This is a genomic window from Salinarimonas sp., assembly GCF_046292825.1.
Lineage (GTDB): Bacteria > Pseudomonadota > Alphaproteobacteria > Rhizobiales > Beijerinckiaceae > Salinarimonas.
The window spans coordinates 1-100,251 of record NZ_JBKBQG010000012.1 but is presented as its reverse complement, the minus strand read 5'-3'; the positions used below and the strand labels follow the sequence as shown (position 1 = coordinate 100,251).

General features: G+C 70.9%; 86 protein-coding genes. 56 read left to right on the top strand and 30 right to left on the bottom strand.

Annotated features, from left to right (window positions below; translation table 11 throughout):
• The first annotated feature begins 1,149 nt into the window (after positions 1–1,149).
• The 3 genes from ilvD to ACK4UM_RS08560 all read left to right on the top strand — a co-directional run bounded on the left by ilvD (position 1,150) and on the right by ACK4UM_RS08560 (position 4,177).
• Positions 1,150–2,880, top strand: coding sequence for a dihydroxy-acid dehydratase (ilvD, locus tag ACK4UM_RS08570; protein WP_409797792.1), 1,731 nt, complete (start codon positions 1,150–1,152; stop codon positions 2,878–2,880).
• Complete coding sequence (locus ACK4UM_RS08565; RefSeq protein WP_409797790.1) at positions 2,867–3,685, top strand: tetratricopeptide repeat protein; 819 nt, start codon at positions 2,867–2,869, stop codon at positions 3,683–3,685. The genes ilvD and ACK4UM_RS08565 overlap by 14 nt, the downstream gene beginning before the upstream one ends.
• A gap of 63 nt (positions 3,686–3,748) precedes the next feature.
• Entirely contained in the window at positions 3,749–4,177 is a 429-nt protein-coding gene (locus tag ACK4UM_RS08560; protein ID WP_409797788.1) for a SufE family protein, read from the top strand.
• 3 nt (positions 4,178–4,180) lie between these two features.
• Here the strand turns inward: ACK4UM_RS08560 and ACK4UM_RS08555 are convergent, their stop codons facing one another.
• Positions 4,181–5,566, bottom strand: a complete 1,386-nt coding sequence (locus ACK4UM_RS08555) for a PLP-dependent aminotransferase family protein (RefSeq protein ID WP_409797786.1) — start codon at positions 5,564–5,566, stop codon at positions 4,181–4,183.
• Positions 5,567–5,696: 130 nt separating this feature from the next.
• Between ACK4UM_RS08555 and ACK4UM_RS08550 the strand changes: the two genes are divergently transcribed.
• The 16 genes from ACK4UM_RS08550 to ACK4UM_RS08475 all read left to right on the top strand — a co-directional run bounded on the left by ACK4UM_RS08550 (position 5,697) and on the right by ACK4UM_RS08475 (position 21,474).
• Positions 5,697–6,347, top strand: coding sequence for a LysE family translocator (locus tag ACK4UM_RS08550; protein WP_409797784.1), 651 nt, complete (start codon positions 5,697–5,699; stop codon positions 6,345–6,347).
• A 7-nt stretch (positions 6,348–6,354) separates the two neighbouring features.
• Positions 6,355–6,993: a LysE family translocator gene (locus ACK4UM_RS08545; RefSeq protein ID WP_409797782.1), complete on the top strand. Its 639-nt coding sequence runs from the start codon at positions 6,355–6,357 to the stop codon at positions 6,991–6,993.
• Between the two features lie 96 nt (positions 6,994–7,089).
• A complete protein-coding gene (locus ACK4UM_RS08540; RefSeq protein WP_409797780.1) occupies positions 7,090–8,628 on the top strand; it encodes a YifB family Mg chelatase-like AAA ATPase in 1,539 nt (512 codons plus the stop codon).
• Positions 8,629–8,716: 88 nt separating this feature from the next.
• Complete coding sequence (locus ACK4UM_RS08535) at positions 8,717–9,439, top strand: helix-turn-helix transcriptional regulator (protein WP_409797779.1); 723 nt, start codon at positions 8,717–8,719, stop codon at positions 9,437–9,439.
• Positions 9,440–9,481: 42 nt separating this feature from the next.
• On the top strand, positions 9,482–10,300 hold the full coding sequence (locus ACK4UM_RS08530; protein ID WP_409797777.1) for a helix-turn-helix transcriptional regulator: 819 nt from the start codon (positions 9,482–9,484) through the stop codon (positions 10,298–10,300).
• Between the two features lie 152 nt (positions 10,301–10,452).
• Positions 10,453–11,037 carry an acyl-homoserine-lactone synthase gene (locus ACK4UM_RS08525; protein ID WP_409797775.1) on the top strand — a complete coding sequence of 195 codons (585 nt, stop codon included), beginning with the start codon at positions 10,453–10,455 and terminating at the stop codon, positions 11,035–11,037.
• Positions 11,038–11,052: 15 nt separating this feature from the next.
• The gene (locus tag ACK4UM_RS08520; protein ID WP_409797774.1) at positions 11,053–11,274 is read left to right on the top strand and encodes a hypothetical protein; all 222 of its coding nucleotides are present in this window, start codon (positions 11,053–11,055) and stop codon (positions 11,272–11,274) included.
• Positions 11,275–11,456: 182 nt separating this feature from the next.
• Positions 11,457–13,712, top strand: coding sequence for an ATP-binding protein (locus ACK4UM_RS08515; protein WP_409797772.1), 2,256 nt, complete (start codon positions 11,457–11,459; stop codon positions 13,710–13,712).
• A gap of 174 nt (positions 13,713–13,886) precedes the next feature.
• Complete coding sequence (locus tag ACK4UM_RS08510) at positions 13,887–14,852, top strand: GNAT family N-acetyltransferase (protein WP_409797770.1); 966 nt, start codon at positions 13,887–13,889, stop codon at positions 14,850–14,852.
• 454 nt (positions 14,853–15,306) lie between these two features.
• Positions 15,307–15,930, top strand: a complete 624-nt coding sequence (locus tag ACK4UM_RS08505; protein ID WP_409797768.1) for a LysE family translocator — start codon at positions 15,307–15,309, stop codon at positions 15,928–15,930.
• A gap of 115 nt (positions 15,931–16,045) precedes the next feature.
• Positions 16,046–17,467, top strand: a complete 1,422-nt coding sequence (locus ACK4UM_RS08500; protein WP_409797766.1) for a circularly permuted type 2 ATP-grasp protein — start codon at positions 16,046–16,048, stop codon at positions 17,465–17,467.
• 63 nt (positions 17,468–17,530) lie between these two features.
• On the top strand, positions 17,531–18,472 hold the full coding sequence (locus ACK4UM_RS08495; RefSeq protein ID WP_409797764.1) for an alpha-E domain-containing protein: 942 nt from the start codon (positions 17,531–17,533) through the stop codon (positions 18,470–18,472).
• 35 nt (positions 18,473–18,507) lie between these two features.
• Complete coding sequence (locus ACK4UM_RS08490) at positions 18,508–19,356, top strand: transglutaminase domain-containing protein (RefSeq protein WP_409797762.1); 849 nt, start codon at positions 18,508–18,510, stop codon at positions 19,354–19,356.
• 39 nt (positions 19,357–19,395) lie between these two features.
• The gene (locus tag ACK4UM_RS08485) at positions 19,396–20,160 is read left to right on the top strand and encodes a peptidase (RefSeq protein ID WP_409797760.1); all 765 of its coding nucleotides are present in this window, start codon (positions 19,396–19,398) and stop codon (positions 20,158–20,160) included.
• Positions 20,157–21,032: an NAD-dependent epimerase/dehydratase family protein gene (locus ACK4UM_RS08480; RefSeq protein WP_409797758.1), complete on the top strand. Its 876-nt coding sequence runs from the start codon at positions 20,157–20,159 to the stop codon at positions 21,030–21,032. The genes ACK4UM_RS08485 and ACK4UM_RS08480 overlap by 4 nt, the downstream gene beginning before the upstream one ends.
• A gap of 115 nt (positions 21,033–21,147) precedes the next feature.
• Positions 21,148–21,474 carry a hypothetical protein gene (locus tag ACK4UM_RS08475; protein WP_409797756.1) on the top strand — a complete coding sequence of 109 codons (327 nt, stop codon included), beginning with the start codon at positions 21,148–21,150 and terminating at the stop codon, positions 21,472–21,474.
• 6 nt (positions 21,475–21,480) lie between these two features.
• On the opposite strand, the gene mutL is transcribed toward ACK4UM_RS08475, so the two are convergent.
• Complete coding sequence (gene mutL / locus ACK4UM_RS08470; protein ID WP_409797796.1) at positions 21,481–23,358, bottom strand: DNA mismatch repair endonuclease MutL; 1,878 nt, start codon at positions 23,356–23,358, stop codon at positions 21,481–21,483.
• Between the two features lie 184 nt (positions 23,359–23,542).
• Between mutL and ACK4UM_RS08465 the strand changes: the two genes are divergently transcribed.
• The 6 genes from ACK4UM_RS08465 to ACK4UM_RS08440 all read left to right on the top strand — a co-directional run bounded on the left by ACK4UM_RS08465 (position 23,543) and on the right by ACK4UM_RS08440 (position 30,236).
• The gene (locus ACK4UM_RS08465) at positions 23,543–23,944 is read left to right on the top strand and encodes a DUF2306 domain-containing protein (RefSeq protein WP_409797754.1); all 402 of its coding nucleotides are present in this window, start codon (positions 23,543–23,545) and stop codon (positions 23,942–23,944) included.
• Between the two features lie 137 nt (positions 23,945–24,081).
• Entirely contained in the window at positions 24,082–26,859 is a 2,778-nt protein-coding gene (gene gyrA, locus ACK4UM_RS08460) for a DNA gyrase subunit A (RefSeq protein WP_409797752.1), read from the top strand.
• 246 nt (positions 26,860–27,105) lie between these two features.
• Positions 27,106–27,681: a hypothetical protein gene (locus ACK4UM_RS08455; RefSeq protein WP_409797750.1), complete on the top strand. Its 576-nt coding sequence runs from the start codon at positions 27,106–27,108 to the stop codon at positions 27,679–27,681.
• A gap of 140 nt (positions 27,682–27,821) precedes the next feature.
• On the top strand, positions 27,822–28,880 hold the full coding sequence (gene dusA, locus ACK4UM_RS08450; protein ID WP_409797749.1) for a tRNA dihydrouridine(20/20a) synthase DusA: 1,059 nt from the start codon (positions 27,822–27,824) through the stop codon (positions 28,878–28,880).
• Complete coding sequence (locus tag ACK4UM_RS08445; protein WP_409797747.1) at positions 28,877–29,323, top strand: PaaI family thioesterase; 447 nt, start codon at positions 28,877–28,879, stop codon at positions 29,321–29,323. The genes dusA and ACK4UM_RS08445 overlap by 4 nt, the downstream gene beginning before the upstream one ends.
• 79 nt (positions 29,324–29,402) lie before the next feature.
• Entirely contained in the window at positions 29,403–30,236 is an 834-nt protein-coding gene (locus ACK4UM_RS08440; RefSeq protein WP_409797745.1) for a sulfite exporter TauE/SafE family protein, read from the top strand.
• Here ACK4UM_RS08440 and ACK4UM_RS08435 read toward each other — a convergent pair.
• From ACK4UM_RS08435 to ACK4UM_RS08405, 7 genes are all read right to left on the bottom strand, one after another.
• Positions 30,226–30,405, bottom strand: coding sequence for a hypothetical protein (locus ACK4UM_RS08435; RefSeq protein ID WP_409797743.1), 180 nt, complete (start codon positions 30,403–30,405; stop codon positions 30,226–30,228). The two genes, ACK4UM_RS08440 and ACK4UM_RS08435, sit on opposite strands and share 11 nt — an antisense overlap.
• Before the next feature lie 387 nt (positions 30,406–30,792).
• A complete protein-coding gene (locus tag ACK4UM_RS08430) occupies positions 30,793–31,239 on the bottom strand; it encodes an N-acetyltransferase family protein (protein WP_409797741.1) in 447 nt (148 codons plus the stop codon).
• A gap of 612 nt (positions 31,240–31,851) precedes the next feature.
• On the bottom strand, positions 31,852–32,973 hold the full coding sequence (locus tag ACK4UM_RS08425) for an acyl-CoA dehydrogenase family protein (RefSeq protein ID WP_409797739.1): 1,122 nt from the start codon (positions 32,971–32,973) through the stop codon (positions 31,852–31,854).
• 2 nt (positions 32,974–32,975) lie between these two features.
• Positions 32,976–33,554, bottom strand: coding sequence for an OsmC family protein (locus ACK4UM_RS08420; RefSeq protein WP_409797737.1), 579 nt, complete (start codon positions 33,552–33,554; stop codon positions 32,976–32,978).
• Positions 33,555–33,832: 278 nt separating this feature from the next.
• Positions 33,833–34,651: an ABC transporter permease gene (locus ACK4UM_RS08415; protein WP_409797735.1), complete on the bottom strand. Its 819-nt coding sequence runs from the start codon at positions 34,649–34,651 to the stop codon at positions 33,833–33,835.
• The gene (locus ACK4UM_RS08410) at positions 34,648–35,895 is read right to left on the bottom strand and encodes an ABC transporter substrate-binding protein (RefSeq protein WP_409797733.1); all 1,248 of its coding nucleotides are present in this window, start codon (positions 35,893–35,895) and stop codon (positions 34,648–34,650) included. Before ACK4UM_RS08410 ends, ACK4UM_RS08415 begins: the two co-directional genes overlap by 4 nt.
• Before the next feature lie 15 nt (positions 35,896–35,910).
• Entirely contained in the window at positions 35,911–36,756 is an 846-nt protein-coding gene (locus tag ACK4UM_RS08405; RefSeq protein ID WP_409797731.1) for an ABC transporter ATP-binding protein, read from the bottom strand.
• Positions 36,757–36,967: 211 nt separating this feature from the next.
• Here ACK4UM_RS08405 and ACK4UM_RS08400 point away from each other — a divergent pair, with 211 nt between their 5' ends.
• Entirely contained in the window at positions 36,968–38,179 is a 1,212-nt protein-coding gene (locus ACK4UM_RS08400) for a polyhydroxyalkanoic acid system family protein (RefSeq protein WP_409797729.1), read from the top strand.
• Between the two features lie 9 nt (positions 38,180–38,188).
• Positions 38,189–39,307 (top strand): glycosyltransferase, encoded by a 1,119-nt coding sequence (locus ACK4UM_RS08395; protein WP_409797727.1) that lies wholly within the window; start codon positions 38,189–38,191, stop codon positions 39,305–39,307.
• On the opposite strand, the gene ACK4UM_RS08390 is transcribed toward ACK4UM_RS08395, so the two are convergent.
• The 4 genes from ACK4UM_RS08390 to ACK4UM_RS08375 all read right to left on the bottom strand — a co-directional run bounded on the left by ACK4UM_RS08390 (position 39,247) and on the right by ACK4UM_RS08375 (position 43,811).
• Positions 39,247–40,425 carry a hypothetical protein gene (locus ACK4UM_RS08390; protein WP_409797725.1) on the bottom strand — a complete coding sequence of 393 codons (1,179 nt, stop codon included), beginning with the start codon at positions 40,423–40,425 and terminating at the stop codon, positions 39,247–39,249. The genes ACK4UM_RS08395 and ACK4UM_RS08390 overlap by 61 nt on opposite strands.
• 7 nt (positions 40,426–40,432) lie before the next feature.
• Complete coding sequence (locus tag ACK4UM_RS08385) at positions 40,433–41,647, bottom strand: aminotransferase class I/II-fold pyridoxal phosphate-dependent enzyme (RefSeq protein WP_409797723.1); 1,215 nt, start codon at positions 41,645–41,647, stop codon at positions 40,433–40,435.
• A 128-nt stretch (positions 41,648–41,775) separates the two neighbouring features.
• A complete protein-coding gene (locus ACK4UM_RS08380; protein WP_409797721.1) occupies positions 41,776–42,051 on the bottom strand; it encodes a hypothetical protein in 276 nt (91 codons plus the stop codon).
• Between the two features lie 239 nt (positions 42,052–42,290).
• Positions 42,291–43,811, bottom strand: coding sequence for a catalase (locus tag ACK4UM_RS08375; protein ID WP_409797719.1), 1,521 nt, complete (start codon positions 43,809–43,811; stop codon positions 42,291–42,293).
• Positions 43,812–44,037: 226 nt separating this feature from the next.
• Here ACK4UM_RS08375 and ACK4UM_RS08370 point away from each other — a divergent pair, with 226 nt between their 5' ends.
• The 4 genes from ACK4UM_RS08370 to ACK4UM_RS08355 all read left to right on the top strand — a co-directional run bounded on the left by ACK4UM_RS08370 (position 44,038) and on the right by ACK4UM_RS08355 (position 48,149).
• The gene (locus ACK4UM_RS08370) at positions 44,038–44,931 is read left to right on the top strand and encodes an oxaloacetate decarboxylase (RefSeq protein WP_409797717.1); all 894 of its coding nucleotides are present in this window, start codon (positions 44,038–44,040) and stop codon (positions 44,929–44,931) included.
• Positions 44,932–44,982: 51 nt separating this feature from the next.
• Positions 44,983–46,233, top strand: a complete 1,251-nt coding sequence (gene dctP / locus ACK4UM_RS08365; RefSeq protein ID WP_409797715.1) for a TRAP transporter substrate-binding protein DctP — start codon at positions 44,983–44,985, stop codon at positions 46,231–46,233.
• A gap of 72 nt (positions 46,234–46,305) precedes the next feature.
• Positions 46,306–46,869 (top strand): TRAP transporter small permease, encoded by a 564-nt coding sequence (locus tag ACK4UM_RS08360; RefSeq protein WP_409797713.1) that lies wholly within the window; start codon positions 46,306–46,308, stop codon positions 46,867–46,869.
• Positions 46,866–48,149 (top strand): TRAP transporter large permease, encoded by a 1,284-nt coding sequence (locus ACK4UM_RS08355; RefSeq protein ID WP_409797711.1) that lies wholly within the window; start codon positions 46,866–46,868, stop codon positions 48,147–48,149. Before ACK4UM_RS08360 ends, ACK4UM_RS08355 begins: the two co-directional genes overlap by 4 nt.
• Before the next feature lie 483 nt (positions 48,150–48,632).
• Here ACK4UM_RS08355 and ACK4UM_RS08350 read toward each other — a convergent pair whose 3' ends face one another.
• Positions 48,633–50,213: a sodium:solute symporter family transporter gene (locus ACK4UM_RS08350; protein WP_409797709.1), complete on the bottom strand. Its 1,581-nt coding sequence runs from the start codon at positions 50,211–50,213 to the stop codon at positions 48,633–48,635.
• 83 nt (positions 50,214–50,296) lie between these two features.
• Entirely contained in the window at positions 50,297–52,696 is a 2,400-nt protein-coding gene (locus tag ACK4UM_RS08345; RefSeq protein ID WP_409797707.1) for a PAS domain-containing protein, read from the bottom strand.
• 171 nt (positions 52,697–52,867) lie between these two features.
• Between ACK4UM_RS08345 and ACK4UM_RS08340 the strand changes: the two genes are divergently transcribed.
• Both ACK4UM_RS08340 and ACK4UM_RS08335 read left to right on the top strand, forming a co-directional pair.
• On the top strand, positions 52,868–53,293 hold the full coding sequence (locus ACK4UM_RS08340) for a DUF2852 domain-containing protein (RefSeq protein ID WP_409797705.1): 426 nt from the start codon (positions 52,868–52,870) through the stop codon (positions 53,291–53,293).
• A 359-nt stretch (positions 53,294–53,652) separates the two neighbouring features.
• Positions 53,653–54,462, top strand: coding sequence for an extensin family protein (locus ACK4UM_RS08335; protein ID WP_409797703.1), 810 nt, complete (start codon positions 53,653–53,655; stop codon positions 54,460–54,462).
• 6 nt (positions 54,463–54,468) lie between these two features.
• Here the strand turns inward: ACK4UM_RS08335 and ACK4UM_RS08330 are convergent, their stop codons facing one another.
• The 3 genes from ACK4UM_RS08330 to ACK4UM_RS08320 are packed head-to-tail and all read right to left on the bottom strand — an operon-like array spanning position 54,469 to position 57,278.
• The gene (locus ACK4UM_RS08330; RefSeq protein WP_409797701.1) at positions 54,469–55,905 is read right to left on the bottom strand and encodes an ATP-binding protein; all 1,437 of its coding nucleotides are present in this window, start codon (positions 55,903–55,905) and stop codon (positions 54,469–54,471) included.
• Entirely contained in the window at positions 55,902–56,654 is a 753-nt protein-coding gene (locus ACK4UM_RS08325; protein ID WP_409797699.1) for a response regulator, read from the bottom strand. The genes ACK4UM_RS08330 and ACK4UM_RS08325 overlap by 4 nt, the downstream gene beginning before the upstream one ends.
• Before the next feature lie 3 nt (positions 56,655–56,657).
• Positions 56,658–57,278: a MarR family winged helix-turn-helix transcriptional regulator gene (locus tag ACK4UM_RS08320; protein WP_409797697.1), complete on the bottom strand. Its 621-nt coding sequence runs from the start codon at positions 57,276–57,278 to the stop codon at positions 56,658–56,660.
• Positions 57,279–57,458: 180 nt separating this feature from the next.
• Between ACK4UM_RS08320 and ACK4UM_RS08315 the strand changes: the two genes are divergently transcribed.
• On the top strand, positions 57,459–58,346 hold the full coding sequence (locus tag ACK4UM_RS08315) for a branched-chain amino acid aminotransferase (RefSeq protein WP_409797695.1): 888 nt from the start codon (positions 57,459–57,461) through the stop codon (positions 58,344–58,346).
• A 102-nt stretch (positions 58,347–58,448) separates the two neighbouring features.
• On the opposite strand, the gene ACK4UM_RS08310 is transcribed toward ACK4UM_RS08315, so the two are convergent.
• Complete coding sequence (locus tag ACK4UM_RS08310) at positions 58,449–59,330, bottom strand: ABC transporter substrate-binding protein (protein WP_409797693.1); 882 nt, start codon at positions 59,328–59,330, stop codon at positions 58,449–58,451.
• A 202-nt stretch (positions 59,331–59,532) separates the two neighbouring features.
• Here ACK4UM_RS08310 and ACK4UM_RS08305 point away from each other — a divergent pair, with 202 nt between their 5' ends.
• The 4 genes from ACK4UM_RS08305 to ACK4UM_RS08290 all read left to right on the top strand — a co-directional run bounded on the left by ACK4UM_RS08305 (position 59,533) and on the right by ACK4UM_RS08290 (position 65,805).
• Positions 59,533–60,744, top strand: coding sequence for an MFS transporter (locus ACK4UM_RS08305; protein ID WP_409797692.1), 1,212 nt, complete (start codon positions 59,533–59,535; stop codon positions 60,742–60,744).
• Positions 60,745–60,879: 135 nt separating this feature from the next.
• Positions 60,880–62,451 carry a hypothetical protein gene (locus tag ACK4UM_RS08300; RefSeq protein WP_409797690.1) on the top strand — a complete coding sequence of 524 codons (1,572 nt, stop codon included), beginning with the start codon at positions 60,880–60,882 and terminating at the stop codon, positions 62,449–62,451.
• Positions 62,448–64,634: a BadF/BadG/BcrA/BcrD ATPase family protein gene (locus ACK4UM_RS08295; protein WP_409797688.1), complete on the top strand. Its 2,187-nt coding sequence runs from the start codon at positions 62,448–62,450 to the stop codon at positions 64,632–64,634. Before ACK4UM_RS08300 ends, ACK4UM_RS08295 begins: the two co-directional genes overlap by 4 nt.
• Complete coding sequence (locus ACK4UM_RS08290) at positions 64,582–65,805, top strand: acyl-CoA dehydratase activase-related protein (RefSeq protein ID WP_409797687.1); 1,224 nt, start codon at positions 64,582–64,584, stop codon at positions 65,803–65,805. Before ACK4UM_RS08295 ends, ACK4UM_RS08290 begins: the two co-directional genes overlap by 53 nt.
• 279 nt (positions 65,806–66,084) lie before the next feature.
• Here the strand turns inward: ACK4UM_RS08290 and ACK4UM_RS08285 are convergent, their stop codons facing one another.
• Positions 66,085–67,407, bottom strand: coding sequence for a tetratricopeptide repeat protein (locus tag ACK4UM_RS08285; protein ID WP_409797685.1), 1,323 nt, complete (start codon positions 67,405–67,407; stop codon positions 66,085–66,087).
• 217 nt (positions 67,408–67,624) lie between these two features.
• Here ACK4UM_RS08285 and ACK4UM_RS08280 point away from each other — a divergent pair, with 217 nt between their 5' ends.
• Complete coding sequence (locus tag ACK4UM_RS08280; RefSeq protein WP_409797683.1) at positions 67,625–68,245, top strand: TetR/AcrR family transcriptional regulator; 621 nt, start codon at positions 67,625–67,627, stop codon at positions 68,243–68,245.
• Between the two features lie 36 nt (positions 68,246–68,281).
• Here ACK4UM_RS08280 and ACK4UM_RS08275 read toward each other — a convergent pair whose 3' ends face one another.
• Positions 68,282–70,330, bottom strand: coding sequence for an elongation factor G (locus ACK4UM_RS08275; RefSeq protein WP_409797681.1), 2,049 nt, complete (start codon positions 70,328–70,330; stop codon positions 68,282–68,284).
• A gap of 214 nt (positions 70,331–70,544) precedes the next feature.
• Between ACK4UM_RS08275 and ACK4UM_RS08270 the strand changes: the two genes are divergently transcribed.
• A complete protein-coding gene (locus tag ACK4UM_RS08270) occupies positions 70,545–71,066 on the top strand; it encodes a ferritin-like domain-containing protein (RefSeq protein WP_409797679.1) in 522 nt (173 codons plus the stop codon).
• 585 nt (positions 71,067–71,651) lie between these two features.
• On the opposite strand, the gene ACK4UM_RS08265 is transcribed toward ACK4UM_RS08270, so the two are convergent.
• Positions 71,652–71,933 (bottom strand): hypothetical protein, encoded by a 282-nt coding sequence (locus tag ACK4UM_RS08265; protein WP_409797678.1) that lies wholly within the window; start codon positions 71,931–71,933, stop codon positions 71,652–71,654.
• 211 nt (positions 71,934–72,144) lie between these two features.
• On the opposite strand from ACK4UM_RS08265, the gene ACK4UM_RS08260 reads away from it, so the two are divergent.
• Positions 72,145–72,846 carry a YcbK family protein gene (locus ACK4UM_RS08260; RefSeq protein WP_409797676.1) on the top strand — a complete coding sequence of 234 codons (702 nt, stop codon included), beginning with the start codon at positions 72,145–72,147 and terminating at the stop codon, positions 72,844–72,846.
• A 13-nt stretch (positions 72,847–72,859) separates the two neighbouring features.
• Here ACK4UM_RS08260 and ACK4UM_RS08255 read toward each other — a convergent pair whose 3' ends face one another.
• Together ACK4UM_RS08255 and parE are read right to left on the bottom strand one after the other, a co-directional pair.
• Complete coding sequence (locus tag ACK4UM_RS08255) at positions 72,860–76,279, bottom strand: error-prone DNA polymerase (protein WP_409797674.1); 3,420 nt, start codon at positions 76,277–76,279, stop codon at positions 72,860–72,862.
• Between the two features lie 65 nt (positions 76,280–76,344).
• Complete coding sequence (gene parE, locus ACK4UM_RS08250; RefSeq protein ID WP_409797672.1) at positions 76,345–78,417, bottom strand: DNA topoisomerase IV subunit B; 2,073 nt, start codon at positions 78,415–78,417, stop codon at positions 76,345–76,347.
• A 230-nt stretch (positions 78,418–78,647) separates the two neighbouring features.
• Here parE and ACK4UM_RS08245 point away from each other — a divergent pair, with 230 nt between their 5' ends.
• The 7 genes from ACK4UM_RS08245 (at position 78,648) to ACK4UM_RS08215 (ending at position 86,335) form a co-directional block, all read left to right on the top strand.
• Complete coding sequence (locus ACK4UM_RS08245; RefSeq protein ID WP_409797670.1) at positions 78,648–79,403, top strand: PRC-barrel domain-containing protein; 756 nt, start codon at positions 78,648–78,650, stop codon at positions 79,401–79,403.
• Between the two features lie 439 nt (positions 79,404–79,842).
• Positions 79,843–80,985 carry a DNA replication/repair protein RecF gene (gene recF / locus ACK4UM_RS08240; RefSeq protein ID WP_409797668.1) on the top strand — a complete coding sequence of 381 codons (1,143 nt, stop codon included), beginning with the start codon at positions 79,843–79,845 and terminating at the stop codon, positions 80,983–80,985.
• A gap of 48 nt (positions 80,986–81,033) precedes the next feature.
• Complete coding sequence (locus tag ACK4UM_RS08235; RefSeq protein ID WP_409797666.1) at positions 81,034–81,813, top strand: type II CAAX prenyl endopeptidase Rce1 family protein; 780 nt, start codon at positions 81,034–81,036, stop codon at positions 81,811–81,813.
• Positions 81,814–82,317: 504 nt separating this feature from the next.
• Positions 82,318–82,632 carry a co-chaperone GroES gene (gene groES / locus ACK4UM_RS08230; protein ID WP_409797664.1) on the top strand — a complete coding sequence of 105 codons (315 nt, stop codon included), beginning with the start codon at positions 82,318–82,320 and terminating at the stop codon, positions 82,630–82,632.
• A 42-nt stretch (positions 82,633–82,674) separates the two neighbouring features.
• Positions 82,675–84,300, top strand: coding sequence for a chaperonin GroEL (groL, locus tag ACK4UM_RS08225; protein ID WP_409797662.1), 1,626 nt, complete (start codon positions 82,675–82,677; stop codon positions 84,298–84,300).
• Positions 84,301–84,481: 181 nt separating this feature from the next.
• Positions 84,482–85,663 (top strand): YbfB/YjiJ family MFS transporter, encoded by a 1,182-nt coding sequence (locus ACK4UM_RS08220; RefSeq protein WP_409797660.1) that lies wholly within the window; start codon positions 84,482–84,484, stop codon positions 85,661–85,663.
• Between the two features lie 120 nt (positions 85,664–85,783).
• Positions 85,784–86,335 carry a hypothetical protein gene (locus tag ACK4UM_RS08215; RefSeq protein ID WP_409797658.1) on the top strand — a complete coding sequence of 184 codons (552 nt, stop codon included), beginning with the start codon at positions 85,784–85,786 and terminating at the stop codon, positions 86,333–86,335.
• An 85-nt stretch (positions 86,336–86,420) separates the two neighbouring features.
• On the opposite strand, the gene ACK4UM_RS08210 is transcribed toward ACK4UM_RS08215, so the two are convergent.
• On the bottom strand, positions 86,421–87,449 hold the full coding sequence (locus tag ACK4UM_RS08210; protein WP_409797656.1) for a glycosyltransferase family 4 protein: 1,029 nt from the start codon (positions 87,447–87,449) through the stop codon (positions 86,421–86,423).
• Positions 87,450–87,675: 226 nt separating this feature from the next.
• On the opposite strand from ACK4UM_RS08210, the gene ACK4UM_RS08205 reads away from it, so the two are divergent.
• Both ACK4UM_RS08205 and ACK4UM_RS08200 read left to right on the top strand, forming a co-directional pair.
• Complete coding sequence (locus ACK4UM_RS08205) at positions 87,676–88,593, top strand: DMT family transporter (protein ID WP_409797654.1); 918 nt, start codon at positions 87,676–87,678, stop codon at positions 88,591–88,593.
• 91 nt (positions 88,594–88,684) lie between these two features.
• Positions 88,685–89,818 carry an iron-containing alcohol dehydrogenase gene (locus tag ACK4UM_RS08200; protein ID WP_409797652.1) on the top strand — a complete coding sequence of 378 codons (1,134 nt, stop codon included), beginning with the start codon at positions 88,685–88,687 and terminating at the stop codon, positions 89,816–89,818.
• A 37-nt stretch (positions 89,819–89,855) separates the two neighbouring features.
• Here the strand turns inward: ACK4UM_RS08200 and ACK4UM_RS08195 are convergent, their stop codons facing one another.
• Entirely contained in the window at positions 89,856–90,365 is a 510-nt protein-coding gene (locus tag ACK4UM_RS08195) for a hypothetical protein (protein ID WP_409797794.1), read from the bottom strand.
• Positions 90,366–90,633: 268 nt separating this feature from the next.
• On the opposite strand from ACK4UM_RS08195, the gene argC reads away from it, so the two are divergent.
• Complete coding sequence (gene argC, locus ACK4UM_RS08190; protein ID WP_409797650.1) at positions 90,634–91,554, top strand: N-acetyl-gamma-glutamyl-phosphate reductase; 921 nt, start codon at positions 90,634–90,636, stop codon at positions 91,552–91,554.
• 105 nt (positions 91,555–91,659) lie between these two features.
• Here argC and ACK4UM_RS08185 read toward each other — a convergent pair whose 3' ends face one another.
• Complete coding sequence (locus tag ACK4UM_RS08185; protein WP_409797648.1) at positions 91,660–92,886, bottom strand: TadE/TadG family type IV pilus assembly protein; 1,227 nt, start codon at positions 92,884–92,886, stop codon at positions 91,660–91,662.
• 197 nt (positions 92,887–93,083) lie between these two features.
• Between ACK4UM_RS08185 and ACK4UM_RS08180 the strand changes: the two genes are divergently transcribed.
• A complete protein-coding gene (locus ACK4UM_RS08180) occupies positions 93,084–94,187 on the top strand; it encodes an AbrB family transcriptional regulator (RefSeq protein WP_409797646.1) in 1,104 nt (367 codons plus the stop codon).
• A gap of 9 nt (positions 94,188–94,196) precedes the next feature.
• Here the strand turns inward: ACK4UM_RS08180 and ACK4UM_RS08175 are convergent, their stop codons facing one another.
• On the bottom strand, positions 94,197–94,922 hold the full coding sequence (locus ACK4UM_RS08175) for an SOS response-associated peptidase (protein WP_409797644.1): 726 nt from the start codon (positions 94,920–94,922) through the stop codon (positions 94,197–94,199).
• 140 nt (positions 94,923–95,062) lie between these two features.
• On the opposite strand from ACK4UM_RS08175, the gene ACK4UM_RS08170 reads away from it, so the two are divergent.
• The 4 genes from ACK4UM_RS08170 (at position 95,063) to ACK4UM_RS08155 (ending at position 98,126) form a co-directional block, all read left to right on the top strand.
• Entirely contained in the window at positions 95,063–95,599 is a 537-nt protein-coding gene (locus ACK4UM_RS08170) for a hypothetical protein (protein ID WP_409797642.1), read from the top strand.
• 103 nt (positions 95,600–95,702) lie between these two features.
• Positions 95,703–96,305, top strand: a complete 603-nt coding sequence (locus tag ACK4UM_RS08165) for a glutathione S-transferase family protein (protein WP_409797640.1) — start codon at positions 95,703–95,705, stop codon at positions 96,303–96,305.
• A 39-nt stretch (positions 96,306–96,344) separates the two neighbouring features.
• Positions 96,345–97,007, top strand: coding sequence for an HAD-IA family hydrolase (locus ACK4UM_RS08160; protein WP_409797638.1), 663 nt, complete (start codon positions 96,345–96,347; stop codon positions 97,005–97,007).
• Positions 97,008–97,322: 315 nt separating this feature from the next.
• Positions 97,323–98,126 (top strand): ATP12 family chaperone protein, encoded by an 804-nt coding sequence (locus ACK4UM_RS08155; RefSeq protein WP_409797636.1) that lies wholly within the window; start codon positions 97,323–97,325, stop codon positions 98,124–98,126.
• A gap of 4 nt (positions 98,127–98,130) precedes the next feature.
• On the opposite strand, the gene ACK4UM_RS08150 is transcribed toward ACK4UM_RS08155, so the two are convergent.
• Both ACK4UM_RS08150 and ACK4UM_RS08145 read right to left on the bottom strand, forming a co-directional pair.
• Complete coding sequence (locus ACK4UM_RS08150; RefSeq protein ID WP_409797635.1) at positions 98,131–98,886, bottom strand: hypothetical protein; 756 nt, start codon at positions 98,884–98,886, stop codon at positions 98,131–98,133.
• Between the two features lie 92 nt (positions 98,887–98,978).
• Complete coding sequence (locus tag ACK4UM_RS08145; RefSeq protein WP_409797633.1) at positions 98,979–99,905, bottom strand: sugar kinase; 927 nt, start codon at positions 99,903–99,905, stop codon at positions 98,979–98,981.
• Positions 99,906–100,251 lie beyond the last annotated feature (346 nt).

Here is a 100,251-nt window from a genome sequence, read left to right as displayed (position 1 = left end):
CGGCCGCCCGCCCCGGGGGGCCCCCCCCGGGCCCCGGCGCCCCGAAGAGCAGGACCGTCATATCAGGGTTCGCTATTACAAGGGGACCCAGCACGAGAATCGCTTGCGGAGCAAGCACTTGTGGCGGCGACGAGCCGCCTGGTCGGCGGCGCGAGCGCTTGCTCCGCAAGCGTCTTCCTGTGCTGGGTCCCCTTCCCCTGCGCACGCTACGCGTGCTCCGGCCGGGGATGACACGGGGGAGCAGCCCCGACGATGTCATCCCGGACGCTAGAGGGCGATCCGGGACCCATATCCACGACGTGTCAGTCGCAGCCTGTAGGCTGCGTTTCTCCGACGACGGAAGCTGCTGAAAGGTGGAGGAGCGAGCGCGGCATGCGCGCTCGGACTTCTCGTCGAGGGTATGGGTCCCGGGTCCGCTTCGCGGCCCAGGATGACAACCTCCGAACGATTCACAAGCGCTCCGCTCAGAGTTTGTGAGTCTTTCTCCTAGAACCTCCGCGCCGTCATTCCGGGGCGCGAAGCGAGCCCGGAACCCAGACTCTCGACCTCGGATGAGCAGCCTGTAGGCTGCGTCCCTCAAGGCATCGGCATTCTTGAGTTCAGGAGCGAGCGCGCATGCGCGCTCGAACCAACGTCGGGGTTCTGGGTTCCGGGCTCGCTTCGCGCCCCGGAATGACGGGCGGGGAAAAATTTCCAAACTCTCGGGGGAAGGAGAGTGCGCGCCCTGTCCGTGTGCACTGCACGCTTCACCCCCCGTCAAGCTTTGGGCGCCATGCTCGCGCGCATGCTCGCCTCGCCTGCGGCGTCGCGGCTCTGCGGCGGGCGATCGCGCGGGTCTGAGCGCGGGGCGCCGCTGCGACATGTTGCCCGCCGGTCACACTCGCCGGCTAAGCCGACGTGCCGCAGTCCCGCCCCGGCCCACGCCGCGATCCCGCCACAGTCGGAGCGCATCCTGCTAGGCGTCACAAATGCTCGGTCTTTCAATACTTTAGCGGTCGAGCCGTACCCGCTTGCATGCTCGCGGGGCACGGCCGTCCGCGTCCGGCGCGGCAATCGCCACGCTTGGCGAGGATGCGGACCCCTGCATATGAGAGCGGGACCGGTCCCGTTAAGGGAAGGGCAGAGCATTCGTGGGAGGATGAGGTCACGATGAGCGAGCGCGTCTACGACAAGAGCAAGCTGCCGAGCCGTCACGTGACGGAGGGGCCCTCGCGTGCCCCGCACCGGTCCTACCTCTACGCCATGGGCCTCACCGACGAGCAGATCCACCAGCCTCTGGTCGGCGTCGCGACCTGCTGGAACGAGGCCGCGCCCTGCAACATCTCGCTGATGCGCCAGGCTCAGGCGGTGAAGAAGGGCGTCGCGGCCAAGAACGGCACCCCGCGCGAGTTCTGCACCATCACGGTCACCGACGGCATCGCCATGGGCCACGAGGGCATGCGCGCCTCGCTGCCCTCGCGCGAGGTGATCGCCGATTCCGTCGAGCTGACGATGCGCGGCCACGCCTACGACGCCCTCGTGGGCATGGCGGGCTGCGACAAGTCGCTGCCGGGCATGATGATGGCGATGGTGCGCCTCAACGTGCCCTCGATCTTCATCTATGGCGGGACGATCCTGCCGGGCTCCTTCCGCGGCCAGCCCGTCACCGTGCAGGACGTGTTCGAGGCGGTCGGCAAGCACTCGGTCGGCGCCATGTCGGACGAGGATCTCGCCGAGCTCGAGCGCGTCGCCTGCCCGTCCGCCGGCGCCTGCGGCGCGCAATTCACCGCGAACACGATGGCGACCGTCTCCGAGGCGATCGGCCTCGCGCTGCCCTATTCGGCCGGCGCGCCCGCGCCCTACGAGATCCGCGACCGGTTCTGCATGACGGCCGGCGAGATGGTGATGGAGCTGATCGCCAAGAACATCCGCCCGCGCGACATCGTCACCCGCAAGGCGCTCGAGAACGCGGCGGTCGTGGTGGCGGCCTCCGGCGGCTCGACCAACGCGGCGCTCCATCTGCCGGCGATCGCGCACGAGGCGGGCATCTCGTTCGGCCTCGAGGAGGTCGCCGAGATCTTCAAGCGCACGCCCTACATCGCCGATCTCAAGCCCGGCGGGCGCTACGTCGCCAAGGATCTCTTCGAGGTCGGCGGCATTCCCCTCCTCATGAAGACGCTCCTCGACCACGGCTATCTGCACGGCGACTGCCTGACCGTGACCGGCCGCACGATGGCGGAGAACCTCGCGGGCGTGAAGTGGAACGCCGCGCAGGACGTGGTGCGCCCGGCCGATGCGCCGATCACCCCCACCGGCGGCGTCGTCGGCCTCAAGGGCAACCTCGCGCCCGAGGGCGCGATCGTGAAGGTCGCGGGCATGCCGCCCGAGAAGCAGGTCTTCAAGGGCCCCGCCCGCGTCTTCGACGGCGAGGAGGCCTGCTTCGAGGCGGTCAAGAACCGCGCCTACGAGGAGGGCGAGGTCCTCGTCATCCGCTACGAGGGGCCCAAGGGCGGCCCCGGCATGCGCGAGATGCTGTCGACGACCGCCGCGCTCTACGGCCAGGGCATGGGCGACAAGGTCGCGCTGATCACCGACGGGCGCTTCTCGGGCGCCACCCGCGGCTTCTGCGTGGGCCATGTCGGCCCGGAGGCCGCCGTCGGCGGCCCGATCGGCCTCCTGCGCGACGGCGACATCATCGAGATGGACGCCATCGAGGGCACTCTCGTGGTCCATCTCTCGGACGAGGAGCTCGACCGTCGGCGCCAGGAATGGACGCCGCGCGAGACGGGCTACGCGTCCGGCTATCTCTGGAAATACGCCCAGACGGTCGGCCCGGCCAAGGACGGCGCCGTCACCCATCCGGGCGGCGCGCACGAAAAGACGTGTTATGCGGACATCTGAGCGGTCGTCCCCCTTCCGTGCGTCCGCGCTCGCGGCCGCCGCCCTCGGTCTCGCGCTCCTCGCGAGCCCGGCGGGCGCGGTCGACGGCACGGCCGACTCGCCCTTCGCCTCGGTGCGCGACGCGCTGCGTCACGGCATGCGCGACTACAATGCCGGCGACAAGGTCGGCGCCGTGCGCGCGCTCGAGTTCGCGGCGGTGAAGGGGGACACGCTCGCGATGTGGAAGCTCGGGCGCATGTACGCGTCCGGCGACGGCGTGGCGCACGACGACCTGCGCGCCTTCGAATATTTCTCCCGCATCGCCGACAATCACGCCGAGCGCGGCCTCGACACGATCGAGGCCGGGGTGGTGGCGAGCGCCTTCGTCGCGCTCGGCGCCTATTTCCTCGACGGGATCGACGGCACCTATGTCCGCCCCAATCCCGGGCGGGCCCACGAGATGTTCTCCTACGCCGCCTCCTGGTTCGGCGACGCGAACGCGCAATACAACCTCGCGCGGCTCTATCTCGACGGGCGCGGCGTCGCGCCCAATCCGCGCATGGCCGCGCGCTGGTTCAACCTCGCCGCCGCCAAGGGCCACGCGCCCGCGCAAGCGCTCCTCGGCCACATGCTGATCGCCGGCGACGGCGTGCCGCGCCAGCGCGCGCTCGGCCTGATGTGGCTCACCCTCGCCCGCGACGCCGCCGATCCGGTCCACGACCACTGGATCGCCGATCTCTACGAGCGCGCCGTCGCCGCCGCCAGCGAGACCGACCGCCAGGGCGCACTCGCGTATCTCGAGCGGCATCTGTCGAGCGAGCGGTGAGGGCGGGCGGCCAATCTCCGAGCTTCCCCTTGCTCTTCGCCGCCTCTGCGCCAAAGTAGGGTCATGCTGCCGAATTTCGACGAGATCGTCTCCAACCTCGAATTCCTCGACGACTGGGAGGAGCGCTACCGCTACGTGATCGAGCTCGGGCGGATGCTGCCGGAGCTGCCGGCGGAGGCGCACAACGAGGCGAACAAGGTCCATGGCTGCGCGAGCCAGGTCTGGCTCGAGACGCAGGTGGACCGGTCCGGGCCGGACCCGGTGCTCGCTTTTCGCGGCGACAGCGACGCCCACATCGTGCGCGGGCTCGTGGCTCTGCTCGTCGCCCTCTATTCCGGCCGCCCCGCCTCCGAGATCGCGCGCACCGACGCCGTCGAGGTGTTCGATCGGCTCGGCCTGCGCGAGCATCTCACGCCGCAGCGCTCGAACGGCGTGCGCGCCATGGTCGAGCGCATCCGCCGCGACGCCGTCGCCGCCGCGGCCGCGGCCTGATCGTCACCGCGCGACGACGAGCCGCTCCTCGCCGACGTCGCGGGCGAGTTCGGCGATCCGCGTCAGCGCGTCGCCGAGCCTGTCGACGGGCGGCGCGCCCAAGCACAGCCTGATGCCCGATTCCGATCCGATTCGATCGACGCTCACCGCATCGGGCGGCGTCACCCGGATGCCGTGCGCCGCCGCCGCCCCCGCGAGCCGCTCCGCCGCCGCGCGCGGCAGCGGGAGGAAGGCGTGGAAGCCCGGAACCTGCGGCAGCGCGAGCGCGATCCCCGCACGCTCGAATGCCCGGCGCGCGAGGGCGACCCGCGCCGCCGCCTCCTCGCGGATCGCCGCGCGGATGGCGTCCGCCGCGCCGTCCGCGAGCCAATAAGCGAGCACCGCGCAGGAGAGGGGCGAGACGCTCGCCGCGCTCGCGACGAGCGCCGCCTCGGCCGCCTGCTCGAAACCCGGGGGGACCACCAGGGCACCGATGCGCAGGCCCGGCGAGAGCGTCTTCGAGAGGCTCGTCGCATACAGGACGCGCTCCGGAGCGAGCGCCGCGAGGGGCGGGCGGCTGCCGTCGGCGGAGAAGGCGTAGACGTCGTCCTCCACGAGGAGCGCATCGAAGCGGCGGGCGAGCGCGACGATCGCCTCGCGCCGCGCGGCGCCCATCGTGGCCGTCGTCGGGTTGTGGAGGGTCGGCGTGACGTACGCGACCGGGCGTTCCCCGGCGCGCGCGCACGCCGCGAGCGCCGCCTCGAGCGCGTCCGGCACGAGGCCTTCCGCGTCGATCGCCACCGGCACGAGGCTGCGCCCGGCATGGGCCGCGAGCGCGATCGCGCCGGGATAGGTCAGCGCCTCGGTCAGGATCGGACCGCGCGGCCCCGCAGCGAGGTGGAAGGCGATCGCGAGGGCCTGCTGCGCGCCGTTGACGAGAAACAGCCGATCGGGCGGCGTCGCGAGCCCGAGTTCCGCAAGCCAGCGCGCCATCGCCTCCCGATCGCAGGCACGCCCTCCGGCCGGCAGGTAGAGCGCGAGCATGTCCGGCTCGAGCCGCTTGGCGAGCGCGGCGAGCGTCGTGGCGACGAGGCGCCGCGTCAGCCCCGACGGCGGGGCGTTGCGGGAGAGGTCGACGAGCCCGTCGGCGGAGCCCGGCGGCGGCGCCACGAACATCGCCCGCCCTCGGGCGGCGCGGACGAGACCGCGGCGGGCGAGCGCGCCATAGGCCTTCGTCACGGTGCCGATGCCGATGCCGAGCCGCCAGGCGAGATCGCGATGCGCCGGGAGCCGGGCCCCGGTGGGCAGGCGCCCCTCGACGATATCCTCCGCGAGCGCCTCGGCGAGGCGCTCGGACACGGGTCCCGCGCCCGCGGCGAGACGGGGCGTCCAGGGAGAGGCGAGGCGCACGCGGGCGCTCCTTTCCGGTTTAGCGTCACGTGACACTATTCGAATGGCGAGCGAGTGTCACGTGCCGTATCACGGGACCACCGCACCGTCACGGCGGCATCGCGTGATCCCCGCAACGATCGTCTCCGCCATGAGCTTCCCCGCGCCGATACCCGACGCGCTCGCCCCGATCCTCGCCGCCTGGGGGGTCTTCGTCCTCTCGACCTGCACGCCGGGCCCCGCGATCCTCGCGACCGTCGTCGTCTCGGCCCGGTCGGGGCGACGGGCCGGGATCGCGTTCGCGCTCGGCGTGTGCGCCGGCTCGGCGATTTGGGGCCTTGCGACGACGCTCGGTCTTGCGGCGGCGATCGCGGCCGAGCCCCGCCTCCTCGACGCCTTGCGCGTCGCCGGCGCCGTTCTCCTCGCCTGGCTCGCGCTGCGGGCGCTCGCCTCGGCGATCGGGCCGGGGCCCGCTTTCGCGGCGGGCGAGGCCTTTCGCGGCCGTCCCCGAGAGGTCCGCGCCGAGGCCGTGCGCGGACTTCTCGTCCACCTCGCCAATCCGAAGGCGCCGCTCGCCTGGATCGCCGTCGTCGCCATCGGGACGCCGCCGGGAAGCCCCGCCTGGGCGCCGCTCGCGGTGCTCGCCGGCGCCGCCGCTTTCGCCCTCTCGTTCTATCCGCTGCTCGCGACGCTCGCCGCGAGCGAGGGCTCGGCCAAGGCGTATCTGAGGCTGCGCCGGCCGCTCGAGACCCTCGTCGCGGGGATCCTCGCGGCGGCGGCGGTGCGGCTGGTGCTGCCGTGAGGGCTCGATGAGCGCCGCCGACATCTCCGCCATCCTCGCGCTCGTCGCGATCTATTGCGGCGTCGTCGTGAGCCCCGGGCCGAGCTTCGCGCTGATCGCGCGCCTCGCCGCTTCGGGGGAGGTGCGAGCGGCGCTCGCCGCCGCGCTCGGGCACGGCCTCGCCGCCGTACTCGCCGCCGCGCTCGCGATGGGCGGCCTCGCCGCGCTCCTCGCCGCCGAGCCCGCGGCGCGCCGGCTCCTCGCGATCGCGGGCGGGCTCTACCTCGTCCATGTCGGCATCGCCGTCTTCCGCGGCGCGGGCTGCGAGCCGACGGCGCGGGAGCCGGACGCCGCCCTGATCGCAGGCACCCGCGAGACGCTCGCGGGCCTGCGCCTCGGGGCTCTCGTCTGCCTCACCAATCCGAAGGGCCTCGCCTTCTTCGCGGGCGTGTTCGCAGCGGCGATCCCGGCGGGCATGGCCTTGTCGGCCAAGGGGATCGTGCTTCTCGCGATCCTCGCGGTCGAGCTCCTCTGGTATGGCGGCATCGCGCTTCTCCTCGCCCGCGGGCCGGCCCGGGCCGCCTATCGTCGGATGCGCGGTCCGATCGAGCGGGTCGTCGGTGCGGGGCTCGTCGCGGCAGGGATCGGCCTCGCGATCTGGAGTTGAATGTTCGCATCCGTGACCGCACGCGCTTGTCAGCGGCGAACGAACATGCAACCGTGATCCGTCTCGGCTCGCAGCCGCTTCTCTCGGGGTTGCCTCATGGTCACGCGTGTCTCCACCGTCTCCTTCGAAGGCGTCGAGGCGCGGGCGGTGGACGTGCAGGTCCAGATCGCGGCGGGGCAGATCGCCTTCAACGTCGTCGGCCTGCCGGACAAGGCGGTGGGGGAGAGCCGCGAGCGGGTGCGCTCGGCGATGATCTCCTCGGGCCTCGCCTTGCCCTCGAAGCGGATCACGGTGAACCTCGCGCCGGCGGATCTGCCGAAGGAGGGCAGCCATTTCGACCTGCCGATCGCGCTCGGCATCATGGCGGCGCTCGGGGCGATCCCGTCGGACGCGCTCGAAGGCTTTACGGTCCTGGGCGAGCTCGCGCTCGACGGCGCGATCACGCCGGTCGCGGGCGTGCTGCCCGCCGCGATGGCGGCGCACGCGCGCGGGCAGGGGCTGATCTGCCCGCATGCCTGCGGACCGGAGGCGGCCTGGGCGTCGAGCGAGATCGAGGTCCTCGCGCCCGAGAACCTCGTCCAGCTCGCCAACCACTTCAAGGGCACGCAGGTGCTCGCGCGACCCCGGCCGGCGATCGCGCGGGCGAGCGCCGCGCTGCCGGATCTGCGCGAGATCAAGGGGCAGGAGAGCGCCAAGCGCGTGCTCGAGATCGCGGCTGCGGGCGGGCACAATCTCTTGATGTCGGGGCCGCCCGGCGCCGGCAAGTCGATGCTCGCCCAGCGCCTGCCCTCGATCCTTCCCGCGCTCGCGCCGCGCGAGCTGATCGAGGTCTCGCTCGTCCATTCGGTGGCGGGGCTGATCGAGGAGGGCAAGCTCTCCGACCGCCGGCCGTTTCGCGCGCCCCACCATTCGGCCTCGACCGCGGCGCTCGTCGGCGGCGGCTCGACGGCGCGGCCCGGCGAGGTGTCGCTCGCCCATCGCGGCGTCCTGTTTCTCGACGAGCTGCCCGAATTCCAGCCGCAGACCCTCGACAGCCTGCGCCAACCGCTGGAGACGGGAGAGGTGATGATCGCGCGGGCCAATGCGCGGGTCACCTATCCGGCCCGCTTCCAGCTCGTCGCCGCGATGAACCCCTGCCGTTGCGGCCAGGCGACCGAGCCCGGCTATGCCTGTCGGCGCGGGCCCAACGAGCGCTGCATGGCGCATTACCAGTCGCGCTTGTCAGGGCCGCTTCTCGATCGCATCGACCTGACGATCGAGGTCCCGGCGGTTTCCGCGGCGGACCTGATCCTGCCCTCGCCCGGGGAGGGCTCGGCCGAGGTGGCGGCGCGGGTCGCGGCGGCGCGGGCGACGCAGAGCGCGCGCTATTCCGGGCTCGGGCTCGACGCCGCCACCACCAATGCCGCCTGCCCGGCCGCGCTGCTCGAGGAGGTCGCGCGGCCGGACGCCGAGGGCATGGCGCTCCTGCGCGACGCGGCGAGCGCGCTCAGGCTCTCCGCGCGCGGCTTCCACCGCGTTCTCAAGGTCGCCCGCACCCTCGCCGACCTTCAGGGGGAGGAGCGCGTTCGTCGCGTGCATCTCGCGGAGGCATTGTCCTACCGCTCGCATCTCGACCGCAGGCGAGCGGCGGCATGACGAAAGGTGCTTGCGAACCCGCTTCCCACGCGGCATCCTGCCGCGCCAGAGGGTGGGGCGTTGTCGGGCGGGCGAGCAGCAACAAGAGGTGAGCGGCGTGACCGATCCGTTCGTCTGCGTGGAGGCGCTGAGACGAGCCGAGACGCGCGAGGCGCTTCGCGATGCCCCGCGCGATACGCTCGAGCACCTCGGCCTCACCTACAGCGTGGTCACCGGCCTTCCCAAGACCGGAGCCGAACTCGGCTCCGCCATCCTGCACGAGGATCTGCCGGCGGGCTGGAGGGAGCACTACCTGCGATCAGGCTTCCTGCAGCATGATCCCGTGGCACGTCGGTGTCGGATCTCTCCGGTGCCGTTCGCGTGGTCGGAGGCGCCCTATGATCCGGTGCGGGACCCCTTCGCCGCCCGGGTAATGGCCCAGGCGCGCGCTGCGGGGATGAGAAGCGGCTTCTGCGTGCCGGTCTTCGGCGTCGGCGGCTCCGTCGGATGCGTCTCGTTCAGCGGCGCCGACGCGCGGGTGGCACCCAAGGCGACCGGCGGCATCGTCATGCTCGCGCTCGGCGCGTACGAGGCGGCGGCGCGCATCGCCGATCCCGAGCGTCGAACGCCGCGTCGCGCCTTGACAGATCGCGAGCGTCAGGTCCTGATGATGCTGGCGAAGGGCCATTGCACGCAGGAGATCGCGCGGCGGCTCGGCATCGCCGAAAGGACGGCTCTCGCGCACATCTCCTCGTCGTGCAGGAAGCTCGACGCCGTCAATCGCAACCATGCCGTTGCGATCGCCATCAACGAGCGCATTCTCCTCGTGTAAGCGTTGCTGCAATCCCCCGCGCGACGCCATCGGATTCGTGGTATGGTCGCCGCCGCGAGCAGAGCCGAGCATCGGGTCCTGCGTCGCGGCGAGGGTGACGCAGGGTGCGTGATCAAGGCTGAAGTCATGTCCGGGACCGAGAGCGCATTCGATCTGATCGACAAGATCGCCTCCGCCGAGAAGCTTGCGGAAGGGCATTCGATCCTGCGCGAGCACATGGATCGTTTCGGACTGAAGCACGTCGCGTATCTCGGTCTCAATCTTCCCTCCGAGCGTCGACAGCGGCCATTGGTCTCGGTGACCTATTCTCCGGATTGGGTTCGTCATTACGAGCAGCGGGACTACGTCAATATCGATCCGGTCGTCCGGTTCGGTCTCGCAGGGGTGCTTCCCATCGACTGGGGGGAACTCGATCGGCGCAAGCCGGCGATCAGGCGAATGTTCGGAGAAGCGCAGGAATTCGACATCGGCGCGCAGGGGATCTCGTTCCCCATCCGCGGCCGGCACGGCGAGTTCGCGCTCTTCTCGATCAATGCCGACGCGCGTCCGGCCGAGTGGCAGATGCTCAAGCGTGTGTTGATCAAGGAATTTATGGTTATTTCTTATTACTTCCATTCCTGGGCGCTGAAGGTCGAACGCATCGACCAGAACGATTACGCGGAGAAGCTGTCGGAGCGGGAGAAGGAATGTCTGAGGTGGTGTGCAGCCGGAAAGACGATTTGGGACACATCTGCGATCCTGGGTCTCAGTGAACGCACAGTTCGCTTCCATCTCGAAAATGCCCGCTTCAAACTAAACGCCCTCTCCACCACCCACGCGGTGTCGAAGGCAATCTCTTATGGTGTGATCGCGCTACCATGACGTGAAAACCTGTCGTTTTCGACAGGTGGATTGTGTCCTCGTTTGTGCGATTTTTCTTCCGTCGAGTTCACCGAACTTAAGACGGGAGAGCGAATATGATCAGGCTCATTCAAAGCCACGAACGGGGGCTTTTCCCGCGCGAGATCGATGCGATGCATCGGATCTGCAAGAAAGTATTTCACGATCGTCTTCAATGGGACGTGTCGATCATCAACGAGTGGGAGATCGACGGGTTCGACGCGATGGATTGCGTATACAACATCTGCCTCGATGACGACGGGCGGGTGCTCGGCAGCAATCGGCTCCTCCCGACGACCGGCTACAACATGCTCAACGACGTCTTTCCCGAACTCCTGCCGGAGGGGAAGCGTGTCGAGAGTCCGCTCATTTGGGAGTCGAGCCGCTTCTCGATCGATCCCGACGCGGAGATCGACCTCACGAAGAACCGGCTCAGCCGCCCGACCGCCGAGCTCCTGCTCGGCATGAACGAGTTCTGTCGTCGGCTCGGGGCGACGCACATCGTGTCGGTGTACGACGCATTCATGGCGCGGGTCCTGCGCCGGGCCGATTGCCGCGCGGAGCCGATCTCGAGCCCCGTCCGGATCGGCAAGACGATCGCCTTCGCGGCGCTCTTCGAACTCGGCGACGAGATGGAGTACAACCTCCGCAAGGCGAGCGGCATCACGGGGCCCATTCTCGAGCAGGACTACGGCCAGAGAGACGTTTCGGCTGCGTGAGAGAGAAGACCAAACATGTCCAAGACGGTCGTTCACCTGAAGCCGGCCCCCAGAAAGACGCGCAAGGACGATGTCCTCAAGCTCAGTCCGGGTGAAGTGCGGAGCCTTTATTTCATCAAGGAACCGCTGATCGAGAACATCGTCGAGTCCGCGGCGATGTTGGACGAGGACGAGCGGCGCTTGGCGCTGCGGTTCATCGAGACCCTCCACGAGCACCGCCGTAGCAAACTCTCCTGATCGCGACTCCAGTCTGACGACGAAGCCGCCGACCCCCGGTCGGCGGCTTCCGCATTCGTTGACCGTTCCTTGCCGGCACCGCACGAAATCCCGCCGATCGCGCGAAGATCGCGTCCACCGTGTTTCTCAAGCCGACCTTCAGCCCTCCCGGTGCAGCATGCGCGTCGCTTGAGGGTGCGGGCATGGACGGGCTGATCTTCGAATTCTCTCGCTTCAACGCGCTGACCGCGCTCGCCGTCGGCGGGCTCGCCTTCGGCATCGCGGCGATCGTCGCGGCGGTGCTCGTGCTGCGCGATCACCTGCGCGTCGAGGCCCGCGCGAACGCGCTTGCGGCCGAGAACGAGCGGCTCGCGAGCGCGCTCGAAGCGGCCCAGGACCGCGCCTGGCAGGAGGCGGAGGCGGCGGCCTTCTTCCGCGCGCTCGTCGAATCCCAGGTCGACGCGCTCGTGCAGACCGACGCGCAGGGGCGCATCACCTACGCCAACGAGGGCTATGGCCGCTTGCTCGGGCGCCCGCCCGCGGCGCTGATCGGGCAGGCCTGCGCGCCGCGCGTCGTCGAGAGCCGCCCGGCGCGGCTCTCCGCCGACGGTGCCCGGCTCGTCGACGAGGCGATCGAGACGCCCGACGGCCTGCGCTGGCTCGGCTGGATCGAGACCAACGTGCCCACTCGCGAGGGCCCGCCCGAGCGGTTGCGCGCCGGGCGCGAGATCACCGAGCGCATCGACGCCGAGACCGCGCTCGCCGATGCGCGGGCCCGCGCCGAGGCGGCGAGCGAGGCGAAGTCGCGCTTCCTCGCCACCGTCAGCCACGAATTCCGCACGCCGCTCAACGGCATTCTCGGCATGGCCGATCTCCTGCTCGACACGCCGCTCGACGCCGAGCAGACGACCTATACGCGGGCGGTGAAGACGTCGGGCGTGGCGCTGCTCTCGCTCATCGACGAGATCCTCGATTTCTCCCGCATCGAGGCCGGCAAGCTCGCGCTCGCCGCCGAGCCCTTCGAGATCGCGGCGGTGGTCGAGGGCGTGGTCGAGCTGCTTGCGCCGCGGGCGCAGGGCAAGGGGATCGAGATCGCCTCGATCGTCGCGCCCGGCGTTCCCGTCCGCCTCGTCGGCGACGCCGATCGCGTGCGCCAGATCCTCGTCAATCTCGCCGGCAACGCGGTCAAGTTCACGGAGACGGGCGGGGTCGGCATCGCGGTGCGCGCGAGCGTGCGCGGCGGCGTCGAGATCGCCGTCGCCGATACCGGCCCCGGCATCGCGGCCGAGCGCATTCCGGCTCTGTTCGAGGAATTCGAGCAGGGCGACGGCTCGGCCGCGCGCCGCCACGGCGGCACCGGTCTCGGCCTCGCCATCACGCAACGGCTCGTCGGCGGCATGGGCGGCGCCATCCATGTGGAGAGCGCGATCGGACGCGGCACCACCTTCCGGGTCGCACTGCCGCTTCGCCCGGCGGACGAGGGCGGGCGGACCGCGCCCGACCTCGCGCCGCGCGCCGCGCTCGCCGGCCGACGCTATCTCGTCCTCGCCCGCTCCCCCTTCGAGGCGCCGTTCCTCGTCGAGCGGCTCGCGGAGGCGGGCGCGGAGGCGGTGCTCGTCGACGGCGAGGCGGAGGCGCTCGCGCGGATCGCGACGGCGCCCGCCGACCGCCGCCCCTTCGACGCGCTGATCGTCGATTGCGCGCTCGGCGACGACGTCGCCCGCGACGTCGCGATCGCGGCGCGGGAGGCCGGGATCGGGCGCGCGCTCGTGCTCGTCTCCCCCTTCGAGCGGCGCGATCTCGGGCCCCACAACGCGGCAGGCTTCGACGATTATCTCGTGAAGCCGGTGCGCACCCGCTCGCTGCTCGCGCGCCTCGCCGCGCCCGTCGCCGCGCCGTCCGGAGCGACGGCCCGCGAGCCGGATGCCGAGGCCGCCGCGCCTCAGGCGCGCTTGCGCCGCCTGCCGGGCGAGCGCGCCAATGCGCCGCGCGCCGGCGCCCCCCGCGTGCTCCTCGCGGAGGACAACGAGATCAACGCGCTCCTCGCAGTGAAGACGCTCGAGAAGCGCGGCGCGATCGTCGATTGGGCGAAGGACGGGCACGAGGCGGTCTCGCTGGCGGAAGCCTCGTTCTCTGGGCTGCGGCCGGATTACGACGTCGTCCTCATGGACATCCGCATGCCCGGTCTCGACGGGCTCGAGGCGACGCGGCGCATTCGGACGCTCGAGCGCGCGCTCGGTCGGCGCGTGCCCCGCCGCATCGTCGCGCTTACCGCCAACGTCCTCAAGGAGGACGAGGACGCCGCCCGCGAGGCGGGGCTCGACGGCTTCCTGCCCAAGCCTTTCGAGCCGCGCCATTTCGACCACGTGCTCGGCGGCCTGCCCGCCGACGAGCCGCGCCCCGACGAGGCCTCGCGCGCGCCGCCCGCCGCCGGCACGACGATGGCGCGCGCCTCCTGAGCGCCCAGCCTCCCTCCCGCCGCGCGTCGCCGGAACTTCAGCCGGCAAAAAGGCTTGATCGCCACGACGGCGGGCGCGATGGTGCGTCACAATCGTGTCGGCGCCGCGGGCTATGACGCGCAAGTGGGGTCGCGACGTCGAATCGCGATCCGGGGGGACATGCCGGGGGACAGGATGGCGATTGTGCCTGCTGCCGAGACGATCGCGAGGCCGAGGGGCCTCGTTCTCTCCAGATTGACGCCGCAGATCGCGGGATTGGTGCGGCCGCTGCGCAAGACGCGATCGGCCGCGATCGCCTTCCTGCGCGGCGCCAACACCAACCGCCGGCCGGGCGCGCGCGGCGCGCTGCCCGCGTCGCTCGGGCGTCTCGGCAGCCTCGAGGTCCGCCTCGCGACGAGCCCGCGCGAGATCCGTCTCGCCCAGGCTCTGCGCTACCAGGTGTTCTATGCCGAGGGCTTCGCGAGCGCGCATCCGGCGGTGGCGTTCGCGCGGCGCGATTTCGACGAGTTCGACGCGATCTGCGACCATCTCCTCGTCGTCGACCACGCCTCCGGGGGCGAGCGCGTGGTCGGCACCTACCGCCTCCTGCGCCAGGAGGTGGCCGAGCGCCATTTCGGCTTCTACTCGGCCGGGGAATACGCGATCGAGCCGCTCGTCGCGGCGCATCCGCAGGCGCGCTTCCTCGAGCTCGGCCGCTCCTGCGTGCTCGCGCCCTACCGCAACAAGCGCACGGTCGAGCTCCTCTGGCACGGCATCTGGACCTACGTGCTCCACCATCGCATCGACGTGATGCTCGGCTGCGCGAGCCTCGAGGGGACGGATCCGGACGCGCTCGCGCTGCCCCTGAGCTTCCTCCATCACCACGCCGCGGCGGACGGCGATTGGCGCGCGCGCGCGCTCCCGGCCCGCTACGTGCGCATGGACCGGTTGCCGAAGGAGCGCGTCGATCCGAAGAGCGCGCTCCACGCTCTGCCACCCCTGATCAAGGGCTATCTGCGCCTCGGCGCCCGCTTCGGCGAGGGGGCGGTGGTCGACCGGCATTTCGGCACGACGGACGTCCTCGTGGTCCTGCCGGTCGACGCCATCAGCCCCCGCTACGTCGCCCATTTCGGCCCCGAAGCCGGCCGCCACGCCGCCTGACGCGATCGCGTTCGGGCATTCCGCTCGATGAGGCGCCGCCCTTCTCCTTCCCCTCAGGGGAAGGTGGCCCGGCGCCGAAGGCGACGGGTCGGATGGGGTTATTCGCGCCGCAGGCGCGAAGGGGCGTCGTCATAAAGCGCCTTACGTAGGGAGAAGCCCAACGCCCCTTCGGCCCTTCGGGCCGAAAAACCCCATCCGTCTCGGGATGCTGTCCGCATCCCGAGCCACCTTCCCCTGAGGGGAAGGAGAGCGGCTGCGCCGTTTTCGGCGCACGCATGCACGGACGCCGAAACGTCCGTCGCGGGCGCAGATCACTTGCGATGACTTCGACGCGCGCACTCCGCAGCCTCCAGGGAAGGAGAGCGCCGCCCCCCGGGGCAGTGGGGCGATCCCAACTTGACCGCACGCCGCGGAGGGCGCTTCCTCGTGCGAGCGCCGCGTGCGGAGATCGCCGATGTCCTTCGAAATCTGGGTCGCCTTCACCATCGCCTCGACGATCCTCGTGGTGATTCCCGGGCCGACCGTGCTCCTCGTCGTCTCCTACGCGCTCGGCCAGGGCTTTCGCGTGGCGATGCCGATGGCGATCGGAGTGGCTCTGGGGGACTTCACCGCGATGACGCTCTCGCTCATCGGCGTCGGGGCGCTCCTCGCCGCCTCGGCGACGCTGTTCACGATCGTCAAGTGGATCGGCGCGGCCTATCTCGTCTATCTCGGCATCCGGCTGTGGCGCGCGGGCGGCGGGGGAGCGCGGCTGGAACCCCGCAACGCCGCGAGCCGCCCCGCCCGCATGCTCGCCCATGCCTGGATCGTGACGACGCTGAACCCGAAGAGCATCGTGTTCTTCGTGGCCTTCCTGCCGCAATTCCTCGATCCGGCGGGCGACTTCCTGACGCAGGTGCTCGTCTTCCAGGCGACCTTCCTCGTCCTCGCCTTCGCCAACGCCTTCGCCTACGCGCTCCTCGCCGCCCGCGCCCGGCGCCTTGCCGAGCGCCCGTCCGCGATGGCGCTCGTCAACCGGATCGGCGGCGCGGCGCTCGTCGGCGCAGGGGTGGCGAGCGTCGCGGTGCGCACGGGGTGAGGGGCGCTCGCGCCGCTACTCGCCGAAAGGGGGGTTCCCCTGGAACGCCTCTTGCCTTTACGCTCTCGGTTGCGGCTCGCCTCAGACGCGGGCCCCCGGGAGCGGCGAGGAGGTCATGGCGGCATTCGACGAGATGGACGGTGGGCAGGCGCCGGGGCTTTGCCGGGACGCGTACGTCAAGCTGAAACGCTGGCTCGAGACGACCCCCCGCGACGTGCTCGACGCGCGGCGCAGCCAGGCGGAGCTGTTCTTCCGGCGCATCGGCATCACCTTCGCCGTCTACGGCGACGCCGACGCGACCGAGCGCCTGATTCCCTTCGACATCATCCCGCGCGTGATCACCAAGAGCGAATGGCAGGGCGTTGAGGCGGGGCTCAAGCAGCGCGTGCGCGCGCTGAACATGTTCCTCGCCGATCTCTACGGCAAGCAGGAATGCCTGCGCGCGGGCATCGTCCCGCCGGATCTGATCTTCAAGAACGAGCACTACCGGCTCGAGATGCGCGGCTTCAAGGTTCCGCACGACATCTATTGCCACATCGCCGGTATCGACATCGTCCGCGTCGATGCCGACACCTTCTACGTGCTCGAGGACAATGCGCGCACGCCGTCGGGGGTCTCCTACATGCTGGAGAACCGCGAGGTGATGATGCGGCTCTTCCCCGAATTGTTCGCCCAGCACCGCGTCGCGCCGGTGGAGAACTATCCCGACGCGCTGCTCGCCACCCTGCGCTCGGTCGCGCCCTCGAACGCGAGCCGCGATCCCGTGGTCGTGCTCTTGACGCCCGGGCAGTACAATTCCGCCTATTACGAGCACTCCTTCCTCGCCGACCAGCTCGGCGTCGAGCTGGTCGAGGCCTCCGACCTCTTCGTGAAGGACAGCTGCGTCTACATGCGCACGACGGAGGGGCCCAAGCGGGTCGACGTCGTCTATCGGCGCATCGACGACGATTTCCTCGATCCGCTCGTCTTCCGGCCCGATTCCGTGCTCGGGGTGCCCGGCCTGTTCGACGCCTATCGCGCAGGCAACGTGACGCTCGCCAACGCCGTCGGAACAGGCATCGCCGACGACAAGGCGGTCTACACCTACATGCCGGAGATCATCCGCTTCTTCACCGGCGAGGAGCCGATCCTCAAGAACGTGCCGACCTTCCGCTGCCGCGAGGAGGAGGCGCTCTCCTACGTCCTCGATCGGCTGCCCGAGCTCGTCGTCAAGGAGGTCAACGGCTCGGGCGGCTATGGCATGCTCGTGGGGCCGCACGCGACGAAGGAGCAGATCGAGACCTTCCGCAAGAAGCTGCGCCACGATCCGCAGGGCTTCATCGCGCAGCCGACGCTCGCGCTCTCGACCTGCCCGACCTTCGTCGCGGCCGGGGTCGCGCCGCGCCACGTCGACCTGCGGCCCTTCGTGCTCTCGGGCGCCGACGAGATCCGCATCGTGCCCGGCGGGCTCACCCGCGTCGCGCTCAAGGAAGGCTCGCTCGTCGTCAATTCGAGCCAGGGCGGCGGCACCAAGGACACCTGGGTGCTCGACGGCTGATTCAGGCGATCGACACGGGCGCCGAGGAACACGGGGCGAGGGAATACGGGGGAACGCCGACACATGCTCTCGAGAACCGCCAACAGCCTGTACTGGCTCTTCCGCTATACCGAGCGCGCGGACTTCATCGCCCGCATCCTCGACGCGACGCTTCGGCTCGCCTCGCTGCCGACGAGCTACAATGCCGAGCGCAACGAGTGGGAGAGCGCGCTCAACGCCGCCGGCTCCGCGGAGATCTTCCGGCGCCATTACGACGCGATCAGCGAGAGCACGGTGCGGGACTTCCTCGCCTTCTCGCCGCACAACCCGTCCTCGATCCGCAACTGCCTCGAGCTCGCCCGCACGAACGCGCGCGCGGTGCGCACGGCGCTCACCCTCGAGATGTGGGAGACGATCAACGGCGCCTGGCTCGAGCTGCGGCGCTACCAGAACGCCGACCTCGACCGCGAGCAGTTCGCCGCCTTCCTCGAATGGGTGAAGACCGTCTCGCTCGGCTTCGACGGCTCGGCCTATCGGACGATGCTGCGCAACGACGCCTATTATTTCACGCGGCTCGGCGTCTCGATCGAGCGGGCGGACAACACCGCGCGCATCCTCGACGTGAAGTACCACGTGCTGCTCCCGCCCACCGAGCGCGTCGGCGGCACGCTCGACTATTTCCAGTGGACGACGATCCTGCGCGAGGTGCAGGCGCACACGGCCTATCACTGGGTCTATCGCGAGAGCGTGAAGCCTTGGCTCGTGGCCGATCTCCTGATCCTCAACCGGCAGATGCCGCGCTCGCTCGCCTGCTGCTACGAGAGCCTCGTGCGCCATCTCGATCTGATCGCCGAGCTCTACGGCCGCCGCGGGCCCGCCCAGCGCAAGGCGAGCGACGCCGCCGCGCGTCTCGCCGGCACGAGGATCGAGGAGATCTTCGGGCGCGGCCTGCACGAATGGACGAGCGATTTCCTCGACGAGAACAACGGCCTCGGCGCGGCGATCACCGAGCAGTACCTCACCTGAGGACGCGATCGAAACGACAGGGGAGGGGGCGGCGCATGCGCATCCGCATCGAGCACGAGACACGCTACGTCTACGAGGAGCCCGTGCGCGCGCTCCTGCAGGTGCTGCGGATGACGCCGCGCGGCCATGTCGGCCAGCACGTCCTGCGCTGGCGCATCGAGCCCTCGATCGAGGGCGCGCTGCGCGCCGGCGAGGACCCGCTCGGCAACATCGTGCACCATTTCGCGGCCGATGCGGGGGCCGACGGCCTCGTCGTTCGCGTGCGCGGCGAGGTGGAGACCGACGACACGGCGGGCGTCGTGCGCGGCGCGATCGAGCGCGCGCCCGATCTCTATTGGCTGCGCGAGACGCGCCTGACGCAGGCCTCCGACGCGATCCGCGATTTCGCCGAGTCCGTCGCCGGCGCGAGCCGCGCGGACCCGCTGACCGCGCTCCACCGGCTCAACGACGCGATCCACGCGCGCGTCGCCTTCGACACGAAGCCGACGAGCGCGGCGACGAGCGCGGCGGAGGCCTTCGCGCTCGGGCGCGGCGTCTGCCAGGACCTCGCCCACGTCTTCATCGCTTCCGCGCGCCATTTCGGCATTCCCGCGCGCTACGTCTCGGGCTATCTGTGCCGTGCCGACGGAATCGTCGAGCAGGAGGCCGCGCATGCCTGGGCGGAAGCGAAGGTGGACCGTCTCGGCTGGGTCGCCTTCGACCCGGCCCACGGCCTGTGCGCGACGCCCGCGCACGTGCGCGTCGCCGTCGGGCTCGACTATCTCGGCGCCGCTCCGATCCGCGGCAGCCGCTACGGCGGCGGCGCGGAGACGCTCGAGGTCCGCATCGCGGTGGCCGAGCCGTCGCCACGGGGCGACCAGTCCCAATCGCAATCGCAGGCCTGACGCGCACGCGCCGTCCGCCGCCACCGGAATGCATGAGCCATGACCTATTGCGTCGGTCTCCTGGTCGACCAGGGCCTCGTGATGATCGCCGACACCCGCACGAATGCGGGGCTCGACAACGTCTCCACCTTCCGCAAGCTGACCGTCATCGAGCGCCCGGGCGTCGGCGTCATGGCGCTCGCGAGCGCGGGCAACCTGTCGGTCTCGCAGAACGTGGTGAGCCTCCTCGTCGAGGGGCTCGAGGATCCCGCCGAGGGCGGCGTGCAGCGGCTCGCCGACCAGACGAGCATGTTCAAGGCGGCCGAGCTCGTCGGGCGGGCGATCCGGGAGGTGCGCGCCGTGCACGGGCCGGGCCTCGAGGAGGCGGGCATCAATTTCGACGTGTCGTTCCTGTTCGGCGGCCAGCTCGCGGGCGGGGGCATGCGGCTGTTCATGATCTACGCCGCCGGCAACTTCATCGAATGCGGCCAGGACGCGCCGTTCCTGCAGATCGGCGAGCACAAATACGGCAAGCCGATCCTCGATCGGGCGGTGACCTTCGGCTCCGACATCTACGATGCGCTCAAGATCGGCCTGATCTCGATGGATTCGACGATGCGGTCGAATATCGGCGTCGGGCTGCCGATCGACGTGCTCGTCATGCGCCGCGACACGCTGCGCTCGGAACTCGTCCACCGCATCGAGGCGGGCGAGCCCTATTTCCACGATCTGCGCGAGCGCTGGTCGGCGGCTCTGCGCGCCGCGCACATGGCGATCCCGCGGCCGCCTTACGCCGCGCAGCGCACCGACGGGCAGGGCCGATGAGAGGCGCGACCCTGTTCGTCTTCGGCTACGGCTTCAGCGCCGACGAGACCGCGCGGGGCGGCGGCTTCGCGCGCGTCGTCGGGACGGTGCGCACGCCCGAGAAGGCCCGCGCGCTCGAGGCGCAGGGCGTCGAGGCGCGCCTCTTCGACGGGGCGAGCGCCGATCCGCGCATCGTGGAGGATCTCGCGCAGGCCGACGCCGTCCTGATCTCGATCCCGCCGCGCGGCGGCGAGGATCCGGCGCTCGCGGCGTTCGGCGACGCGATCGCGCAGAGCCCGCGCGTGTCGGCGATCGTCTATCTCTCGACGCTCGGCGTCTACGGCGATCACGGCGGCGCCTGGGTCGACGAGACGACGCCGCCGCGGCCCGACAATCCGCGCACCCGCGCCCGGCTCGCGGCGGAGGAGGATTGGGCGGCGCTCGGCACGCGGGCGGGCAAGCGCGCGGCGAGCCTGCGGCTCGGGGGCATCTACGGGCCGGGCCGCAACGCGATCGAGCAGCTGCGCGCGGGCACCGCGCGGCGGATCGTCAAGCCGGGCCAGGTCTTCAACCGCATCCACGTCGCCGACATCGCGCAGGCGGCGCTCGCGGCGCTGGAGAAGGCGCAGACCGGCGCCGTCTACAATGTCTGCGACGACGAGCCCTGCCCGCCGCAGGACGTGATCGCCCACGCCGCCACGCTGATCGGCATCGAGCCGCCCCCGGAGATCCCCTTCGAGGAGGCGCAGATGAGCGAGATGGCGCGGGAATTCTACGCCGCCAATCGCCGCGTCTCGAACGCGCGGCTGAAGGGCGAGCTCGGCGTGCAGCTCCTCTACCCCAGCTATCGCGAGGGCCTCGCGGCCTGCCTCGCGGAGGAGGGGGCGCGTTGAGGCGCCAGTCCGCGACCGACGCCTTGCGCCCGCGCACCGCGCCGGCCTAACGTGCGCCCCCGAATCGCGCGGGTTTCGCGCGGCGAGCATCAGAAGACGAGACGAGGAGAAGATCATGGGCCGGTCGCGTAAGGTCGAGGAGCGCGTGCTCGACAAGGACGAGAAGGAGCTCGTCGCGCAGAGCCACCACCCGGCGCTCAAGGGCGTCGCCGACGGCGAGCTCTCGAAGCTCGTCGCGCGGCTGCGCGAGCGCCGCGACCGCGCGCTCGACATCGCGAAGCGCCAGCGCCGCGAGATGCGCCGCAAGGCCGCGCCCGCCGGCGCGACGCCGGCCTCCGACAATTCCGGCAGCCGCGAGAAGGCCGCGGTGCTCGCCGCCGCGCTCAAGCGCGTCAACAAGGAGCGCGACCGCCGCGGGATCGAGGCGCAGGACGTCGCCTGACGCGGATCAGCGCCGCCCGAACAGCCGCTCGATGTCGGCGAGCTTGAGCTCGACATAGGTCGGGCGGCCGTGATTGCACTGGCCGGAGAGGGGCGTCGCCTCCATCTCGCGCAGGAGCGCGTCCATCTCCTCCGGCTTGAGCCGCCGCCCCGAGCGGATCGAGCCGTGGCAGGCCATCCGCGACAGGATGGCCTCCCGGCGTCGCTCGAGCGCCTCGCCGACGGCGTCGTCCTCGCTCTCGGCGAGGGCGTCGGCGAGATCGCGCACGAGGGTGGCGAGGTTCGGCCGGCCGAGCGCGGCGGGGTGCTCGCGCACGCACACGGCGCCCGGGCCGAAGGGCTCGAGAACGAGGCCGTGGGCGGACAGCTCGTCGGCGGCCTCGGCGAGACGGCCGACATCCGACGCCTCGAGCTCGACGATCTCCGGCACGAGCAGCATCTGCCGCGCGATGGCGGCCCCCGCCCGTTCCCGCTTCAACCGCTCGTAGACGAGGCGTTCGTGCGCCGCATGCATGTCGACGAGGACCATGCCGTCGCGGGTCTGGGCGAGGATGTAGGTCTCGTGGATCTGCGCGCGGGCGGCGCCGAGCGGGTGGTCGAGCGCCTCGGGCGCGGGCTCGGCCGCGTGCGCGCGCGCATCCGCCGAAGGCGCGAGGCCGAAGGCGGCCTGCGCCGCCTCGCCGAAGCCGCCCGCGGCGCGCTCCTCGCCGAGACCGTCGAGCGGCGCCTGCCAGGAGCGGGCGATGTCCGTGCGCGGCAGGCTCGCGCGCGCCGGCGGGGCGTAAAGGCTGCGGCCGGAATGGACGCGCAACGCCTCGAGCGCCTGCGCGCCCCCCGTCGTCGCCGCGCGAAACCCCGCTTTCGCCAGCGCCTCGCGGATCGCCGAGACGACGAGCGCGCGCACGAGCCCGGGATCGCGGAAGCGCACCTCCGTCTTCGCCGGGTGGACGTTGACGTCGACCATGCGCGGATCGCAGGTCACGAACAGAGCGAGCGCCGGGTGCCGATCGCCGGGCATCACGTCCGCATAGCCGCCGCGCACCGCCGACAGGAGGAGCTTGTCGCGGACGGGGCGGCCGTTGACGACGAAATGGATCGCCTGCGCGCTGCCGCGGTGGAAGGTCGGCAGGCCGATGAGCCCCGACAGGGCGAAGCCCTCCCGCGCCGCTTCGAGCGCGACCGAATTCTCGGGGAAGTCGCGTCCGATCACCTTGGCGAGCCGCCGCGCGAGCCCGTCGGGCCCCGGCGCCTCGGGCGGGCAGGCGAGCGCGCCCGCGCCCTCGCCGGAGAAGGCGAAGCGGATCTCGGGATGGGCGACCGCGAGGCGCTTGACCACCTCCGCGACGGCGATGGCTTCTGCGCGGTCGCTCTTCAGGAATTTCAGCCGCGCGGGCGTCGCCGCGAAGAGATCCGTCACCTCGATGCGGGTGCCCGGCATGGCGGGGGCGGGGCGGACCTCGCCCTTCGCGCCCGCATCGACGAGGAGCGAGAGGCCGGAGGTCGCGCCGCGGGCGCGGGTGAGGATCGACAGCCGGCTCACCGCGCCGATCGAGGGCAGAGCCTCGCCGCGGAAGCCCAGCGTGCGGATGTCGGTGAGGTCGCCTTCGGGCAGCTTCGAGGTGGCGTGGCGCTCGACCGCGAGCGCGAGATCGCGCGCCGACATGCCGCTGCCGTCGTCCGTGACCCGGATCAGCCGCCGCCCGCCGGCGACGATCTCGACCGAGATCGCGCGGGCGCCCGCGTCGATCGCGTTCTCGACGAGCTCCTTGACCGCAGAAGCCGGCCGCTCGACGACCTCGCCCGCGGCGATCCGGTCGACGAGGACGGCGTCGAGGAGGCGCACGCCGCCGGGCGCCGCCTGCGCCGCTTCGGCTTCGCTCTCCATTGCGGCCGTGCGGGCCGTGTCGCTCATCGGGTCTCGTCCTGACCGGCCGAATCGGGGTGAGGGGAGGGAAGACACTAGCGCGGATCGGGGCGCGGGAGGAGGGGCGCGCATGTCGCGCGAAGCGGCTTGTCCACGGGCGTCCGATCATGTTAATGCTCGTTACATCGATCTGCGGAGACCCGCGATGAGCCTCGCCCCCCTTCTCGCCGAGCCGATCCTCGTCCAGGTCCACACGCTGGCCGCGCTCGCGGCCCTCCTCCTCGGCGCCGTCCAGCTCGCGAGCCCGATGCGGACGGGCAAGGCCGTGCACCGCGCCCTCGGCTATGCGTGGGCGGCCCTGATGCTCGTCGTCACGCTCTCCTCCTTCGGCTTCGTCTACCGCCCGCTCCTCGGCCCGTTCAGCTGGATCCACGGCCTCTCCGCCTTCACGACCGTAATGGTGATCCTCGGCGTGCTCGCGGCCAGGCGGCGGATGATCGTGCACCACCGCACCACGATGTGGATGATCTACGTCTTCGCGCTCGTGGTGACGGGCGCCTTCACGCTCCTGCCGGGGCGGTTGATGCACCGGGTCGTTTTCGGTTGAGAAGCCGCGCGCACGTCCTTTACGCGCTTGCATTCGCGCCCGCGACAGGCCACTTGAAGCGTTGATCTCGCGCGGAATCGGAGCGCCTTCGCGACCCCGTCTCCCGCCCTCCCGAACAAGAGCCCGAGACCCCGACCTTGGCCGAGAACGATCCGAAGAATCCTGGCGACGCCCCGCCCCCCGGCGGCGACGTCAAGGCCGTCTCCATCGTCGAGGAGATGAAGAAGTCCTATCTCGATTACGCCATGAGCGTGATCGTGAGCCGCGCGCTGCCCGATGCGCGCGACGGGCTCAAGCCCGTGCACCGGCGCATCCTCTACGCCATGCACGAGAGCGGCTATCTCCCCGAGCGGGCTTACGTGAAATGCGCGCGCGTCGTCGGCGACGTGATGGGCAAGTACCACCCGCACGGCGATTCGGCGATCTACGACGCGCTCGTGCGCATGGCGCAGCCCTTCTCGATGCGGCTGCCGCTGATCGACGGGCAGGGGAATTTCGGCTCGGTCGACGGCGATCCGGCGGCGGCGATGCGCTACACCGAGTGCCGCCTCGCCAAGCCCGCGATCGCGCTCCTCGACGACATCGACAAGGACACTGTCGATTTCGGCCCCAATTACGACGGCAAGGAGCGCGAGCCGCTCGTCCTGCCGGCGCGCTTCCCCAATCTCCTCGTCAATGGCGGCGGCGGCATCGCGGTCGGCATGGCGACGAACATCCCGCCGCACAATCTCGGCGAGGTGGTCGACGCCTGCCTCGCCTATATCGACGATCCGGGCATCTCGATCGACGACCTGATCGAGATCGTGCCCGGCCCCGATTTCCCGACCGCGGGCATGATCCTCGGCCGCGCCGGCATCCGCTCGGCCTATCACACGGGCCGCGGCTCGATCGTGATGCGCGCCAAGGCCGAGGTCGAGGAGATCCGCAAGGATCGCGAGGCGATCATCGTCACCGAGATCCCCTATCAGGTGAACAAGGCCTCGCTGATCGAGCGCATCGCCGATCTCGTGCGCGAGAAGCGCGTCGAGGGAATCTCGGACCTGCGCGACGAATCGAACCGCGACGGCATGCGCATCGTCATCGAACTCAAGCGCGACGCGGTGGCGGACGTCGTCCTCAACCAGCTCTACCGCTACACGCCGCTCCAGACGACCTTCGGAGCGAACCTCGTCGCGCTCAACGGCGGGCGCCCCGAGGTGATGAACCTCAAGGACCTCATCCGCGCCTTCGTCGATTTCCGCGAGGAAGTCGTCTCCCGGCGCACCAAATTCCTGCTCGCCAAGGCGCGCGACCGCGCCCACGTGCTCTGCGGTCTCGCGATCGCGGTGGCGAACATCGACGAGGTCATCCGCCTCATCCGCACCTCGCCCGATCCCAACAGCGCCCGCGAGGCGCTGATGGAGCGCGATTGGCCGGCCCTCGACATCGCGCCCCTCATCGCGCTCGTCGACGATCCGCTGCACCGCGTGGCGGAGGACGGCACCTACCGCCTCTCCGAGGTCCAGGCGCGCGCCATCCTCGATCTGCGCTTGCAGCGCCTCACGGCGCTCGGCCGCGACGAGATCGGCGACGAATTGCAGAAGCTCGCGTCCGAGATCGCCGATTATCTCGACATCCTGCGCTCGCGCGCGCGCATCCTCGGCATCATCCGCGACGAGCTCGCGCAGGTGCGCGAGGCCTATGCCAGCCCGCGCCGCACCGAGATCGTGGAGGCCGAGGGCGAGTTCGACGTCGAGGACCTGATCGCCCGCGAGGACATGGTCGTGACCGTGTCGCACATGGGCTACATCAAGCGCGTGCCGCTCTCGACCTATCGCGCCCAGCGCCGCGGCGGCAAGGGACGCTCCGGCATGGCGACGCGCGAGGAGGATTTCGTCTCGCGCCTGTTCATCGCGAGCACGCATTCGCCGGTTCTGTTCTTCTCCTCGAGGGGCCAGGTCTACAAGGAAAAGATCTGGCGGCTGCCCGTCGGCGCGCCCAATGCCCGCGGCAAGGCGCTCGTCAATCTCCTGCCTCTGCAGGAGGACGAGCGCATCACCACGATCATGCCGCTTCCCGAGGACGAGGACAGCTGGGAAGCGTTCGACGTGATGTTCGCCACCGCCGCCGGCAACGTGCGCCGCAACAAGCTCTCCGACTTCGTCCAGGTGAACCGCGCCGGCAAGATCGCGATGAAGCTCGACGAGGGCGATTCCATCGTCGACGTGCAGGTCTGCTCGGTCGACGACGACGTGCTGCTCACCACCGCCGGCGGCCAGTGCATCCGCTTCGCGGTGCCGGAGGTGCGCGTCTTCAAGGGCCGCGATTCGACCGGCGTGCGCGGCATCACGCTCTCGCGCGACGACCGGGTGATCTCGCTCGCGATCCTGCGCCATTTCGAGGCCTCCGCCGAGGAGCGTCAGGCCTATCTGCGCTACGCCTCCGCCATGCGCCGCGCGTCCGGCGCCGAGGGACCGGAGGAGGCTCCGGCGAACGGCAACGGCGACGGCGAGGAGGCGACGGCCGATATCGAGCTCGGCCAGGAGCGCTATGCCGAGATGGGCGCGGCCGAGCAATTCGTGCTCACGCTCTCCGTCAACGGCTACGGCAAGCGCACCTCGTCCTTCGAGTACCGGGTGACCGGGCGCGGCGGCAAGGGCATCGTCGCCATGGTGACGAACGACCGCAACGGCCGCCTCGTCTCCTCCTTCCCCGTCGAGCAGCACGATCAGGTGATGCTCATCACCGACCGTGGCCAGACGATCCGCGTCCCCGTCGACGGCATCCGCATCGCCGGCCGCTCGACGCAAGGCGTGATCGTGTTCGACACGGCCGAGGGCGAGCACGTCGTCTCCGTCGAGCACATCGCGGGCGGGACGGAGAGCGAGGTCGTGGACGGCGGCGATGGCAACGGGGAGAATGGCGGGGAGGGGTGAGATCTCGCAAACCTCCTCAATCCGTCATTCCGGGGCGCGAAGCGAGCCCGGAACCGAGAACCCCGACAGTCAGATCGAGCGCGCATGCGCGCTCGTTCCTCGCAATCAGGGAACCGATGCAGGACGCAGCCTATAGGCGCTGCTGATGGCAAATTCTCGATTCCGCTTTTCCGTGCCGGTAATCTTCAGGCCGTAAGACGTCCGCTGCGCAGCGTCCCGGTTGCGCTCGTTCGTCGAGGAAGCCTGATGAAGCGCGTGGCGTCGGTCTTGGTGTTGTTGCTCTGTGTGTCGGCCCTCGGCGGCTGTCAGAGCACCGCCGATTTCAATCGCGGTGTGGACAACATGGTCATGCGCGTCTTCGTCGGACGCGATTATGCCGATCTCGTGAGGCAGATGGATGTGATCCGGCTGGGCGCACAGCAGCCGCTGATCGGAAACCGCATCGGGGGTTCTCGACTGCCGAACGGCATGCGCCTCGAGCGACATCTCGTCCGCAGTCAGGGCCACGCCCAAGGCTTCCACCTCGGTGGTCTGATCGGCGCCGAGCAGAGGCGCATGACTTACCGCCTGCTCTATTTCAAGGTCGATCCGGCAGGCAAGGTCGTCGATACGGCGAACGGCTTTCTCGCCGGCGAGACTTTCGATTGCGTCAGCTTCCTCGGCGGCCTCATCCGGCGGTGCGACGACCCGAACGCTCTGGCCGCGGACCTGCAATTCTTCGATTCGCTCGTCAAGACGTCGGACGGACAGCCGCTTTCGGAATGGTTCGCGCCGAGCCGGGCGGCTGGAGCGGAACCGGCGCGTCGGATCGGACCCGCTTGATCGAGGAGGCGCGCCGTCTCCGGTTCCGTCTCGCACTCTCGACCGCTCTCGGCTACAACGCCCCAAACCAATTCCGCTTTTCTCGCTCCCGCTGCGTCCCCATCTCTCGGAGCGTGAAGCGACGAGGGTAGGCCGACAGAATGAACGAGCGCGCAGGCGAGGACGATCTGGTGCGAGCCGAGGAGCCCGGGGCCGCGAGCCCCTGGCGCTTCTCCGTCGCGCCCATGATGGACTGGACGGACAGCCATTGTCGCGCCTTCCATCGCGTGCTCTCGCGCCGGGCGCTCCTCTATACCGAAATGGTCACGACCGGCGCCGTGATCCACGGGCCGCGGCAGCGGCTCCTCGGCTACGACGCGAGCGAGCACCCCGTGGCCGTGCAGCTCGGCGGGTCGGATCCCGGCGATCTCGCCGAGGCGGCGCGGATCTGCGTCGAGGAATTCGGCTACGACGAGGTGAACCTGAATGTCGGCTGCCCCTCGGACCGCGTGCAGGACGGACGCTTCGGCGCCTGTCTGATGCGCGAGCCGGGGCTCGTCGGCGATTGCGTCGCGGCGATGAAGGCGGCGGTGTCCGTGCCGGTGACCGTCAAGTGCCGCATCGGCGTCGACGACCAGGACCCGCAGGCCGCGCTCGACGCGCTCGCCGAGGCCGTCGTCGCGGCGGGCACGGACGCGCTGATCGTGCACGCGCGTAAGGCCTGGCTGCAGGGGCTCTCGCCGAAGGAGAACCGCGACGTGCCGCCCCTCGATTATGCCCGCGTGCGCCGCCTCAAGCGCGATCGCCCCGGCCTGCCGATCGCGCTCAATGGCGGGCTGAAGTCGATCGATCGGGCCAAGGCCGAGCTCGCGGAGGCGGACGGCGTGCGCCTCGACGGGGTGATGCTCGGTCGCGCCGCCTATCAGGACCCCGAACTCCTCCTGCGCGTCGACCCGGAGCTGTTCGGCGAGGCGCCGCCCGTCGCGGACGGCTTCGAGGCGATCGAGGCCTACGAGCCCTACATCGCCGCGCGGCTCGCGCAGGGCGTGCGGCTCGCCTCGATCACCCGCCACATGCTCGGCCTCTTTTCCGGACGCCCCGGCGCGCGCGCCTATCGCCGCCACCTCGCGACCGAGGCGGTGAAGCCCGGGGCCGGGCTCGAGACCCTGCGCGCGGCGGTGGCGCATGTGCGCCGCGGGGCGCTCGAGGACGCGGCATGAGCGCGGATGTCGCGATCGCCCGCGCGCGCGTCGAGGCGAGCTTCGCCCGGCAGACGGTGATGGAGACGATCGGCGCGCGGCTCCTGTCGGTCGCGGCGGGCGCGGTCGAGATCGGCCTCGAGATCACCCCGCGCGTCTCCCAGCAGCACGGCTTCGTCCATGCCGGCATCGTCGCGACGATCGCGGATTCGGCCGCCGGCTATGCCGGGCTCACGCTGATGCCGGAGGGCAGGGGCGTGCTCACCGCCGAGTTCAAGATCAATCTGATGGCGCCGGCGTCCGGCGACCGGCTCGTCGCGCGCGGGCGCGTCGTGAAATCGGGCCGCCTCCTCACCATCGCCCAGGCCGAGGTCGAGGCCATCGAGGGGGATCGCACCCGCACCGTCGCGCTGCTGACCGCGACGCTGGTCGCCGTGGAGAATCGCCAAGGCGTCGTGGACTGAACGGCGCCGGCCCGGCGCTTGCGCGCACTCGGGAAAACCCGCATACCGCGGCGTCAAAACCGTCAAAGGCGCCTTTCGCATGTTCCTCGGTGTCCCCTTCGGCGACCTCGCGATGCTCGCCGCCGGCCTCCTCGCGGCGGGCGCGATCACGGGCGTGCTCGCCGGGCTGTTCGGCGTCGGCGGGGGCGCGGTGATCGTGCCGGTGCTGTTCGAGGTCTTCCGGCTCGTCGGCGTGGACGACGAGGTGCGCATGCCGCTCGCGGTCGGCACCTCGCTCGCGATCATCATCCCGACCTCGATCCGCTCCTTCCGCGGCCATCTCGCCAAGGGCGCCGTCGACACGGACCTCCTGAAGGCGTGGGCGCTGCCGGTCGTCGTCGGCGTGCTCGTCGGCTCGGCGCTCGCGCGCTTCGCGGAGCCGTGGGTGTTCCAGCTCGTCTTCGTGGTGGTGGCGGGCTTCAACGCGTTCAAGCTGACCTTCGGCCGCGAGACCTGGCGCATCGCGGCGGATCTGCCGAAGGGCATCTTGCTGCGCGTCTACGGCGCCTTCATCGGGCTCGCCTCCTCGCTGATGGGCATCGGCGGCGGGCAGATCTCGAACCTCCTGATGACGCTGCACGGGCGCGGCATCCACCAGGCGGTGGCGACGTCGGCCGGGCTCGGCGTCATCATCTCGATCCCCGGCGCGATCGGCTACGTGATCGCCGGGCTCGGCATCGAGGGGAGGCCGCCGGACGCGATCGGCTTCGTCTCGCTGCTCGGCTTCGCGCTGATCGTGCCGACGAGCCTGCTCACCGCCCAGATCGGCGTGAACCTCGCCCATGCCTGGCCCAAGCGCAAGCTCGAGATCGCCTTCGGCCTCTTCCTCGCGATCGTCTCGGCGCGCTTCCTCTACGCGATGATCAGCGGATGAAATCGCTGCCGAGCGGGGCGCGGCGGACGAAGTCGAGGCCGGCGAGATCCTGACAGGAGCCCTCCTGCGGCTCGTGGAAGCGGATCGCGGGTCCCGCGCGGCTCATGAGGCAGGAGACGGGAAAGTCGAGCGCGCCGCTCTCGCCCTCGACGAGATGGAGGACGAGCACGCCGTCGGCGACCTCGAAGCGCCCGCTCGCCTGCGCCTCGAGCGCGCCGCGGCGAGGTCGAAGCGACCGCCGGTCAGCTCGATCGTGATCCCGTTCGCCTCGTAGACGCCCGGATTGAGCGCGACGTGCGCGCTCGGCGGGGGAATGGCGGGCGCCTCGACCGCAGGCAGATCGAGACCGGGGACCGCCTCCTGGGCGATCGCCATCTGGCTCTCGTCGATGACCGGCTCCTCGCCAGCCGTCTGCACCTCGCCGCAGGCGGCGAGGAGCGCGAGGGCGCCGGCCGCGCAGACGAGGCGGGCGGCGCGGCGCGGATTTCGGGCATGCTGATGGGTCATGCCGGGACAACGGCCGCGAGCGGTCAAGGTTCCGCGAACGCTCGCCGTTTCAGAGAAGCCGGCGATATTGCACGAAGCCCGAGCGTTGCGCGCACGCGTCGTAGAGGCGCATCGCGGTCGCGTTCGTCTCGTGGGTGAGCCAGTGCACGCGCGAGGCGCCGCGGGCGCGGGCCTCCTCGGTCACCGCATCGATCAGCGCCCGGCCGATGCCGCCGACGCGCCGATCGGGCGCGACGAACAGGTCCTGCAGGTAGCAATAATCCCCCTCCGTCCAGGTCGAGCGGTGGAAGACGTAGTTCGTCATGCCGACCGCGACGCCGTCGAGCCGCGCGAGGAACGAGCCCATCTCCGGCACGGCCGGGTCGGTCAGGCGCGAGAAGGTGAGGCGCGTCGTCTCGGGGCTGACCCGAGCCTCGTAGAAGGCGAGATAGCCCGCCCAGAGCGGCGCCCAATCCTCGTAATCCTGCGCCGTCAGCGGCACGATCTCGACAGCCATCCCCGAGCCTCCTCCCGATCGCATGCGGCGCGCCGTGAAGCGCGGCCGCTCGGCATCGGTTTTCCCCCGGACGCCACGCGCTGACAAGTTTGAAAAGCTTTTGTCGCGGTGTCATCAAGTCAGTCGCGCCGATGGGGCGAGAGCTCCCCCGTGTCATCCCCGGCCGGAGCACGCGTAGCGTGCGCAGGGGAAGGGGGCCCAGCACGAAAATCGCTTGTGGAGCAAGCACTTGCGGCGGCGACCAGCCGCCTCGTCGGCGGCGCGAGCGCTTGCTCCGCAAGCGTCTTCCTGTGCTGGGTCCCCTTCCCCTCCGGTCGCAAGCGACCTCCGGCCGGGGATGACACCGTTGGAGCACTCACGCTGTCGACGCGACTGACAATCCAGGACGATAGAGGGCGATCCGGGACCCCCATATCCACCACGTCTCAGTCGCAGCCTGTAGGCTGCGTTTCTCTAACGGAAGCTGCTCAAATGTAGCGGAACGAGCGCGGCATGCGCGCTCGTACGACCGTCGCGGATATGGGTCCCGGGCGCTTCGCGGCCCAGAATGACAACCTCCGGAGGATTCACGAGCTCCGAGGGGAAGGAAAGGGAGCGCCGATACGGTGGTCGTTAGTGCTGTCCGTCCATGTCGGCGAGCATCTTGCGCAGCTGCTTCGTCGCCGGCGTCACGATCGCGAAGAAGGCGGCCTCGCGCAGCCGGCGTTGGACGCGGCTCTTGCGCACGAAGCCGCGCGCGCCCGCGTGCAGCAGCGCCGCCTGCGCGAAATGCAACGCCCCCTCGCCGCAGCGCAGCCGCGCCTCGACGACCTCCCGGAAATAGGCGGCGGACGGGTCGTACGGCGTCCGCGCGAGGCGCGCGACGAGCGCCTCGATCGCGGCGAGGGCCTCGGCGAGATCCTCCGGCTGATCGGTGAGGTAGCGGTTGACGTGGCCGAGCGCGGGGCGGACCTCGCGCATGATCGCGAGGCAATCGCGCATCAGCCCGATGCCCATGCCGGTCTGGAGGAGCACGAAGCCCGCGCGGATGCGCTCCACATAGGCCGCGCACGGATCGGCGAGGACGTTCGCGTCCGGCACGAAGACGTCGCGGAAGCGCACGGCGTAGGTCGCCGTCCCGTCCATCGCGAGGAAGGGCTCGCACGGGTGGAGCGAGACCCCCGGCGCGTCGCATTCGGCGAGGAACATCACGCGCCGCGCGGGTTCGTCCGCCACCGCGAAGACGGTGCCGAAGGCGTGGTCCGGCCCGAGATTGGACACCCACGGCAGCGCCCCGCGCACGACGTAGCCGCCCGGCACGCGCCGCCCCTCGAGCTTCAGCCGCTCGATGCCGAAGAAGGACTTCATCGGGTTCGAGAGCCCCGTGCCGCCGAGCCGGCGGCCGGACGCGACCTCGTCGAGGAGGCGGTCGCGCAGCCGCGCATTGTCGCCGTTGCCGAGATACCAGGCGAGCGTCGACTGGCACCAATGCACGAAGCCCGTCGCCATGCAGGTCTCCGAGACGGCGCTCGCCGCCGCGATCGCCGCGGCGAGATCGAGCCGCCCCGAGGCGTCCGGCAGATGCGCGCGGTAGGCGCCCAGCACCCCGAGCCGTCGGATCGTCGCCGCCGGGTAGAAGCCCGCGTCGATCGCCTCGGCGAGGGGCGCGAGCTCCGCCCGGCAGAGCGCGCGCACGCGCTCGGGCATGTCGGCGGCGGGCGCGGCCTGCGGGGGCGCGTCGTCGATCGCGAGCATGCTCACGCCCCCGCGCCGACCTCGGCCGGCGAGGCGGCGGCGACGACGAGCTCGACGGGGCGGGTGAGCGTGTTGGCGACGGGCGAGAAGCGCGTGACGTGCGCGATCAAGGCGTCGACCTCCTCCTGCGGCGCGTCGCAGATCAGCGTGACGGCGGCCCGCACCTGCGTGAACCCGACGGGCTTGTCGGAGGTGTCCCCCGTGCCCCAGACCGCGCTGATGTTCAGATCGCCCTCGAGCGCCACCTCGAGCCGCTCGACGCGCCAGCCGCGATGGACGGCGTTCGCGTGCAGCCCGACCGCGAGGCAGGAGCCGAGCGCCGCGAGGACGGCCTCGGACGGGTTCGGTGCGGTGTCGTCGCCGAGCAGCCCCGGCGGCTCGTCGATGATCGCGGGCGGGAGATCGCGGACGAAGTTGAGGTGGCGGAAACGCCCCTCCGCGACCGTGCGGCACGAGAGCGTCCGCACCGCCTTCGGATTGGCCCGGCCGGCGGCGGCGAGCCTCTCGAGCCCGTCGCGGTCGATCGGCGCGAGGCCTCCTGCGGGGTCGAGGCGGGTGGGGACGATCGCGGGTCGTGTCATGTCGTGTCTCCTTCTTCGGGTCGGACGCGCGGGCGCGGCCTTTCAGAATGTGAATATCCTTCGCCGAGTACCCCACCGCCGTCATTCCGGGGCGCGAAGCGAGCCCGGAACCCAGAACCCCGACCTTCGATGCGCAGCCTGTAGGCTGCGTCGCTCGACGTACCCATGGCTTTGGGTTGTTCAGCGAGCGCGCATGCGCGCTCGAACCAGCGTCGGGAGTCTGGGTTCCGGGCTCGCTTCGCGCCCCGGAATGACGGGCGGGGAAGACTTTCGATCTTTCATGGCTCGCGCTGCCAGGATCGGCTGGCGATGGCGCGCTGGCAGAGCGTGTCGAGGCAAAAGCCGATCGCGCCGATGATCAGGACGATCGCCATCAGGCGGTCGTATTCGAGGGTGTCGCGGGCATCGTTGATCGCGTAGCCGAGCCCCGACGTCACGCCGAGGAACTCGGCCGGGACGAGCACCACCCAGGCGACCCCGAGCGCGAGCCGGATGCCGGTGAGCACGTCCTGCGCGATCGCCGGCAGGATCACGTGAACGAGAAGATGGGCCGGGCGGGCGCCGAGATTGCGCGCGACGCGCAGCCAGCTCGGATCGATCCGCCGATAGCCCGCCGCCGTGGCGAACACGATCGGCCACACGGCGGCGACCGCGACGAGGAAGACGATCGCCGCGTCCCAGGTCGCGAAGGCGAGGATCGCCATCGGCATCCAGGAGAGCGGCGAGATCATCCGCAGGAACTGGAAGGGCAGGTTCGTCGCCGCGCGCAGGAGCGGGAAGGCGCCGAGCGCGAGGCCCGTCGGCACGCCGATCGCGATCGCCCACGCCAAGCCGAGCCCGATGCGCGTCAGGCTCGGCGCCGTCATCCGCCATGCCTCGCCGGACGCGATCATCTCGACGAGGCGCGCGAGCGTCGGGCCGGGCGCGAGATCGGCGAAGGCGGCGATCGAGGGGCTCGCCGCGATCAGCGCGCCGCCGAGCTGCCACAGCCCGAGGAGCGCCGCGACGCCGCCGAGCGAGACGAGGACGCGCGCGAGGCCGGCCCCGCGCCATCCGCTCGCGCTTGCCGCGGGTGCGGGGTCGAGGACCGCGCTCACAGCGCCAGGACCTCGACGCGCGCGAACGGATCAGCGCCGCTCTCGGCGGAGGCGAGCCGGGGCGCGTGCTTCTCGATCGCGGCGCGCACATAGCCGTATTCGACGAGATCGCGCGCGACGAACTCCGCATCGAGCTCCTTCAGGAAGCGCGCATCGCCCCCGACCACCGTCTCGCGCAGCGTCTCGACCATCAGCTTCGTGGCGGAGGGGTAGGGCCAGGGGTCGAAATCGATGCGGCCGCTGTTCCATTCGGGGTGCTTGATCGCGCCGCTCTCGAGATAATCCGGCTCGTCGTAGGCGAGCATGGCGCGGGCGACCACGTCCGCCGGGACGGGAAGGTAGCCGCGCCCGTCGCGCGAGAGGAGGTGGGCCACCTCCGCCTTGTTCTCCGAGGCGTAGACGGCGCCGCGCACGACGGCGTCGACCACGGCCTGCGTCCATTCGGGGCGGTGCGCCGTCGCCTCCTCGTGCATGGCGAGCACGCAGCAGGGATGGTTCTTCCAGATGTCGCCGGTGAAGCGCAGCATCCGCGCGCCCGCCCGCAGCTCGCCGAGCGCGTTGAACGGCTCGGCCACGATGTAGGCGTCGATCTTGGCGGCGGCGAGCGCGGGCGGCATGTCGGGCGGCGGCATGACCTGGAGGTTGCACTCGTTCGGCGCGAGCGGCTCGCCCTCCGCCTTGATCACCGGCACGATTCCCGATTGCCGGAAGGCGTATTGCAGGACGACATTGTGCATCGAGTACCAGAACGGCACCGCGACCTGCTTGGCCCCCAGATCGGCGAAGGAGGCGATGTCGGTATGGCGTCCGACGACGAGGCCCGAGCCGTTGGTGTGGGCGAGGCCGACCACCTTCACCGGAAACCCGGTATTGTACCGCATCCAGACCGGGATCGGCATGAGGAAATGCGCGAGGTTGAGCCGCCCGGCGGCGAAGGCTTCGACGAGCGGCGCCCAGCCGCGCATCAAGGTCGGCTCCTCGCTCTCGAGTCCCGCATCCGCGAAGAAGCCCTTGGCATGGGCGACGAGGAGGGCGGTCGCGTCGGTGATCGGGATGTAGCCCATCCGCACGACGTCGTCGGCGGGGCCCGCCGCGCGGGCGGAGGAGGCGGCGGCGCCGGCGATCGCGGCCGCCATGGCGCTCGTCGCGAGCCGCTCGAGAAAGGAGCGGCGCGTGAGGCCGGCGGGGAGGTAATCGGCGGCGTAGAGGTTCGAATAAGCTGCGGGTCGGCGGGTCTCGGACATGGCGGGTCCTCGTCGTCAATGGGCGCGCGCGAGGCCGGCGAGCGGTCGCGGTACGGGAGCGGGGAGGGGGGCGGCGCGCTCGCCGGCGGCGACCGCCTCGAAGGATCGGCGAATGCGCGCGATCGCGGCAGCAACGGCGGGGTCCCCGAGCGCGCGCGCCTCCGGCAGGTCGAGCGCGAGATCGGCGGCGATCCGCCCCGGCCCGCTCGCGAGCACGATCGCCCGATCGGCCATCAGAGCGGCCTCGGCGATGTCGTGGGTGACGAGGACGAGCGTCGTGCCGAGCCGCCGCGCGATCGCCCGCACGTCCCGCTGCAGCGCCGCGCGGGTGAAGGCGTCGAGCGCGGAGAAGGGCTCGTCGAGCATCAGGAGCGCCGGCTCGACGGCGAGCGAGCGCGCGAGCGCGACGCGCTGCTGCTGCCCGCCGGAGAGGTCCTGCACGTTGCGGTCCGCGAGGTTCTCGAGCGCCACGAGCGAGAGGAGATCGGCCACGCGCGCCCGCGCCTCCGCGCCGCGCCCGGCGAAGGCGAGACCGAGGCCGACATTCTGCGCGACGCTCATCCAGGGCAGGAGCGAGGGCTCCTGGAACATCACCACCCGCGACGGCGAGGGCCCCGACACGCGCTCCCCGCCGACGAAGACCGCGCCCGCGCTCGGGCGGATCAGGCCGGCGAGGATGTGCAGGAGCGTCGACTTGCCCGAGCCCGAGCGGCCGACGAGTGCGACGACGTCGCCGGGCGCCACTTCGAGATCGATGTCGAGGAGCGCCGGCTCGCGCCCGCGACCGTAGCGGTGCCCGACGCCCCGGATGCTCAGATCGGCGCCGTGCGGGGGCGGGCTGTGGCGGCTGTGCGTCGGCATCGTGCGCTCCACTCGGGGCCGGGGAGTGCATAAAATACGTCGCAAGTATGGGAAATATGATCTTTTCTCGCGACGATCTGTAGAAATTTGCCGCCCGATGGCGCGGCGTCCGGAGAACGGGCTTCTCGCCATGCAAGCGGGCGATCCGAACCGCCGCGGTCGGCGCCGCGTTGTGTCGGGAAAGGCGGCGGGTCCGCCACGAGAGGAGCGCATGGCGGAGGTTCGGGTCAGGCTCGATCACGCGCTCGGCCGCGACGAGGCGCTGCGCCGGGTGCGCGCGCGCGTCGGCGAGGCGGCGGCGCGGCGCACGATCGGAATTCTCGACGACGAGACGCGCTGGGACGCGACCGGCGGCGACGTCGCCGTGCGCGCGCTCGGGCAGGTGTTCCGCGGCCGGGTCGATGTCGCGGACGAGGCGGTCAGCGTCCGGCTCGCGCTGCCGCTCCTCGCCCGGCCGCTCGCGCCGACGGTCGGCGCCATCATCGAGCAGGAGGGCAGGGGGCTCCTCCAGGGCGCGGCCCCCGCATTCCCGCCTGCGAGCCGCATCGGCGCCGAGCCGCCCCGCCCGCGCCGCCGCGAGGGGGCGGGATCGCGCGACGCGGTGATCGGCGTGATCGGCGGCTATGGCTGGCCGGACGTCGCAATGTGGTGCAATTCGCTCGCGGAGACCGGCTTTGCCGGCGAGGCCGTGCTGATCTCCCTCGATCCGGTGCCCGAGCTCGAAGCGGCGCTTTCGCAGGCAGGCTTCCGCGTCGTCGTGCCGGCGGCGCACGAGCGGCTCGCGACGCCCGAGACGCCGGTGCCGATCCTTGTCGAGCGCTTCGCCCTGATCGCAAGCCTGCTCGCGCGAGAGACGTGGCGCAACGTCGTCCTGACCGACGTCAAGGATCTCGTCTTCCAGGCCAACCCCGCCGCGTGGCTGGAGCGCGCGCTCGCGGGCGGCGCCGAACTCGTCGCCTCCTCGGAGGGCATTCGGCTCGGCGACGAATGGTGGTTGTCGCATCTCCTCGCGGAGGAATTCGGCGCGGCGGCGCGCGCCCGCCTGTCCGGCCGGGAGATCCGCAATGCCGGCGTGATCGCGGGGACGCGCGAGGCCTGCCGCGACGCCGCCGCCGCGATCGTCGCACGCTGCACGCGCGAGGGCATCAAGTCCGCCGACCAGGCGGCCTACAATCTCGTCCTCGCCGAGCCGGACTGGGAGGCGCGCGCGCGCCTCGCCCGCCACGACGAGCCCTGGGCCTGCCAGGCCGGCACCACCGCCGATCCGCGCCAGGCGCCGCTCTTCCGCGACGCGCTCGTCGACGTGCGCCCCGTCTTCGAGGACGGCCTCGTGCGCAATCCCGCGGGCGAGCCCTACGCGATCGTCCACCAATACGACCGCGTGCCGGATTGGCGCGCGCATTTCGAAGCCCGGTTCGGCTGAGGCGGGCCGATGCTCGCCCTTGCCGCCACGCTCCTCCTCGGGACCCTCCTCGCGCTGCATCTCGCGACCTGCCTCGCCGTCGCGATCCGCTGGCGGCGGGCGCGCCGCGCGACCGCGCGGGCGCGCGACATCCCTCCGGTGACGATCGTGCGCGCCGTCTCCGGCCTCGAGCACCGGCTCGAGGCGTGCCTCGCCTCGACCTTCGCGCTGAGCGCCACCGACGTGGAGATCCTCTTCTGCGCCGCCGATCCCGCCGATCCGGCGGTGCCCCTCGTCGAGGCGCTGATCGCCGCGCATCCGGGCGCGCGCGCGCGCCTCCTCGTCGGCGGCGAGCGGCGCACGCGAAACCCGAAGCTCGACAATATCGAGAAGGGCTGGCGGGCGGCCGCGAACGACGTGGTGATCCTCGCCGACGGCAACATCCTGCTGCCGCCGGATTACGTCGAGCGCCTGTTCGCGGGCTTCGCGGATGGGACGGGGCTCGTCAGCGCCTGCGCCATCGGCACCGACCCGCGCAGCGCCGCGGGCGACCTCGAATGCGCGATCCTGAACACGCATCAGGCGCGCTTCCTCCACGCCGCCGACATGCTCGGGCTCGGCTTCGCCCAGGGCAAGACGCTGATGCTGCGCCGCTCCGACATCGACCGCGCCGGCGGCTTCCCGGTTCTCGCAGCGGAGATCGCCGAGGATTCGGCGGCGACGAAGGCGATCTCGCGCTTGGGCCTGCGCGTGCGCATCCTGCCGGTCGAGACGCCCCATCTGGTCGGCGCGCGCCCGCTCGCGGCGGTCTGGAGCCGGCAGGTGCGCTGGGCGCGGCTGCGGCGCGCGGCCTTTCCCGCGCCCTATGCGCTCGAGATCTTCTCGGGCGTCCTCGTCCCGCTCCTCCTCGCCGCGGCGCTCCTGCCGCCGGAATGGGTGGCTGCGCTCGCGATCCTCTGGGTGGCGGCCGAGATCGCGTTCGCGCGGGCGGCCGGCTGGCCCGTCACCTGGCGCACGCCGCTCGCGATCCTCGCCCGCGATCTCCTCGTCCTGCCGGCGGTCTGGATCGCAGGCCTCGTCGGCTCGCGCTACGTGTGGCGCGGGAGCGCGGTGGACGTGTCGCCCCGCGCGCCGATCCGCTTCGAATAGATCCGATACCGCTTCGTCGGCTCGCCCGCGATCATCGTCGCCATGCGGACCATCGGCCTGTTCGTCTCGAGGATCCAGGACATCTCGGTCCAGTCGGGTCGGTAGCGGTCGTGCAGCGCGATCAGCGTGCGGAAGAGCGCCGCCATCAGCGCGCCGCCGATGCGCGAGCGCTGATGCTCGCGCACGATCCCCATGAGCAGGACCCGGTAGCTGCGCGCGCCGGATATTTTCAGCGCGAGGTAGGTCCGCAGGAGGTCGAGGAGCGCGATGCCGCTCGGTCGCTGGCGCGCGACGATCTCGTTGACGTTCGGCAGCGCGAGCATCATGCCGACCTCCCGCCCGTCGAGCAGCAGGAATTGCAGGAAATCCGGGCGCATGATCGGCGAGAGCTCGCGCGCGAGCGCGTCGACCTCCGCGGCGCTGAAGGGAACGAAGCCCCAATTGTCCGCCCACGCGTCGGCGGCGATGGCGAAGGCCGTGTGGAAATCCGCGCGGGCGCGGCGCGGATCGAGCGGGCGCGTCGTCACGCGGTCCGTCCGCTGCGCCCGCGCGCCGAGCGCCCCGACGCGCGCGACCTCCGGCACGGCGCTCGCGCGGAAGGCGAGGAGGTCGACCGCCTTCTCGAGCCCCGCCGCCTCGATCAGCCCTCCGGTGAAGGGCCGGTGGTGGGGCATGGCGACGGCGGGGGGCTCGCCGAACCCCTCGACGAGGCAGCCCGCCTCCTCGTTGAGGGAGAGGCTCACCGGCCCCGTCATGCGGGCAAGGCCGCGCTCTGCGAGCCAGGCCTCGGCGGCGCCCAGGAGCGCGCGGGCGGCGTCCGGATCGTCCTCGCAATCGAAGAAGCCGAAATGGCCCGTCGCGTCGCGATGGCGCTCGAGATGGCGCCGGTTCACCTGCGCCGAGATCCGCCCGACGGGCGTGCCGCCGCGCGAGGCGAGGAAGAGCTGCGCCTCGCCGTGGCGGAAGAAGGGCGCGTGGCGCGGCGAGACCCGCCGGCGCTCGACGTCGGCCGGCAGCTGCACGAAGGCGGGATCGTCGGCATGGATGCGGGCGGGGAGCGCGAGGAAGGCGCGCAGCGCTCCTCGCGTGCGCACCGGCTCGATCGTCACCCCGGTCAAGGCGCCCTCACGCGGGCGTCGGGGCGATGCCCGCGCGCGCCTCGACGAGCGCGTCGAGGCAGCCCTCGATCTGGCCGCTCGTGTGGCTCGCGCAGACGAAGCAGCGGATGCGCGGGGCCGCGCGCGACACCGCCACCTGCACGATCGGCGGCGCGTAATAGCCCTGCTCCTGCAGCCGCATCGAGGCTGCCATGCAGGCGCGCGGGTCCTCGAACAGGATCGGCACCACCGCGATCCCCTGGGCGAGGCCGACGTCGAGCCCCCGCGCGCGGGCGCCGTGGAGGAAGGCGCGCCCGTTCTCCCGCAGCCGCTCGAGCCGCCACGGCTCCGCCTCGAGGATCGCGACCGCCTCGATCACGGACGCCGCGATCATCGGCGGCAGCCCGACGCTGTAGACGAAGCCCGGCAGCGTGAAGCGCAACCAGTCGCAGACCGAGCGGCGCGCGCAGACGAAGCCGCCGGCGCTGACGAAGGACTTGGACAAGGTTCCCACGACGAGGTCGATCTCGTTTGGGTCGACGCCCCAATGCTCGGCGAGACCGCGCCCGCGGGCGCCGAGAACGCCGATCGAATGCGCCTCGTCGACGAGGAGCCAGGCGTCGTGCCGGCTTTTCAGCGCGAGGATGCCGGGCAGATCGGGGATGTCCCCGTCCATGCTGTAGAGCCCCTCGATCACGATCAGCACCCGCCGGTGGTGAGGGCGGCGCTCGGCGAGGACGCGGTCGAGATCGTCGAGGTCGTTGTGGGCGAAGTGGACGACCTGCGCGCGCGAGAGCTCGGTGCCGGCGATGATCGAGTTGTGGGACAATTCGTCGGCGACGATCAGGTCGTTGCTCGTGAGCAGGTGCCCGATCAGCGACATGTTGGTCATGTAGCCCGAGACGAGCCCGACCGTGTCCTCCATGCCGACGAAGGCGGAGATCGCGGCCTCCATGCGCGCGTGCAGCGCGCACTCGCCGCCCACGAGGCGCGAGGCGCCCGCGCCGATCCCGTAATCGGCGGCGGCCCGGCAGGCCGCCTCCAGGATGCGCGGATCGTGGCCGAGGCCGAGATAATCGTAATTGGCGAAGCCGACGAGGTCCGCCCCGCGCGCCCGACGCTCCTCGCGCAGCTCGTGCACGGACTTGAAATAGGGGTGCCCGTCGGCGACGAGCGCGCTACCGGCGAGACGCGCGCGCTGGCGCGCATAGGCTTCGAGGCTGTGGTCGAGGATGGGTTTCATCGCGGTCCGCCGGGCCCCCCTGCCGAGTTCGAGCGGTCTCGTCGATGAAACAAAGCCCGGCGCCTTCGGTTTGTTCCCAAGCTGAGCGTCGTCCTGCGGGGGACCGACGACGGCCTCCGAAAGCCCGCTCAGGATGCGGGCGATCGGGTCATGTCGGCGGCCGCGCGCGGCGCCTCGCCATTCGCGCGGGACGGTCGCCCGTTCTCCCCGCGGGAATGGCCCTTCGTCGCGGCCTCGATGGCGCCGCCGGCCCGCAGCGCGAGCGCGACGAGATCGCCCGGCAGGCTCGCGACGTCGGGGCGCGCGAGGCGGGCCTCGAGCGCGTTCCCGATCCGGGCGAGCGTGAGCCGGTCGAGCGGCTCGGGTGCCGTGGGCGCGACGCTCGGGGCGGTCTCGCGCGTCATGTCTCTCCTCCTGGCCGCCGAGTCGGTCTCGACGAGATGGTTCGAGCGGCTGACGGGGCGTTTCCCGAGCCGTGTCCCGGAATGCAAGCGAACTTCGTGCGCGATAACAGCGCTGGACAACCGATGGCGCGGCTCCGGGTTCCATCTCCTGAGCCGGGGAAATGAAAGACGCCCGCCGCGCGCTGCCGACGCACGGCGGTCGTCTGCGCGGCCCGACGGCGCGGCTCCACTGCGCGGCTCTACTGCGCGGCTTGGCGCGTCGCCTCCGCCAGCCCCTCCCTCACGCGCGCCCCGTATCGCGGGTCGGCTTTCGTGAAATTCTCCACCATGCGGTCGCGGACCTGCGCGTCGCAGGTCGCGAGGGCGCCGACGAGATTGGCGACGAGCTCCTCGCGCTCCGCATCGGAGAAGGCGCGCCAGCGTTCGCCCGCCTGCTCGAAATCGCAGGGGCGCGAGATCCGCTGGCGCCCGACTTCGCCCGCGACATGCGGGCGCGGCGGCGGGCCGGCGCGGCGCTGCTCGGACAGGCCGTCGAGGCTGGACGGCTCGTAATTCACGTGCGGGTTCGCGCCCTGGTCGGCGCCGTCGACGTGGTAGCTCATCTGTCCGCCGCGCTGGTTCGTCGCGAAGGGGCAGCGCGGGGCGTTGATCGGCAGTTGCAGGTAGTTCGGTCCGACGCGGTAGCGCTGCGTGTCCGAATACGCGAAGGTGCGGCCCTGCAGGAGCTTGTCGTCGGAGAAGTCGATCCCGTCGACGAGCACGCCGGTGCCGAAGGCGGCCTGCTCGACCTCGTTGAAATAGTCGGTCGGATTGCGATCGAGAACGACGCGGCCGACGGGAAGGAGCGGGAAACGGTCCTCCGGCCACAGCTTCGTCGCGTCGAGGGGATCCCAATCGAGCTCGGGGTGCTCGTGATCGTCCATCACCTGGATCGCCATCTCCCATTCGGGGAAGTCCCCGCGCGCGATCGCGTCGTAGAGGTCGCCGGTGGCGCGGTTGAAGTCCTTCGCCTGGATCGCGTCCGCCTCCGCTTGCGTCAGGTTGCGCACGCCGAGCTTGGGCTGGAAGTGGAACTTGACGAGGACGCTCTTCCCCGCCTCGTCGACGAGTTTGTAGGTGTTCACCCCCGAACCCTGCATCTGCCGGTAATTGGCGGGAATGCCCCAGGGCGAGAACAGCCAGGTGACCATGTGCGTCGATTCAGGGGTCAGGCTGCAGAAGTCGAAGAAGCGGTTCATGTCCTGACGGTTGTGGACCGGGTCCGGCTTGAAGGCGTGCACCATGTCCGGGAACTTGATCGGATCGCGGATGAAGAACACCTTCAGATTGTTGCCGACCAGATCCCAATTGCCGTCTTCCGTATAGAACTTGATCGCGAAGCCGCGCGGATCGCGCAGCGTCTCGGGGCTGTGGCCGCCGTGGACCACCGTCGAGAAGCGGATGAAGACCGGCGTGCGCGTGCCCTTCCGAAAGACCTTCGCCCGGGTGAAGTCCGCGATCGGATGGTCGCCGGCCATGCCCGTCGGCTCGAAATAGCCGTGCGCGCCGGCGCCGCGCGCATGCACCACCCGCTCGGGGATGCGCTCGCGGTCGAAATGGGTGATCTTCTCGAGGAACTGGTAGTCCTCGAGCACGAGCGGCCCGCGCTCGCCGACGCTGCGCGTGTTCTGGTTGTCGAAGACGGGGTGCCCCTGGCGGGTCGTGAGGCCGATCTCCTTGCCCGTCGTCGTCTTCTTGGACTTGTTCGTCTTCTCGGCCATGGGGCAGCTCCTCGCGCATCGCTCGACCCTCGGCTAACAACGGATGACGCACGTGGTTTCGTCGAAACCGTCGTCGGAGGGGGCGGATGCGCGCGTCCACGGCGGTGGGAAAATGCGAAAGCCTTGTTCGACCGAGGATAGGGCCCTCGCCGGTCGCTTGCCGGGCTCCCGCCGCGCCTCTAGAGTTCCGGAAAACGACGAAACGAAACCGAAGGGAAGATACGCCATGCGCCGGACGACACGTTTCCGCCGCCTCGTCGAGGCGCCGGAGATCCTGGTTCTGCCCGGCGTCCAGGACGCGCTCACCGCCAAGATCGCCGCGGCGGCGGGTTTCTCGGCGATCACCTGCGGCGGCTACGCGACGACGGCGACGCTGCTCGGCGCGCCGGACACCTCTCAGCTCGGGCTCATGGAGATGGCCGATCATTACGCGCGCCTCTGCGACGCGGTCGATCTGCCGCTCTTCGCCGACGGCGACACAGGTTTCGGCAACGTGACGAACGTGCGCCGGACGGTGCGCGCCTACGAGCGGGCCGGGGTCGCGGGTCTGTTCATCGAGGACCAGGTCTTTCCCAAGCGCTGCGGGCACATGGCGGGGAAAGCGGTGGTGCCGGTGGAGGACATGGTCGCCAAGCTCAAGGCCGCGCTCGACGCGCGCATCGACGGCGATCTCGTGATCATGGCCCGCACCGACGCGCTCGCGGTCGAGGGGATCGACGCGGCGATCGAGCGGGCGCGTCTCTACCGGGAGGTGGGCGCCGACCTGATCTTCGTCGAGGCCCCGCGCAGCCTCGCCGACATGGCGCGCATCTGCCGGGAGATCGACGCGCCGCAGCTCGCCAACATGATCCAGGGCGGGCTCACGCCGGTGATGACGGCGGCCGAGCTCGAGGCCGTGGGCTTCGCCGTCGTCACGCATCCGGTCGCCACGAGCTACGCGATCGCGGGCGCGGTCGAGCGGCTGATGCGCACCTTGCGCGAGACCGGCAGCACCGACGCGGTCGCGCACGAGCTGTACGATTTCGAGCGCTTCAACGCGCTCGTCGGGCTGCCGGCCCTGCGCGAAGCCGAGCAGGCCGACCTCGATTTCGCCCGCGAGACGTTGCGCGGGAGAGGCTGAGGGTTCGAAGAGGGCCGCGCCAAGCGGCCGGACGATAGGAGAGGAAACAGAATGACCATACGTTTCACGGCACCCGTGCTCGGGCTCGGGCTCGCCTTCGCGATCGCTGCGCCCGCCCAGGCCCAGACGACCTTCCGCATCAGCCATCAGCTGCCGCCGAGCCATCACATCTCCCAGCTGCTCGAGCGCTTCGCCGAGGACGTCGAGGCCCGTTCGAACGGCGCGCTCGACGTGCAGATCTTTGGCGCCAGCCAGGCCTTCAGCCCGGAGCAGCACCATCCGGCTGTGGCGCGCGGCGACATCGAGGGCGCGATCTCGGTCAACTTCCAATGGGGCAACACCATCCCCGAGATGAACGTCGTCACGATCCCGTACTTCTTCACCGATCTCGATCGGATCGAGAAGTTTCCGGGCTCGGAGGCGGCCGCCATGCTCGAGGACAAGCTCCTCCAGCGCGGCGTGCGCAACGTGGCGTGGTTTTACACGACGCGCCAGTCGATCTTCACCTCGAGCAACCGGCCGCTCGTCGAGCTCTCCGATTTCGAGGGCGTCAAGATCCGCGGGCTCAACCGGCTCGTCGACGAGGGCCTCGTCGCCGTCGGCGCGGCGCCCGCCGCGATGCCGGGCTCGGAGGTCTATCAGGCGCTGCAGACGGGCGTCATCGACGCCGGCCTCACCGACGTCTCGGCGGCTTATTCGCGCCGCTTCTACGAGGTGCAGCAATACGGCACGGTGGCGCCGTTCTTCACGGTGTATTTCCACCTCTACGTGAACCCGGCCTGGTTCGACGGCTTGGACGAGGCCTCGCGCAATGCGATCCTCGAGGCCGCGGCGGAAGCCGAGCGCGCCGCGATCCCGCTCACCGAGGAGACGGCGGATGCGGCCATCGAGCAATTGCGCTCGGTGGGCATGCAGCTCCACATCCAATCCGAGGAGGAGGCCGCCGCCTTCGAGGCCGCGATGCAGCCTCCGGTCATGGACGCCTTCCTCGCCTCGAGCCCCGACGCGCAAGCGCTGATCGACGCGGTGGAGAACCTGTGTGGGCGGGCTACGGGGGCCACGCGTCGGGTCCTGCGTACGGAAACGAGACGACGATGCGCCGCCGCTTTCCTTCCCCTCCGGGGAAGGTGGCCCGGCGGCGCAGCCGACGGGTCGGATGGGGTCATTCGCGCCGAAGGCGCGAAGGGGCGTCGTCCTAGAGCTCCTTACGTAAGGAGACGCCCAACGCCCCTTCGCCCCTTCGGGTCGAAAGACCCCATCCGTCTCCGGACCCTGTTCGGGTCCGGAGCCACCTTCCCCTGAGGGGAAGGAGGGCGCGCCGAAGCGGAAGGGAATACCGCATGGCCGAACGAATCGAATGAGGAGACCACCACCATGCGGCGTGTCCTCGGCGTGATCGACCGAGCGGTCGGCCTCCTCGCGCTCGTCGCGACGGGGCTGTCGGCGGCGCTTCTCCTCGCCTCGCTCGCGCTCGTCTCCTACTCGGTCGGGATGCGCTACTTTCTCAACCGGCCGATCCCCTGGGTGGACGAGCTCGTCGGCTATCTCCTCGTGGGCATCGTGATGCTCGCCGCCGCCGATGCGCTGCGGCGGGGCGAGCACATCGCGGTCGACGTGCTCACGACGCGGCTCGGTCCGCGCATGGCGCGGGCGATCGAGGCGCTCGGCCAGGTCGCGGTGTTCCTGGTCGGCGCGGCGCTCCTCTATGGCGGATTGCAGACCGTCGCCTTCACCCAGATGCTCGGCATCCGCTCGACGGGCTATCTCTCCGTGCCGATGCACATCCCCCAGATGCTGATCCCCTTCGGCGGGGCGCTCCTCGCGCTCGCCGCGCTCGGGGGCCTGCTGCGCATGGCGATGGGTCTGCCCTCCGCCGTCGAGGCGGGTGGGGCGCATGGCGCGCCCTCCGCCATCACCGAGCCGGAGGAGCGGCGTTGAGGCTCTTCTTCGTTCTCGGCGGGCTCGTTCTCGTCATCCTCACCGGCATCCCGGTCTTCGCCGCGCTCGGCCTGTTCGGCGGTGCGCTGATGCTCGCCGGCGGCGGCTCGATCGGCGCCGTCGGCGAGATCGTCTTCGGCAAGCTCAACATCTATCTCCTCGTCGCGATCCCGCTGTTCACGCTGATGGCGCACATCATGATCCGCGGGCGGATCGTCGACGATCTCTACGGCACCGCGCACACGCTCCTGCGTCATCTGCCCGGCGGGCTCGGCGTCGCGACGGTCGCCGCCTGCACGGTCTTCGCCGCCATCTCGGGCTCGAGCGTCGCCACCGCGCTGACGATCGGGGCGGTCGCCGTGCCGCAGATGCTGCGCTACGGCTATTCGGACAAGGCCGCCTACGGCGTCGTCGGCGGCGGCGGCACGCTCGGCATCCTGATCCCGCCGTCTGGGCCGATGGTGCTCTTCGCGGTCATCGCGGACGCCTCGATCGGCCAGCTCTTCATCGCGGGCGTGCTGCCCGGGCTGATGATCGCGGCCATGTTCTCGCTGTGGTGCATGGTCTCGCAGGGGCGCTCGACGACCGTGAAGCGGCTGCCGCGCGCGAGCCTCGGAGAGGTCGCGACCGCTCTGCGCAAGTCCTTCTTCGCATTGTGCCTGCCGATCTTCGTGTTGGGCGGCATGTATCTCGGCGTCTTCACCGCGACCGAGGCCGCCGGCGCCGGAGCGCTCGCCGCGCTCGTCGTGGCGATGGGGATCTACCGCACGCTCTCGCTCGCCGATCTGTGGCGCTGCGCGATGGACGCGGCGCGCACCGCTGCGATGATCTTCATGATCCTCGCGGCCGCCGCCGTGTTCAGCCACGTGCTCACCAAGATGCGCATTCCGCAGGAGATCGTGGCGCTCGTGACCACCTACGGTCTCGGCCAGCTCGAATTCCTGCTCGCGGTGATGCTGATCGTCTTCATCCTCGGCATGTTCCTCGAGACGATCTCGATCATCCTCATCACCACGCCGATCGTGCTCCCCGTGCTCGCCGCCCTCGGCATCGATCCGATCTGGTACGGCATCCTGTTGATGATCAACCTCGAACTCGCGCTGATCACGCCGCCGGTCGGCATGAACCTGTTCACGATCAAGGCGATCGCCAAGGCACCGATCGAGCGGATCATTCTCGGCGTCGTGCCCTACGCCGCGATCCTGCTGGTCGGCCTGATGCTGGTCCTCGCCTTCCCGCAGATCGCGCTCTGGTTGCCCTCGACGATGATGGGGCGGTGAGCGCGGCTCGTCGTTCGTTCGACGGCTGTCATCAAGTCAGTCGCGCCGATAGGTTGAGCGCGCCACCGGTGTCATCCCCGGCCGGAGGTCGCTTGCGACCGGAGGGGAAGGGGACGAGAGCGTTAAAATTGCTTGCGGAGCAAGCGCTTGCGGCGGCGTCTAGCCGCCTGGTCGGCGGCACGACAGTGTGCTCCGCACACGTCTTGTGCTGGGTCCCCTTCCCCTGCGCACGCTACGCGTGCTCCGGCCGGGGATGACACGGAGGGGCCGCCCCGACGGTGTCATCCCGGGCCGCGAAGCGGACCCGGGACCTAGATCCTCGACGATTGTCCGAGCGCGCATGTCGCGCTCGCTCGGCTCCCTTTTCAGCATCGACCGTCGCAGAAACGCAGCCTACAGGCTGCGACTGAGACGTTGCGGATATGGATCCCGGATCGCCTTTGGCGTCCGGGATGACAACCCAGAAGAACGATCTCCAGCCGCTCAGATGAACACCACCACCAGCGCGAGCGTGACCGCGACGATCGCGCCGGCGATCCATCGGTAGTTCTTCCAACGCGGCAGATCGGCGAGGTCCTTCGTCTCCTCGTGCCAGAAGCGGCGGCTCCAGACGAGCTCGTCGGGCTCGTCGAGGTCGGGCGGAGAAGAGAGGAAGGTGATCGCGCCGAAGACGGCGAGGGAGACGAGGAACATCACGCCGGTGCCGTAGAGGAACTGGATCTCCCACAGCCCGAGCACCTCCGCGCCCGCGAAGCCGACGAGGCCGAGCGGAATGCCGATCGCGAGCGTCCAGAAGGCCGCGTGCCGGGGCGGGCGGGCGCTGAACAGGCCGCCGAGGAAGACGACCACGACCGGCATGGTGATGTAGCCGAGGAAGGACTGGAAATATTCGACGATGCCGCCGAAGGTCGCGATCACCGGCGCCCACGCGGCCGCGATCACCATGAACACGCCGACCAATCCCTTCGAGAGGAGGAGGAGCCGGCGATCCTCCCAATCGACGCGTTTCTTGACGAAATCGTTGACGACGAGCGAGGCGCTGCCGTTGAGGACGGAATCGACCGTCGACATCAGAGCCGCGACGAGCGCCGCGAGCGCGAGGCCGCGCAGGCCCGTCGGCAGGAAGTCGAAGACGAGGGCGGGCCAGATCTGATCCTGGTCTTCGAGGTCGGGGAAGATCGCGCGACCCATCAGGCCGGGCAGGATCAGGAGGAAGAGGAGCGGCACCTGCATGAAGCCGGCGAACAGGGCGCCCCAGCGGCCGTGATTCACGTCCTTGGCCGCGAGCACCTTCTGCACGACCATGTGGTTCGTGGTCCAATAGTAGAAGCCGAGCCAGATCGCGCCGGTGAAGATGCCCGGCCAGGGGAAGAAATCGTCGTCGGCGGGCTTGGCGATGGTCAGCCCGTCCTCGGGCGCGGCCGCGCGCACCGCCTCCCAGGAGCCGAGCTCGATGAAGACCATCACGAAGATCACGCCGCCGGCGAGGAGCAGGAGCACGCCCTGGATGGTGTCCGTCACCATCACCGCCTTGAGCCCGCCCAGGATGACGTAGATGCCGCCGAGAAATGCGATCGCCGCGATCAGGATCCACAGCGGCGTTTCGGGAAACAGGAGCTGCAGCGTGATCGCGCCGGCGAACAGCGCGCCCGCGCTGTCGATGAAGATCGCGGTGCCGACCGAGAAGGCCGAGAACGTCGTGCGCGCGCGCCCGTCGTAGCGGCGCTCGAGGAACTCGGGCATCGTCGAGACCTTGGCGCGCAGGTAGAAGGGCAGGATGAACAGCGCGAAGAACACGAGGACGAGGGTCGCGATCCACTCGTAGTTCCACACGGCGATGCCGTCGCCGTAGCCCGCGCCCGCAAGCCCGATATAGGAGGTGCCCGAGAGGTTCGCCGCCATCAAGGAGAAGCCGATCAGCGGCCAGACCGCGCCGCGGCCGGAGAGGAAGCTGTCCGCGTCCTTCTGCGAGCGGCCGATCCACCAGCCGATGAGGATGATGCCGATGATGTAGGCGACGGCGATCGCGATATCGATCGTACCCACCTCGAAGCGCGGCTGCATCCTCTGGTGCTCCTCACAACGCGGAGAGGAGGACGTGCGAAGCCGCACCTTCGTTCCATCGCAGGCACGCCGAGGCGGGCGGCTCAGGCGAGCGCGGCGGCGAGCGTCTCGAGGAGCGCGGCGAGGTCTTCCTGCCGGAAGGGCTTGGCGAGGCGCGGGAGGTCGACGCGCTCGCCGTTCGGCAATTCGGCATAGCCCGTCGCGAGCGCGACCGGCAGGCCCGGCCGCTCGGCGCGGATGCGCGCGGCGAGCTCGGTGCCGGTCATGCCCGGCATCGCGTGATCGGTGACGACGATGTCGATCGGCTGCCCGCTCGCGAGAATCGCGAGCGCCTCGGGGCCGGATTCGGCCTCGATCGGCTCGTGGCCGAGGTCCTCCAGCATCGAGGCGGTGCCCATCCGCACGAGGGCGTCGTCGTCGACGACGAGCACCGACAGGGGACGCGGCGACGCACCGGGCGCGGTGGCGGCGCGGGCAGGGGAGGGGACGGCGCCGGCGGGCGCATCCGGCGCGCGCGGCGTCTCGCTCGCACGCGGCAGCCACAGGCACACCCGCGTGCCGGCGCCGGGGTGGCTGTCGAGGGTGAGCGCGCCGCCGGACTGGACGGCGAGGCCGTGCACCATCGAGAGGCCGAGCCCCGTGCCCTTCCCGACGCCTTTGGTGGTGAAGAAGGGCTCCGTCGCCCGCCGCAGCGTCGCGCCGTCCATCCCTGCGCCCGTGTCGGCGACGGAGAGGCAGAGATAGTCGCCGCTCGGCAGGCCGTGCGGGGCGGGCGCGCCGGCGCGCGCGGCGATGGTGAGCGTTCCCCCGCCCGGCATCGCGTCGCGGGCATTCACCGCGAGGTTGAGGAGCGCGAGTTCGAGCTGATGCGCGTCGACGGCGACGAGGGGGAGATCGTCGGGAAGCTCGGTCACGATGCGCACGCCCGGGCCCAGCGAGCGGCTCAGGAGCTCGATCATGCCGCCGACGAGCGCGGACAGGGACACGCTCTGCGTCTGCAGATCCTGGCGCCGCGCGAAAGCGAGGAGCCGGCGCGTCAGCGAGGCGCCGCGCTCGGCGCCCTGGACGGCGCCGTCGAGGAGGCGCAGCGACCGCGGATCGTCGCCGATGCGCTTGCGCAGGAGTTCGAGGTTGGAGAGGATCGCCGCGAGCAGGTTGTTGAAGTCGTGCGCGACGCCGCCGGTGAGCTGGCCGATCGACTCGAGCTTCTGCGCCTCGTAGAGCCGCGAGAGCGCCTCCTCGGCGGCGAGGGTGCGCTCGTGGACCTGGCGGCGCAGCTCCTCCTGATAGCGCATCCGGTCGGTGACGTTGCGACCGACGCCGACATAGCGCACGAGCCGCCCGTCCTCGTCGCGCACCGCCACGCCCTGCGACCAGACCCAGACGAGACCCTGCGGCGCCCTGATCCGGAACTCGATCTCGAAATCCTCGCCGCGCTCCATGGCGGTGCCGACCTCCTCGCCGATGCGCGAGGCGTCTTCCGCATGGACCAGGGCGAGCGTCGCCGCGAAGGTCGGCGGCAGCGTGCCGGGAGGCAGCCCCAGAGCGGGCTCGGCATTCGATCCCCAGGCGATGGTCAGCGTCCGCAGATCGATCTCCCAGGAGTACATCTGCGCGGCCTCGGTGGCCATGCGCAGGGAGCGCTCGGAGCGGCGCAAGCGCTCCTCGCTCTCGCGCAGGGCCTCCTGGGCGGCGCGGGTCTCGCTCACGTCGATCGTGGTGCCGACGACGCGCACCGGGGTGCCCGTCGCGTCGCGCACGATGTTGCCGCGATCGGCGAGCCAGACCCAATGGCCGTCCTTGTGGCGCGCGCGCACCTCGGTCGCGAAGCGCGTGGCGCCGGCCGCGACGAGGCTCTCGACGCGCGCCTCGCAGATCTTGCGATCCTCGGGGTGGATCTGCTCGCGCCACCAGGCGAGGCACGGCTCGACCTCGTCGGGCGCGTAGCCGAGCACCTCGTGGAGGCCGGCGGAGCGCACGACGGCGTTCGTCGCCACGTCCCAATCGTAGACGAAGCCGCGGAAGGCGAGGGTGGCGAGGCGATAGCGCTCCTCGCTCGCCCGCAGCGCCTCCTGCGTGTCCTTGCGATCGGTCACCTCGCGCAGCACGCCGACGAGCCGCCGGTCCCCCTCGACGGACACCACCTTGCCGCTCCACGCGATCCAGCGTCGGCCGCCATCGGCGAGGGGTATGCGGAATTCCTCGGCGAAGGCCCCGCCGGTCCGCGCCACCTCCGCGATCGCCGCCTCCACCCGCGCGGCGTCGTCCGGGTGGATGCGTGCGAGGAGCGTGCGACCGTCTTCGTCGGCGGCGTCGGGCGCGAGGCCGAACATGGCGTCGACGGACGGGGAGCGAATGCAGCGCAGAGTGTGCAGGTCGAGCTCGGCGTCGCCCATGCCCGCGGCTTCGAGCGCCAGACGCAGGCGCGTTTGCGTGTCGAGCGCCGGCGGCGCATGTTCGCGATCGATCGACCGAGCCGTCACCGTCCCGCCCTCGAGAGCCGCTCGCGCGGGGCTTTCCGCCCGCTTCCGGCGATCATCCTAGGCCATGCCCGCGAGCGTCGCAATCGCGGCGAGCGCAGGTGGTTTTCGCGACGCCTCTTTCGTCCCGGCGCGGGGCTTCCTATCTTCCCCTCTCGAAAGTCGGAGAGGACCATGAATACCACCGCCACCTTCTCGCCGTCGGAAATCCTCCGTCGGTTCAAGGCCTGGGAGATCGTCTTCGTTCTCCTCGCCTTCCTGATCTTCTGGCCCGTCGGCCTCGCCTATGTCGCCTGGAAGCTCTGGCGGCTGAAGGAGGAGGGCGTGTGGGACTGGCCGAAGACCGGCAACGGCGCGGCCTCCTGGAACATGCGCTTCGACCAGTTCGGCGGCACCGGCAACGCGGCCTTCGACGAGTACAAGCGCATGCGCATCGCCGAGCTCGAGGCCGAGCGCCGCCGCCTCGAGGAAGAGAGCCGCGCCTTCGCGGATTTCCTCGACGAGCTCAAGCGCGCCCGCGACCGGGAGACCTTCGACCGCTTCATGCACGAGCGCCGCGCGCGCCGTCAGGAGACGGGCGAGCCCCGCAGCGAGGGCTGAGAGTTCGGAGATTTCTCTCGGGGTGTCATCCCGGACGCCGAAGGCGATCCGGGACCCAGAACCACGACGCGTCGGTCGCAGCCTTTAGGCTGCGTTTCTCCGACGAAAGCTGCTCAAATGTAGCGGAGCGAGCGCGGCATGCGCGCTCGAGCTTTCGTCGAGTTTATGGGTCCCGGGTCCGCTTCGCGGCCCGGGATGACAGCCTTCGAGCGGGTTCCGAGATATGACGCCGGCGGGTCTCACCCGCGATACGACGGAGAACGAGGGCGGCGTGCGCAGCGCCGCCCTTTTTTCGTGGTGCGCGCCGCCGGCCGCCGTCCTTAACCCTTCGTCAAGGACATCGCGACGATTCTCGCCTCATGTCGCGTCGCGTATCGACTGCCCTCCTCGCTTTTACGGCCGTGCTCGCGCTCGCGGGCTGCGGGTGGTTCGATTTCGAGGAGCGCGAGGCCTGGCGCGGGCAGGCGGAGGCGCAGTGCCTGCGCGAGCGCCGGGTCGAGCCCTCCGCCTACATGTCGTTGCGCCCGGCGATCAACGGACCGGGCATCTGCGGGATGGACCATCCCCTCCAGGTCACCGCCCTGTCGGGCGGGGCGGTGTCGCTGCGCCAGGACGCCGTCCTCAATTGCCCGACGGTCGCTGCGACGCAGGATTGGCTCGACGCCGTCGTCCAGCCCGCCGCGATGCTGCATCTCGGGGCGCGCGTCACCGAGATCCATTCGGGCTCCTATGCCTGCCGCACCCGCAATTCCCAACGCGGCGCGCGCAAGTCCGAGCACGCCTTCGGCAACGCGGTCGACGTGATGTCCTTCACCCTGGAAGACGGCCGCACGATCACCGTCGCGCGCGGCTGGCGCGGAGCGCCGCAGGAGCGCGACTTCCTGCGCGAGGCGTTCGTCGGTGCCTGCGGAATCTTCACCACCGTGCTCGGGCCGGGCTCGGACGCCTTCCACCACGACCATTTCCACCTCGACCTCGCCCGCCACGACGCCCGCGGCGAGCGCCGCGTCTGCCGCCCGCAGATCGATTTCCGCTCGCGTCTCGACGAGATCCCGGTCGCGCAGACCCCTGCGGCGCGCACGCCGAGCCCGCTTCCCGACGCTCCGCGGGCGGGGACGCTCCCCACCGATCCCCTGCGCCGGGCGCTGGGGATCATCGGCCTCTATTGAGCCCCCTCACGCGGGCAGGCGGACCGTGGCGCGAAGGCCGCCGAGCGGGCTGTCGTCGAGCGAAATGTCGCCGCCATGGGCGCGGGCGATGTCGCGGGCGATGGCGAGGCCGAGGCCGGAGCCGCCCTCGTCCTGGTTGCGCGCCTCGTCGAGCCGCACGAAGGGCTTGAACACCTCCTCGCGCATCGCCTCGGGGATGCCGGGGCCGTCGTCGTCGACCGTCACCGTGAGCCAGCGCCCCTCGTGGACGGCGTCGACGGCGATGCGCTCGCCGTAGCGCGCGGCGTTCGACACGAGGTTCGACAGCATGCGCCGGAAGGCGTCCGGCCGCACGATCACCGTCGCGTCGCCCTCGATACGGACGGTGGCGGGGTGGCCGTGGCGCATCGCGTCGCCGACGAGCTCCTCGACGAGCGCGCGCAGATCCGTCTCCACCGCCTGCTCGCCGGCGTCGCCGCGGGCGAAGGCGAGATAGCCCTCGAGCATGCGGCTCATCTCGTCGACGTCGCGGCGCAGATCCTCGATCTCCTCGCCCTTGCCGATCAGCGCGAGCGAGAGCTTGAAGCGGGTGAGGATGGTGCGCAGGTCGTGGCTGACGCCGTTGAGCATGGTCATGCGCTGGTCGCGCGCGCGCTCGATGCGCCGCTTCATCTCGATGAAGGCGTGGCCGGCCTTGCGTACCTCGCGGGCGCCGCGCGGGCGGAACTCGACGTCGCGCCCCTTGCCGTAGCTCTCCGCGGCGTCGGCGAGCGCGGTGATCGGGCGGATCTGGTTGCGCAGGAACAGGATCGCGATGCCCATGAGGACGAGCGAGGAGCCGACCATCCACAAGAGGAAGATGTGCGAGTTCGAGGCGTAGGTCTGGCTGCGCCGCGCCATGACGCGCATGACGCCGTCGTCGAGCTTGACCCGGATCTCGACGAGATTCGAGCGCCCGACCGTGTCGATCCAATAGGGCCGCGAGATGCGCGCGCCGAGCTGCTCGGAGAGCGCGGCGTCGAGGATCGAGAAGAAGGGTTTGGGTCCCGGCGGCGGCAGGTCGACGCCGCGGATGATCTCGACGTCGAGCCCGAGCCTCTGGGCCGCGATGCGCCGCAGGGTGCGGCCCTCCGGATCCTGCGGATAGGTCTCCCAGACGTCGATGAGCGCCGCGACGTCCGACGACACGGCCGAGGAGAGCCGCATCGTCACGGTCTGCCAGTGCCGCTCCATGAAGATATAGGCGATGATCGATTGCAGGAGCACGATCGGCGCGATGATGATGATCAGCGAGCGCGCGTAGAGGCCCTTCGGCATCAGCGAGGCGAGCCAGCTCGCGCTTCTGTCGTAGGCGGCGCCGGAGGTCGCGAGCGGACGCCAGAGCGCGCGCAGGACGCCCCGCCCGCGCGGGCGCGCTCCGCCGTGCTCCGCGCCCGTCGCGGTGTCGGCGCCGATGCGGCTCATCGATCGACGACGAGGCGGTAGCCGATGCCGCGCACGGTCTGCAGGATCAGCGGGTTGGCGGGGTCGAGCTCGATCTTGCGGCGCAGGCGGTTGATCTGGACGTCGACCGTGCGCTCGTTGAGGGCGCCGCCCTGGCCCGCGAGCTCCTCGCGCAGCACGTTCGCGCCGGCCTTGTGGCCGAGGATCGTCAGGATCTCGCGCTCGCGCTCGGTGAGGCGGATCGGCTCGTCGCCGCGGCGCAGCTCGCCCCGATCGAGCCGGAAGACGAAGGGGCCGAAGCGGAGCTCCTCGGGATCGGCGACCGCAGGCGCCGGCTCCTGGGTGCGGCGCCGCAGCACGGCGGAGAGCCGAAGGACGAGCTCGCGCGGCTCGAAGGGTTTCGCGATATAGTCGTCCGCCCCGATCTCGAGGCCGGTGATCCGATCGGCGGTCTCCGAGCGGGCGGTCAGCATCAGGATCGGCACGTCCGAATCCGCGCGCACCGCGCGGGCATAATCGAAGCCGGTCTCGCCGGGCATCATCACGTCGAGCACGAGGGCGTCGAACACGAGATGGGCGCTCTTGGCGCGGGCCTCGGCGGCGCTCGCGGCGGAGGTGACGCGAAACCCGTTCTCGACGAGGAAGCGGCCCAGGAGCTCGCGCAGGCGTCGGTCGTCGTCGACGACGAGCACGTGCGGCGCGTGATCGGGCACCTCGACGCGGATCTCGCCGCGCGTCTCCCCGATCTCTTGCCCGGCGATGTCCCCCATCCGCTACCCTCCTCGGCTCTCGACCGCGCGCGGCGACGGCCTGGCGATGCGGCGCGCGACCTCGGCGCGCTCGTTCGGTTCGATCATGCCCAGAAGATAGGCCGAAATCGCGGCACGCGCCTGCGGAGACGCGTCGGCGAGCGCGCGGCGCACCCGAGCCGATTGCAGCCGCGCGAGCTCGAGGCCGAGTTCGGCGCCCGCGCGCGTCGTGAACAGGAGCCGCTGGCGCCGGTCCACCGTCCCCGGCCGGCTCTCGACGAAGTCCTTCTCGATCAGCTCCTTCAGCACCCGGTTGAGGCTCTGTTTGGTGATCTTGAGGATCTCGAGGAGCTCGGCGATCGTCAGCCCCGGATTGCGGGCGACGAAGTGGAGGACGCGGTGGTGCGCCCGCCCGAAGCCGTAGCGGTCGAGGATGCGGTCCGGCTCGCTGACGAAGTCCCGATAGGCGAAGAAGAACAGCTCGATGAGGTCGTAGGCCGGCGCGTCGTCGCCCGCGGCGTCCTGCCCGTCCGCTCGGCTCCCGTCCGCGGCGGGCGCGAAGAGCGCGCGCGGCGTCTCTTCGAGCGCGGCTTGCGTGTCGAGCGGTCCCGGTGCGGGGGCCGGCTTTGCGGCTGCCTGTGTCACGCCGAAAAATCCATCCGTCTCTTATGTCAGCCTTGTTGACATATCTCAGGCCGATTGTTACTCGTCAACCCCGATCGGCGAAACGATGGTTCGTTATCGCTGCCCTACCGGCAACGGCGTGTCTCGTGCGCCGCCGTCGCCGCATCATTCCTGTGCACGCTCATCACGGAGTTGCGATCCATGTCACCGGTTCCCTTCCATCAACGGGACGGCTGGATCTGGCTCGACGGCGTCCTCACGCCGTGGGCCGAGGCCAAGCTGCACGTGCTCTCTCACGCGCTGCATTATGGCTCGGCGGTATTCGAGGGCGAGCGCGCCTATGGCGGGGCGATCTTCAAGTCGACCGAGCATTCCGAGCGCCTGCGCCGCTCGGCCGAGCTCCTCGATTTCGAGATCCCCTACAACGTGGCGGAGATCGACGCGGCGAAGGACCTCGTGCTCGCCAAGAACGGCCTCGTCGACGGCTATGTGCGCCCGATCGCGTGGCGCGGCTCGGAGATGATGGGCGTCTCGGCGCAGGCGAACACCATCCACCTCGCGATCGCGGCGTGGGAATGGCCGAGCTATTTCAATCCCGAGGAGCGGCTCAAGGGCATCCGCATCGACATGGCGCGCTACCGCCGCCCCGATCCGGCGACCGCCCCGTGCCATTCCAAGGCCGCGGGCCTGTACATGATCTGCACGATCTCGAAGCACGAGGCCGAGCGCAAGGGCTATGCCGACGCCCTGATGCTCGACTGGCAGGGCCGCGTCGCCGAGTGCACCGGCGCGAACGTGTTCTTCACCCGCGACGGGGCGATCCACACGCCGATGGCCGATTGCTTCCTCGACGGCATCACCCGGCGCACGGTGATCGACCTCGCCAAGCGGCGCGGCTTCGAGGTGATCGAGCGGCGGATCCTGCCCGAGGAGCTGGCGACCTTCAACGAGTGCTTCATCACCGGCACCGCGGCCGAGGTGACCCCGGTCTCGGAGATCGCCCGGCACAAGTACCAGCCGGGCAACATCACCCGCACGCTGATGGAAGACTACATGGCCGAGGTGCAGCCCAAGGCGCGCGCGGCCTGAGCTTCGGCTGACGGTTCCCGCGCTGTCATCCCGGGCTCGCTTCGCGCCCGGGAAGGACAGCGTGGAATGATTTGCAGGCTTCGAGCCGATCGGGCCTCGCGCTCACGGCTCGTCGACCGAGCCGCGCGAGGCGGCGAACGAGGCGATCGGCTCGACCCGATAGCACGCCCCCTTCGCCTCGCCCATCTCGAAGCGCTCGTCCGCGAGGAGTCGCTCGCGCAGGCCGTCGAGACCCCCGGCGGCGTGCTCGGCGACGAGGAGGACCGCGCGGCGCGTCGCCTCGGGAAACTCGGGCGAGGGCATCGCCACGCCGATGTCGAGCCCGTCCGGGCAGGTGTCCATGAAGGCGGGCAGGCTGCAGGCGCCGCAGGCGAGATACCGGCCGCCGCCTCCTTTCCATCTGTAGAGCGCGTCGAGGACGCATTCGTGCGTTCCGAACAGGACCACCACGTCCCCCGGAGGAGCGACGGGGTCGTCGAGCCGCCCGAGGGCGCTCACACGACCGGCCACGCGCGGATCGTCCAGGAAGAGCGTCTCGAGACGCCGACCATGGGTCGCGCGCTCGCTGGCGATCGCGATGCGTGCGCACGGCGCGAGCGCCTCGAAGAGGGCGTCCATCTCGGCGCGCGCGCTCGGGCAGAGGCGCAACGCACCGGTCTGCGCCGCGAGGAGCGGCCGGGTGGCCGCGGTGATCAGGAGGGGCACCGACGCGTCGCGGTAGAGGGGGGCCGCGGCCGCCGCGGCGTCGCTGTCGCAGTGCCCGATCACCGCGTGCACGCCCGCCGCGAGGAGGCTGCGCGCGGCGATCATCGCGAATTCGGGATCGTTGCGATCGTCCGCCGCCTCGAGCGCGATCCGCAGGCCCGGAACCGAGGTCCGGGCGGCGACGAGGCCGCGCGACGCCGCTTCCATGAGAAGCGCGCCGTGTTCGGATTGCGGCCCCGTCAGGGGGCCCACGACGCCGATGCGAACGAATGCCGTCAAATCAGGCTCCCCGATCCGCGCCACCGGAGGGACGCTCGCCGGCGCTCCCGGCAATTCTGAATTATAGCGCGATCCGACACGGATTCGCAACCCTCGCGCACATCCGCCCGGTGCCTCGCACGAAGACCCGCATGGTCTCGCCATCCCCGCACGGGAGGGCGCATTGCGGGGCGCGGGTGCCGATGCTTCCCTGCCCGACGTCATGATCTTCGCCGTCCTCGTCCTCGCCTATGTCCTGAGCCAGTTCTACCGCGCCTTCCTCGCGGTGGTGGCGGGGGACCTGTCGGCGGATCTCGGGCTCGATGCGGCGATGCTCGGCGCGCTCTCCGCCGTCTGGTTCGCCGCCTTCGCGCTCGCCCAGATCCCCGTCGGCTTCGCGCTCGATCGGCTCGGACCGCGGCGCACGATCGCGCTGCCGCTCCTCCTCGCGGTCGCGGGCGCCGTGCTCCTCGCCACGGCGAGCGGCTATGCGCAGGCGCTCGCGGCGATGGCGCTGATCGGGCTCGGCTGCTCCTCGGTCCTGATGGGCGGGCTCTACCTCTTCGCGCGGGCAGCGGACGCGCATCGGTTCGCGGCGCGCGCGGCCGCGCTTCTCGGCCTCGGCAATCTCGGCAATCTCCTGTCGGCGACGCCGCTCGCGCTCGCCACCGAGGCGATCGGCTGGCGCGCGAGCCTCGGGACGATCGCCGGCATCACGCTGCTCGCCGCTCTCCTCGTCGCCCTCGTGGTCCGCGACCCGCCGCCGGTCGCGCCGGACGAGGCGCGGGGCAGCGGCGGCTTTCTCGGCGGCCTGCGTCGCATCCTCGCGATCCGCGGCCTGTGGCCGGTCCTGCCGCTCGTCGCCGTCGGCTATGCCGTCGTGATCGCCGAGCGCAGCCTGTGGATCGCGCCCTTCTTTCGCGACGTGCACGGCTTCTCGCTCGCGCAGACCGGCAACGCCGCCCTCCTGATGGCGGCGGCGATGGCGGCGGGCGCCTTCGCCTACGCCCCGCTCGAGCGGCTCGTCGGCGAGGCGAAGCGCACCGCGCTCCTCGGCAGCCTCGTGACGGCCGCGTCCTTCCTCGCGCTCGGCGCCTTCGGGCACACGAGCGCGGCGCTCGCCCTCGGGCTCGTCGCGATCGCGGGCTTCGCCGGGCTCACCTACGGCGTCCTGATGGAGCACGCGCGGCTCTTCTTCCCGCCCGATCTGATCGGCCGCGGGGTGACCTTCCTCAACCTCGTCTTCATCGGCGGCGCGGGCATCCTGCAATGGCTGTCGGGCCGGGTCGTGCGGGAGGGCCTCGCGGCGGCGGGGCCGGAGCCGACCTTCGCCGCGCTGCATCTCGGCTTCGGCGCGCTCCTCCTCGGCGCGTGCCTCGTCTACGGGATCGCCCCCTCTCGACCGAAGGCGCCCGGTGCTGCGACACTGAGGTGAGGCGCAGGAACAAAATCGTTCCTCGTGCGTCTTCGTAATGGCGTTTCGCGTGCCGCGTTCCGTCGCTCGCCAAAAAAGAAGGAAGTCGTTCTCCCGCCATTCCTCGGCATCTCCAGCTCCCGGAGGGCATCCCCCATGCCGACATCCGCGCAAGCGGCACCCTCAGCCGCAGACGTGCACTATCGCGCCTACAAGCCGGCCCCCATCGCCAGAGCCGAGCGCGACAAGATCGAGATTGTCTTCGGCGGCCTGCATTGGCGAGCCGAGCGCCTGATCCAGGCGAATTTCGAAGGGCTCGGCTACAAGGCCCGCGCGCTCCCCGTCGCGACGAAGGCCGATCTCGCGACGGGCCGCGAGCTCGCCGATATCGGCCAGTGCTGCCCCACCTCCTTCACCACCGGCAATCTCGCGAATTTCCTGCGCGACGAGAGCGGGCGCCTCGGCAAGGAGGCGGTGGCGGAGCGCTACGTCTACGTGACCGCGGGCTCCTGCGGCGCCTGCCGCTTCGGGCAATACCACCAGAGCTACGAGCTCGCTCTGCGCAATCTCGGCCTCGATTCCGTGCGCATGCTGCTGCTCGCGCAGGACGAGCCCTCGCAGGGCAGCGTCGAGGGCGGGGGCATCGAGGTGAACATGCCGCTCACGCTCGGCGCCGTCTGGGCGATCCTGTGCGCGGACGTGATCCAGAGCCTCGAATACCGCATCCGTCCCTACGAGGTGCATGCCGGCGAGACCGACGCCGCCGTGAAGGAAGCCGTCGCGATCCTCGAAGAGGCGTTTCGCGAGCGCCCCGCCGCCGCGCGCTTGGCCGGCAATTCCTGGGGCAGCGCCGCCTGGTTCTTCACCACCCGCCATTTCGAGAATGCGCTCGCGCGCGCCTTCACCCGCTTCGCCGACATCGAGGTCGACCGGCTGCGGGTGAAGCCCGTCGTCAAGATCACCGGCGAGTTCTACCTGCAGACGGTGGAGGGCGACCCGAACTACAACATCCATTCCTGGCTCGAATCCGAGGGCGCCGAGGTGATCCCGGCGCCCGTCGCGGTGTGGCTCGACTATCTCATCCGCCACAAGCTCGGATCCGTCGAGGCGATGGTGGGGATCGAGAAATGGGCGGGCGCGCAGGTGACCGCGCTCAAGCTCGTGCAGAAGCTCTTCCGGCGCACCTTCGACCGGCTGCGCGCCGCCCTCGGCGGCCTGCCCCACGAGATGCCCGACCAGGAGGAGCTGCGCCGGCTCGCCGCGCCCTTCTACAATCACCGCCTGTCGGGCGGCGAGGGCGACATGCTGATCGGCAAGGCGCTCTACGCGCATTACCGGCGCCGCGCCCACATGATCTGCGAGCTCTCGCCATACGGCTGCATGCCGAACACGATGAGCGTCGGCGCCATGGCGGGCGTGCTCGGACGCCATCCCGACATCCTCTACGCCCCGATCGAGGTGAAGGGCGATGCCGAGATCCACGCGCTCTCGCGCTGCCAGATGATCCTCACGGAGGCCAAGAAGCGCGCGGTGCGCGAATATGTGGAGGCGATGGAGACGACCGGGCTCGATCCCGAGAGCGCCAAGCCTCTGCTGGACGACCGCCGAGATATCCGTCGCGCCGGCTACGCGATGCCCCATCGGGGTGCTGCCGGAATGGCGGCCTCGACGCTGCTCGAACTGGCCGATCGCACCCTGCCGCTCCCCAGCCACCCGGAGATCTCATGACCATCCTCGTCGGACTGGACGTCGGCTCGACCACGGTGAAGGCGGTCGCGGTGCGGGACGGGGAGATCCTCTTCCGCGCCTACGAGCGCCACAACACCAAGCAGGCCGAGCACGCGCGCGGGCTCCTCGCCCGCATGGAGGCCGAGATCGGCCTCCGGCCCGAACGCGACCGCGTGTTCTTCACGGGCTCCGGCGCGGGGCTCCTCGCGCCGCTCGTCGGCGCGCGGCTCGTGCAGGAGGTGGTGGCGGTCGCCGCCGCCGTCGAGAAGCTGCACCCGGACGTGCACTTCGTCTCCGAGATCGGGGGCGAGGACATGAAGACGATCTTCTTCACGAAGACGGAGGGCGATCGCTCCAAACAGGTCTACATGCAATCGGCCTGCTCGGGCGGCACCGGCACCTTCATCGAGAAAACCGCCCGCAAGCTCAAGATCGCGCCCGAGCGCCTCGCCGAGATGCCCTACGAGGGCTTGAGCCTGCACAAGGTCTCCTCGAAATGCGGGATCTTCGCGGAGACCGACGCCAACACGCTGCTGAAGGGCGGCGTGCCGGTCGAGGAGATCATCGCGAGCCTGTTCGAGGCGGTCGTCTACCAGAACCTCGCGACGCTGACGAAGGGGAACACGCCCTTCCCGCAGGTGCTGCTGCTCGGCGGCCCGAACATGTTCTTCCGCGGCCTGCGCGAGGCCTGGATCCGCCATCTCGGGCGAGTCTGGGCGGAGCGCGGCCTCCGGGAAGAGGCCGCCGACCCCGCGCGCTTCATTCTCGTGCCCGAGGACGCGCTCTATTACGCCGCGCTCGGCTGCGTCGAGGTGGCGCTCGGCGAGAGCGAGGAGGCGGGGCGCTATCTCGGCACCGAGCGGCTCTCCTGGTGGATCGACGAGGGCCAGCACCAGGCCAAGGCGTCCGAGGGCGCGCGCGGCCTCGTCGAGAAGCCCGACGCGCTCGCCGCCTTCCGCGCCAAATACGGGGGACCGAAGGCGGCGCCGGTCGCGGCGAATCTCGACGCGCGCCGGGGAGAGCCGCTCTTCGTCGGCTGCGATTTCGGCTCGACGACGGCCAAGGCCGTCGTCCTCACCCGCGACGGCGAGCTCGTCCACACGGCCTACGCCCCCTCGAAGGGCAACCCGATCGAGGACGCGAAGGCCCTCTTCCGCGACATCCGCGCGGGCGGCGTCGAGGAGATCGCGGGCCTCGCGCTCACGGGCTACGGCAAGGACCTCCTCAACGACATTTTGGGCGCGGACCAGGCGGTGGTCGAGACCGTCGCCCATGCCCGCTCCGCGCTCGAGGTCTTCCCCGATGCGGACGTGATCTGCGACGTCGGCGGCACCGACGTGAAGATCATGATCCTGCGCCAGGGCACGGTCGCGGATTTCCGGCTCAATTCCCAATGCTCGTCGGGCAACGGCGCCTTCCTGCAAGGCGTCGCCGAGCGCTACGACGTGCCGCTCGAGACCTATGCCGAGGAGGCCTTCGCCGCGCGCGCCATGCCCTCGCTCGCCATGGGGTGCGGCGTGTTCCTCCAGTCGGACATCGTCAACCAGCAGCGCAAGGGCTGGTCGGCGCAGGAGATCATGGCTTCGCTCGCCGCCGTTCTGCCCTTGAACGTGTGGATCTATGCCGGGCAATTGCAGAACCTGCGCTCGGTGGGCCGGCGCTTCGTGCTGCAAGGCGGGACGCACCGCAATCTCGCGGTCGTCAAGGCGCAGGTGGACTTCATCGAGGCGCGGGTGCCCGATGCCGAGATCCTGATCCACCCGCATTCCGGGGAAGCGGGCGCGATCGGCGCCGCGCTCTGCGCCCGCGAGGCCTGGGTGCCGGGGGCGAGGAGCCGTTTCCGCGGCTTCGACCTCATCGAGACGCTCACCTATCGCAGCACCACCAGCGAACAGACCATCTGCAAGTGGTGCCCGGTCAATTGCAAGCGCGCCTTCATCGACGTCCAGCTCGAGGGCGCCAAGGGCCGCTCCTGGAGCCAGGTGCCGCTGGAGGCCGGATGGGAGCGGGTGATCTCGGGCAATTCCTGCCCCAAGGGGCTCGTCGAGGATGCCGCGGAGATGCGCGCGGTCAAAGCTCAAATGGAGGATCAGCGCCGTGCCTATCCCAACATTGCGGAGCTTGTTCGAGATGGCGCTTTCGCGCGCGCCTTCAAGCGCGAGGACGAGCACGCCGAGACCTGATGCGGACGTCCTCGCCGCGCGCGCCAAGCACCGGATCGGCATTCCGAAGCTCCTCAATGTGTGGTCGACGCACCAATTCTGGCTCGGCTTCTTCGAGGCGCTCGGCGTGCCGCCGAACCGCGTCGTCTTCTCGGGGGACACCTCCGAGGAGCAGATGCGCGCGCATGGGCGCGGGCGCGGCACGGTCGATTGCTGCTATCCGGTCAAATGCGGGGCGGGTCATTACGGGGAATTGGTCTTCGGGCTGAAGCGCAAGATCGACATCCTGTTCTCGCCGAAGATCTACTCGCTCGACAGCTACATGAAGGGCCACGTCGTCGACAGCCTGTCGTGCCCGCGCGTGATGGCCGCGCCCGAGAACATCCAGGCGGGCTTCATCAAGGAGGGCGACGTCTTCGCGCAGAACGGCATCCGCTACGTCGCCCCGCTCGTGACGCTGGGCGATCGCCGGCTCGTGCCGCGCGAATTGTTCTCGGCGCTCGACGGCGTGATCGAGGGGCTGAGCCTCGAGGAGACCGCGGACGCCGTCGAGGCGGGCTATGCCGCGCTCGACGCGTTCAACGACGCGATGCGCGCCAAGAGCCGCGCGGTGATCGAGTGGTGCGCCCGCGAGAACCGCCCGGCGATCCTCGTCCTCGCGCGCCCCTACCACATGGATGCCGGCATCGGCCACGAGATCGAGGCGGATCTCCAGGCCTACGGCTATCCGATCCTGTGGAGCCAGTACCTGCCGACGGACCCGGAGCTCCTCGCCTGGCTGTTCGGGCCCGATCTCGCGGCGGGCTACATCAAGTCGCCGCTGGACATCGCCGACGTGTGGCCCTCCTCCTACAGCGCCAACACGAACGAGATCCTGTGGGGCGCGAAGTTCGGGGCGCGCATGCCCTGGATCTCGGCCGTGGTGCGGCTGACGAGCTACGAATGCGGCATGGACCAGCCGACCTTCACGCCCGTCCAGCAGATCGTCGAGCGCTCGGGGACGTTGTTCTTCTCGTTCCAGGAGCTCGATTCGACGAAGCCCGCAGGCTCGGTGAAGATCCGCACCGAGACGATCGCCTATTATCTCGGGCGCTCCTCGGCGGACATCATCGCGAAGAAGCGCGCCCGCCTCGCCGCGCGCGCGCCGCTGCCCGAGGCGACGAGCGAGGAGCCCGTGCGCGCGGCGGGTTGACCGGACGCTGTCATCAAGGCCGTCGCGCCGACAGGGCGAGTACTCCACCGGTGTCATCCCCGGCCGGAGGTCGCTTGCGACCGGAGGGAAAGGGGACCCAGCGCGAAGACGTGTGCGGAGCACACTATCCTGCCGCCGACCAGGCGGCTCGTCGCCGCCGCAAGCGCTTGCTCCGCAAGCGATTCACGCGCTGGGTCCCCTTCCCCTGCGCACGCTGCGCGTGCTCCGGCCGGGGATGACACGGGGGAGCCGCGGGGCTGACTTCACGACAGCCCTGATCTATTGCGCCAAATGCTCGGCGCGCCGCAGGAAGCGCGCGTTGACGGGGCTGTGGGGGCGCAAAGCCAGGCGCTCGCGGGCGAAGGCGACCGCCTCCGCGCGCAGGCCGCCCCGCAAGGCGGCCTCCGCCATCGTCCAGTCGATCACGTCCCGCTGGGCGTGGCTGCCGCCGAAGGTGTTCGCGACGTGCCGCGCGCCCGAGAGCGCCTCGACGGCCGCCTCGTAGTCGCCGCGATGGAAGGCGGCGAAGCCCTCGATCAGCGGAAGCCCCGTCTCGCGCGCCCAGGCGCTCGCCTCGCGGGTGGTGTCGCTCGCCTCGCGGTAGCGGGCGAGAATGCGCGCGACGTGGCCCGTCTTGCCTGCGCCGAGATGGGCCATGGCGGCATGCCAATCGTTGAAGGGGTAGAGATGCCCGTCGGCATGCGCCTCCCAGGCCTCCGAGAGCTCGTCCCACCGATCGCCGACGTCGATCCCCGACGCGGCGAGCCGCCACAGGAGCGCGGAGGCGTCGACGAGATCGACGGCGATGGCGCTGCGGCCGCCGCGGATCGGTCCGTCGTAGAGCGCGAGCGCGCTCGCCGCGTCGTCGGTCTCGAGATGGCAGAGCGCCATGTGCCACCAATTGTGCACCTGGAAGAAGGCATCGTCGCCCGTCCAATGCGGCGCGCGCCCCTCGATCCAGGCGAGCCCGTCCGCGGCGCGGCCCTGCATCTCCATGACATGGGCGACGGCGTGGTGGGCCCAGGCGTCGCGGGGCTCGGCGGCGCAGGCCTCGCGGCCGGCCTCCTCCGCCCGCCCGTAATCGCCGCTCTCCTCGAGCCCGAAGGCGTACATGCCGAGGACGAAGGAGCGCCCCGGCACGTCGCCGGCGAAGGCCGGGAGCGCGCGGGCCATCCGGTCGCGCAGGCTGCGCGCGCTCGCCCGGAAGAAGTCGACGAGGTGCCCCACCTGGAGCGCGAGGAGATCGCGCGGCCAACGGATCGCGTGGCGGTCGAGGATCCGCGCCGCGGCGGACCAGTTTCCGGCGAGGATCGCGTCGATCGCCGCGACATGGCTCGCCTCGCGCTCGTCGAGGCGCCGGCCCGCGAGACCGTCGAGGATCGCGCGCCCCTCGCGTGCCGCTGCGGGCTCGGTGGCGAGGGCGTAGAGCGCGGCCTTCATGATCGGCGCCATCGCGCAATCGGGCGCCTCCGCGGCCATGGCGTCGAGCGCCGCGAAGGGGTCGCCGCGATAGAGATTGAAGGCGAGGAGCGCGTCGTCGTAATTCGCGGCGGCGCGCGCGCTGGCGCCGGGGAGGGGATTGCCTTGGCGGTCTTGGTGCATCTCTTGGCCTCGTGCGTTCGGAGATGGCGCCATTGTGCGCGCTCGCGCGGCTCGCGCCAGCGAGAACGTGGTCCAGTCCAGCGCCGCCGAGCGGCAAAGCCCGACGCGGCAAGGGCTCGGCGAATGCGCGTCCCCGGCCGCGCGTGCCCTTTCCCCCGCGTGGCCGGCGCGATTAGTGTACCCTCGGTACGGTTTTCCGGCGAGGGGAGGGGCGGCCATGGCGGAAGGCAAGGGCGCGCAGACGCGCGCGCGCATCCTCGACGCGGCCCAGGCGCTCGTCGTCGCCAAAGGCTTCGGCGCGACCTCCATCGAGGAGCTGATCGTGGCGACGGGGCTCACGAAGAGCGGTTTCTTCTACCATTTCAAGGACAAGAACCAGCTCGCCAAGGCGCTGCTCGAGCGCTACGTCGAGGCCGACGAGCGCGTCTACGACGAGGTCTTCGGCCGCGCGCGCGAGCTCGCCGAGGACCCTCTCCAGGCCTTTCTGATCGGCCTCAAGCTCCTCTCCGAGGTGCTCGCCGACATGCCCAACGGCCATCCCGGCTGCCTCGTCGCCTCGAGCTGCTATTACGATCGCCTGTTCTCGAAGGAGATCCAGGACATCAACCGCGAGGCGGTGCTGCTGTGGCGCAGGCGCTTCCGAGCGATGTTCGAGGAGATCGCCGCGACGCATCCGCCGCGCGCCGCGATCGATCTCGACGAGCTCGCCGACATGGTCTCGACCGTGCTCGAGGGCGGGATCGTGATGTCCAAGGCGCTCGGCGACCCGCGCAGCATCGAGCGGCAATTGCTCGTGCTGCGCACCTTCGTCAGGCTCCTGTTCGAGAAGCCCGCCTGAGGCCGCTCTCCAGCGGGCCGCTCGCGCTGGCGGGCCTCACCCCGCCTTCGTCGCGAGCACCGCCTGCGCCGGGCGGCCGGTCAGCTCGGCCATGTGGTCGAAGCGGGCGCGGAAGCTCGCGACGCCGGCCGACGCCGAGCGCAGCTCGACGATCATGCCGTCCATCTCCGCCTCCGGCACCAGAGCCGAGACCACGTCCCAGCCGTCGAAGCCGGGCCTTTGCGAGAAGCCCTGGATCTGGCCGCGGCGCTGGGTGAGGATCTGCGTCGCCTTCGACATCGCCTCGCTCGGCACCACCACCTCGACGGCGAGGATCGGCTCGAGCAGGACCGAGCCCGCCTTGCCGAGCGCGTCCGCCACCGCCGCGCGCCCGGCCGCCTGGAAGGCCGCGTCCGAGGAATCGACCGCGTGATAGCCGCCGTCGGTGAGCGTCACCGACACGTCGACGACCGGAAAGCCGAGCGGCCCGGACACGAGCGCGGCCTTCGCGCCGGCCTCGACCGAGGGGATCCATTGCTTGGGCACGACGCCGCCGGAGATCGTGTCGCCGAAGGCGAAGCCCTCGCCGCGCGGCAGGGGCGCGATGCTGACGGCGACGTCGGCGAACTGGCCGTGGCCGCCGGTCTGCTTCTTGTGGCGGGCGCGGGCGTCGGCGCGGTTGCGGATCGTCTCGCGATAGCCGATCGCCGGGCGGCGCGTCTCGACCGCGATGCCGAAGCGGCTCTGCAGGCGCTCGATCGCGAGCCGCAGATGCATCTCGCCCTGACCCATCAGCCGCATCTCGGCGCTCTCGGCATCGTGGCGCACGCACAGCGAGGGGTCCTCGTCGGCGAGCTTGGCGAGGCAGGCGGCGAGCTTCACTTCGTCCTTGCGGTCGGGCACCGAGACGGCGAGCGCGTAGACGGGATCGGGCGGGATCACGGTCGCGACGGCGGCGGGGCGGTCCTTGCCGACGGCGACGCTCTCGCCGGTCTCGATCGTGTCGAGCCGCGCGAGGCCGGCGAGCGCGCCCTCCTCGGCGGCGCCGATCCGCGTCGTCGCCTCGCCCGAGAGCGAGACCACGCCCGCGATCCGGGCCGACGCGCCGCGCGAGCCGACGATCCCGTCGCCTTCCTGGAAGCGGCCGCGCAGCACGCGGGCGACGGAGAGCTTGCCCGCATGGCTCGTATGGCGGGTCGCGATCACCTGGGCCAGGGGCGCGCCGTCGGTGGCGACGCCGAGGCGCGCGCGCGTCTCGGGCAGCCGCGGCGCCTCGTGGCGGATCGCCTTGAGGAGACGGGTGACGCCGTTGCCGCGCTCGGCCGAGCCGATCAGCACGGGCACGACGTGGCGCTCCTTGAGCTCGCGGGCGAGGTCGTCGAAGACGCGGTCGCGCGGGGGCTCGATGTCGGAGAGGAGCTCCTCCATCAGGGCATCGTCGTAATCGGCGAGGCGCTCGAGCATCTCGAAGCGCGCGTCGCGGGTGGCGCCGGTGCCGAGATCGTCCGCCTCCGAGCCCTCGACGACGCGGCTCGGCGCGTGCTCGCGATAGACGAAGGCGCGCTCGAGCGCGAGATCGACGAAGCCCACGGCGATCCCGTCCTTCCAGATCGGCATCTGCCGCAGGAGGAGCGGCGTGCGCGAAGCGGTCTGGAGCAGCTTGAGGGTCTCGCCGACCCGCTGGCTCGCCTGGTCGATCTTGTTGATGAACAGGAAGCGGGGGATGTCCGCCTCCTCGAGCTCGCGCAGGATCAGTGCGAGCGCCGGGATCTTGCGCTCGTCGGCCTCGCAGACGACGATCGCGGCGTCGCAGGCGGGCAGTGCGGCGCGCATGTCCTGCGACAATTCGATCGAGCCCGGGCAATCGACGAAGGCGATCTCCTCGCCGAGGAAGGCGAGGCTCGCGATGTTCGGCTCCACGCTCATCGCGTGGGCGCGCGCCTCGCGGCTCGAGTCGCCGACGCTCGTCCCCTCGGCCACGCGTCCGGCGCGGGGGACGGCGCCCGCGCGCTCGAGCAGGGCTTCCAGGAGCGTGGTCTTCCCGCTCTGGAACGGCCCGACGATGGCGACGCACCGCGCGCCGCCCGCACCTGCAGATCCCGACATGATGTCGCCTCCCGCGATTCCGGCCCCTGATGGCGGACGCGCGCCTTCTGCGGGCGCTTGCGAGGCCTGCCATCGTCGACCCGTTGCCGGCTTTTGGCAACCCCCTCCCGCGCACCGCCGCCTGCGATCGGCGACCGATCGGTCGCCTCGGCCGAACCCCGACGCGCCTCGCGCGTTCGGCCGCCAACCCCACACGAGACGAGGAGATCGACGCATGAACGCAGGACCCATGAAGGCCGATGCACGCCAGCTGATGATCGACGGTCTCAAGAACGCCCACGGGCTCGAGACGCAGGCCGTCGAGATGCTCGAGCGCAACACCGAGCGGCTCGAGCATTATCCCGACCTCAAGGCGCGCATCGCCCGGCACCTCGAGGAGAGCCGCAGCCAGCGCGATCGGCTCGGCCAGGCGCTCACCGACCTCGGCGAGAAGCCGTCCACGGTGAAGGACACGGTGATGGGCCTCGCCCAGAATCTCCAGGCGATGGCCCACTCGGTCGCCGGCGACGAGGTGCTCAAGAACGCCTATACGGGCTACGCCTTCGAGCATTTCGAGATCGCGACCTACAAGGCGCTGGCCGAGATGGCGAAGGCCGCGGGCGAGCCGCGGGTCGAGAGCCTCGCCAAGGACATCCTCAAGGAGGAGGAGGAGATGGCGCATTGGCTCGAGAGCCACCTCCCAGGCGTCGTCCACCGCTATATCGAGCTGATGCCCAAGGGCCAGGCCAAGCACTGAGCCGGCATCCACGCAGACGAGGGGAGGGCGGGCGCGAGGGTGCCCGCCCTTTTCCTTTGCGGATCGCGAATGCGCGTCTCCCCTCTCCCGAATGGGAGAGGGGCCGGGGGTGAGGGGGCTCGGGCGGTGGTCCGGGCGTCGTTCCTCCATGCGTGCGACGGATCTCCACGCCGTCATGCGGGCTCGGCTATCGCGCCCCGGAATGACGGCCTCGAAAGTTTTGGATCGATGCATCAAGGCGCCGCCGCTCTCCTTCCCCCGAGAGCCTGTGACTCTTTCGGAGGTTGTCATCCCGGGCCGCGAAGCGGACCCGGGACCCATATCCTCGACGATCATTCGAGCGCGCATGCCGCGCTCGTTCCGCGACCGTTGGGCAGCGTCCGTTAGAGAAACGCAGCCTACAGGCTGCGACTGAGACGTCGTGGATATGGGTCCCGGATCGCCTTCGGCGTCCGGGATGACGCCGCAACGAAAGATTTTCAAACTCTCAGGGGAAGGAGAGCGGCCGCACGGCTTCGTCTAACGCATGCACGAACGCCGACGTGTGCACTCCCTCTCCCTTCCGGGAGAGGGGTTCTCTCCGCCTCATCGGAACGCCCGCACGAAGCGGGCGAGGATGGCGGCGATCAGAAGGATCACGGCCGTGACGGCGAGCCAGAGCGCGATCACGGCGAAGAGGCCGAGATCGCGCAGGGCGCGAAACAGGCGGGCGATGCCGTCGACATGGGCGGGCTCCGTCGCCGTCGTGCCGGCGCGGTCCACGGCGAAGGTGCCGAGAAGATCGATCGCGCCGTAGCCGACGAGCGCCGCGAGCGTCCACAGGCCCACCAGGATCATCGCGATCACCCAGACGGTCGTGCGTGCCATTGCCTTGTTCTCTCCTCATTCCCCGTGGTTAAGTCCACCTCGACAATGACCGGGGCGGTCGATCCGATCCCGGTTCCCTCGGCGCGAAGGCGTCGACGGCTTCTCCCGCGCGCGCTCCCCGCCGCGCGGCAAAAGGCACGTCATGCGTGTCGCGGACGGCCGAAAACGGCTGCCATTCGTATGGGGGCGTCTGTCCGACGGAGGACGCCGGATGTTGCTGCGTATCGCGCCCGCGATCCCGCTCGCACTCTCTTTCGTATTCATCGTGCCACCTCCCGCCGCAGCTCAGAACGACGATCGCTACGCCATCTTCCGCGCCGATGCGGAGGCCGAGGAGGCGCAGGCCGGGTCCGTGACGGCCGAGGAGCCCCGCGAACCGAGCCCGGCGGCGGCGGCTCCTGCGGCTGCCCCTGCGCCCGCAGCCGCGTCGGCGCCGGCTCCTGCCGCCGCCGAGGCCGCGCCGCCGCCGATCCCCGGCGACGTCGACCAGCGCTTCGCCCTCATGCGCGACGCCGCCGAGCTCGACGTGGAGACGACGGGGTCGATCGGCGCCGCCGCGGCCGCGCCGACGCTGACGGGCTTTCGCGCCAAGGTCGATGCGGGCACGATCTGGGTGCGCGACAGCGCGCCGACGCGTTGCCTGCCGGGCGATCTGCGCGGGGGCGTCGCCGAGATCGCCACGCATTTCGGCGAAGTGCGGATCATGTCGACCCATCGCAGCCCCGGGCACAATCGGCGCGCCGGCGGCGCCCGCCGCTCGCTTCACCTCGAATGCCGCGCGATCGATTTCCGCGTCGCGTCGCGCGCGGGCGAGGTGATGGCGTTCCTGCGCGATCATCCCGCGGTCGGCGGCCTGAAGCGCTACCGCAACGGCATTATCCACATCGACAACGGCGAGCCGCGCCGCTGGTGAGCGGCGGCGGCGCTCACCTGAAATTCCGCCCCTTCGGCATCACCCGCGCCACGCCCGATCGGACCGCCCGCTGGGTTTCGTGCGCCTCGATGTCGGCGAGGAGGCCGGGCTCCTCTCGCGCGAGGGCGGCGAGGCGGTCGGCGCGCTCACGCTTGCGCTCGCCGTCGCGCTGATCGGGGCCGGAGCGCGCGACCTCGTCCGCCCGCGCGAGCGCCTCCGGCATCGGCCCGCCCGCGCCGGCGATCTCGGCGAGGAGGCCCGAGCGGTCCTCGAGCGTGTCGGCGACGACGTGCGTGACGCCGTTCGCGCGCTGGAGGCGCCCGCGCACGCCCACCAAGCGCGCGCCGATCACGACGGGCCGGAACGCCTCGAACACTTTGGGCCAGACGATCAGGTTGGCGATGCCGGTCTCGTCCTCGAGCGTCATGAAGATGACGCCGCGCGCCGAGCCCGGCCGCTGGCGGATCAGCACGAGGCCCGCGACCGACACCCGCGCGCCGTCGCGCAGGCCCGCGAGATCGGCATTGCGGGTCACCCCGCCGCGGGCGAGCGTCCCGCGCAGGAAGGAGACCGGGTGGGCCTTCAGCGAGAGGGTGAGCGAGCGGTAGTCCGACACCACCTCCTGACCGAGCGGCATCGGCGGCAGATCGGCGTCCGGCTCGCGCTCCGCCATGGCGGCGGCGGCGAAGAGGGGCAGGTCGTCCTTGTCGCCAGACCGCCGCAGCGCCTTCACCGCCCAGAGCGCGTCGCGGCGCGAGAGCCCGAGCGAGGCGAAGGCGTCGGCTTCCGCGAGCCGCTCGATCTGCGCCGGCGAGAGCCCGGTGCGCAGCCACAGATCGCGCACGGAATCGTAGCCCGCCCCGCGCCGCGACGCGACGAGGCGCAGATCGGCCTCGCTCGCGCCCTTGATGGTGCGGAAGCCGAGCCGCAGCGCGTGCGTCGCGTGGATGTCCTCGCGCATCGAGCAATGGGCGGGATGCAGCCGCTCGGCGGCGGGGGGGCCGGGCTCGAGCGTGCAGTCCCAGTCGGAATGGTTGACGTCGGGCGCGCGGATCTCGACGCCGTGCTCGCGCGCGTCGCGCACGATCTGCGCGGGCGCATAGAAGCCCATCGGCTGAGCGTTGAGCAGGGCGGCGGCGAAGACGTCCGGATAGCGCGCCTTGACCCAGCAGGAGGCGTAGACGAGGAGCGCGAAGGAGGCGGCGTGGCTCTCCGGAAACCCGTATTCGCCAAAGCCCTCGATCTGCTTGAAGCAATGTTCGGCGAAGCTGCGCTCGTAGCCGCGCGCGACCATGCCGTCGACCATCTTGGCGGCGAAGGTGCCGATCGTGCCGACCCTGCGGAACGTCGCCATGGCGCGGCGCAGCCGATCGGCCTCGGAGGGCGTGAAGCGCGCGGCGACGATGGCGATCTTCATCGCCTGCTCCTGGAAGAGCGGCACGCCGAGCGTCTTGCCGAGCACCTGCGCGAGTTCGTCGGGCGGGCCGTGTTCGGGGGCGGGGGAGGGGAAGACGACCGGCTCGCGACCCTCGCGGCGGCGCAGATAGGGATGCACCATGTCGCCCTGGATGGGGCCGGGGCGCACGATCGCGACCTCGATCACGAGATCGTAGAAGCATCGGGGCTTCAGGCGCGGCAGCATCGACATCTGCGCGCGGCTTTCGATCTGGAAGACGCCGAGCGTGTCGGCGCGCTGGATCATCGCGTAGACCCGCGGGTCCTCGGCGGGGATCGAGGAGAGCGTGAGCTTACGGCCGTAATGCTCTGCGAGGAAATCGAAAGCGCGGCGCAGGCAGGAGAGCATGCCGAGCGCGAGGAGGTCGATCTTGAGGATGCCGAGCGCCTCGAGATCGTCCTTGTCCCACTCCACGGTGGTGCGTCCCTCCATCGCCGCGGGCGCGATCGGCGTCACCTCGTCGAGGCGCGTGCGGGTGACGACGAAGCCGCCGGTGTGCTGCGAGAGGTGGCGCGGGAAGCCGTTGAGCTCTTCCGCGAGCGCGAGCACGCGGCCGAGCCGCGCCTCCGCCGGGTCCATGCCGAGCCGGCGCACCTCGCGCTCCTCGACCGATGCCTTCGACCAGCCCCAGATCGAACCCGAGAGCGCGGAGACGGCGTCCTCCGACAGGCCGAAGACCTTGCCGACCTCGCGCACGGCCGAGCGCGCGCGATAGGTGATCACGCTCGCGGCGAGGCCGGCGCGGTCGCGGCCGTAGCGCTCGTAGACGTATTGCATCACCTCCTCGCGCCGCTCGTGCTCGAAATCGACGTCGATGTCGGGCGGCTCCTTGCGCTCGTTCGACACGAAGCGCTCGAACAGGAGGTCGTGCTTGGTGGGGTCGACCTCGGTGATGCCGAGGCAGAAGCACACGGTGGAATTCGCCGCCGAGCCGCGCCCCTGGGCGAGGATGCCGCGCGAGCGGGCGAAGCGGACGATGTCGTGCACGGTCAGGAAATAGGGCGCGTATTGCAACTCGCCGATGAGGGCGAGCTCGTGGCGGATCGCGGCGGCGACCTTGTCGGGCACCTCGCCGCCATAGCGGGCGCGCGCACCCTCCCAGGCGTAATGGGCGAGCGCGCTCTGCGGATCGGCGAAACCCTCGCGGCCCTCCTCCGGATATTCGTAGCGCAGCTCGTCGAGGGAGAAGGTCAGGCCGCGGGCGAATTCCAGCGTCTCGCCGATGGCGTCGGGCGCCTCGCGGAAGAGCCGCGCCATCTCGGCGCCGTCGTGGAGATGGCGCTCGGCATTGGGCGCGAGGAGGCGGCCGGCCGCGTCGAGCGTCACGCCATGGCGGATGCAGGTGATGACGTCCTGCAAGGGACGCCGCTCGGGCACGTGGTAGAGGACGTCGGCGGTGGCGATGAGCGGCACGCCCGCCGCCCGCGCCGTCTCCCGCGCCTGGGCGAGGCGCCGACGCGGATTGCGGCCGAAATCCGCGCGGACGGCGAGCCAGGCGCCGGCGGAGGCCTCGTTCAACGATTGCAGGAGGCCTTCGCCGAGCGGCGCGAGCGGCGCGTCCGGGGCGGGCAGGATCGCGAGCTGCAGCCCGTCCGCGCGGGCGAGGAGATCGGCGAGGACGAGGCGGCACTCGCCCTTCGGCGCCCGGCTCTTGCCGAGCGTGAGGAGCCGGCAGAGCCGGCCCCAGGCGGCGCGGTCGCGCGGATAGGCGAGGATGTCGGGCGTGCCGTCGGCGAAGACGAGGCGCGCGCCGACATGCAGCCCGAGCGTCGCCGCCCCCGCGTGCTCGGCGCGCCATTCCCGCAGGGCCACATGGGCGCGCACCACCCCCGCGACGGAGTTGCGGTCCGCGATGCCGATCGCGGAGAGCCCGAGCCGCGCGGCCTGCGCGACGAGCTCCTCGGGATGCGAGCCGCCCTCGAGGAAGGAGAAGTTCGTCGCGATCCCGAATTCGGCGAAGGGCACCTGCGCTGACACGTCCGCCCTCCCTCTTGGACGAGCCCGCCTCCTGGACGAGCCCGCGAGCCCGGCCGCACGCGGCCTCAGATGTCGAGGTCGATCGTCTCCGCGAAGGCGGCGCGCTCCGAGATGAAGGCGAAGCGGGCCTCGGGCTTGTTGCCCATCAGCCGCTCGATCGCGTCCGACGTCGCCTCGCGGTCGTCGCTCGCGATGGCGACGCGCAGGAGCGTGCGCGTCTTGGGGCTCATGGTCGTCTCCTTGAGCTGGGCGGGCATCATCTCGCCGAGACCCTTGAAGCGCGAGACCTCGACCTTGGCGTTCGGGCGGAACACGCTCTTCGTCAGCCGCTCGCGCTCCGCCTCGTCCTGGGCGTAGACGGTCTTCGTGCCCTGCGTGAGCTTGTAGAGCGGCGGCACGGCGAGGAAGAGGTGGCCGCCGTCGATCAGCCGCGGCATCTGGCGGTAGAAGAAGGTGATGAGGAGCGAGGCGATGTGGGCGCCGTCGACGTCGGCGTCCGTCATGATGATCACCTTCTCGTAGCGCAGGTCCGCGTCGCGGTAATGCGCGCCGGTCCCGCAGCCGAGCGCGAGCACGAGATCGGCGAGCTGCTGGTTCTGCGCGAGCTTGTCGCGGCCCGCCGAGGCGACGTTGAGGATCTTGCCGCGCAGGGGCAGCACCGCCTGCGTCGCACGGTCGCGCGCCTGCTTCGCCGACCCGCCGGCCGAGTCGCCCTCCACGATGAAGAGCTCGGAGCCCGCCGCGCCCGCGTTCGTGCAATCGGCGAGCTTGCCGGGGAGCCTGAGCTTGCGGGTCGCGGATTTGCGCGCGACCTCCTTCTCCTGGCGCCGCCGCAGCCGCTCCTCGGCGCGGTCGATCACCCAGTCGAGCACGCGGTTCGCCTGTTGGGGGGAGGCGGCGAGCCAATGGTCGAAGGCATCGCGGATCGCGTTCTCGACGATGCGCGAGGCCTCGAGCGTCGCGAGCTTGTCCTTGGTCTGGCCCTGGAATTCGGGCTCGCGGATGAAGACCGAGAGCATCGCCGCGCAGGTCACCATCACGTCGTCGGTGGTGACGGCGGCGACGCGCTTGCCCTGGTTGACGCGCTCGGCATGCTCGCGCAACGCCCGCAGCAGCGCCACGCGCAGGCCCGCCTCGTGGGTGCCGCCCTCGGGGGTCGGGATCGTGTTGCAATAGGAGGAGGAGAAGCCGTCCTCGCCCGTCGCGAGCCAGGCGATCGCCCATTCGAGCGAGCCGTGGCCGCCGGGCTTCGTGATCTTGCCGGAGAAGATCTGGTCCGCGACGAGCTCCTTGCCGGCGATCTCGGCCGAGAGGTAATCGGAGAGACCGTTGGGGAACTTGAAGACCGCCTCCGCCTCGAACCCTTCGCCCGGCACCACGAGCGCGGGATCGCAGCGCCAGCGGATCTCGACGCCGCCGAAGAGGTACGACTTCGAACGCGCCATCTTGAACAGGCGCAACGGCGCGAACTTGGCGAGCGGGCCGAAGATCTCCGGATCGGGCCGGAAGCGCACCTTCGTGCCGCGGCGATTGTGCACGCGACCGATCGTCTCGAGCGGCGTGATCGGCGCCCCGCGCGAATAGACCTGGCGGTAGAGCGTCTGCCCGCGCGCGACCTCGACCTCGAGCCGCTCGGCGAGCGCGTTGACGACCGACACGCCGACCCCGTGCAGGCCGCCGGACGTCTCGTACACCTTCGAATCGAACTTGCCGCCCGCGTGCAGCGTCGTGAGGATCACTTCGAGGGCGGACTTGTCCGGGAATTTCGGATGCGGGTCGACCGGGATGCCGCGGCCGTTGTCGGTGACGGTGACGAAGCCGTCCGCGGACAGCTCCACCTCGATGAAGGTCGCGTGGCCGGCGACCGCCTCGTCCATCGCGTTGTCGATCACCTCGGCGAAGAGATGGTGGAGCGCCTTCTCGTCGGTGCCGCCGATATACATGCCGGGGCGCCGGCGCACGGGCTCGAGCCCCTCCAGCACCTCGATCGCGGCTGCGGTGTAGCCGGCCTCGCCCGGCGTGCCGGCCTCCTGCCGCGAGGAGGCCTGCGCCTCCTTGGCGTCCGCGCGCGCCTCCTTGCTCTGGCGCTTCTCGGGAAGCTTGCGCGCCGCCGCGCCACCGAACAGGTCCTCAGCCATCGCGCCTCTCAGCCGCCTCGTCGAAACCGGTGCCCCCGCGCGGGCGAGACCCCCGCGCGTCCCCTCTATACGAGAACAAAAGACAAACCGCAAAAGCCTCCTTCGAGTTTTCCACGCGAGAGTGAAATTGCGCAGTTAGGACGGAACGCCGCGCAGAGCGGAGCGTTAGGCAGCCACGAGCTCTTAAGGCGACGAGCTCTCCAACAGACAGATCTCTGAAGGAGACCAAGATGATCAATAAGACTTTTCTCTCGACCTGCGCGCTCGCGGCCATGCTCGCCGCGACCCCGGCCCTCGCCCAGCAGACCACGGATCAGCCGATCCCGCAGCAGCAGGGCGGCCAGGCCGGCCAGGCCGGCCAGCAGGTCGAGACGATGCCGGCCGCGCCGGAGACGACCGGCGGTCAGCAGCAGATGCAGGCCCAGGACCCGGCCACGACGCAGCCCGGCCAGCAGCAGCAGATGCAGGCTCAGGACCCGGCCGTTCCGCCGGCCGACCAGCAGATGGCCATGGACTCGCAGCTCGAGCTGCAGGGCGGCTTCGTGATCCGTCAGATGCCCGGCCAGGTGCTCGGCTCGAACCTGATGGACGCCGAGGTCGTGACGATCGCCGACGAGTCGCTCGGCTCGGTCAACGACGTCCTCCTCGACGACCAGGGCCGCGTCGCGGCGGTGGTCGTGGGTGTCGGCGGCTTCCTCGGCATCGGCCAGAAGGACGTCGGCATCCCGCTCGAGAATGCCCAGGTGCTGTTCCGCGGCGCCGAGCAGGCCGGTCAGGATTGGTGGGGCGGCTCGGGCCAGATCGAGCGCATCGTGGTCGACTTCACCCGCGAGCAGCTCGAGGACGCCCCCGAGTTCGCCCGTCTCGAGGACGGCGACACGATGGCGACCGGCGCCACCGGCACCGGGACCGGCGCGACCGGCACCGGCACGACCGGCACGACGCAGCCCGGCACGGCGCCGGGTGCCGCGCCCGCGCAGCAGTAATCCCACGGGAAGCCAGCGGTGGCGCCGCACGGCGCATCCCGCGGAGAAGGGGAGCCCCACCGGGCTCCCCTTTTTCTTTGGGTGAGCGCGGCATGGGACGGAGACGCCGACGAGGCGCCGCCGCTCTCCTCCCCCTGAAAGTCGGTGAATCTTGCGGTGGTTGTCATCCCGGGCCGCGAAGCGGACCCGGGACCCATAACCTCGACGACAAGTCCGAGCGCGCATGCCGCGCTCGTTCCGCTACCTTTGGGCAGCCTTCGTCGGAGAGACGCAGCCTACAGGCTGCGACTGAGACGTCGTGGCTATGGGTCCCGGATCGCCTTCGGCGTCCGGGATGACGCCGCAACCTAAGATTATAAAACTCTGAGGGGAAGGAAACGGAGCCCGTCCCCCGCGCGAGGGATTTCCATCGCGCCCCCTTCATGCTTATTCACGGGCCATGACGCAGCTCTCGGCGGGGCCGCGGGCGACGCGGCTCGTGCTCCAGGATTTCCGCTCCTACGAGAGCCTCGACCTCGCGGTCGAGGCGCCCCTCGTCGCGCTCGTCGGCGAGAACGGTGCGGGCAAGACGAACGTGCTCGAGGCCCTGTCCCTGCTCTCGCCCGGCCGCGGGCTGCGCCGGGCCGATTACGGCGCGATGATCCGCGACGGGGCTCAGGGTTTCGCCGTCTTCGCCGTGCTCGAGGGCGCCTATGGCGAGCACCGCCTCGGCACCGCCACGAGCCAGGGCGGCGAGGGGAGGGGGCGGGTGTGCCGGATCGACGGCCAGAACGCGTCGGGTCCCTCCGCCTTCGCCGAGTTCGTGCGCCTCGTCTGGCTCACCCCCGATCTCGACGGCCTCTTCCGCGGCCCGGCCGGGGACCGCCGCCGCTTCCTCGATCGCCTCGTCCTCGCCGTCGATTCCGAGCACGGCAGCCGCGCGGCCGCGCTCGAGCGCGCGCTGCGCACCCGCAACCGTCTCCTGGAGGAGGGCGGGGAGGCGCGCTGGCTCGACGCGGTGGAGCGCGAGACGGCCGAGCTCGCCATCGCCGTCGCCGCCGCCCGGCGCGAGACCGTCGCGCGCCTCGCCGCCCTGATCGCGGAGGGCCGCGACGACGCCTCGCCGTTCCCCCATGCCGAGATCGCGCTCGAGGGCGAGATCGACGCGCTCGTCGCGAGCCTGCCCGCGCTCGATGCCGAGGAGCGCTATCGCGCGATGCTGCGCGAGGGCCGCGCGCGCGACCGCGCCGCCGGACGCACCCTCGTCGGCCCGCAGGCGAGCGACCTCGCGGTCCGCCACGGTCCCAAGGACATCGCGGCCTCGCTCGCCTCGACCGGCGAGCAGAAGGCGCTGCTCGTCGGCCTCGTCCTCGCCCATGCGCGGCTCGTCGCGGCGATGACGGGCATGGCGCCGCTCGTCCTCCTCGACGAGGTCGCCGCCCATCTCGATCCGCGCCGGCGCGCCGCGCTCTACGAAGCGCTCCTCGCGCTCGGCGGCCAGGTCTGGATGACGGGGGCGGACGAGGCGCTGTTCGCGGAGATCGCGAACCGGGCGGACATCGTCGCCGTTGTCGAGGGAAGCGCGGCGCGCCGCGCGCGGTGAGCGGGGGACCGCTCGCACCCCTTCCGGCCCCTCCTTCCAGAGAAGAGCATGCGCTTCCTCCTCCCCTTCGCCGCCTGGTTCCTGATCGGCTTCGTCGGCATCGTCGCCATGGCGACGCAGATCGGCCTCGACGATCTGCGCGCGGTGGAGGGCGCGCCGGAGATCGGCGACATGGGCCTGCGGATCGTCCTCGTGATCCAGCCGGCGATCCTCCTCGCGATCGCGGTGGCGGCGGGCGTCGCGCTGCAGGACCGCGCGGGGCTCGCCTCCTGGCTCACGGCCCGGCTGCGCGGGGAGCGGGTGCCGCTCGTCTCGGTCCAGAGCGTCGGCGGCGCGCTCGCGCTGACGGCGGCCCTCGCGCTCGTCGCGCTCTTCGTCGATCTCGTCTTCCGGCTCGCCGCGCCCGCCGATTTCGCCGGCCTGCCGGGAGCCCCGCTGGCGACGCTGCCGCGCGTCTCGGCGCTCCTCTACGGCGGCATCACCGAGGAGCTGATGCTGCGCTACGGCCTGATGACGGCGCTCGCGGCGATCGGGACCATGCTGTTCGTCCGCAAGGAGGGACGCCGACGCCCGGCTCTGATGTGGACCGTCGTGATCCTCGTCGCGCTCGCCTTCGGCGTCGGGCACCTGCCGGCGCTCGCCGCGATGGTCGAGCCGTCGGGCCTCCTCGTCGTGCGCACGGTGCTGCTCAACGCGATGCTCGGCATCCTCTACGGCTGGCTCTATTGGCGCTACGGCCTCGAACACGCGATCCTCTCCCACGGCTTCACGCACGGCGTATTCTGGCTCGCGGGTCCGTTCATGGCGGCGCTCGCCGGGGCGGTTTGAGCGGGGAGGCGTCTCAGCTCTCCTTCCCCTCGGAGTTCGATAATCCTCCCCTGCACGTCATTCCGGGGCGCGAAGCGAGCCCGGAACCCAGAACCACGACGGTCGTTCGAGCGCGCATGCGCGCTCGCTCCGCAACCGAAGGAGATTGTTACAGTGGAAGGACGCAGCCTATAGGCTGCTCGGCCGAGGTCGGGAGTCTGGGTTCCGGGCTCGCTTCGCGCCCCGGAATGACGGCGTCGAGGTACCAGGCGAAAGCTTCACATGCCCTTGGGAAAGGGGAGGGAGCGCGCCCTATGTGCGCTCTGTAGCCCAGACCACGACAGCCCTCCACCTGCCCGCTTGGCACTCTCCCCCGGAGAGTGCCAAATTTTTTCGCGCACCCTCTTGAAGCCGCCCGGGCGCCGAAATATCTCCGCGCTCGGCAAGCGGGGCGGTGCGCGCTGCACGCCCCGTCGGCCGTGAGGATCGCTTCGATCTCGAAAACCTACACGGAGACGAAAGACCATGAAGTTCCGTCCCCTGCACGATCGCGTCGTCGTCCGCCGCGTCGAGGCCGACACCCGCACCGCCGGCGGCATCATCATCCCCGACACCGCCAAGGAGAAGCCCCAGCAGGGCGAGGTGGTCGCGGTCGGGCCCGGCGCCCGCAACGAGAAGGGCGAGATCGTCGCGCTCTCGGTCCAGGCCGGCGATCGCGTGCTGTTCGGCAAGTGGTCCGGCACCGAGGTGCGCATCGACGGCGAGGATCTCCTCATCATGAAGGAGAGCGACATCATGGGCGTCCTCGACGCCACGGAAGCCGCGAAGAAGGCCGCCTGAGGCGCTTCGCAACAACGTCATGTCTCTGAGGGAGTGACAGAAATGGCTGCCAAGGAAGTCAAGTTCTCGGCCGACGCGCGCGAGAAGATGCTGCGCGGCGTCGACATCCTCGCCGACGCGGTGAAGGTCACGCTCGGGCCGAAGGGCCGCAACGTCGTGATCGAGAAGTCGTTCGGCGCGCCCCGCATCACCAAGGACGGCGTCACCGTCGCGAAGGAAATCGAGCTTTCCGACAAGTTCGAGAACATGGGCGCGCAGATGGTGCGCGAGGTGGCGTCGAAGACGAACGACCTCGCCGGCGACGGCACCACGACCGCGACCGTTCTCGCCCAGGCGATCGTGAAGGAAGGCGCCAAGGCGGTGGCCGCGGGCATGAACCCGATGGACCTCAAGCGCGGCGTCGACATGGCGGTCGAGGCCATCGTGGCGGATCTCAAGAAGAACGCCCGCAAGATCTCGTCCAACGACGAGATCGCCCAGGTCGGCACCATCTCCGCCAACGGCGATGCGGAAATCGGCCGCTTCCTCGCCGAGGCGATGGCGAAGGTCGGCAACGAGGGCGTGATCACGGTGGAGGAGGCCAAGAGCCTCGAGACCGAGCTCGACGTCGTCGAGGGCATGCAGTTCGACCGCGGCTATCTCTCGCCCTATTTCGTGACCAATGCCGAGAAGATGCGCGTCGAGCTCGAGGACGCCTATCTCCTCATCCACGAGAAGAAGCTCTCGAACCTCCAGGAGCTGCTCCCCGTGCTCGAGGCGGTCGTCCAGTCCGGCCGTCCCCTCGTGATCGTGGCGGAGGACGTCGAGGGCGAGGCGCTCGCGACGCTCGTCGTCAACAAGCTGCGCGGCGGCCTCAAGGTCGCGGCGGTGAAGGCGCCCGGCTTCGGCGATCGCCGCAAGGCCATGCTCCAGGACATCGCGATCCTCACCGGCGGCACCGCGATCTCGGAGGATCTCGGCATCAAGCTCGACAAGGTGACCCTCGACATGCTCGGCCGCGCCAAGAAGGTCGTCATCGAGAAGGAGAACACCACGATCGTGGACGGCGCCGGCGCGAAGGCCGACATCGACGCCCGCGTCGCGCAGATCAAGGCGCAGATCGAGGACACCACCTCCGATTACGACCGCGAGAAGCTCCAGGAGCGGCTCGCCAAGCTCGCGGGCGGCGTCGCGGTGATCCGCGTCGGCGGCGCGACCGAGGTCGAGGTCAAGGAGAAGAAGGACCGCGTCGACGATGCGATGCACGCGACCAAGGCCGCGGTCGAGGAGGGCGTGCTGCCCGGCGGCGGCGTGGCGCTCCTGCGCGCGGTCAAGGTGCTCGAGGGCCTCTCGCCCGCCAACGACGACCAGAAGACCGGCATCGACATCGTCCGCCGCGCCATCCAGGCGCCCGCCCGCCAGATCGCCCTCAATGCCGGCGAGGACGGCTCGGTGATCGTCGGCAAGGTGCTGGAGCACGCGGACTACGCGTTCGGTTTCAACGCGCAGACGGCGGCTTACGGCGACATGTTCAAGTTCGGCGTGATCGACCCCGCCAAGGTCGTCCGCACCGCGCTGCAGGACGCCGCCTCCGTGGCGGGCCTCCTCATCACCACCGAGGCGATGATCGCCGAGAAGCCCAAGAAGGCCGCCCCCGCCGCCCCCGCCGCGCCGGACATGGACTTCTGATCCGGGTTTTCGAAGCGCTTCTAGCGAGACGAGCGCCCCCTCCGCGAGGAGGGGGCGTTTTTTCGTGCAGCGGAGGGGCATTCCCGCGCGCGAAAACGCGCTTCGGCCCCGTGCCCCTGGACGCGTCGCCCCGCCCTTGGCTAGGGATTGGGTGCGCGCGCGGGGTGCGCGGGAGGGATCGATGCGCAAGGACGAGCCGGCGGCCGCCGAGGCGGCGCCCCCTTACTGGCCCGCGCTCCTCGCGGTCCTCGTCGGCATCGGGCTCGGGCGCTTCGCCTACACGCCGCTCCTGCCGCTTCTCGTCGAGCGCGGCTGGGTGAGCGAGGCGGGCGGCGCCTTCGCGGGCGCGTCGAACCTCGCGGGCTATCTCCTCGGCGCGCTGGCCGCGCAGGCGCTCGCCGCCAATCCGCGCCGCGCCGCGATCCTGAACGGGGCGATGCTCGCCGCCGCGCTCTCGCTCGCCGCCTGCGCGCTGCCGCTCGGAACGGCCTGGCTCAGCGTCATGCGGTTCGCGGCAGGCATAGCGGGGGGACTCGTGATGGTGCTCGGACCCTCCGCCATCCTGGCGCGGACGCCGGCGCTCGCGAAGGGCCGCGTCTCGGGGGCGATCTTCGTGGGCGTCGGGCTCGGGATCATCGTGTCGGGCGCGCTCCTGCCGAGCCTCGCCGCGCTCGGCCTGTCGGCCGCCTGGGCCGCGCTCGGCCTCGCCGGCCTCGTGCTCACCGCGCTCGCCTGGCGGCACTGGCCGAGCGCGCCGCTTCCGGCCCAGGCGGCGCCCCCCGGACCCAAGGCGCCCCTCGCGCTCGTCCTGATCGTCGTCGCCTATGCGACCGACGGCATCGGCTTCGTGCCGCACACGCTCTTCCTGTCGGATTTCGTGGCGCGCGGGCTCGGGCTCGGCGAGGCGGCGGGGGGGCTCGCCTGGGCGTTGTTCGGCATCGGCGCGGTGATCGGCGCGCCCGCCTGCGGCCTCCTCGCGACGCGGATCGGGCTCGGGCCCGCCCTCGTCGCCGCGCTCGCGACGAAGGCGGCGGCGGTCGCGCTGCCGCTCGTCTCGGTCGCCCCCGTGGCGCTCGCCGCGTCCGCCCTCGTCACCGGCGCGCTGACGCCGGGCATGGTCGCCCTCGCCGCCGGGCTCGCCGCGCAGCTGATGCACGGCCCCGCCCAGGCGCGGCTGTTCGGCACGATGACGATCGGCTTCGCCCTCGCCCAGGCCGGCGGCGCCTATGCGCTGAGCGCGCTGTTCGCGCAGAGCGGGAGCCACCTGCCGCTGTTCGCGGTCGGCGCGGGCGTGCTCCTCGCAGGCGCCGTTCTGGCCGCCGCCGGGCTCGCGCTCGCGGGGCGGGCGCGGCGAGGGGCGTGACGAGGGCGGGCGGCGGGCGCATTTCACACGTGTCGACTGTTAGACTTTCTGCTAGCATCCCCTGAACCGAAGCGTCTCGGTTTCGTTGACGTTCCGAGTTCCCGCTTCATGGAGGGCGGCATGCTGGAGATCGTCGCCATCGTCGTCGCCTGCGCCCTTCTGAACGCGCTTGCCGCGAGCGACCCCGCGCTCGAACCGGGGACGCCTGCGGATCTCCCGCGCGATCCGGACCGGCTCGCCGCCTGGCGCTCCATCGGCATCGCCGGCTTCGCGCTCCTCGCGCTGACCCTCAAGCCGCTCGCCCCGGCGCTCGTCCTCGCCGCCGTCTTCCTCGCCTGGCGCCGCCCGAGCCTGCCTCATCTCGAGGCGGGCCCGCGCCGCGGCGAGGAGCCCGTCCGCGCGCCGAGCGGGCTCGAACAGGCGCTCATCGATGCGGGCTCCGGAAACAAGCGCGTGTCGCTCTTCGCGCGCCATCTCGTCTTCATGCTGCCGGGCTTCTCGCTCGTCGGCTTCGTCGCCGGCAACGGCTTCCTCGTCGCCCTCGCCGTGCCCGCCGCCTTCCTGGCGATGGCCCTGCGCGAGATCGCCCTCGCGATCGGCGAGCGCGCGCCGCCGCGGACCGCCGATTATCTCGTCGGAGGCGTCTGGGGCGCGGTGCTGCTCGTGGTGTGACGATCGGCGAAGGGTCTCTCGTCAGCACCTCGACGCCGTCGTTCCGGGGCGCGATAGCGAGCCCGGAACGACGGGCGAGATATGCTCACCCGAGCCGGGAGAGGTCGATCGGCCCGGCCTGGGCGCGGCGGACGTTGTCGAAGAACTCGCGCGCGCTCTCGGCCCAGGAGAAGCGCTCGCCATAGGCGCGGCAGCGCTCGCGCGGGATCTCGAGCGCGCCGAGCGCGGCCTTGCGCAGATCGGCGTCGAGCACGCCGCAGCCGGAATCGCCGAGCACGTCGAGCGGCCCCGTCACCGGATAGGCGGCGATGGGCAGGCCGGAGGCGAGCGCCTCGAGCAGCACCATGCCGAACGTGTCGGTGAGGCTCGGGAACACGAACACGTCCGCGGACGCATAGATTTCGGCCAGCGCCTCGCCGGTCTTGACGCCGAGGAAGCGCACGGCCGGATATTTGCGGGTCAGCTCCTCCCGCGCCGGACCGTCGCCCACGACGACCTTCGTGCCGGGCAGGTCGAGCGCGAGGAAGGCCTCGAGATTCTTCTCCACCGCGACGCGGCCGACATAGAGGAAGACCGGGCCGGCGACGTCGAGCACCGAGCGTTCGCGCGGCCGGTAGAGCCGCGTGTCGACGCCGCGCCCCCAGCGCATGATGTGCGCGAAGCCGCGCTCGCGCAGCTCAGCCTCGAGCGAATCGGTCGCCACCATCACGCCGCAGCCCGTATTGTGGAAGCGGCGCACGATCCGGTAGACCCATTCCGCCGGGATCGGCACCCGCGCCGAGACGTATTCCGGGAAGCGGGTGTGGTAGCTGGTCGTGTAGGGAAAGCCGTGCTTGAGGCACAGGCGCCGCACGCAGAAGCCGATCGGCCCCTCGGTGGCGATGTGGATGTGCGTCGGCGCGAGCGCGCGCACCCGCCGCGCGGTGTCGCCCGGGGGAACGAGCGCGAGCCGGATCTCGGAATAGGTGGGCAGCGGCACGCTGCGGAAGTCCTGCGGCGAGATCAGCACGGTCTCGGCGCCCTGGGCGGGCGCGTGCTCGATCATGTGCTCGATCGAGCGCACCACCCCGTTGACGAGCGGCTGCCAGGCATCGGTCGCGATCAGGAGACGCATCGGCTCGGAGGCTTCCTTCGGGCGGGCGGGCGCGCGGGCGCGCGACGAGAGGCACGCGCGAGCGGTACACGATTTTCGCGCATCGCTGCAAATCCGCGCGCCCTGCCCGCGCCCTGCCCGCGTCCGGCATGCGCGAGGTGCACACCCGGCAATGCGCCCGACGCGCTTCACGCGGCGGGCCGCGCGTGCGCATGATGCGGCTTCCCTGCCGTCGGATCCCCCTGCTTTGCAACCCCTTCTCGGAATCTCGCTCAAGGTCCTGTCCGCGCTCGCCTTCACCCTGATGGCGGCGTCGGTGAAGCTCGGCGCGGACACCTATCCGACGGGCCAGCTGATCTTCTTCCGCTCCGCCTTCGCGCTCGTGCCGCTCCTCCTCTGGCTCGCCCTGACGGACCGGGTCGTGAACGCGGTGCGCACGCGCAACCTGAAGGGACACGTGCGGCGCTCGCTCATCGGCGCGACGGGGATGATCCTCGGCTTCACCGCGCTCGGCTTGCTGCCGCTGACGGAGGCGGTCGCGATCGGCTACGCCGCGCCGCTGATCGTCGTCGTGCTGGCGGCGATCTTCCTCAAGGAGACGGTGCGCGCCTATCGCTGGAGCGCGGTCGGGATCGGCTTCGTCGGCGTCGTCGTCATGCTGAGCCCGCGGCTCGGCGCGGAGGCGGTGGGGGAGGGCGCGAGCCTCGGCGTCCTCGTGGCGCTCGCGGCGGCGATGTGCACGGCGATCGCGACGATCGAGGTGCGCCGGCTCACCGCGACCGAGCGCACGGGGGCGATCGTCTTCTACTTCACCGCGCTGACCACCCTGATCGGCCTCGCCTCCGTCTTCCTCGGCTGGGTGATGCCGACGCCGCGCGACCTCGCGCTCCTGATCGGCATCGGCTTTCTCGGCGGCATCGGGCAGATCCTGCTCACCGAGAGCTATCGCTACGCCGACGCCTCGCTGATCGCGCCCTTCGAGTACACGACCATGATCTGGGCGACGCTGCTCGGCTGGTTCCTGTTCTCGCAATTGCCCGCGCCGGCGGTGATCGCGGGGGCGTCCCTCGTCACCGCGGCGGGGATCCTGGTGATCTGGCGCGAGCGCCGGCTCGGGATCGCGCGCAAGAAGGAAGCGGAGATGTCGTCCAAGCGCTTCGGGTGAGCGCAACGACGGGCCCCTCCGGCTCTTGCCTGCGCCGCCGCGCTCTGCGAGCCTTCCGCGGCAAGCAAGAGGCCCGCGCGGGAGGCGTATCATGGCCCTGATCACCTACCTCACCACGATTCGTTTCGCATCGGGCGCCGTCGCCGAGCTGCCCGCCGACCTCACCGAGCTCGGGCTGCGCCGCCCGCTCGTGGTCACGGATGCAGGCGTGGTGCGGGCCGGGCTCGTCGCGCGCGCGCTCGCCCCGCTCGGCGCGGCCGGGCATGGCCTGCCGCGCTTCGAGGGAACGCCGACGAACCCGACCGAGCAAGCCCTCGCGGCCGCGCTCGCGCTCTATCGGGACGAGGGATGCGACGGCGTGATCGCCATCGGCGGCGGCTCTCCCATCGATCTCGCGAAGGGCGTCGCGCTGATGGCGACGCATGCGGGGGAGCTTTCCGACTACGCCGCGATCCTCGGCGGGGTCGCGCGGATCACATCGGCGGTCGCGCCCGTGATCGCGGTGCCGACGACGGCGGGGACGGGTTCGGAGGTCGGCCGCGCCGCGCTCGTCACGCTCGCCGACGGCCGCAAGCTCGGCTTCATCTCGCCCCATCTCATTCCCAAACGTGCGATCTGCGACCCCGATCTGACGCTGGGCCTGCCGCCGATGCTCACCGCGGCGACCGGGATGGACGCGATCACCCATTGCGTCGAGACTTACTTGAGCCCGCGCTTCAACCCGGTCGCCGAGGCGATCGCGCTCGACGGGCTCGCGCGTGCGGTGGCCCATCTCGAACGCGCCGTCGCCGACGGCTCGGACGCCGCCGCGCGCGCGGAAATGCTGATGGCGGCGCTCGAGGGCGGGCTCACCTTCCAGAAGGGGCTCGGCGCCGTGCACGCGCTCTCGCATCCGCTCGGCGGCCTCGCCGACGTGTCGCTCCACCACGGCACCCTGAACGCCGTGCTCCTGCCCCACGTGCTCGCCTTCAATGCGGGTCATGTCGGCGGCAAATACGACACGATCCGCGCCCGCCTCGGCCTCGCGCCCGGCGCCGACCTTCCCGCCTTCTTCGCCGACCTCGCCCGCCGGCTCGGCCTGCCCCGCGGCTTGTCCGAGATGGGGCTGCCCCGCGACCGGCTCGATGCGATGGCGCACGCCGCGACGCAGGACCATTCGGGGGCGACGAATCCGCGGCCGGCGAGCGCGGGGGATTATCGACGGCTCCTTGAGGCGGCGTATTGAGGGGGAGTGCCTCCCTCGACCGGGGGGCGCGCCCCGATCAGCGCAACGCCTTCTCCAGCTGCGCCTTCGACATCTTCGATCGCCCTGCGATGTCGCGCCTCTTCGCTTCCTCGTAGAGCGCGGCCTTGGTCTTGCCCGAGCCGGAGGAGCCGCCGTCGCGGTGCTTGGCGGTCTTCTCGGCGATCGCGGCGGGCTGTTTCGAGTGCTGCTTGCCCTTCTTCGTGTCGGCGCGCTTCTTGGCGGTGGTGCGGGCGTACTCCTCCTTCGAGAGGTCATCGCGAGCCTTCTTCGGCAGGTAGCGCTCGCCCGTCTCGCCGCTCTTCTTGCCGGATTTCGTGCCCCAATCCTCGTCCTGCCATTGCTGCAGATGGTTGTCGTCGCTCTTCTCGCCCGCGTAGCCGCCGCCCTTCTTCTTGTATTCCTGCGTGGCGAGCTGCGCCTTGCGGGCCGACCATTGGCCGGGGCGCCCGCCCTTGTCGCCACGGGTGACCTTCGTCTTGACCCGGTCCCAGAGCTTCGGATCCGTCTTCTTCGCCGTCGCGCCCATCAAGGCCTCCTGTCTCGCCTGTTCGCGTGGGGAGCGAACCGGAGCGGCGCATGCGGGTTCCGAGGCGGTTGACAGGCGCGACGCTGGGGCGCATAGGAGCGCCATGAGCCACGCGCCCGCCCGCATCCGACGTTCGCCCGCCATCGCCCTGCGGCGAGGTTGACGCGCGCGTCCATCGGACAACGCCGTTGTGACCGAGAGCCGCGCCCCCTGCGCGGCTTTTTCTTTGTCGACCATCGCAAGCCCATCCCCCACCGGAGCAGAGCCCATGTCGAAGCCCACGCTCTTCATCGACGGCGAAGCCGGCACGACCGGCCTCGAGATCCGCGAGAAGCTCGCCCCGATCGCGGGCCTCGAGATCCGCTCGATCGACCCGGCTCTGCGCAAGGACCCGGCCGCGCGGCGCGACATGATGGCGTCCGTCGATCTCGTCGTGCTCTGCCTGCCGGACGCGGCCGCGAAGGAATCCGTCGCGCTCGCCGCCGAGCTCGGGGCGCGCGCCCCGCGCATCCTCGACGCCTCGACGGCCTATCGCGTCGATCCCGATTGGGTCTACGGCTTCGCGGAAATGGCGCCGGGTCAGGCGCAGGCGATCGCGCAGGCGCGGCGCGTGTCCAATCCCGGCTGCTACCCGACGGGCGCGATCGCGCTCCTGCGTCCGCTCGTCGAGGCGGGGCTGATCCCGGCCGATTTCCCCGTGACCGTCAACGCGGTCTCCGGCTATTCGGGCGGGGGGCGGCAGATGATCGAGGCCTACGAGGCCGGCGAGGCGCCCGCCTTCGAGCTCTACGGCCTCACCCTCGAGCACAAGCACGTGCCGGAGATCGCGCTGCACGGCAAATTGGTTCGCCGGCCGATCTTCGTGCCCTCCGTGGGCAATTTCCGCCAGGGCATGCTCGTCAGCCTGCCGCTCCATCTCGACGCCCTGCCGGGGCGCCCGAAGGCTGCCGATCTCGAGGCCGCGCTCGCGGATCATTACGGCGAGGGCGGGCTCGTGCGGGTCGTGCCGACGCAAGGAGAGAGCCGGCTGGAGCCGCAGGCGCTCAACGGGACGGACATCCTCGAGCTGCGCGTCTTCGCCAACGAGCCGATGCGCCACGCGCTCCTCGTCGCCCGCCTCGACAATCTCGGCAAGGGCGCCTCGGGAGCCGCGGTGCAGAACATCACCCTGATGCTCGGCCTCGATTGAGAGGGCGGATCCCTCCCTCACCCGTCATTCCGGGGCGCGAACGCGAGCCCGGAATGACGGCGTTGGGGAAAACGGAAACACTTACACGTACAAAGAACCCCGCCCTCACCGCCGCAGGACGAGCTCGCCGCCGCTGCCGCCGCCGCGCAGGGCGTGGGCGGAGGGGCCGAAGCGCCAGGACGAGGTGCCGTTCATGATCAGCGAATTGAAGATCATCGTCACGCTGTCGCTGTCGATGCTCGTCGCGCCGTTGAAGGTGACGTTGCGGCTCGGCAGGTAGAGGAGCCCTTCGAGCTTCTGGCCCGTGCCGCCGTTGATGGTGATCGGCGAACGCTGGGCGATGCCCGTCGGCTCGTAGATCAAGACGCCCGTGAGATTGCCGCTCGTCGGGGCCGAGAGCCGCGTCCGCGCCTGTCCGTTGAGCTGGAGGAGCGCGCGCTCGTTGGCGAGGTGGAAGGTCACGCCCGTGCCCGTGAGGCTCGAATTGCCGTTGACGATGAACGAGCCGTCGCGGATCTCGTAGAGGCCGGCTTCGAGCACGATGTCGTGATTGCCGTTGAAGGTCGTATTCCCGCAATAGACGCCGGGCTGGAGCCGGGTGGGCCCGCTGCCGCCGCCGTTGAAGATCGCGTTCCGGTGCGTGCAGGGCTTGGGATCGGGCGCCGGGAGCGTGCCGGCGATCGTGTCTTGCGCGGCGTTGCAGCGCGTCTCCACCGGACCGATCTGCGGCCTGCCGTTGGCGATGTAGCCCGGCCCGGCGAGGCACACGCGGGCAACGTCGAAGACGCTGCCGCCGTTGAAGATCGCCGCGGTCGAGGCTCTCGTGCGCACGTGCACCTCGCAGGCCGGCGCGCGCACGCTCGTATTGCCGTTGACGAGGAGGGTCTGCGAGGCGGTTTGGTCGAGCAGGAGGAGGCACACGCGCGTGCTCGCCGCCCGGAACGCCTCCGCCTCGGCGCCGACGCGGATCTCGTCGAAGCCGAGGAGGCCCGCCATCGTCGTGTCGACGCGCAGGCTCGCGCGGCCGTGCAGCGCGCCGTCCGTGCCGAGCGTGAACGCGCGGCTGTCGACGGGGCCGCGCTGGGCCGCGTCGAAGGCGCGTTGCGCCGCCGCCTCGTGATCGCCCTCGGCCCGCAGCCCGGCGAGCACCGCCATGTCGAGATTGGCCTGGAGGGCCGTGCGCGCGTTCGTGGCGCGCGTGTAGTCGACGCCGAGCCCGACGACGCCGATCACCGGAATGGCTGCGAGCGCGAAGGCGACGGCGACGCCGCCGCGCAGGTCCGCCCCGAAGCGGCGGCGACGTTCTCTCATCCAGGCGCGGATCGTGCGCATGGGAAGTCTCCCGAAATTGCTACCGTGGCTTCTCGCACGCCCCCCGCGAACAATTCGTCGCTCAATCGACGAGAATTTTACGCGATCGCGCGGCGAGCGTGGGCGCGCATCCACCCTGCGGAAATGGCCGATGTGCGCGGACCCGAGCCGGGCTATGGAGGGGAGGGAGCGAATTGGCGGAGGTGGCGGCGGCGGGAATGGGAAGCTTCATCGCAGAGCTGCGCTCCGGGCTCGCCGCGCTCGCCCCGACGCGTTTCCCCTATGCGCGCTTCCTCGCCGCGCTGATCCTCGGCACGGCCGGCGGCGTCCTCTTCTACCAGGCCGGCCTGCCTCTGCCCTGGATGCTCGGGCCGATGACCGCCTGCACGCTCGCGGCCCTCCTGCGCGCGCCGATATCCGCCCCCTCCGTCGTGCGCCCGCCGATGAGCGCGGTGATCGGGGTGATGCTCGGCGCGGCCTTCTCGCCCGATCTCCTCGCGCAGGTCGCGACCTGGACGATCTCCGTCCTCGGGCTCGCTCTGTTCGTCGTGGTCTGCGGGCTCGCCTGCGTCGTCTATTTCCGCAAGGTCGGCGGCTTCGATCGCACGACGGCCTACTTCGCCGGCATGCCCGGCGGCCTCGTCGAGATGGTGATCGTGGGCGCGGAGCGGGGAGGGGACGCGCGCACGATCGCCCTCGTCCATTCCGCCCGCATCCTGCTCGTCGTGATGACGCTGCCCTTCCTGGTGCAATGGGTCGAGGGGGTGAGCCTCGACGCGCGCGGCGCGGGCGGGCCCTCGATCATGGACGTGCCGCTCTCGGCGGAGATCTGGATCCTCGTCTGCGGCCTCTCGGGTGCCTTCCTCGGACATCTCCTCAAGCTGCCGGCGAAGACGCTGCTCGGGCCGATGCTGGTGAGCGCGGCGGTGCATGTCGGCGGCATCACGGATTTCGTGCCGCCCGTCGAGATCGTGTCGGCGGCGCAGGTCGTGCTCGGCGTGACGATCGGCGCGCGCTTCCTCGGCACGGCCCCGCGCGAGATCCTGCGCATCCTGTGGCTCTCGGTCGGCTCGACGATCATCCTGCTCGCGCTCACCCTCGCCTTCGCGACCGCGATCGGCGCCCTGATGGGGCTCGGCACGATCCCGCTGATCCTCGCCTATTCGCCGGGCGGGCTCGCCGAGATGAGCCTCGTCGCGATCGCGGTCCAGACCGAGGTCGCCTTCGTCGCCGCCCACCACATCATCCGAATCGTCTTCGTGATGGCGGGCGCCGGGCCGGTCTTCGCGCTCCTGCGCCGATTCGAGCGCGAGAAGGAGTGAGCCGCCCGTTCAGAACAGGCTGCCCTGCTCGCCGCCGGCCGGGCGCGGGGGCGCTGCCGGGCGCGGCGCTTGCGCGAGGGGAGCGAGGTTCTCCGGGCCGTCGTTCGCGACGCGGTTGACGCGCGGGGAGACGGGATAGAGCACGATGCGCTCGTCCGCGCAGGGCCGCGCCATCGCGACCGCCGCCCTCTCGTCGACGCCCGCGCAATCGAGCCAGGCGCCGATCTCCTCGCGCGGGAGGATCACCGGCATGCGGTGGTGGATCGCGGCGAGCGTGCCGTTGGCCGAGGTCGTGACGATCGCGGCGGTGTCGATCTCCCCGCCGTCCGGGTCGCTGTAGGTCTCCCACAGCCCCGCGAGCGGCATCGGCCCGCCATCCGCCATCCGGATCGCGAACGGCGCCTTCGCATTGCCCTCGCGCCGCCACTCGTAGAAGGCGTCCGCGACGAAGACGCAGCGTCGGCGGCGGATCGCGGCCTTGAAGGTCGGCTTCTCGAGGAGCGTTTCGGCGCGCGCGTTAATGACGAGGGGGAAGTCCTTGGGGTCCTTCACCCAGCCCGGCAGGAAGCCCCAGCGCACGAGCCTGAACCGGGGCGCGCCGTTCTCCGCAAGGACGATCGGCACGGGCTGGGTGGGCGCGACGTTGTAGCGGGGCGGGAAGTTCGGCTGCTCGGGATAGCCGTAATGCTCGCGGAAGACCTCCGGGGCGAGCGTGATGGCGAAACGGCCGCACATCGTCGGATCCTCTCTTCGTCTTCGGCGCGGGGCGGCGCGTCGGATGGCGGGACGGTGCCGTCGGGGCGGCGTCAACGCTTTCTTGGCGGATCGCAGCGCACCATGCCCGCTCACGCAACGCGAGTCGATTCCGAACACCCATGCACCGGCCGCTCGACACCCTGCCAGACGCCGCGCCGACGCCGCCCCCGGCGGCGCGCGACGACGCGCCGGCGCAGGACGGGCTGTCGAACGACTATCTCAACCTCTACAGCGAAGTCCTGATGCTGATCGAGCTCGCGCCCCTCGATCCGGAGGTCGTCGAGGATCTCGGCGCGTGGCGGGCGATCCCCTATCCGGATTATTTCGACGCCTCCCATCTGCGCCGCGCCCCGCAGGCCCGCGCCGCTTGGGACGCGCTCGATCCGGAGCGCCGCGCCGCCTTCGAGGCGCTCGTCCGGGCGATGGACCGCCTCGCGACGACCGCCATCCGCGCGCTGCGCCCGCCCTGCGCCGCCGACGACGCCGCCCTCGTCGCGGAGGTCACGGCGCCGGCTCTGCGCCGCCTGATCGAGCGCGCCGGCGCCTTTCTCAATTCGAACGGTCGCGTCCTGCCCGACGACAGCCATGTCGAGGAGGCGCAAGGCGTCATCGACCGCCTGATCGCCCGCGGCGTGGTCGAGCATTCCGCCGCCTGACGCAGCGTTTGAAGAGGCGCAGCCCGGTCGCGACCCGGCCGGCCTTGCCAGCGGCGGTGCAGGCGTGGAAGAACACCGGGTAAATCACCGGAGGAACGCCCCCATGATTCTGCGCACGTCGCCGGCCTCGCCGTTCGGACGCAAGGTCAAGATCGCAGCCGCGGTGCTCGGACTGGCCGATCGCATCGAAATCGTCGCCGCCGATACGAACGATCCCTCCGACACGCTGCGCACGCAGAACCCGCTCGGCAAGATCCCCGTCCTGATCACGGACGAGGGGAAGGCCCTGTTCGATTCGCCCGTGATCGTCGCCTATCTCGATCATCTGGCGGGCGGGGGCCGGCTCGTGCCCGCGGGCCCCGAGCGGTTCGAAATTCTGTGCCTCGAGGCGCTCTGCGACGGGCTGATGGACGCCGCGCTCCTGCAGGTCTACGAGGGCCGCTTCCGGAGCGAGGACAAGCGCGACGCGAATTGGCTCGGCTATCAATCCGCCAAGGTCGACCGCGTGCTCCGGGTGCTCGAGGATCAGGCGGACGGCCTCGGCGACAGGATCGACGCCGGCACCATCGCGCTCGCCTGCGCGCTCGGCTATCTCGATCTGCGCTTTTCGGGGACCTGGCGGGAGAGCCACCCGCGCCTCGTCGCCTTCCTGGAGCGCTTCGCCGCGGCCGTGCCCGCCTTCGAGAAGACCCGCGTCGCCGCCTGAACAGCGCGGGGATCGCGGCAACAGGCCGGAACCAGTCCCATGCATCTCCTCGTCCTCGACGTCGACGGCACCCTCGTCGACAGCCAGGCGATCATCGTCGAGGCTCAGGTCCGCACCTTCCGCCGTCACGGGCTCGTCCCCCCGACGCGCGAGCGCTCCTTGTCGATCGTCGGCCTCTCGCTGCCCGAGGCGTTCCGCGTGCTGGTGGGGGAGGCGGGGCCCTATCGCGAGATGGTCGACACCTATCGCGAGGTGTTCTTCCACCTGCGCGCGGACCCCGCCTTCGAAGAGCCGCTCTATCCCGGCGTGAAGGAGACGCTGGAGGCGCTCGCGCGACGCGACGACCTCGTGCTCGGCATCGCCACGGGCAAGAGCCGACGCGGCGTCGCCCATCTCGTCGAGCGCCACGGCTGGCACCTCCTGTTCTCGACGATCCAGACCGCCGACGACGCGCCCTCGAAGCCGCATCCGGGCATGATCCACAACGCGCTCGCCGAGACCGGCATCCCGCCCGAGCGCGCCGCGATGGTCGGCGACACCACGTTCGACATGGAGATGTCGCGCGCGGCGGGCATCTACGCGATCGGCGTCTCCTACGGCTTCCACGGCGTCGGCGCGCTGCGCGACCGCGGCGCGCAGGTGGTGGTCGACCGCTTCCCCGACATCGTCCCCGTGATCGACGCGCGCTTCGCCGCCGCGTGAGCGGGGTCGGCGCCGAGGGTGTCATCCCGGACGCCGAAGGCGATCCGGGACCCAGACCCACGAGGCTTCAGTCGCAGCCTGCAGGCTGCGTTTCTCCGACGCTCGCCGCCGCGAGGGTGAGGAACGAGCGCGGCATGCGCGCTCGGGCGATCGTCGAGGTTATGGGTCCCGGGTCCGCTTCGCGGCCCGGGATGACAGCGGCCCGTGAGGTTTGCACCTTTTCGGAGGGGAAGGTGAGTGGCGGCGCATGGCGCTCTCGACCTCGCACCGATCATCCCTATCTGAGGGCCTGGCGCCGGAGGCGAGCGAGACGACATGACCGACGACGATTTCTGGCGCGATCTCGCGCCGCGGCCCGACGAGGCGAGGCGCGATCCGCGGGAGGCCGCGCGCGCCACCTCGGCTCCGCAATTGCCCAAGCGCTTCTACGCGCGCGCGACGAGCGCGCCGGCGGCAGGGGGCGGCTTCGCGCTCCTCCTCGACGGCCGCGCCGCCCGCACCCCGGCCAAGCGCCCGCTCGTCGCGCCGAACGCCGCCGCCGGCGCCGATCTCGCGGCCGAATGGGAGGCGCAGGAGAGCGTGGTCGACCCGGCACGCATGCCGCTCACCCGGCTCCTCAACTCCGCCATCGACGGCGTCGCGGACAAGATGGACGAGGTCGCCGCCGAGATCGTGCGCTATGCGGGCTCGGACCTCGTCTGCTACCGGGCGGGCGAGCCCGAGCGTCTCGTCGAGGCGCAGGCCGCGGCCTGGGACCCGGTTCTCGACTTCGCCCGCGAGCGCCTCGGCGCCCGCTTCGTGCTCGCGCAGGGCGTGATGTTCGTCGATCAGCCGCCCGCCGCGCTCGAGGCCGTCGCCGCGCGGGTCTCGCGCGAGCGCGAACCGGCGGCGCTCGCGGCGCTGCACGTCGCGACCACGCTCTCCGGCTCCGCCCTGATCGCGCTCGCCCTCGCCGAGGGCGTTCTCGACGCGGACGCCGCCTGGGAGGCCGCCCATGTCGACGAGCTCCACCAGGAGCGGATCTGGGGCGAGGACGCCCTCGCCCGCGCCCGCCGCGACGCCCGCGCCGCCGACTTCCGCACCGCCGCCCGGCTGTATCGGCAGGTGAGCGGGGGATAGGCGCTCACCGCGACGCCACCAGCCGATCCGGCTCCAATCGGGCGGAGCCGTCGTAGGGGTGGGCGTGGAGGGCGAGGAGATAGAGGCTCATCACGGCCGCGACCGCGAACAAGGCCAGCGCCGGGCGTCCCGCGGAGGGGCGGTCGGCGTGGACGATGGCGATCGCGATGTGTGAAAGCACCGTCATCACGAGGAGGAGGTGCCACTTGTAGGTGCTCAGCGTCGTGTTGCCGAGGCCCAGGCGATGGTTGCGCGCGTCCTGGAGCTCGTCGAAATCCGAGATCGTCTTCGCCGCGAGCACCTCCGGCACGCCCGCGCGCACCGCGGCGACGATCGCGCCCCGGATCAGCTCCACCGCCCGCTCGGCCTCCGGGTCGGGGCGGCGATTGCGGCCCTCGCCCCATTCGCCCGCCACCACCGCCCGGCGATAGGCCTCGACGGCGGCGTGGAGGTCGGGGCGGTCGAGGAGGTCTGGTTGCGCGATGCCCTCGAGCCGCAGGATCGCCGAGCGCTCCTCCTTGAGGAGCCGCGCCGCGTCGGCGTTCGCGTTCCAGGTATCGGCGCCGACGAAGCCGAGGAGGAGCGCCCACACGACCGTGACCGCCGAGAGGAAGGTCGTCACCGGCACCTTCATCAGCCCCTCGTCGATCGCCCGGTGGAACAGCGCGAGCGAGACGAGGCCGAGCAGGAAGCAGGCCGCGCCGAAGGCGATCGCGACCCCGGCGAGCGGCAGGGCGGTGAGGCTGAAGAGGGTGTTCATGAGGTCTCGCGTGGCGATGATCTCGCGGCAGAGTGCCGGATCGGAGTGAAATTTCGGTTTGCCGTCCGCGAGCGCGCCGCCGGGGACCTCGGTCAGCCGAGGATCGCCTCGACGGCACCGCGGCGGGGGAGGGGGGCGACGGCGCCGCGACCCGTCACCGAGATCGAGGCCGCGACATTGGCATAGGCGCCGGCCCGGAAGGGGTCGCCGTGGCGCAGATACTCCGCGAGGAAGGCGCCGTCGAAGGCGTCGCCCGCGCCCGTCGCGTCGACCGCCTCGACCACGCGCGCGGGGATCGTGCGGCGCTCCTGCGGGGTGGCGACGAGGGCGCCGTCGCGGCCGAGGGTGAGCGCGACCACGCGCGCGCCGCCCGCGAGATAGAAGTCGCAGATCGCGTCCGGATCGTCCCGCCCCGTGAGCTGGCGCGCGTCGTCGTGGCCGGGGAGCACGATGTCGGCCATCGCGGCGGCCGCGTTGACGATCGCGCGCGCCCGATCGAGCGGCCACAGGCGCAGGCGCAGATTCGTGTCGTAGGAGACGAGGCCTCCCGTCTCGCGGGCATGGCGCATCGCGGCGAAGACGGCGTCCGCGCAGCTCTCCGAAATCGCCTGGCTGATGCCGGAGGCGTGCAGCACGCGCGCGCTCGCGATGGCGTCGTAGGGCAGCTCCGCGCTCGTCACGAGGCTCGCCGCCGAGCCCGCCCGATAATAGCTGAAATCGTGACCGTCGGGTCCGTAGGAGATCATGTAGACGCCGGTGCGCGCGCCGGTGCGCACCGTCACCCGCGAGCGGTCGACGCCTTCGCGCTCCCACAGATCGATGAAGGAGCGCCCGAACGCGTCGTCGCCGACGGCGGTCAGCATCGCCGCGCGCGCGCCGTGCCGGGCGGCGGCGATGGCGACGTTCGAGCAATCCCCGCCGTGCCCCGGCTGGTAGAGCGTCTCCCCCTCCCGCTCCACCTCCGCGAGCTCCATCAGGGGCTCGCCGAAGGATAGGATGTCGATGGTCTTCTCGGTCAAGGCGTTGTCTCCCGTTCTTCATCCCTCCCCGTAGGAGAGGGTGGACTTTCGAGGCGGAGCCGAGAAAGGCCGGGTGGGGCCCGAGGTTTGCGGATTTCTCACCACCCGGGCCCCACCCGACCCCTTTCGCTTCGCTCAGGGGCCACCCACCCCTCCGGGGAGGGATGGAGCCGCCCCCATCCCTCCCCGAAGGGGAGGGTGGACTTTCGAGGCGGAGCCGAGGAAGGCCGGGTGGGGCCCGTGGCGCGGAGGTTGCTCACCACCCGGGCCCCACCCGACCCCTTTCGCTTCGCTCAGGGGCCACCCTCCCCACCGGGGAGGGATGTCGCCGCCCCCAACCCTCCCC

What these genes read in the sequence shown, in the direction of transcription:
- ACK4UM_RS08290 (WP_409797687.1), top strand. Translation starts at nt 64,582, where the DNA reads ATGGCGCTTTCGCGCGCGCCTTCAAGCGCGAGGACGAGCACGCCGAGA.
- ACK4UM_RS08245 (WP_409797670.1), top strand. Translation starts at nt 78,648, where the DNA reads ATGATCAATAAGACTTTTCTCTCGACCTGCGCGCTCGCGGCCATGCTC.
- ACK4UM_RS08195 (WP_409797794.1), bottom strand. Translation starts at nt 90,365, where the DNA reads ATGGGCGCGACGGCGAAGAAGACGGATCCGAAGCTCTGGGACCGGGTC.
- ACK4UM_RS08525 (WP_409797775.1), top strand. Translation starts at nt 10,453, where the DNA reads ATGCATCGGATCTGCAAGAAAGTATTTCACGATCGTCTTCAATGGGAC.
- ACK4UM_RS08170 (WP_409797642.1), top strand. Translation starts at nt 95,063, where the DNA reads ATGCACCGGCCGCTCGACACCCTGCCAGACGCCGCGCCGACGCCGCCC.
- ACK4UM_RS08330 (WP_409797701.1), bottom strand. Translation starts at nt 55,905, where the DNA reads ATGAGCCGCATCGGCGCCGACACCGCGACGGGCGCGGAGCACGGCGGA.
- ACK4UM_RS08210 (WP_409797656.1), bottom strand. Translation starts at nt 87,449, where the DNA reads ATGCGTCTCCTGATCGCGACCGATGCCTGGCAGCCGCTCGTCAACGGG.
- ACK4UM_RS08550 (WP_409797784.1), top strand. Translation starts at nt 5,697, where the DNA reads ATGAGCTTCCCCGCGCCGATACCCGACGCGCTCGCCCCGATCCTCGCC.
- ACK4UM_RS08465 (WP_409797754.1), top strand. Translation starts at nt 23,543, where the DNA reads ATGAGCCTCGCCCCCCTTCTCGCCGAGCCGATCCTCGTCCAGGTCCAC.
- ACK4UM_RS08480 (WP_409797758.1), top strand. Translation starts at nt 20,157, where the DNA reads ATGAGAGGCGCGACCCTGTTCGTCTTCGGCTACGGCTTCAGCGCCGAC.
- ACK4UM_RS08215 (WP_409797658.1), top strand. Translation starts at nt 85,784, where the DNA reads ATGCTGGAGATCGTCGCCATCGTCGTCGCCTGCGCCCTTCTGAACGCG.
- ACK4UM_RS08490 (WP_409797762.1), top strand. Translation starts at nt 18,508, where the DNA reads ATGCGCATCCGCATCGAGCACGAGACACGCTACGTCTACGAGGAGCCC.
- ACK4UM_RS08385 (WP_409797723.1), bottom strand. Translation starts at nt 41,647, where the DNA reads ATGAAACCCATCCTCGACCACAGCCTCGAAGCCTATGCGCGCCAGCGC.
- ACK4UM_RS08235 (WP_409797666.1), top strand. Translation starts at nt 81,034, where the DNA reads ATGCGCTTCCTCCTCCCCTTCGCCGCCTGGTTCCTGATCGGCTTCGTC.
- ACK4UM_RS08220 (WP_409797660.1), top strand. Translation starts at nt 84,482, where the DNA reads ATGCGCAAGGACGAGCCGGCGGCCGCCGAGGCGGCGCCCCCTTACTGG.
- ACK4UM_RS08280 (WP_409797683.1), top strand. Translation starts at nt 67,625, where the DNA reads ATGGCGGAAGGCAAGGGCGCGCAGACGCGCGCGCGCATCCTCGACGCG.
- mutL (WP_409797796.1), bottom strand. Translation starts at nt 23,358, where the DNA reads ATGGAGAGCGAAGCCGAAGCGGCGCAGGCGGCGCCCGGCGGCGTGCGC.
- ACK4UM_RS08340 (WP_409797705.1), top strand. Translation starts at nt 52,868, where the DNA reads ATGAATACCACCGCCACCTTCTCGCCGTCGGAAATCCTCCGTCGGTTC.
- ACK4UM_RS08335 (WP_409797703.1), top strand. Translation starts at nt 53,653, where the DNA reads ATGTCGCGTCGCGTATCGACTGCCCTCCTCGCTTTTACGGCCGTGCTC.
- ACK4UM_RS08360 (WP_409797713.1), top strand. Translation starts at nt 46,306, where the DNA reads ATGCGGCGTGTCCTCGGCGTGATCGACCGAGCGGTCGGCCTCCTCGCG.
- recF (WP_409797668.1), top strand. Translation starts at nt 79,843, where the DNA reads ATGACGCAGCTCTCGGCGGGGCCGCGGGCGACGCGGCTCGTGCTCCAG.
- ACK4UM_RS08305 (WP_409797692.1), top strand. Translation starts at nt 59,533, where the DNA reads ATGATCTTCGCCGTCCTCGTCCTCGCCTATGTCCTGAGCCAGTTCTAC.
- ACK4UM_RS08420 (WP_409797737.1), bottom strand. Translation starts at nt 33,554, where the DNA reads ATGACACGACCCGCGATCGTCCCCACCCGCCTCGACCCCGCAGGAGGC.
- groL (WP_409797662.1), top strand. Translation starts at nt 82,675, where the DNA reads ATGGCTGCCAAGGAAGTCAAGTTCTCGGCCGACGCGCGCGAGAAGATG.
- ACK4UM_RS08425 (WP_409797739.1), bottom strand. Translation starts at nt 32,973, where the DNA reads ATGCTCGCGATCGACGACGCGCCCCCGCAGGCCGCGCCCGCCGCCGAC.
- ACK4UM_RS08445 (WP_409797747.1), top strand. Translation starts at nt 28,877, where the DNA reads ATGAGCGCGGATGTCGCGATCGCCCGCGCGCGCGTCGAGGCGAGCTTC.
- ACK4UM_RS08155 (WP_409797636.1), top strand. Translation starts at nt 97,323, where the DNA reads ATGACCGACGACGATTTCTGGCGCGATCTCGCGCCGCGGCCCGACGAG.
- ACK4UM_RS08475 (WP_409797756.1), top strand. Translation starts at nt 21,148, where the DNA reads ATGGGCCGGTCGCGTAAGGTCGAGGAGCGCGTGCTCGACAAGGACGAG.
- ACK4UM_RS08500 (WP_409797766.1), top strand. Translation starts at nt 16,046, where the DNA reads ATGGCGGCATTCGACGAGATGGACGGTGGGCAGGCGCCGGGGCTTTGC.
- dctP (WP_409797715.1), top strand. Translation starts at nt 44,983, where the DNA reads ATGACCATACGTTTCACGGCACCCGTGCTCGGGCTCGGGCTCGCCTTC.
- ACK4UM_RS08510 (WP_409797770.1), top strand. Translation starts at nt 13,887, where the DNA reads ATGGCGATTGTGCCTGCTGCCGAGACGATCGCGAGGCCGAGGGGCCTC.
- ACK4UM_RS08300 (WP_409797690.1), top strand. Translation starts at nt 60,880, where the DNA reads ATGCCGACATCCGCGCAAGCGGCACCCTCAGCCGCAGACGTGCACTAT.
- ACK4UM_RS08270 (WP_409797679.1), top strand. Translation starts at nt 70,545, where the DNA reads ATGAACGCAGGACCCATGAAGGCCGATGCACGCCAGCTGATGATCGAC.
- ACK4UM_RS08275 (WP_409797681.1), bottom strand. Translation starts at nt 70,330, where the DNA reads ATGTCGGGATCTGCAGGTGCGGGCGGCGCGCGGTGCGTCGCCATCGTC.
- ACK4UM_RS08150 (WP_409797635.1), bottom strand. Translation starts at nt 98,886, where the DNA reads ATGAACACCCTCTTCAGCCTCACCGCCCTGCCGCTCGCCGGGGTCGCG.
- ACK4UM_RS08565 (WP_409797790.1), top strand. Translation starts at nt 2,867, where the DNA reads ATGCGGACATCTGAGCGGTCGTCCCCCTTCCGTGCGTCCGCGCTCGCG.
- ACK4UM_RS08515 (WP_409797772.1), top strand. Translation starts at nt 11,457, where the DNA reads ATGGACGGGCTGATCTTCGAATTCTCTCGCTTCAACGCGCTGACCGCG.
- ACK4UM_RS08430 (WP_409797741.1), bottom strand. Translation starts at nt 31,239, where the DNA reads ATGGCTGTCGAGATCGTGCCGCTGACGGCGCAGGATTACGAGGATTGG.
- ACK4UM_RS08485 (WP_409797760.1), top strand. Translation starts at nt 19,396, where the DNA reads ATGACCTATTGCGTCGGTCTCCTGGTCGACCAGGGCCTCGTGATGATC.
- ACK4UM_RS08165 (WP_409797640.1), top strand. Translation starts at nt 95,703, where the DNA reads ATGATTCTGCGCACGTCGCCGGCCTCGCCGTTCGGACGCAAGGTCAAG.
- ACK4UM_RS08380 (WP_409797721.1), bottom strand. Translation starts at nt 42,051, where the DNA reads ATGACGCGCGAGACCGCCCCGAGCGTCGCGCCCACGGCACCCGAGCCG.
- ACK4UM_RS08440 (WP_409797745.1), top strand. Translation starts at nt 29,403, where the DNA reads ATGTTCCTCGGTGTCCCCTTCGGCGACCTCGCGATGCTCGCCGCCGGC.
- ACK4UM_RS08405 (WP_409797731.1), bottom strand. Translation starts at nt 36,756, where the DNA reads ATGCCGACGCACAGCCGCCACAGCCCGCCCCCGCACGGCGCCGATCTG.
- ACK4UM_RS08200 (WP_409797652.1), top strand. Translation starts at nt 88,685, where the DNA reads ATGGCCCTGATCACCTACCTCACCACGATTCGTTTCGCATCGGGCGCC.
- ACK4UM_RS08395 (WP_409797727.1), top strand. Translation starts at nt 38,189, where the DNA reads ATGCTCGCCCTTGCCGCCACGCTCCTCCTCGGGACCCTCCTCGCGCTG.
- argC (WP_409797650.1), top strand. Translation starts at nt 90,634, where the DNA reads ATGTCGAAGCCCACGCTCTTCATCGACGGCGAAGCCGGCACGACCGGC.
- ACK4UM_RS08375 (WP_409797719.1), bottom strand. Translation starts at nt 43,811, where the DNA reads ATGGCCGAGAAGACGAACAAGTCCAAGAAGACGACGACGGGCAAGGAG.
- ACK4UM_RS08410 (WP_409797733.1), bottom strand. Translation starts at nt 35,895, where the DNA reads ATGTCCGAGACCCGCCGACCCGCAGCTTATTCGAACCTCTACGCCGCC.
- ACK4UM_RS08495 (WP_409797764.1), top strand. Translation starts at nt 17,531, where the DNA reads ATGCTCTCGAGAACCGCCAACAGCCTGTACTGGCTCTTCCGCTATACC.
- ACK4UM_RS08545 (WP_409797782.1), top strand. Translation starts at nt 6,355, where the DNA reads ATGAGCGCCGCCGACATCTCCGCCATCCTCGCGCTCGTCGCGATCTAT.
- ACK4UM_RS08175 (WP_409797644.1), bottom strand. Translation starts at nt 94,922, where the DNA reads ATGTGCGGCCGTTTCGCCATCACGCTCGCCCCGGAGGTCTTCCGCGAG.
- ACK4UM_RS08400 (WP_409797729.1), top strand. Translation starts at nt 36,968, where the DNA reads ATGGCGGAGGTTCGGGTCAGGCTCGATCACGCGCTCGGCCGCGACGAG.
- ACK4UM_RS08160 (WP_409797638.1), top strand. Translation starts at nt 96,345, where the DNA reads ATGCATCTCCTCGTCCTCGACGTCGACGGCACCCTCGTCGACAGCCAG.
- ACK4UM_RS08455 (WP_409797750.1), top strand. Translation starts at nt 27,106, where the DNA reads ATGAAGCGCGTGGCGTCGGTCTTGGTGTTGTTGCTCTGTGTGTCGGCC.
- ACK4UM_RS08260 (WP_409797676.1), top strand. Translation starts at nt 72,145, where the DNA reads ATGTTGCTGCGTATCGCGCCCGCGATCCCGCTCGCACTCTCTTTCGTA.
- parE (WP_409797672.1), bottom strand. Translation starts at nt 78,417, where the DNA reads ATGGCTGAGGACCTGTTCGGTGGCGCGGCGGCGCGCAAGCTTCCCGAG.
- ACK4UM_RS08505 (WP_409797768.1), top strand. Translation starts at nt 15,307, where the DNA reads ATGTCCTTCGAAATCTGGGTCGCCTTCACCATCGCCTCGACGATCCTC.
- ACK4UM_RS08540 (WP_409797780.1), top strand. Translation starts at nt 7,090, where the DNA reads ATGGTCACGCGTGTCTCCACCGTCTCCTTCGAAGGCGTCGAGGCGCGG.
- ACK4UM_RS08560 (WP_409797788.1), top strand. Translation starts at nt 3,749, where the DNA reads ATGCTGCCGAATTTCGACGAGATCGTCTCCAACCTCGAATTCCTCGAC.
- ACK4UM_RS08180 (WP_409797646.1), top strand. Translation starts at nt 93,084, where the DNA reads ATGGGAAGCTTCATCGCAGAGCTGCGCTCCGGGCTCGCCGCGCTCGCC.
- ACK4UM_RS08350 (WP_409797709.1), bottom strand. Translation starts at nt 50,213, where the DNA reads ATGCAGCCGCGCTTCGAGGTGGGTACGATCGATATCGCGATCGCCGTC.
- ACK4UM_RS08265 (WP_409797678.1), bottom strand. Translation starts at nt 71,933, where the DNA reads ATGGCACGCACGACCGTCTGGGTGATCGCGATGATCCTGGTGGGCCTG.
- ACK4UM_RS08295 (WP_409797688.1), top strand. Translation starts at nt 62,448, where the DNA reads ATGACCATCCTCGTCGGACTGGACGTCGGCTCGACCACGGTGAAGGCG.
- ACK4UM_RS08285 (WP_409797685.1), bottom strand. Translation starts at nt 67,407, where the DNA reads ATGCACCAAGACCGCCAAGGCAATCCCCTCCCCGGCGCCAGCGCGCGC.
- ilvD (WP_409797792.1), top strand. Translation starts at nt 1,150, where the DNA reads ATGAGCGAGCGCGTCTACGACAAGAGCAAGCTGCCGAGCCGTCACGTG.
- ACK4UM_RS08520 (WP_409797774.1), top strand. Translation starts at nt 11,053, where the DNA reads ATGTCCAAGACGGTCGTTCACCTGAAGCCGGCCCCCAGAAAGACGCGC.
- ACK4UM_RS08325 (WP_409797699.1), bottom strand. Translation starts at nt 56,654, where the DNA reads ATGGGGGACATCGCCGGGCAAGAGATCGGGGAGACGCGCGGCGAGATC.
- ACK4UM_RS08315 (WP_409797695.1), top strand. Translation starts at nt 57,459, where the DNA reads ATGTCACCGGTTCCCTTCCATCAACGGGACGGCTGGATCTGGCTCGAC.
- groES (WP_409797664.1), top strand. Translation starts at nt 82,318, where the DNA reads ATGAAGTTCCGTCCCCTGCACGATCGCGTCGTCGTCCGCCGCGTCGAG.
- ACK4UM_RS08185 (WP_409797648.1), bottom strand. Translation starts at nt 92,886, where the DNA reads ATGCGCACGATCCGCGCCTGGATGAGAGAACGTCGCCGCCGCTTCGGG.
- ACK4UM_RS08530 (WP_409797777.1), top strand. Translation starts at nt 9,482, where the DNA reads ATGGTCGCCGCCGCGAGCAGAGCCGAGCATCGGGTCCTGCGTCGCGGC.
- ACK4UM_RS08370 (WP_409797717.1), top strand. Translation starts at nt 44,038, where the DNA reads ATGCGCCGGACGACACGTTTCCGCCGCCTCGTCGAGGCGCCGGAGATC.
- dusA (WP_409797749.1), top strand. Translation starts at nt 27,822, where the DNA reads ATGAACGAGCGCGCAGGCGAGGACGATCTGGTGCGAGCCGAGGAGCCC.